Annotated in this window: 107 protein-coding genes, 7 tRNA genes and 1 riboswitch (1 of these 115 only partly in view); of the genes, 74 read left to right on the forward strand and 40 right to left on the reverse strand. The window is 68.2% G+C overall.

The genetic code is table 11. From position 1 onward, the window contains the following. The first annotated feature begins 124 nt into the window (after nucleotides 1-124). The 3 genes from AC5RVZ_RS21395 to AC5RVZ_RS21405 all read left to right on the forward strand — a co-directional run bounded on the left by AC5RVZ_RS21395 (nucleotide 125) and on the right by AC5RVZ_RS21405 (nucleotide 2284). Nucleotides 125-631 carry a GNAT family N-acetyltransferase gene (locus tag AC5RVZ_RS21395; RefSeq protein ID WP_494067687.1) on the forward strand — a complete coding sequence of 169 codons (507 nt, stop codon included), beginning with the start codon at nucleotides 125-127 and terminating at the stop codon, nucleotides 629-631. Between the two features lie 73 nt (nucleotides 632-704). After that, nucleotides 705-1109, forward strand: coding sequence for a VOC family protein (locus tag AC5RVZ_RS21400; protein WP_494067688.1), 405 nt, complete (start codon nucleotides 705-707; stop codon nucleotides 1107-1109). Nucleotides 1110-1840: 731 nt separating this feature from the next. Continuing rightward, nucleotides 1841-2284 carry a class I SAM-dependent methyltransferase gene (locus AC5RVZ_RS21405; protein ID WP_494067689.1) on the forward strand — a complete coding sequence of 148 codons (444 nt, stop codon included), beginning with the start codon at nucleotides 1841-1843 and terminating at the stop codon, nucleotides 2282-2284. A 173-nt stretch (nucleotides 2285-2457) separates the two neighbouring features. On the opposite strand, the gene AC5RVZ_RS21410 is transcribed toward AC5RVZ_RS21405, so the two are convergent. The 6 genes from AC5RVZ_RS21410 to AC5RVZ_RS21435 all read right to left on the reverse strand — a co-directional run bounded on the left by AC5RVZ_RS21410 (nucleotide 2458) and on the right by AC5RVZ_RS21435 (nucleotide 7635). Continuing rightward, nucleotides 2458-3048 carry a DUF3000 domain-containing protein gene (locus AC5RVZ_RS21410; protein WP_494067922.1) on the reverse strand — a complete coding sequence of 197 codons (591 nt, stop codon included), beginning with the start codon at nucleotides 3046-3048 and terminating at the stop codon, nucleotides 2458-2460. Nucleotides 3049-3162: 114 nt separating this feature from the next. Continuing rightward, nucleotides 3163-4230, reverse strand: coding sequence for a threonine aldolase family protein (locus AC5RVZ_RS21415; RefSeq protein WP_494067690.1), 1068 nt, complete (start codon nucleotides 4228-4230; stop codon nucleotides 3163-3165). Nucleotides 4231-4279: 49 nt separating this feature from the next. Next, on the reverse strand, nucleotides 4280-5083 hold the full coding sequence (locus AC5RVZ_RS21420) for an SDR family NAD(P)-dependent oxidoreductase (protein ID WP_494067691.1): 804 nt from the start codon (nucleotides 5081-5083) through the stop codon (nucleotides 4280-4282). 1 nt (nucleotide 5084) lies between these two features. Beyond that, complete coding sequence (locus AC5RVZ_RS21425; protein WP_494067692.1) at nucleotides 5085-6464, reverse strand: DUF6421 family protein; 1380 nt, start codon at nucleotides 6462-6464, stop codon at nucleotides 5085-5087. 230 nt (nucleotides 6465-6694) lie between these two features. Further along, nucleotides 6695-7117 carry a peptide-methionine (R)-S-oxide reductase MsrB gene (gene msrB / locus AC5RVZ_RS21430; RefSeq protein ID WP_494013865.1) on the reverse strand — a complete coding sequence of 141 codons (423 nt, stop codon included), beginning with the start codon at nucleotides 7115-7117 and terminating at the stop codon, nucleotides 6695-6697. Between the two features lie 14 nt (nucleotides 7118-7131). Further along, on the reverse strand, nucleotides 7132-7635 hold the full coding sequence (locus AC5RVZ_RS21435) for a hypothetical protein (protein ID WP_494067693.1): 504 nt from the start codon (nucleotides 7633-7635) through the stop codon (nucleotides 7132-7134). Nucleotides 7636-7735: 100 nt separating this feature from the next. Here AC5RVZ_RS21435 and AC5RVZ_RS21440 point away from each other — a divergent pair, with 100 nt between their 5' ends. Continuing rightward, nucleotides 7736-8974: an alpha/beta hydrolase family protein gene (locus AC5RVZ_RS21440; protein ID WP_494067694.1), complete on the forward strand. Its 1239-nt coding sequence runs from the start codon at nucleotides 7736-7738 to the stop codon at nucleotides 8972-8974. Nucleotides 8975-9031: 57 nt separating this feature from the next. Here AC5RVZ_RS21440 and ybaK read toward each other — a convergent pair whose 3' ends face one another. The 3 genes from ybaK to AC5RVZ_RS21455 form a co-directional block, all read right to left on the reverse strand. Further along, the gene (gene ybaK, locus AC5RVZ_RS21445) at nucleotides 9032-9523 is read right to left on the reverse strand and encodes a Cys-tRNA(Pro) deacylase (protein ID WP_494067695.1); all 492 of its coding nucleotides are present in this window, start codon (nucleotides 9521-9523) and stop codon (nucleotides 9032-9034) included. Nucleotides 9524-9525: 2 nt separating this feature from the next. After that, on the reverse strand, nucleotides 9526-9993 hold the full coding sequence (locus AC5RVZ_RS21450; protein WP_494067696.1) for a SufE family protein: 468 nt from the start codon (nucleotides 9991-9993) through the stop codon (nucleotides 9526-9528). Nucleotides 9994-10064: 71 nt separating this feature from the next. Further along, on the reverse strand, nucleotides 10065-10970 hold the full coding sequence (locus AC5RVZ_RS21455) for a sulfurtransferase (protein WP_494067697.1): 906 nt from the start codon (nucleotides 10968-10970) through the stop codon (nucleotides 10065-10067). A gap of 344 nt (nucleotides 10971-11314) precedes the next feature. Here AC5RVZ_RS21455 and zapE point away from each other — a divergent pair, with 344 nt between their 5' ends. After that, on the forward strand, nucleotides 11315-12352 hold the full coding sequence (zapE, locus tag AC5RVZ_RS21460) for a cell division protein ZapE (RefSeq protein WP_494067698.1): 1038 nt from the start codon (nucleotides 11315-11317) through the stop codon (nucleotides 12350-12352). A gap of 111 nt (nucleotides 12353-12463) precedes the next feature. Here zapE and AC5RVZ_RS21465 read toward each other — a convergent pair whose 3' ends face one another. The 6 genes from AC5RVZ_RS21465 to AC5RVZ_RS21490 all read right to left on the reverse strand — a co-directional run bounded on the left by AC5RVZ_RS21465 (nucleotide 12464) and on the right by AC5RVZ_RS21490 (nucleotide 13385). Further along, entirely contained in the window at nucleotides 12464-12712 is a 249-nt protein-coding gene (locus AC5RVZ_RS21465; protein ID WP_494067699.1) for an antitoxin, read from the reverse strand. A gap of 125 nt (nucleotides 12713-12837) precedes the next feature. Continuing rightward, nucleotides 12838-12912 (reverse strand) — tRNA-Val (locus tag AC5RVZ_RS21470). Nucleotides 12913-12956: 44 nt separating this feature from the next. Then, nucleotides 12957-13030, reverse strand: a tRNA-Gly gene (locus AC5RVZ_RS21475). 38 nt (nucleotides 13031-13068) lie between these two features. After that, nucleotides 13069-13140, reverse strand: a tRNA-Val gene (locus AC5RVZ_RS21480). Nucleotides 13141-13179: 39 nt separating this feature from the next. Beyond that, a tRNA-Cys gene (locus tag AC5RVZ_RS21485) sits at nucleotides 13180-13250 on the reverse strand. A 61-nt stretch (nucleotides 13251-13311) separates the two neighbouring features. Further along, a tRNA-Gly gene (locus tag AC5RVZ_RS21490) sits at nucleotides 13312-13385 on the reverse strand. 343 nt (nucleotides 13386-13728) lie between these two features. On the opposite strand from AC5RVZ_RS21490, the gene AC5RVZ_RS21495 reads away from it, so the two are divergent. The 15 genes from AC5RVZ_RS21495 to hisF all read left to right on the forward strand — a co-directional run bounded on the left by AC5RVZ_RS21495 (nucleotide 13729) and on the right by hisF (nucleotide 25378). Further along, nucleotides 13729-13803, forward strand: a tRNA-Val gene (locus AC5RVZ_RS21495). 134 nt (nucleotides 13804-13937) lie between these two features. Then, nucleotides 13938-14810 carry a cytochrome gene (locus tag AC5RVZ_RS21500; RefSeq protein WP_494067700.1) on the forward strand — a complete coding sequence of 291 codons (873 nt, stop codon included), beginning with the start codon at nucleotides 13938-13940 and terminating at the stop codon, nucleotides 14808-14810. Between the two features lie 58 nt (nucleotides 14811-14868). Beyond that, on the forward strand, nucleotides 14869-15465 hold the full coding sequence (def, locus tag AC5RVZ_RS21505) for a peptide deformylase (protein WP_494067701.1): 597 nt from the start codon (nucleotides 14869-14871) through the stop codon (nucleotides 15463-15465). A 17-nt stretch (nucleotides 15466-15482) separates the two neighbouring features. Then, a complete protein-coding gene (fmt, locus tag AC5RVZ_RS21510) occupies nucleotides 15483-16412 on the forward strand; it encodes a methionyl-tRNA formyltransferase (RefSeq protein WP_494067923.1) in 930 nt (309 codons plus the stop codon). Further along, the gene (locus AC5RVZ_RS21515; RefSeq protein WP_494067702.1) at nucleotides 16409-17959 is read left to right on the forward strand and encodes an RsmB/NOP family class I SAM-dependent RNA methyltransferase; all 1551 of its coding nucleotides are present in this window, start codon (nucleotides 16409-16411) and stop codon (nucleotides 17957-17959) included. The genes fmt and AC5RVZ_RS21515 overlap by 4 nt, the downstream gene beginning before the upstream one ends. A gap of 53 nt (nucleotides 17960-18012) precedes the next feature. Further along, nucleotides 18013-18681 (forward strand): ribulose-phosphate 3-epimerase, encoded by a 669-nt coding sequence (gene rpe, locus AC5RVZ_RS21520; RefSeq protein ID WP_494067703.1) that lies wholly within the window; start codon nucleotides 18013-18015, stop codon nucleotides 18679-18681. Between the two features lie 82 nt (nucleotides 18682-18763). Next, a riboswitch (FMN riboswitch) is annotated at nucleotides 18764-18910 on the forward strand. Between the two features lie 108 nt (nucleotides 18911-19018). Beyond that, complete coding sequence (gene pnuC, locus AC5RVZ_RS21525) at nucleotides 19019-19729, forward strand: nicotinamide riboside transporter PnuC (RefSeq protein WP_494067704.1); 711 nt, start codon at nucleotides 19019-19021, stop codon at nucleotides 19727-19729. After that, on the forward strand, nucleotides 19726-20817 hold the full coding sequence (ribD, locus tag AC5RVZ_RS21530) for a bifunctional diaminohydroxyphosphoribosylaminopyrimidine deaminase/5-amino-6-(5-phosphoribosylamino)uracil reductase RibD (protein ID WP_494067705.1): 1092 nt from the start codon (nucleotides 19726-19728) through the stop codon (nucleotides 20815-20817). Before pnuC ends, ribD begins: the two co-directional genes overlap by 4 nt. Next, nucleotides 20818-21444, forward strand: coding sequence for a riboflavin synthase (locus AC5RVZ_RS21535; protein WP_494067706.1), 627 nt, complete (start codon nucleotides 20818-20820; stop codon nucleotides 21442-21444). After that, nucleotides 21441-22115, forward strand: coding sequence for a 3,4-dihydroxy-2-butanone-4-phosphate synthase (ribB, locus tag AC5RVZ_RS21540; RefSeq protein WP_494067707.1), 675 nt, complete (start codon nucleotides 21441-21443; stop codon nucleotides 22113-22115). The genes AC5RVZ_RS21535 and ribB overlap by 4 nt, the downstream gene beginning before the upstream one ends. Beyond that, complete coding sequence (gene ribA, locus AC5RVZ_RS21545) at nucleotides 22105-22755, forward strand: GTP cyclohydrolase II (RefSeq protein WP_494067708.1); 651 nt, start codon at nucleotides 22105-22107, stop codon at nucleotides 22753-22755. Before ribB ends, ribA begins: the two co-directional genes overlap by 11 nt. 66 nt (nucleotides 22756-22821) lie before the next feature. Beyond that, nucleotides 22822-23307, forward strand: a complete 486-nt coding sequence (gene ribH, locus AC5RVZ_RS21550) for a 6,7-dimethyl-8-ribityllumazine synthase (RefSeq protein WP_493999585.1) — start codon at nucleotides 22822-22824, stop codon at nucleotides 23305-23307. A 78-nt stretch (nucleotides 23308-23385) separates the two neighbouring features. Then, the gene (locus tag AC5RVZ_RS21555) at nucleotides 23386-23649 is read left to right on the forward strand and encodes a phosphoribosyl-ATP diphosphatase (protein WP_493977843.1); all 264 of its coding nucleotides are present in this window, start codon (nucleotides 23386-23388) and stop codon (nucleotides 23647-23649) included. 96 nt (nucleotides 23650-23745) lie between these two features. After that, nucleotides 23746-24591 (forward strand): ATP phosphoribosyltransferase, encoded by an 846-nt coding sequence (gene hisG, locus AC5RVZ_RS21560; protein WP_494067709.1) that lies wholly within the window; start codon nucleotides 23746-23748, stop codon nucleotides 24589-24591. Between the two features lie 16 nt (nucleotides 24592-24607). Further along, the gene (hisF, locus tag AC5RVZ_RS21565; RefSeq protein ID WP_494067710.1) at nucleotides 24608-25378 is read left to right on the forward strand and encodes an imidazole glycerol phosphate synthase subunit HisF; all 771 of its coding nucleotides are present in this window, start codon (nucleotides 24608-24610) and stop codon (nucleotides 25376-25378) included. Nucleotides 25379-25404: 26 nt separating this feature from the next. On the opposite strand, the gene AC5RVZ_RS21570 is transcribed toward hisF, so the two are convergent. Continuing rightward, nucleotides 25405-26049 (reverse strand): TIGR03085 family metal-binding protein, encoded by a 645-nt coding sequence (locus tag AC5RVZ_RS21570; protein ID WP_494067711.1) that lies wholly within the window; start codon nucleotides 26047-26049, stop codon nucleotides 25405-25407. 107 nt (nucleotides 26050-26156) lie between these two features. On the opposite strand from AC5RVZ_RS21570, the gene hisI reads away from it, so the two are divergent. From hisI to pyk, 11 genes are all read left to right on the forward strand, one after another. Beyond that, complete coding sequence (gene hisI, locus AC5RVZ_RS21575) at nucleotides 26157-26597, forward strand: phosphoribosyl-AMP cyclohydrolase (RefSeq protein ID WP_494067712.1); 441 nt, start codon at nucleotides 26157-26159, stop codon at nucleotides 26595-26597. Nucleotides 26598-26651: 54 nt separating this feature from the next. Continuing rightward, on the forward strand, nucleotides 26652-28223 hold the full coding sequence (locus AC5RVZ_RS21580; protein ID WP_494067713.1) for an anthranilate synthase component I: 1572 nt from the start codon (nucleotides 26652-26654) through the stop codon (nucleotides 28221-28223). Beyond that, nucleotides 28220-28864 (forward strand): Trp biosynthesis-associated membrane protein, encoded by a 645-nt coding sequence (locus AC5RVZ_RS21585; protein ID WP_494067714.1) that lies wholly within the window; start codon nucleotides 28220-28222, stop codon nucleotides 28862-28864. Before AC5RVZ_RS21580 ends, AC5RVZ_RS21585 begins: the two co-directional genes overlap by 4 nt. A gap of 116 nt (nucleotides 28865-28980) precedes the next feature. Then, nucleotides 28981-29262: an HGxxPAAW family protein gene (locus AC5RVZ_RS21590; RefSeq protein ID WP_494067715.1), complete on the forward strand. Its 282-nt coding sequence runs from the start codon at nucleotides 28981-28983 to the stop codon at nucleotides 29260-29262. A gap of 2 nt (nucleotides 29263-29264) precedes the next feature. Then, entirely contained in the window at nucleotides 29265-30083 is an 819-nt protein-coding gene (trpC, locus tag AC5RVZ_RS21595; RefSeq protein ID WP_494067716.1) for an indole-3-glycerol phosphate synthase TrpC, read from the forward strand. Nucleotides 30084-30173: 90 nt separating this feature from the next. Continuing rightward, nucleotides 30174-31502: a tryptophan synthase subunit beta gene (gene trpB / locus AC5RVZ_RS21600; RefSeq protein ID WP_494067717.1), complete on the forward strand. Its 1329-nt coding sequence runs from the start codon at nucleotides 30174-30176 to the stop codon at nucleotides 31500-31502. Then, the gene (gene trpA / locus AC5RVZ_RS21605; RefSeq protein ID WP_494067718.1) at nucleotides 31499-32302 is read left to right on the forward strand and encodes a tryptophan synthase subunit alpha; all 804 of its coding nucleotides are present in this window, start codon (nucleotides 31499-31501) and stop codon (nucleotides 32300-32302) included. Before trpB ends, trpA begins: the two co-directional genes overlap by 4 nt. A gap of 73 nt (nucleotides 32303-32375) precedes the next feature. Continuing rightward, nucleotides 32376-33662 (forward strand): prolipoprotein diacylglyceryl transferase, encoded by a 1287-nt coding sequence (gene lgt / locus AC5RVZ_RS21610; protein WP_494067719.1) that lies wholly within the window; start codon nucleotides 32376-32378, stop codon nucleotides 33660-33662. A 493-nt stretch (nucleotides 33663-34155) separates the two neighbouring features. Next, nucleotides 34156-38787: a glutamate synthase large subunit gene (gltB, locus tag AC5RVZ_RS21615; protein WP_494067720.1), complete on the forward strand. Its 4632-nt coding sequence runs from the start codon at nucleotides 34156-34158 to the stop codon at nucleotides 38785-38787. Then, nucleotides 38780-40240: a glutamate synthase subunit beta gene (locus AC5RVZ_RS21620; protein WP_494067721.1), complete on the forward strand. Its 1461-nt coding sequence runs from the start codon at nucleotides 38780-38782 to the stop codon at nucleotides 40238-40240. The genes gltB and AC5RVZ_RS21620 overlap by 8 nt, the downstream gene beginning before the upstream one ends. A gap of 46 nt (nucleotides 40241-40286) precedes the next feature. After that, a complete protein-coding gene (pyk, locus tag AC5RVZ_RS21625) occupies nucleotides 40287-41771 on the forward strand; it encodes a pyruvate kinase (RefSeq protein WP_494067722.1) in 1485 nt (494 codons plus the stop codon). Between the two features lie 113 nt (nucleotides 41772-41884). Here the strand turns inward: pyk and AC5RVZ_RS21630 are convergent, their stop codons facing one another. Then, nucleotides 41885-42478, reverse strand: coding sequence for an ANTAR domain-containing response regulator (locus AC5RVZ_RS21630; protein ID WP_493977830.1), 594 nt, complete (start codon nucleotides 42476-42478; stop codon nucleotides 41885-41887). Nucleotides 42479-42615: 137 nt separating this feature from the next. Between AC5RVZ_RS21630 and AC5RVZ_RS21635 the strand changes: the two genes are divergently transcribed. Both AC5RVZ_RS21635 and AC5RVZ_RS21640 read left to right on the forward strand, forming a co-directional pair. Beyond that, nucleotides 42616-42696, forward strand: a tRNA-Leu gene (locus tag AC5RVZ_RS21635). 136 nt (nucleotides 42697-42832) lie between these two features. Then, entirely contained in the window at nucleotides 42833-45010 is a 2178-nt protein-coding gene (locus AC5RVZ_RS21640) for an elongation factor G-like protein EF-G2 (RefSeq protein WP_494067723.1), read from the forward strand. 24 nt (nucleotides 45011-45034) lie between these two features. Here the strand turns inward: AC5RVZ_RS21640 and AC5RVZ_RS21645 are convergent, their stop codons facing one another. Beyond that, on the reverse strand, nucleotides 45035-45487 hold the full coding sequence (locus AC5RVZ_RS21645) for an SRPBCC family protein (protein WP_494067724.1): 453 nt from the start codon (nucleotides 45485-45487) through the stop codon (nucleotides 45035-45037). Nucleotides 45488-45693: 206 nt separating this feature from the next. Between AC5RVZ_RS21645 and AC5RVZ_RS21650 the strand changes: the two genes are divergently transcribed. Beyond that, nucleotides 45694-46125 carry a YybH family protein gene (locus AC5RVZ_RS21650; RefSeq protein WP_494067725.1) on the forward strand — a complete coding sequence of 144 codons (432 nt, stop codon included), beginning with the start codon at nucleotides 45694-45696 and terminating at the stop codon, nucleotides 46123-46125. Nucleotides 46126-46201: 76 nt separating this feature from the next. On the opposite strand, the gene AC5RVZ_RS21655 is transcribed toward AC5RVZ_RS21650, so the two are convergent. Then, nucleotides 46202-46876 (reverse strand): alpha/beta hydrolase family protein, encoded by a 675-nt coding sequence (locus AC5RVZ_RS21655; RefSeq protein ID WP_494067726.1) that lies wholly within the window; start codon nucleotides 46874-46876, stop codon nucleotides 46202-46204. Between the two features lie 51 nt (nucleotides 46877-46927). Between AC5RVZ_RS21655 and ligD the strand changes: the two genes are divergently transcribed. Next, nucleotides 46928-47950 (forward strand): non-homologous end-joining DNA ligase, encoded by a 1023-nt coding sequence (ligD, locus tag AC5RVZ_RS21660; protein WP_494067727.1) that lies wholly within the window; start codon nucleotides 46928-46930, stop codon nucleotides 47948-47950. A 72-nt stretch (nucleotides 47951-48022) separates the two neighbouring features. Here the strand turns inward: ligD and AC5RVZ_RS21665 are convergent, their stop codons facing one another. Both AC5RVZ_RS21665 and AC5RVZ_RS21670 read right to left on the reverse strand, forming a co-directional pair. Next, nucleotides 48023-48643 carry an L-threonylcarbamoyladenylate synthase gene (locus AC5RVZ_RS21665; protein WP_494067728.1) on the reverse strand — a complete coding sequence of 207 codons (621 nt, stop codon included), beginning with the start codon at nucleotides 48641-48643 and terminating at the stop codon, nucleotides 48023-48025. Nucleotides 48644-48708: 65 nt separating this feature from the next. Next, complete coding sequence (locus AC5RVZ_RS21670; protein ID WP_494067729.1) at nucleotides 48709-49068, reverse strand: nuclear transport factor 2 family protein; 360 nt, start codon at nucleotides 49066-49068, stop codon at nucleotides 48709-48711. Between the two features lie 139 nt (nucleotides 49069-49207). Between AC5RVZ_RS21670 and AC5RVZ_RS21675 the strand changes: the two genes are divergently transcribed. Together AC5RVZ_RS21675 and AC5RVZ_RS21680 are read left to right on the forward strand one after the other, a co-directional pair. Then, nucleotides 49208-49756, forward strand: coding sequence for a dihydrofolate reductase family protein (locus AC5RVZ_RS21675; protein ID WP_494067730.1), 549 nt, complete (start codon nucleotides 49208-49210; stop codon nucleotides 49754-49756). Between the two features lie 512 nt (nucleotides 49757-50268). Continuing rightward, nucleotides 50269-52020: an HNH endonuclease gene (locus tag AC5RVZ_RS21680; RefSeq protein ID WP_494067731.1), complete on the forward strand. Its 1752-nt coding sequence runs from the start codon at nucleotides 50269-50271 to the stop codon at nucleotides 52018-52020. Nucleotides 52021-52137: 117 nt separating this feature from the next. Here AC5RVZ_RS21680 and AC5RVZ_RS21685 read toward each other — a convergent pair whose 3' ends face one another. After that, nucleotides 52138-52647, reverse strand: a complete 510-nt coding sequence (locus AC5RVZ_RS21685; RefSeq protein WP_494067732.1) for a hotdog fold thioesterase — start codon at nucleotides 52645-52647, stop codon at nucleotides 52138-52140. Between AC5RVZ_RS21685 and polA the strand changes: the two genes are divergently transcribed. From polA to AC5RVZ_RS21705, 4 genes are all read left to right on the forward strand, one after another. After that, entirely contained in the window at nucleotides 52646-55420 is a 2775-nt protein-coding gene (gene polA, locus AC5RVZ_RS21690) for a DNA polymerase I (RefSeq protein WP_494067733.1), read from the forward strand. The two genes, AC5RVZ_RS21685 and polA, sit on opposite strands and share 2 nt — an antisense overlap. A gap of 107 nt (nucleotides 55421-55527) precedes the next feature. After that, a complete protein-coding gene (locus AC5RVZ_RS21695) occupies nucleotides 55528-56838 on the forward strand; it encodes a GNAT family N-acetyltransferase (RefSeq protein WP_494067734.1) in 1311 nt (436 codons plus the stop codon). Nucleotides 56839-57125: 287 nt separating this feature from the next. Further along, nucleotides 57126-58598 carry a 30S ribosomal protein S1 gene (rpsA, locus tag AC5RVZ_RS21700; protein WP_493980210.1) on the forward strand — a complete coding sequence of 491 codons (1473 nt, stop codon included), beginning with the start codon at nucleotides 57126-57128 and terminating at the stop codon, nucleotides 58596-58598. A 232-nt stretch (nucleotides 58599-58830) separates the two neighbouring features. Then, the gene (locus tag AC5RVZ_RS21705) at nucleotides 58831-59139 is read left to right on the forward strand and encodes a PRC-barrel domain-containing protein (RefSeq protein WP_494067735.1); all 309 of its coding nucleotides are present in this window, start codon (nucleotides 58831-58833) and stop codon (nucleotides 59137-59139) included. Nucleotides 59140-59148: 9 nt separating this feature from the next. On the opposite strand, the gene AC5RVZ_RS21710 is transcribed toward AC5RVZ_RS21705, so the two are convergent. After that, nucleotides 59149-60282 (reverse strand): class I SAM-dependent methyltransferase, encoded by a 1134-nt coding sequence (locus AC5RVZ_RS21710; protein WP_494067736.1) that lies wholly within the window; start codon nucleotides 60280-60282, stop codon nucleotides 59149-59151. Continuing rightward, nucleotides 60275-60949: an IMPACT family protein gene (locus AC5RVZ_RS21715; protein WP_494067737.1), complete on the reverse strand. Its 675-nt coding sequence runs from the start codon at nucleotides 60947-60949 to the stop codon at nucleotides 60275-60277. Before AC5RVZ_RS21715 ends, AC5RVZ_RS21710 begins: the two co-directional genes overlap by 8 nt. Before the next feature lie 119 nt (nucleotides 60950-61068). Here AC5RVZ_RS21715 and AC5RVZ_RS21720 point away from each other — a divergent pair, with 119 nt between their 5' ends. Continuing rightward, on the forward strand, nucleotides 61069-61302 hold the full coding sequence (locus tag AC5RVZ_RS21720; protein ID WP_494067738.1) for a DUF6480 family protein: 234 nt from the start codon (nucleotides 61069-61071) through the stop codon (nucleotides 61300-61302). Nucleotides 61303-61382: 80 nt separating this feature from the next. Continuing rightward, nucleotides 61383-62594, forward strand: coding sequence for a dephospho-CoA kinase (gene coaE / locus AC5RVZ_RS21725; RefSeq protein ID WP_494067739.1), 1212 nt, complete (start codon nucleotides 61383-61385; stop codon nucleotides 62592-62594). An 11-nt stretch (nucleotides 62595-62605) separates the two neighbouring features. Here coaE and AC5RVZ_RS21730 read toward each other — a convergent pair whose 3' ends face one another. Continuing rightward, a complete protein-coding gene (locus AC5RVZ_RS21730) occupies nucleotides 62606-63439 on the reverse strand; it encodes a VOC family protein (RefSeq protein WP_494067740.1) in 834 nt (277 codons plus the stop codon). Between the two features lie 218 nt (nucleotides 63440-63657). On the opposite strand from AC5RVZ_RS21730, the gene uvrB reads away from it, so the two are divergent. The 4 genes from uvrB to AC5RVZ_RS21750 all read left to right on the forward strand — a co-directional run bounded on the left by uvrB (nucleotide 63658) and on the right by AC5RVZ_RS21750 (nucleotide 68940). After that, the gene (gene uvrB / locus AC5RVZ_RS21735; protein WP_494023150.1) at nucleotides 63658-65754 is read left to right on the forward strand and encodes an excinuclease ABC subunit UvrB; all 2097 of its coding nucleotides are present in this window, start codon (nucleotides 63658-63660) and stop codon (nucleotides 65752-65754) included. A gap of 259 nt (nucleotides 65755-66013) precedes the next feature. After that, nucleotides 66014-67132 (forward strand): TerC family protein, encoded by a 1119-nt coding sequence (locus tag AC5RVZ_RS21740; RefSeq protein ID WP_494067741.1) that lies wholly within the window; start codon nucleotides 66014-66016, stop codon nucleotides 67130-67132. Nucleotides 67133-67171: 39 nt separating this feature from the next. Beyond that, on the forward strand, nucleotides 67172-68500 hold the full coding sequence (locus AC5RVZ_RS21745) for an MFS transporter (RefSeq protein ID WP_494067742.1): 1329 nt from the start codon (nucleotides 67172-67174) through the stop codon (nucleotides 68498-68500). Further along, a complete protein-coding gene (locus tag AC5RVZ_RS21750) occupies nucleotides 68497-68940 on the forward strand; it encodes a hypothetical protein (RefSeq protein ID WP_494067743.1) in 444 nt (147 codons plus the stop codon). The genes AC5RVZ_RS21745 and AC5RVZ_RS21750 overlap by 4 nt, the downstream gene beginning before the upstream one ends. 38 nt (nucleotides 68941-68978) lie before the next feature. On the opposite strand, the gene AC5RVZ_RS21755 is transcribed toward AC5RVZ_RS21750, so the two are convergent. The 4 genes from AC5RVZ_RS21755 to AC5RVZ_RS21770 all read right to left on the reverse strand — a co-directional run bounded on the left by AC5RVZ_RS21755 (nucleotide 68979) and on the right by AC5RVZ_RS21770 (nucleotide 74639). Continuing rightward, entirely contained in the window at nucleotides 68979-70235 is a 1257-nt protein-coding gene (locus AC5RVZ_RS21755) for an alpha/beta fold hydrolase (protein ID WP_494067924.1), read from the reverse strand. 38 nt (nucleotides 70236-70273) lie between these two features. Continuing rightward, complete coding sequence (locus AC5RVZ_RS21760) at nucleotides 70274-70768, reverse strand: GNAT family N-acetyltransferase (RefSeq protein ID WP_494067744.1); 495 nt, start codon at nucleotides 70766-70768, stop codon at nucleotides 70274-70276. A 29-nt stretch (nucleotides 70769-70797) separates the two neighbouring features. Next, nucleotides 70798-71976 carry a zinc-dependent alcohol dehydrogenase gene (locus tag AC5RVZ_RS21765; RefSeq protein WP_494067745.1) on the reverse strand — a complete coding sequence of 393 codons (1179 nt, stop codon included), beginning with the start codon at nucleotides 71974-71976 and terminating at the stop codon, nucleotides 70798-70800. Nucleotides 71977-72089: 113 nt separating this feature from the next. After that, nucleotides 72090-74639: a DEAD/DEAH box helicase gene (locus AC5RVZ_RS21770; protein ID WP_494067746.1), complete on the reverse strand. Its 2550-nt coding sequence runs from the start codon at nucleotides 74637-74639 to the stop codon at nucleotides 72090-72092. Between the two features lie 119 nt (nucleotides 74640-74758). On the opposite strand from AC5RVZ_RS21770, the gene AC5RVZ_RS21775 reads away from it, so the two are divergent. Beyond that, a complete protein-coding gene (locus AC5RVZ_RS21775; protein ID WP_494067747.1) occupies nucleotides 74759-75535 on the forward strand; it encodes a trans-aconitate 2-methyltransferase in 777 nt (258 codons plus the stop codon). 36 nt (nucleotides 75536-75571) lie between these two features. Here AC5RVZ_RS21775 and AC5RVZ_RS21780 read toward each other — a convergent pair whose 3' ends face one another. Beyond that, entirely contained in the window at nucleotides 75572-76465 is an 894-nt protein-coding gene (locus AC5RVZ_RS21780; protein WP_494067748.1) for a glucose 1-dehydrogenase, read from the reverse strand. Nucleotides 76466-76765: 300 nt separating this feature from the next. On the opposite strand from AC5RVZ_RS21780, the gene AC5RVZ_RS21785 reads away from it, so the two are divergent. The 6 genes from AC5RVZ_RS21785 (at nucleotide 76766) to AC5RVZ_RS21810 (ending at nucleotide 79988) form a co-directional block, all read left to right on the forward strand. Then, a complete protein-coding gene (locus tag AC5RVZ_RS21785; RefSeq protein WP_494067749.1) occupies nucleotides 76766-76984 on the forward strand; it encodes a CsbD family protein in 219 nt (72 codons plus the stop codon). Between the two features lie 250 nt (nucleotides 76985-77234). Continuing rightward, nucleotides 77235-77648, forward strand: a complete 414-nt coding sequence (locus tag AC5RVZ_RS21790; RefSeq protein ID WP_494067750.1) for a CBS domain-containing protein — start codon at nucleotides 77235-77237, stop codon at nucleotides 77646-77648. 14 nt (nucleotides 77649-77662) lie between these two features. Then, nucleotides 77663-77869: a hypothetical protein gene (locus AC5RVZ_RS21795; protein ID WP_494067751.1), complete on the forward strand. Its 207-nt coding sequence runs from the start codon at nucleotides 77663-77665 to the stop codon at nucleotides 77867-77869. A 289-nt stretch (nucleotides 77870-78158) separates the two neighbouring features. Beyond that, nucleotides 78159-78410: a hypothetical protein gene (locus tag AC5RVZ_RS21800; protein ID WP_493999630.1), complete on the forward strand. Its 252-nt coding sequence runs from the start codon at nucleotides 78159-78161 to the stop codon at nucleotides 78408-78410. Between the two features lie 175 nt (nucleotides 78411-78585). Beyond that, entirely contained in the window at nucleotides 78586-79029 is a 444-nt protein-coding gene (locus tag AC5RVZ_RS21805) for a hypothetical protein (protein ID WP_494067752.1), read from the forward strand. 32 nt (nucleotides 79030-79061) lie between these two features. Then, nucleotides 79062-79988 carry a DNA topoisomerase IB gene (locus AC5RVZ_RS21810; RefSeq protein ID WP_494067925.1) on the forward strand — a complete coding sequence of 309 codons (927 nt, stop codon included), beginning with the start codon at nucleotides 79062-79064 and terminating at the stop codon, nucleotides 79986-79988. A gap of 123 nt (nucleotides 79989-80111) precedes the next feature. Here the strand turns inward: AC5RVZ_RS21810 and AC5RVZ_RS21815 are convergent, their stop codons facing one another. Continuing rightward, on the reverse strand, nucleotides 80112-80756 hold the full coding sequence (locus tag AC5RVZ_RS21815) for an MBL fold metallo-hydrolase (protein ID WP_494067753.1): 645 nt from the start codon (nucleotides 80754-80756) through the stop codon (nucleotides 80112-80114). A gap of 109 nt (nucleotides 80757-80865) precedes the next feature. Between AC5RVZ_RS21815 and AC5RVZ_RS21820 the strand changes: the two genes are divergently transcribed. The 14 genes from AC5RVZ_RS21820 to AC5RVZ_RS21885 all read left to right on the forward strand — a co-directional run bounded on the left by AC5RVZ_RS21820 (nucleotide 80866) and on the right by AC5RVZ_RS21885 (nucleotide 95233). Beyond that, nucleotides 80866-81249, forward strand: coding sequence for a GntR family transcriptional regulator (locus tag AC5RVZ_RS21820; RefSeq protein ID WP_493978542.1), 384 nt, complete (start codon nucleotides 80866-80868; stop codon nucleotides 81247-81249). 213 nt (nucleotides 81250-81462) lie between these two features. Beyond that, nucleotides 81463-84309, forward strand: a complete 2847-nt coding sequence (uvrA, locus tag AC5RVZ_RS21825; RefSeq protein WP_494067926.1) for an excinuclease ABC subunit UvrA — start codon at nucleotides 81463-81465, stop codon at nucleotides 84307-84309. Nucleotides 84310-84386: 77 nt separating this feature from the next. Further along, complete coding sequence (locus AC5RVZ_RS21830) at nucleotides 84387-85103, forward strand: HAD hydrolase-like protein (protein WP_494067754.1); 717 nt, start codon at nucleotides 84387-84389, stop codon at nucleotides 85101-85103. After that, entirely contained in the window at nucleotides 85100-85765 is a 666-nt protein-coding gene (locus AC5RVZ_RS21835) for a lysophospholipid acyltransferase family protein (RefSeq protein ID WP_494067755.1), read from the forward strand. Before AC5RVZ_RS21830 ends, AC5RVZ_RS21835 begins: the two co-directional genes overlap by 4 nt. A gap of 48 nt (nucleotides 85766-85813) precedes the next feature. After that, nucleotides 85814-87823, forward strand: a complete 2010-nt coding sequence (gene uvrC / locus AC5RVZ_RS21840; protein WP_494067756.1) for an excinuclease ABC subunit UvrC — start codon at nucleotides 85814-85816, stop codon at nucleotides 87821-87823. Nucleotides 87824-87859: 36 nt separating this feature from the next. After that, complete coding sequence (rapZ, locus tag AC5RVZ_RS21845; RefSeq protein WP_493978538.1) at nucleotides 87860-88774, forward strand: RNase adapter RapZ; 915 nt, start codon at nucleotides 87860-87862, stop codon at nucleotides 88772-88774. Next, the gene (locus AC5RVZ_RS21850; RefSeq protein ID WP_494067757.1) at nucleotides 88774-89814 is read left to right on the forward strand and encodes a gluconeogenesis factor YvcK family protein; all 1041 of its coding nucleotides are present in this window, start codon (nucleotides 88774-88776) and stop codon (nucleotides 89812-89814) included. Before rapZ ends, AC5RVZ_RS21850 begins: the two co-directional genes overlap by 1 nt. A gap of 15 nt (nucleotides 89815-89829) precedes the next feature. Continuing rightward, nucleotides 89830-90810, forward strand: coding sequence for a DNA-binding protein WhiA (gene whiA / locus AC5RVZ_RS21855; protein ID WP_493978536.1), 981 nt, complete (start codon nucleotides 89830-89832; stop codon nucleotides 90808-90810). A gap of 50 nt (nucleotides 90811-90860) precedes the next feature. Then, nucleotides 90861-91055, forward strand: a complete 195-nt coding sequence (locus AC5RVZ_RS21860) for a hypothetical protein (RefSeq protein ID WP_494067758.1) — start codon at nucleotides 90861-90863, stop codon at nucleotides 91053-91055. Nucleotides 91056-91137: 82 nt separating this feature from the next. After that, nucleotides 91138-92148 carry a type I glyceraldehyde-3-phosphate dehydrogenase gene (gene gap / locus AC5RVZ_RS21865; protein ID WP_494067759.1) on the forward strand — a complete coding sequence of 337 codons (1011 nt, stop codon included), beginning with the start codon at nucleotides 91138-91140 and terminating at the stop codon, nucleotides 92146-92148. A 35-nt stretch (nucleotides 92149-92183) separates the two neighbouring features. Continuing rightward, nucleotides 92184-93422, forward strand: a complete 1239-nt coding sequence (locus AC5RVZ_RS21870) for a phosphoglycerate kinase (RefSeq protein WP_494067760.1) — start codon at nucleotides 92184-92186, stop codon at nucleotides 93420-93422. 158 nt (nucleotides 93423-93580) lie between these two features. Beyond that, nucleotides 93581-94396 (forward strand): triose-phosphate isomerase, encoded by an 816-nt coding sequence (tpiA, locus tag AC5RVZ_RS21875; RefSeq protein ID WP_494067761.1) that lies wholly within the window; start codon nucleotides 93581-93583, stop codon nucleotides 94394-94396. A 46-nt stretch (nucleotides 94397-94442) separates the two neighbouring features. Continuing rightward, a complete protein-coding gene (gene secG / locus AC5RVZ_RS21880) occupies nucleotides 94443-94694 on the forward strand; it encodes a preprotein translocase subunit SecG (protein ID WP_493938941.1) in 252 nt (83 codons plus the stop codon). 152 nt (nucleotides 94695-94846) lie between these two features. Continuing rightward, a complete protein-coding gene (locus AC5RVZ_RS21885) occupies nucleotides 94847-95233 on the forward strand; it encodes an RNA polymerase-binding protein RbpA (RefSeq protein WP_494067762.1) in 387 nt (128 codons plus the stop codon). A 40-nt stretch (nucleotides 95234-95273) separates the two neighbouring features. On the opposite strand, the gene pgl is transcribed toward AC5RVZ_RS21885, so the two are convergent. From pgl to tkt, 6 genes are read right to left on the reverse strand one after another with little or no spacing between them, the layout of a single operon-like run. Then, nucleotides 95274-96065 carry a 6-phosphogluconolactonase gene (pgl, locus tag AC5RVZ_RS21890; RefSeq protein WP_494067763.1) on the reverse strand — a complete coding sequence of 264 codons (792 nt, stop codon included), beginning with the start codon at nucleotides 96063-96065 and terminating at the stop codon, nucleotides 95274-95276. Further along, nucleotides 96055-96939 (reverse strand): glucose-6-phosphate dehydrogenase assembly protein OpcA, encoded by an 885-nt coding sequence (locus AC5RVZ_RS21895; RefSeq protein WP_494014129.1) that lies wholly within the window; start codon nucleotides 96937-96939, stop codon nucleotides 96055-96057. Before AC5RVZ_RS21895 ends, pgl begins: the two co-directional genes overlap by 11 nt. A 53-nt stretch (nucleotides 96940-96992) precedes the next feature. Next, a complete protein-coding gene (gene zwf / locus AC5RVZ_RS21900; protein ID WP_494067764.1) occupies nucleotides 96993-98552 on the reverse strand; it encodes a glucose-6-phosphate dehydrogenase in 1560 nt (519 codons plus the stop codon). Further along, nucleotides 98552-100165 carry a phosphoglucose isomerase-related protein gene (locus tag AC5RVZ_RS21905; RefSeq protein ID WP_494067765.1) on the reverse strand — a complete coding sequence of 538 codons (1614 nt, stop codon included), beginning with the start codon at nucleotides 100163-100165 and terminating at the stop codon, nucleotides 98552-98554. The genes zwf and AC5RVZ_RS21905 overlap by 1 nt, the downstream gene beginning before the upstream one ends. Then, the gene (gene tal, locus AC5RVZ_RS21910; RefSeq protein WP_494067766.1) at nucleotides 100162-101286 is read right to left on the reverse strand and encodes a transaldolase; all 1125 of its coding nucleotides are present in this window, start codon (nucleotides 101284-101286) and stop codon (nucleotides 100162-100164) included. The genes AC5RVZ_RS21905 and tal overlap by 4 nt, the downstream gene beginning before the upstream one ends. Before the next feature lie 10 nt (nucleotides 101287-101296). Then, the gene (gene tkt, locus AC5RVZ_RS21915; RefSeq protein WP_494067927.1) at nucleotides 101297-103402 is read right to left on the reverse strand and encodes a transketolase; all 2106 of its coding nucleotides are present in this window, start codon (nucleotides 103400-103402) and stop codon (nucleotides 101297-101299) included. Nucleotides 103403-103810: 408 nt separating this feature from the next. Here tkt and AC5RVZ_RS21920 point away from each other — a divergent pair, with 408 nt between their 5' ends. Both AC5RVZ_RS21920 and AC5RVZ_RS21925 read left to right on the forward strand, forming a co-directional pair. Then, nucleotides 103811-104770 (forward strand): heme o synthase, encoded by a 960-nt coding sequence (locus AC5RVZ_RS21920; protein ID WP_493978526.1) that lies wholly within the window; start codon nucleotides 103811-103813, stop codon nucleotides 104768-104770. Nucleotides 104771-104887: 117 nt separating this feature from the next. Then, complete coding sequence (locus AC5RVZ_RS21925) at nucleotides 104888-105826, forward strand: dihydrodipicolinate synthase family protein (RefSeq protein ID WP_494067767.1); 939 nt, start codon at nucleotides 104888-104890, stop codon at nucleotides 105824-105826. A gap of 91 nt (nucleotides 105827-105917) precedes the next feature. Here AC5RVZ_RS21925 and AC5RVZ_RS21930 read toward each other — a convergent pair whose 3' ends face one another. From AC5RVZ_RS21930 to AC5RVZ_RS21940, 3 genes are read right to left on the reverse strand one after another with little or no spacing between them, the layout of a single operon-like run. Beyond that, complete coding sequence (locus AC5RVZ_RS21930) at nucleotides 105918-106853, reverse strand: COX15/CtaA family protein (protein ID WP_494067768.1); 936 nt, start codon at nucleotides 106851-106853, stop codon at nucleotides 105918-105920. A 4-nt stretch (nucleotides 106854-106857) separates the two neighbouring features. Continuing rightward, a complete protein-coding gene (locus AC5RVZ_RS21935) occupies nucleotides 106858-107604 on the reverse strand; it encodes an ABC transporter permease (RefSeq protein ID WP_494067769.1) in 747 nt (248 codons plus the stop codon). Beyond that, nucleotides 107601-108473 (reverse strand): ABC transporter ATP-binding protein, encoded by an 873-nt coding sequence (locus tag AC5RVZ_RS21940; RefSeq protein WP_494067928.1) that lies wholly within the window; start codon nucleotides 108471-108473, stop codon nucleotides 107601-107603. The genes AC5RVZ_RS21935 and AC5RVZ_RS21940 overlap by 4 nt, the downstream gene beginning before the upstream one ends. 185 nt (nucleotides 108474-108658) lie before the next feature. Between AC5RVZ_RS21940 and AC5RVZ_RS21945 the strand changes: the two genes are divergently transcribed. The 4 genes in view from AC5RVZ_RS21945 to AC5RVZ_RS21960 are tightly spaced (each overlapping or abutting the next) and all read left to right on the forward strand, a layout consistent with a single transcriptional unit that may run on beyond the window. Beyond that, complete coding sequence (locus tag AC5RVZ_RS21945; protein WP_493999652.1) at nucleotides 108659-109429, forward strand: helix-turn-helix transcriptional regulator; 771 nt, start codon at nucleotides 108659-108661, stop codon at nucleotides 109427-109429. Beyond that, complete coding sequence (sufB, locus tag AC5RVZ_RS21950) at nucleotides 109429-110913, forward strand: Fe-S cluster assembly protein SufB (protein ID WP_493987285.1); 1485 nt, start codon at nucleotides 109429-109431, stop codon at nucleotides 110911-110913. The genes AC5RVZ_RS21945 and sufB overlap by 1 nt, the downstream gene beginning before the upstream one ends. Further along, the gene (sufD, locus tag AC5RVZ_RS21955) at nucleotides 110913-112196 is read left to right on the forward strand and encodes a Fe-S cluster assembly protein SufD (protein ID WP_494067770.1); all 1284 of its coding nucleotides are present in this window, start codon (nucleotides 110913-110915) and stop codon (nucleotides 112194-112196) included. The genes sufB and sufD overlap by 1 nt, the downstream gene beginning before the upstream one ends. Then, nucleotides 112196-112366: the 5' end (the start) of a non-heme iron oxygenase ferredoxin subunit gene (locus AC5RVZ_RS21960; protein ID WP_494067771.1), read on the forward strand. The gene runs 189 nt beyond the window's last position; the window shows 171 of its 360 coding nt (coding positions 1-171); it begins with the start codon at nucleotides 112196-112198; its stop codon lies beyond the right edge, outside the window. The genes sufD and AC5RVZ_RS21960 overlap by 1 nt, the downstream gene beginning before the upstream one ends.

Genomic DNA, 112366 nt, shown 5'->3' on the forward strand with positions numbered 1-112366 from the left:
GTAATGAGCTGTGATGGAACATGAATTGCATCTCTCACTGTCTATTCACCTACTTGCATAAGCTCTCGCTCATCTTTGTCGCGGTGGGGGACCGGCTTACGGGCAGTCACCATATGATCAATTGGTGACCGCTCGAATCCGCTTCGCGACACCGGCTGACTACGCTGCAGTCGAGACGATCGAGAATGCTGCCGATCGGCTCCTCATTGATTGGCTGCTTCCTGATCAGTGGCCGCCGGCCCCATCTGGCGCTTCGAGAGCGTCAGAGCCCGGATACGTCCTGGTCGCTGAAGCGACCGACACAGGCGCTGTCGTGGGTTTCGTGCACGTCATTGAGTCAGACAAGATTTCCCACCTAGAGCAACTTTCGGTCTTACCCGAATATAGTCGTCGCGGATATGGGCGCATGCTGATCGATGCCGCGAAGGAAGAAGCCCGAGGACGGGGGCATAACCGGTTGACCCTGCGTACGTATGCCGATATCCCTTGGAACGCGCCTTTTTACTCGCGAGCCGGTTTTGTCGAGGAGGACCCTTCGACTGACTTCCACCGCAAACTGGTCCATGTTGAAGACAGCCTCGAGCTTGCTAGGTACGGGCGTCGCGTCCAGATGGTCGCAGTGTTGAAGTAGTTGCTTTCCATCTGTATAGCCCGGTGAGTGACGGTCTGCGGCCAGCTGTGATCGACCATGAAAGAATCCCAATGTGAACACCCCTCCCACGGGATCCCTGCACCATATCGAGGTATGGGTCCCTGACATTAACCGCGCCAAGCAGGAGTGGGGTTGGATTCTGCCGCGACTGGGATACACCACTTACCAAAGCTGGGACGCAGGAATCAGCTGGCGACTTGAGCAGACCTACATAGTGGCTGAACAGTCACCAGCCTTGACCGGTCGGAAACACGAGCGCACTGCACCAGGCCTCAACCACCTCGCGTTTCACGCCGGAAGCCAAAGAGACGTGGATGCGCTTGTCGTGGAACGCGCTCATCACGGATGGATGCAGCTGTTCCAAGACAAGTATCCGTACGCTGGCGGACCTGCGCACTATGCCGCTTACCTCTTCAACTCAGACGGCTTCGAGATCGAGCTCGTAGCTGCCAGGTAAGAAGAATATTGAGAGTGTCCGGTGAAGGATCCCCTTAGGAATGTTGGAGCCCCCGTTCGGCCACCGGCTTACGGCCATGGATCGGATCAGTGCTGACGCGGACAGATATGCTGCACGCATGAGTGAAGTCATCCGAGTGCGACGACACGTCGACCTCACTGCAACTTAACTTGATGCGCTCCAGAGCCTTTTCGACAATGCTAAACGATTTTGGCCCGTGGAACCCCGATGCGCCCTACGGGTATTCGCCGGCAGGCACTCACGTCCTGGCGTTCCGCGGACAAGCTTTGGCTGCTCATGTGGGCTTTCAACGTCGCCGGATCGTAGTGGGCGCCGATGAAGTCACGGTCTCTGGCACGGGAGGTGTTTTACCGATGAACGCTCACGCGGTACGGGTCTTGGCAGTCGAGTAATGCGACATGCTCAAAAGGTGATGCGTGATGAGACCGGGGTCGACTTTGGCTTTCTCGGATGCTGCAGGGAAGTCGTGCCGTTTTATGAGTCAGCGGGGTGGATTCAGGTCTATGCCACGGAACGGTGCTTGTCTCGTTTAGACCAGAAATCCGTCGTCGTGTCTCAGGGTGGTCCAAACCTCATCTGCTCCGCCAAACGCGATGCCAGCGAGTGGCCGGAAGGGGACATAGATCTTCGGGGCACACCTTGGTGACGGATCTGTCCCAGTGGAGGATCGTCTACCGGACGCTTACCTTCGCATGCCTAGACTCGAACACATGGTCAACGTTGTTCGCGATGCGTATTCACGCAGGGCGGCGGAATACGTGGAACGCTTTGCTTCAATGGGTGCCGCGCACCCTGCAGACCGTCAACTGGTGGCGACTTGGGCGGACGGTATCGAGGGTGCGGTACTAGACGCTGGCTGCGGTCCGGGCCATTGGACGAACTTCCTCAGTGAAGCTGGCATTCGTCCACCCGGAGTGGACCTGGTTCCCGAGTTCATCGAGCATGCACGCGTTGCCAATCCCGGCATTCCGTTCCGGTCAGGCAGCCTGGACGCTCTTGATGTCAATAGCGGGACAATTGGTGGAGTGCTCGCTTGGTACTCACTGATCCACTATGAGCCAGACACGATACGCGCTCCTCTCTTGGAGTTCAGTCGAGTCCTCAGCCCTGGCGGCGCCCTGCTACCAAAAGCAACGGGGGAGAAGGGAAGCTGACCGGTCACCTAGGCCGCCCCAACCGCCCCGGCTTCTCGGACAAGAAGGACGACACCATGACTGAAAAACTCAATATCGCCGGCTCCGCTGACCTGTTGCCTCATGTTCGGCAAGTTAACCGGCCGCCCCGACTGGAGCCTGCACGGGGAGCCCTGCAGGCAGGCGGCGGTTGGTCAGTTGCGGCGGCGGTTTGGCAGGGCGGCAACGCCTTCCGGCAGCGGCGGCAGCCCGGCGTAGGTGCACACCATGTCGCTCCACGCCTCCAGGTGGGAGCGGATGTCGGCTGAAGCAGGCGTCCAGGAGGCGCGAAGCTCGATGTCGATCGAGTCCTGCCGCCCGTTCAGCGTGCCGTAGCTTTCGGACAGGATGCGGGTAGCGGTGCCCCCGGCGTTGCGGTATGGGGCGCCGTGGTTCTCCAGCGCCTCCACCAGCCAGTCCCAGGCGACGGAGCCGAGCATGGTGTCGTTGCCCATGTCGGCGTCGAGCTGGGCGCGGATGTAGGTAACGATCCGGAAGGTACCGTCCCAGACCGCCGAACCTTCGGGATCATGCAGCAGGATGAAGCGGCCGGTGGCCAGTTCCGGGCCGTCGGCGGTCTGCAGGGCCGTGACCACCGGGCCGTGGAGCGGCCGCGGGCCCGGTTCGGCGATGACTTCGGCGCCGAGGGCCACCGCGAAGGGTGCCAGCCGGGAGGGCGCGGGAATTTCCTCCAGCCGCAGTTCATTCCGGCACTGCGCCTGGCGCAAGGCCGACAGCGCGCGCATGAACTCAGGCGGCACTGCTGAGAGATCAATCGCACTCACACAGCCAGATTATGCCCTGGTGCTATAAGACGTCAGGCAGGCGCGCCGTGAAGCCGTGGGCATCCCGGCGCGCAACTAGGAGAGTTCGCTGCGGATGGCCGCCGCAAAGGCGTCGATGTCGTCTTCGGTGGTGTCGAAGGAGCACATCCAGCGGACCTCCCCGCGCGACGAATCCCAGTCGTAGAAGCGGAATTTTTGCCGCAGCCGGTCCGCCACCCCGGGCGGCAGCGCGGCGAACACGGCGTTGGACTCGGTCGGCTGGGTCAGGGACAGCCCCTCGACGCCCTCGACGGCGGCACGCAGCCGGGCGGCCATCGCATTGGCGTGCGAAGCGGAGCGCAGCCACAGGTCGCCGTCGTACAGGGCGATTAGCTGGGCGGAGATGAACCGCATCTTCGAGGCCAGCTGCATGTTCATCTTGCGCAGGTACTGCAGCCCGTGGGCCGCATCCGGGTTCAGCACCACCACGCATTCGCCGTAGAGCAGGCCGTTCTTGGTGCCGCCGAGCGAGAGAATGTCCACCCCGGCGTCGGTGGTAAAGCTGCGCAGGTCGGTGCCCAGCGAGGCGGCCGCGTTGGACAACCGGGCCCCGTCCATGTGCAGCTTCATGCCGCGTTCGTGCACGTGGTCGGCGATGGCGCGGATTTCCTCAATGCTGTACAGCGTGCCCAGCTCGGTGCTTTGCGTGATGGACACGGCCAGCGGCTGCGCGCGGTGTTCGTCGCCCCAGCCCCACGCCTCGCGGTCGATCAGCTCCGGGGTGAGCTTGCCGTCGTCGGCCGGCACAGCCAGGAGTTTGATCCCGCCCACGCGTTCGGGCGCACCGTTTTCGTCCACGTTGATGTGCGCGGTGGAGGTGCAGATGACGGCGCCCCACCGCGGCAACACCGACTGCAGCGACAGCACGTTGGCGCCGGTCCCGTTGAACACAGGGAAAGCCTGGGCGGCGTCGCCGAAGTGTCCGGCGATCACCTGCTGCAGCCGCGCCGTGTAGGCATCCTCGCCGTAGGCGACCTGGTGCCCAGTGTTGGCGTGGGCCAGCGCGGTCAGGACCTCCGGATGGACGCCGGAGTAATTGTCCGAAGCGAAGCCGCGCAGGTCGGTGTCGTGCAGGGAGCCGGAAAGCAGGGGGGAGTCAGTCACGTGTTTCAGTATTCCTTAATCAGTGGGTGCCGTCACAGCCGGGCCCGGGTCAGGCCAGCCGGATGCGTTCCCCGTTGAGGCGGGCGGCGTCCAGCGTAAACAGGGAGGCGGCGGCGCGGCCCAGGTCTGCCACGTCGGTAAAACCGGCGAATGCCTTTTCCGGATCTGCCCGGCGCATGGCGTCGTCCAGGAGGGCCTTGACGGCCAGGACGACGGCGGCGGAGCGCTGGGGGGCGGGATCCTCCTTGCGTAAGGACTGGGCCCGGCGGAAGGCGTCGGCCACCGAGAACATCCAGCTCTCCGCGGCGGCTTTGGCGGCGGCGTAGTTGGCGCCGGACGCGGTGGGGGAATCCGTTGCCGTGCTCGAGACGATCGCCGCCCGGCCGGACGGGGAGGCCTCCAGCTGTGAATAGAACGCGCGGGTGGTGTTCCGGAGCGTGCTGATCAGCTGCCGGTGCAGGAAGTCCCAGTCCTCGTCCGACTGCCCGGCCAGGCCCTGGCCGCCGCGCCAGCCGCCCACCAGGTGGATCAGGCCGTCGGCCCCGCCGTGCCCGGCGGCGACGGCGCCGGCCAGCTCTTCCACGGCCCGGCGGTCGGCGAGGTCGCACTGGAAGCAGGCCACGGCGTCGTTCTCCGCGTAGGCGGCGTCGAGCCGGACCTTGCTGCTGCCGACCGCCAGCACGGTGGCGCCCGCGGCGGTCAGGGCCGCGGTGACGGCCTGGCCGGAGGCGCCGGATGCGCCGGCGACGACCACCGTGAGGCCGGCCAGCCGGCCGGGGCCGGGCGCGGCGGCCAGCAGCCGTGCGGCGTCGGGTGGCCCGTCGCCGGTGCCCTGGTGTTCGGCGGCGGCCATGTCAGGCCGACTCTCCGGTGATCCCCGAGGTGGATTCGATCACCGGCTTCATCTTCCGCGAGAGGGCCTCGTAGAACATCGACAGCGGGAACTCGTCGTCCATGACCTGGTCGGTGACCTCGCGCGGCAGCCCGGTCAGCGGCAGGGCCTCGGGGCCCTTGGCCCAGACCGAGGCCGGGTGCGGGGTCAGCGTCTTGGTCAGCATCTCGTAGGCGGCCAGCCAGTGGGCCACCTTGGGCCGGTCGATGGAGCGCCAGTACAGCTCCTCGATCTCCCCGCCCAGGGCGACGACGGCGTCCGCGACGTTGTCCCAGTCGATGGAGAGCTTGCCGTCCGTCCAGTGCAGCACCCGGTGCTGGTGCAGCCAGGCGAACAGCAACTGGCTGCCCAGGCCGTCGTAGTTGCGCACCCGATTGCCGGTGATGGCGAAGCGGAAGATCCGGTCGAAGATCACCGCGTACTGCACCAGCCGGGCGTGCTTGCGGACCTCGTCGGACGCGGTGGCGTCCTGGACCAGGCGCACCGACTCGCGGAAGGCGGTCAGGTCACAGCGCAGTTCCTCCAACGAGTACAGGAAGTAAGGCATCCGCTGCTTGATCATGAACGGATCGAAGGGCAGGTCGCCGCGCATGTGCGTGCGGTCGTGGATCAGGTCCCACATGACAAAGGTTTCCTGCGTCAACTGCTGGTCATCGAGCAGGGCCGCAGCTTCTTCCGGCAGGTCCAGCGAGGTGATGTCGGCCGCGGCGCGGACCACTTTGCGGAATCGGGCAGCCTCGCGGTCGGCGAAGATGGCGCCCCAGGTGAAGGCCGGGGTTTCCCGCACGGCCACGGTCTCCGGGAAGAGCACGGCCGAGTTGGTGTCGTAGCCGGCCGTGAAGTCCAGGAAGCGGATGGGCACGAACAGTTTGTTGGAGTAGGAGCCCGATTCCAGTTCGCCGATGAAGTCCGGCCAAATGACTTCGATCAGCACGGCTTCGACCAGCCGGTCGCTGCTGCCGTTCTGCGTGTACATCGGGAAGACCACCAGGTGCCGCAGGCCGTTGATCCGGTGCTGCTGAGGCTGGAACGCCAGCAGCGAGTCCAGGAAGTCCGGGACGCCGAAGCCGCCGTCGCGCCAGCGGCGGAAATCCACAACCAGTTTCTCCAGGTAGTCGGCGTCGTGTTCGAACAGCGGGGCGAGCTGGCCGATGGCGTCGATGATCACGTCGGTGTGTCCGGCGGCAGCGGGTTTGTTGCCGTCGTCCGGTACCGAGCCGTCGTGGACCTGGAGTCCGCGCAGCGCGGCGGCCGCCTCCTTCAGGCGCAGCCAGGCCGGGTGCTGCGCCGGATTGCCGTGCACGGCGGCACTGTGGTTGCTGCGGGTGGGGGTGATGGTCATCGTCGCCTCGCCTTTCCATCGGGCCGGCTCTCCCGGCGCCTGACGTTGGAATATGTAGTGAGCGTAGCAACGCAACAGCCCTACTTATGTCAAAAGCGACCTCACGTAAGGAACTGTAATGCTCGGTGCCGCGGCGGGCGGGAATGATTAAGCCCGGCTCGTGCTGGCCGGGCTCAATCAGATGAAACTTATAAGCGCCGCAGGCGCGGGGGGAGGCGCGGTACGAAAAGCTACTGCGTGTCCTTCAGCGTCAGGGACACCGAGTTGATGCAGTAGCGCTGGTCCGTGGGAGTCCCGTAGCCCTCGCCCTCGAACACGTGCCCGAGGTGCGAGTCGCAGCTGGCGCAGCGGACTTCAATCCGCTCCATCCCCATAGTCGAATCCCGCAGGTAGCGCACGGTGCCCTCGGCCAGCGGCGCCCAGAAGGACGGCCAGCCGCAGTGGGAGTCGAACTTCTCCTTGCTGGTGAACAATTCGGCTCCGCAGGCGCGGCAGCTGTAGACCCCCTCGGTATGGGTGTCCCAGTATTCGCCGGTGTAGGGGCGCTCCGTGCCGGCCTCGCGGAGCACGTGGTATTCCTCCGGGCTCAGCTCCTGCCGCCATTCATCGTCGGTCTTGGTCACCGGGAACTGTCCGGCCTCTGTGTTGCTCATAGTCTCTCCAACGTTCACGAGTCGCCAATGTATCCCGAGCCCGAGTACAGGTGCAGGACCGGAATGCCCAGCTTGTCCTGCGCCCGGTTGGCCCAGTCGGTATGGAAGGTATCGGAAATGGAATGCGGCCGGGTGATGACAACTGCCCGGTCTGCCGGATGTTCCGCGACGTACTTGACCAGGGCGGACACGCCGTCGTCCTCCACGATGTCCACCGTGGCGTTGAAGCCCGCTTCCGACAGCAGCCTGGCGGAGATGCGCCGGGCTTCGTCGGCCTCGTGCCGGGCCTCCTCCGGAGTCGGCTGGCCGTGCGCCAGCTCGCGGAACGCGGTGCCGACCTCCAGCATGCTCAGCCGCTCGACGAAATCGAGCAGCAGGTTCCGCTTGGTGTCCTCGGGAATCAGCACCCGGAAGGTGGTCTGCCCGGCGGCGGTCTGCTCGCCGGCCAGCCAGCCGAAATTCTGCAGGTCGGCGTCATTGAGCGGTTCCTCGGTCAGCACGACGATGGTTTCGGTCATGCGCCCAGCCTAATCAGCAGCACAAGCGGGGGACAACAACGCGGCGCGCCGACGGCCGCGCCGGTTAGCGGTCGGCACCGGCACCGGCAAGAATGGACCCATGGCTGTGTTCGAACGCTCAGACCGGTCCGGCCGGAACACCTCAGCCGGCGACGGCCAGCTGCCCCGCGGCCGCTGGCTGCTGCTCGGTGCCTTGGCGGGAGCGGGCGCTGGATCGGTTCTGGCGGGAGCGACCTCGGGGCTGGCCTCCTATTTCGCCCGCCAGGTGCTCACGCCGGTCCGCGAGCACGTCCAGGACCTCGAAATCCTGGCCGTCGTCGGAACCGGCCCGGAGCAGGAAATCATCCTGCCGGCCACCCTGGACACCACGGCGCCAGGCGTCTACAGCGTCTATTTCGACGGCGGACGCTCGGTCGCGCGGGTGGGTGAGGTGACGTCCTACTCGCCGCGGGAAGGCACGGTCCAGCGCAGGGTCGAGCAGGTGTATGCCGGCGACCTCGCCGCCGCCACCCGCGGCTGGTGGGGCGGTGCGGCCTACCCGGACCCGGCCGCCGTCGGGCTGGCGAATGAGGAAGTGCAGATCGCGGTGGAAGGCGGCATTGCGCCGGCCTGGCTGGTCCGCGCCGAGGCGGAGGCGAAAACCTGGGCCATCATGGTGCACGGCCGCGGGGCCTCCCGGGCTGAGGGGATCCGCGCCGTCCGGTCGGTCCGTGGGCTGGGCATGGCGTCGCTGCTGATCTCCTACCGGAACGACGGCGAAGCCCCCTCCGCCCCGGACCACCGCTACGGGCTGGGGATGACCGAATGGCGCGACGTCGAGGCGGCGATCGGGTACGCCCTGGCGAACGGGGCGGAGGATGTGGTGCTGTTCGGCTGGTCGATGGGCGGGGCGATCAGCCTGCAGGCCGCGGACCAGTCCCGCTACCGGAGCAGGATCCGGGCGTTGGTGCTGGACGCCCCGGTGATCGACTGGACCGACGTGCTGGCGCACCAAGCGAAGCTGAACCGGATTCCGGATGCCGTGGGGCAGTTCTCGCAGTGGCTGATCTCGAACAAGGCCGGCCGGCTGCTGACCGGCCTCGCCGCCCCGCTGGATTTGAAAATGATGAACTGGGTGGCCCGGGCCGACGAGCTGCATGTGCCGACGCTGATCGTGCACAGCGAGGACGACGACTTCGTGCCGCACGGCCCGTCGGCTGCGCTAGCCGAGAAGAACCCGCTGGTCACGTTCGAGCCCTTCAGCGGGGCCGGCCACACCCGCGAATGGAACGTGGACCCGGAACGCTGGGAGCGCGTCGTCACGTCCTGGTTGAGCCGGGTGCTCCGTCCGGTCGGCTAAAGCCTCAAAGGGTTTTTTGCGGGGCGAAGGACGCGCCCCGTCCGGTCGGCTAGAGCCCTAACCGGCCTTCAGCGGGGCGAAGGACGCGCCCGTCAGCGCGGCCAGGTCCGCCGGGGCGATCTCGATATCCAGCCCGCGGCGGCCGCCCGAGACCAAAATGGCGCCGAAGTCCCGGGCGGTGGAATCCAGCACCGTGGGACTGGCGTGTTTCTGCCCCAGCGGCGATATCCCGCCCAGCACATACCCGGTGCGCCGCTGGGCCACCTGCGGGTCTGCCATGGCCGCGCGCTTTCCGCCCAACGACGCGGCGAGTCTTTTCAGATCCAGGCTGGAACTGACGGGCACGACGGCGACCGCCAGCGATTCGTCCACGACGGCCATCAGGGTCTTGAACACGCGGGCGGGATCCATCCCCAGCGCCTCCGCGGCCTCGAGACCGAAGCTGGGCGCCGCGGGGTCGTGGGCATAGGTGTGCAGCACGTGCGGAACCCCCGCCCGCTGCAGCAGCGTGGTGGCGGGGGTCCCGGCGGATGGCTTGTTCCTGGCCACGGTCAGGCCGAGGCGGCGCGCAGTTGCCGTGCCTCGGTGATCAGGCGCTTGATGCGGTACAGCATGGAGGACATGCCCCGGATCCGCAGCGGGGTGATGGCGCGGGTCAGGCCCAGGTGCTCGGCGATATCGTCGGGAACGGCCAGGATCTGCTGCGCCGGCAGCCCGTTGAGCCCCTCGTGCAGCACGGACGCGAAGCCGCGCGTGGTGGGGGCTTCCGGCGGAGCCGAAAAGTAGATCTGCACGTCCTGGTCCGGGTCATCGCCCAGCTCCAGCGTCAGGAAGAGCGGCGACTGGCATTCGACCACCTGCTCCAGCAGTTCCGGGTGCCCGGCGAAGCGTTCGGGCAGCTCGGGCAGCTCCCGGGAGAACTCCAGCAGCAGCTGCAGCCGCTCGGCCTCGGTGACCGCCTGGAAGTCGTCGATAATTTCTGCCAGCGGTTCGGGAATCGTCTGCTCAGTCGCCGTCATCAGGGTACTTGCGCTCTCTCTTGCGGTTTCGTGCTCGGCATCGTTAACGTCGTGTGCCGGCCGGCTATTCCTCAGCGGGCCGAGGCGGGGACCTGGCCGGGCTCGGCGCCCCTGACGATCGGCACGCGCACGGCATTGCCCCATTCGGTCCACGAGCCGTCGTAGTTGCGGACCGTGTCGAAACCCAGCAGGTACTTGAGCACGAACCACGTGTGGCTGGACCGTTCGCCGATGCGGCAGTACGCCACCACATCGTCGCCCGGCTTCAGCCCGGCCTCGTCCAGGTAGATGGCCTCGAGCTCTTCGCGCGACCGGAACGTCCCGTCGTCGGCCGCCGCCCGCGCCCACGGCACGGACGCCGCCGTCGGAATGTGGCCCCCGCGCAGGGCGCCTTCCTCGGGGTAGGCGGGCATGGTGGTGCGCACGCCGGTGTATTCCTCCGGAGAGCGGACGTCCACCAGCGGCTTGCCGAAGTGGTCCAGCACGTCGGTGAGGAACGCCCGGATGGGTGCGTCGTCGCGCTCGACGACGGGGTAGTCAACCGCCTGGGGCCGCGGCACCTCGGTGGTCAGTTCCCTGCCCTCCGCGATCCACTTGTCACGGCCGCCGTCCAACAACCGCACGTCTTCATGGCCAAACAGGGTGAAGACCCAGAGCGCGTAGGCCGCCCACCAGTTGCTCTTGTCCCCGTAGAGCACCACGGTTGTGTCGCGGCTGATGCCCTTGGCACCGAGCAGCGCGGCGAAGCCCTCGCCGTCCACGTAGTCGCGGGTGTCCGGATCATTGAGGTCGGTGTGCCAGTCGATCTTCACGGCACCCGGAATGTGGCCGGTCTCGTACAGCAGGATGTCTTCGTCGGACTCCACGACCACCAGCCCGTCCGCGCCCAGGTTCTCAGCCAGCCACTGTGTGGAGACCAGGCGGTCGGGGTTGGCGTAGGCGGCAAACTTCTCGTTGTGCTCGGTGGCAATGGGCATGGCAAACCTTTCCTTGACGTGCAGCTTGTCAGAGCGTGCAGACAGCCGTGCAAAACGGCCGGGGGACTTCTGTTTAGCCTAACCACCGGAGCAGGCAAAAGCTTCCGGGTCCTCACCCCGCGTCACATCGGGGCCGGGGGAGTGCCGGGCCCCTGGCGGAGCGCAGGGGCGGCCAGCCGGAGCGCAGCGGCCCCCTGGCGGAGCACCGGCGGCCGGCCGGCCCGGCTGTGGCCTGGCTTACACCGGCTGCCGCCGGCGGGCGGGGTAGCGTATCGTTTTGCTGGCGGCATTCCGGCCGCTGTGCATTCTCCGAGCCCATGTCAGGAAGGCAGCGGTTAGCCTACGTGCCCCAGATTGAACAGCTTTCACGCCGGACGCCGAAGGTGTCCGTGGACGAACTGCTGGCGGGCCTGCACCCGTCGCCGCGCTTCGGCGAAGTGTCCTTCGCCAGCTACCGCCCGGACCCGGCCCAGCCCTCCCAGAGCGAGGCCGTGAGGGCGCTGCAGCGTTTTGCCGCCGTGGTCGACCGGCCCAAGCCCAAGGGCTTCAGGAAGCTGTTCGGCGGCGGAAAGCCGGAGGGCCATTCCGGCATCTACCTGGACGGCGGATTCGGCGTCGGCAAGACCCACCTGCTCGCTTCGTTGTGGCACGCCGTTGACGGCCCGAAGGCCTTCGGCACCTTTGTGGAGTACACCAACCTGGTCGGCGCGTTGTCGTTCCGCAAAACCGTGGAAGCGCTCAGCAGCTACCGCCTGGTGTGCATCGACGAGTTTGAACTGGATGATCCCGGCGACACCGTGCTGATGTCGCGGCTGATGCGCGAGCTGGCCGACGCCGGGGTCAAGCTTGCGGCGACCTCCAACACACTGCCCGGTTCGCTGGGAGAGGGACGCTTTGCCGCCGTCGATTTCCAACGCGAGATCCAGGTGCTGTCCGACCAGTTCGAGGTCATCCGGGTGAACGGCGAGGACTACCGGCACCGGGGGCTGCCGGCAGCTCCCCAGCCGCTCAGCGACCACGAACTCAAGCGGCGGCTGCATGATTTCGATGGCAAGGTGGTGGCGGCCGACGAATTCTCCGATCTCGTCAACCACCTGGCCGGGGTGCACCCCAGCCGGTACAAGCAGTTTCTCGACGGCGTGGACGCGGTGGCCTGGCATAACGTGCACACGATCACCGAGCAGGCCGTGGCCCTGCGGTTCGTGGTGCTGGCCGACCGGCTCTATGACAAGGACGTGCCGATCATCGCCAGCGGCGTGCCGTTCGATGAGCTCTTCACCCCGGAAATGATGTCCGGCGGCTACATGAAGAAGTACTTCCGGGCGGTCTCCCGCCTGACCGCGCTGGCCCGGGAGGGCCAGGCCGGCGAACCCGCGGTCTAGCTGTCGCCGCGCGCGGCGCGCAGGAGCGGCCTCGCGACATGACCCGGCCTCACGACAAAGGGTGCCGGCTCGCCTCCCGGCGGTCCGGCACCCTCCTTGGCGTGCCCGGGACTAGGCGGACGGAGTGTTCCCGTCGGACGGTGCCTGGCCATCCCTGTCGCCAAACGTGTCGACGAAACCGGATGCCTTGGCCTGCAGGCCGCCTACCTGGCTGGAATACTTACCGCCGGTCTTGGCGTCGATGTAGTCACCGGCGCTGCCGACGGCACCCTTGATCTTGCCAGAGTGTTCTCCCACGAGACCGGCTGCCTTGTCCTTGAGTCCTCCGGCCCTGCCCTTGAGCTCGTCAAATACAGACACGGCCACCTCCTTTCCGACGGGGGGCCTTTCGCCCCTGCACATCCATCGTAGGGACCGCGCCGCGGGCGCTCAACGGCTAAACAGGGGCTTAAACAAGGAAGGCTCCCGTCGGGGGAGCCGTGGAATGGTGGGCGATACTGGGATCGAACCAGTGACCTCTTCCGTGTCAGGGAAGCGCGCTACCGCTGCGCCAATCGCCCCGGTGTGCCCGAGGCGGGCCGCTGGAGAAAACGATGAAAAAGAGAGCGGACGACGGGATTCGAACCCGCGACATCCACCTTGGCAAGGTGGTGCTCTAGCCAGCTGAGCTACGTCCGCGCGAAACGGTTTCCGGATCACTCCGGACTGCGTTCCAGTGGGCGATACTGGGATCGAACCAGTGACCTCTTCCGTGTCAGGGAAGCGCGCTACCGCTGCGCCAATCGCCCGTGATCTCTCACGAGATGTTTGCTGTGTCGCCGCAAACGAGGTGGGGACGGGATTCGAACCCGCGTATACGGCTTTGCAGGCCGCTGCCTCGCCTCTCGGCCACCCCACCGTGCCTATTCGCAGTTGCGCTAGGACCGGCCAGCGACGCTGGCACGTTACAGTGACTTGCGAGCGGACGACGGGATTCGAACCCGCGACATCCACCTTGGCAAGGTGGTGCTCTAGCCAGCTGAGCTACGTCCGCAAAAGTTTTCCATCACTTTTTCCGCGATCCTTCATCGAACGGCTCGCGGCGTCGCTGTGATTTCCAACGAGTAAAAACTCTATAGGACGATTCCCGCTTCGTCCAATCGACGCTGTGGCGGGTGAAACGACGAGGGCCGGCCGGGCCCGGGGGGCGATGGGCTCGGCGGCGGACCGGCCGAACCGTTCCGCGGCCCACCCGCAGCCCAGTTCCTCGCGAGCCCCAAAAACCACAGCTGTAACAACTGCCCAGGCGTCGTGGCCGGGTGATTTTTGTTTCAGCGCCTCCGTGGGCTAGCATTTCTAGACGTTGCAGGACGCGCCGGCGCATCCTCAGCAAACCCGGGCGATTGGCGCAGTGGTAGCGCGCTTCGTTCACACCGAAGAGGTCACTGGTTCGAACCCAGTATCGCCCACCACGGAATACATCCCCGGCCAGGCAGCATCGCCTGGCCGGGGATGCATTCGTTAACGGGCGCGGGGCCGGCCGCCGTCGCGCCGTCGCTGTGCATTGCGGACCAGAACGGTCAGTGGAACCTGAGAAGATTTCCTTATGACTGCACCACTTCTTGCGCATGCCACCGCCAACGGCCGCATGTACGCGCGCTCCACGTCGGAGCCGCCGTCGGTTCCCTCCATCACCACCGTGATCGCGCAGGAGCCGACCACGCTGGACGGTTGGTTCGCCCACATGGCGGCCACCTCCCTGGCCTCCGATGCCAGGCTGGCCGAAGCCGCCGGAGACCCGGGACGGCTGCGTTCGTTGGCGAAGGAAGCGACCCTGGCCGCCGACCGCTACCGGGATGCCGCCGCGCTGCGCGGGGACCGCGTCCACGGGTACTGCGAACAGGTGGCACTCAGGGCGCTGGACAGGGAGCACGACGTTGCGGGTGCCCGGGAGGCGCTCAAGGCCAACGGCGAAGAGGCATTCGCCGCCAGGTTCGACGAATGGTGGCAGCTCTACGGGGTGGAGCCCATCGCCCCGGAGATCACCGTCTGGAACCAGGAAGTCGGATACGCCGGCACGCTGGATCTCGTGGCCCGTATCGCGGGGCGCACCTGCCTGATTGACTTCAAGACCAAGGGCACGGACCGCAACGGCCAGGTCAAGGCGCTCAATGACAAGGTGGTCATGCAGTTGGTGGCCGGCATGAAGGCGCAGGAGTCGCTGGTCGACGCCGCGACGGGGAGCTGGGAGCCGTGGGCGCACGGTGACGATCCGCTGCTGCTGGGCGTGGCGATCGGTGAGACGGAAGTCCGGCCGATGCGCGCCAACCCCGAGGTGCTTCGATGGCACTGGTACCGCTTCTGCTCGCTGCGCCGGGCGTGGGAGACGCATCTGCAGGTAGCCGAGGCGGGCCGGGCGCTGTTGCCGATCGCGCCGCCCCCTGCGGCCGCCCTGCAGGCGGTCCAGCAGGCCCACTAAACTGGACCGGAACCCATCGGCAGCGTACTGAAGCGGCAACAGTGAGGACAAGAACTACATGGCGATCCTGAGTATCCGGATTATCGGCGACCCCGTGCTGCGGACCAAGGCGGAAGCGGTTACCGTATTCGGGCCGGAGCTGGCCAAGCTGGTGGCGGACATGGACGAAACCATGGAGGACGTCGACGGCGCCGGGCTGGCCGCCCCGCAGGTTGGCGTGAGCCTGCGCGTCTTCACCTTCCGCGTGGACGGCCGGCGCGGCCACGTGGTCAACCCGGTGCTCGAGCTCAGCGACGACTTCCAGGACGACGTCGCCGAAGGATGCCTGTCGATCCCCGCGCTCGGCTACCCGGTGCGCCGGCGCCGCTGGACGCGGGTGACCGGCCAGGACATGCACGGAAACCCGGTGGAGTACGAGGGCGAAGGGATGCTGGCCCGCTGTTTCCAGCATGAGGCCGACCACCTGGACGGAATCCTCTACATCGACCATCTCACCGGGGAGAACCGGAAGAACGCGCTGCGCTCCATCCGCAACGCCGGATACAACGGTGTGGCAGGCGAGACCCAGGCCCAGCGCGCGGCGCACGTCGGCTCCGGCTTCAGCCGCGGGCCGGCCGCGGCGGGCACCGGTTCCTTCGGGCAGCCGCTGGCATGACGGACGGCGGCAGGCGCTTGCGGGTCCTCTTCGCCGGCACTCCCGGCGTGGCCGTGCCCTCCCTCGACCGGCTCGTCGAGGATGGTTTCGAAATTGTGGCCGTGCTCACCCGGGAGGACGCGCCGGTAGGGCGTAAACGGGTCCTGACTGCCTCGCCGGTGGCGGCCCGCGCCGCGGAACTCGGCGTGCCTGTGATCCGGGCCAACCGGATCGACGAGGCCGCGGCCGATGCCATCCGGGCCGCCGCCCCGGATGTGGCGGCCATCGTGGCCTACGGCGGCCTCGTCCCGGAAGCCGCGCTCGGCATCCCCGAACACGGCTGGATCAACCTGCACTTCTCACTCCTGCCCGCGTGGCGCGGCGCCGCGCCGGTGCAGCACGCCATCATCAACGGCGACGACGTCGTCGGCGCCTCCACCTTCCAATTGGAGAAGGGGCTGGACACGGGCCCGGTGTACGGCACCCTGACCGAGGCGTTGCGCCCTGCGGACACCAGCGGCGAGGTGCTGGAGCGGCTCTCCCACAGCGGCGCCGTGCTGCTGTCGCAAACCCTGGCGGCCGTTGGTGCGGGCACAGCGGTGGCGGTGGCGCAGTCCGGCGATGTCAGCCTCGCGCCCAAGCTGTCCCTGGCGGACGGTCACATTGATTGGCGGCAGCCGGCGCTGGCCATCCGCCGCCGCATCAACGGCGTTACTCCCGAGCCCGGTGCCTGGACCATGCTCGACGGCCAGCGCTTCAAGCTGGGCCCGGTACGCCTGCGGCCCGAGCACCGCGGGCTGCCGCCCGGGGCCGTGAGGCTGTCCGGCGGCTCGTCGGCCTCGGCTTTTGTGGGCACGGGCTCCCATGCGGTGGAGCTGGACAGGGTCCAGCCGGCGGGCAAGAAAATGATGGATGCAGCAGATTGGGCCCGCGGGCTCGGACAGCGTGAGGACGTGCACTTCGAATGAGCGGCCGGAATGAAGGCAGCCGGAACAGCGGACGCCAAGGCGGCGGCGGCCAGGGGGCCGGCCGCCGTGATGCTGCCGGGCGGGAGCGCAACCGCGGCGGCACCAGGCAGTACTCCCGATCTGCTCCGTCGCAGCGGACGCGGGCGGCCGACCCGGCCCGGCTGGCGGCCTTCGAGGTGCTCCGCGCGGTGGAACGGGACGATGCGTATGCGAACCTGGTGCTGCCGGCGAGCATCCGCAAACACCGGCTGGACAAGCGCGACGCCGGCTTCGCCACGGAGCTGGCCTACGGCGCCCTCCGCGGTTTGGGCACCTACGATGCCATCCTGGCCCGCTGCGTGGACCGGCCGCTGGACCAACTGGATCCCGCGATCCTCGATGCGCTGCGTCTCGGCGCCCACCAGCTGCTGGCCATGCGGGTGCCGGCCCACGCCGCCCTGGACCAGACCGTCGGCCTGGCCCGCGCCGTGATCGGCGCGGGCCCCGGCTCGCTGATCAACGCCGTGCTGCGCAAGGTCACCGCCCGGGACCTGCGCGGCTGGACCGCCGAGCTGACCGCCGGTGAGACCGACCCGGTCAAGGCGGCGGCTTTGGAACACAGCCATCCCGAGTGGGTTGTGCGGGCCCTGCGGCAGTCGCTGGCGGGGCACGGACGCCGCGTGGACGAACTGGAAGACCTGCTGGCGGCCGACAACGCCGCGCCGGTCGTGAACCTGGTGGCCCTGCCGGGGTTGGGTTCGCTGGACGAGGCGATCGACGCCGGCGCGGAGCCCGGGGAACTGGTCGCGGGCTCCGCCCTGTATGCCGGCGGCGACCTCGGCCGGCTGGCCAGCGTGCGGGCCGGAACCACCCGCGTCCAGGACGCCGGCTCCCAACTCGTGGCGCTGGCCCTGGCCGCGGCCGCGCCGGTGACGCCGGGCGAGCGCTGGCTGGACCTCTGCGCCGGCCCCGGCGGCAAGGCCGCCCTGCTGGGCGCGCTGGCCGCCGAACGGGGCGCCACGCTGCTGGCCAATGAGGTGGCCGAACACCGTGCCGAGCTGGTCCGAAAGGCCCTGGCGCCGGTACCGGCCGGGGTGTGGGAGATCCGCACCGGCGACGGCCGCGACGTGGGCGACCTCTATGCCGGACAGTTCGATCGGATCATGGTGGACGCGCCCTGCACCGGGTTGGGGGCCCTGCGCCGCCGCCCGGAGTCGCGGTGGCGCCGGAAGCCCTCCGACGTGGCACAGTTGGGGCCGCTGCAGCGCGAACTGCTCGGCGCGGCCGTCGCCGCCGCAAAGCCGGGCGGCCTGATCGCCTATGTGACGTGCTCCCCGCACCCGGCGGAGACGACGGCGGTGGTCGCCGACCTGCTGCGCCGGAACCCCGGGCTGGAACTGCTGGACACCTCCTCCGTCCTCGACGGCGTCAGCCTCCCCGGGTACTTGGAAGCAGGACAACCCGGCGGCGACGCCGTGGGCCGGGCCGGCGGAACGACGGCGCAGCTGTGGCCGCACCGGCACGGCACCGATGCCATGTTCATGGCGCTGCTCCGCCGCACCAACTAGGCCAACACCGGTTCCGACATCCCACGACACACAGACAGGCAGGCAAGCATCCGATGGCACAGTGCTGCATCAATCCCAGCATCCTCTCGGCCGATTTCGTCAACCTCGAAGCCGAACTGCGGCGCATCAGTACCGCCGATGCCGTGCACGTGGACGTGATGGACAATCATTTCGTGCCGAACCTGACCATCGGGCTGCCGGTGGTGCAGCGGATCCGGGAAGTCAGCAGCCTGCCCCTGGACGCGCACCTGATGATCGCCGATCCGGACCGCTGGGCGCCGGCGTATGCCGAGGCGGGGATCGAATCTGTGACCTTCCATGTGGAGGCGGCGTCGGCCCCGGTCCGGCTGGCCAGGGAGCTGAGGTCCCGCGGGGCCAAGGCGGGCATGGCGCTGAAGCCGGCCACCGCCGTCGAGCCCTATCTGGATTTGCTCCCGGAGATGGACCTCCTGCTGATCATGACGGTCGAGCCGGGCTTCGGCGGGCAGTCGTTCCTGGACGTGACCCTGCCCAAGATCCGCAAGGCCGCCCGCGCCGTGGCGGGTTCGGGGCTCCCAGTGGCGATCCAGGTGGACGGGGGCGTCACCGAAGAGACCATCGTGCGGGCCGCCGAGGCCGGCGCCACCGTCTTCGTCGCCGGGTCCGCCGTGTACGGCAAGGCCGATCCGGAGCAGGCCATCGCCTCGTTGCGGGCCGCGGCCGGCCGGCAACCCCATTTCTGAGGCTCCTGTGACTGGTGTTACACGTTGTGACGGGAATGGAACGTGCCACGAGGCAGTTGTGAGAGCATAGTTACGCAAACACAAACGTGCTCCGGGGTCGGTGTAAGTCCGAACCGGCGGTTATAGTCCGCGACCCGCTGCCGAGAGTTCCGCCCGGAACTTCAAGCAGCGGTTGAACCGGTGAAATTCCGGTACCGACAGTTAAAGTCTGGATGGGAGAAGCACGTACAGGTGGCAGCCATAGGGCCACCGGGTACGGTCGATGACCGCGGCCCGGAGACCCCCCAAGCTTCCGCTCTGTCGTTCCCCGGAGTCGCCGCGGCTCGAAAGGAACGGCATGGATTTTCTGCGGTGGCTCTTTGAAGCCCAGATTCCCGTAGCCGGCAGCGCTCTGCTGCTGCGCGAAGTTCTGGGCAACGTCTTCGGCCTGCTCAGCGCGCTCGGCGGGATGCGCCGGAAGGTGTGGGCCTGGCCCATCGGCATCATCGGCAACGTGTTGCTGCTGACCGTCTTCCTCGGCTCGCTCTTCGGCTCCGCCAATACCGCCAACCTCCTGGGCCAGGCGGGCCGCCAGGTCATGTTCATCGCCGTGGCCGTCTACGGCTGGAGGCGTTGGCGCTCCGCACGCAGCGGCGAGGGCCACGCCATCACCCCGCAGTGGGCCAGCGGCAAGGCGCGCCTGGGCCTGGTCGCCGCACTGCTCCTGGGCACCGTCGCCCTGACCCCGATCTTCGCGGCCCTAGGCTCCTACGAACCGGTCTGGGCGGATGCCTGGACCTTCGTCGGTTCATTGCTGGCCACCTACGGCATGGCACGCGGATGGGTCGAGTTCTGGCTGATCTGGGTGGCGGTCGACATTGTGGGCGTGCCGCTGCTGTTCAGCGCCGGCTACTACGCCAGCGCCTTCATGTACCTCTTCTACGGCGGCTTCACGCTGGTTGGATTCTTCGTCTGGTGGCGGGCCAACGCGCTGGCCAAGCCCGGAGTCGAAACCCTGCATCCCGATCCGCGCATCGGGCGGCCGGCCGACGAGCAGGTGCAGGCGTGACGGATCAGGCGGCAGTCGGCACGGCCGGGGATTTCGCGCCTGCCGAGCAGCACGGCATGGAGCTTGCGCTGGACGCCGCCCGGCAGGGCGTCCGCGGAGCAAATCCACTCGTCGGCGCCGCCATCATCGACCCGCGGGGCGAGGTGCTCGGCGTCGGGTACCACCGGGGCGCGGGCACTCCCCACGCCGAAGTCGATGCGCTGGCCAACGTGCCCCGGGAACGCGCCGCAAACCTGGCGGACTGCACCATGCTGGTCACCCTGGAGCCGTGCAACCACCGCGGCCGCACCGCCCCCTGCTCCGGCGCCATCCTGGACGCGGGCGTTGGCTCGCTGGTCTACGCCACGGCCGACCCCACCGAGGCGGCCGCCGGCGGGGCGCGGCGGCTGGCCGAGGCCGGAGTCGCCGTGCGCACCGGGCTGCTGTCGGAGCAGGCGCTGGACCTGAACCATCGCTGGTTCGCCGCCCGGCGGGAAGCCCGGCCGTTCACCACGCTGCACGTCGCGCAGACGGTGGACGGGCTGATTGCCGCGGCAGACGGCACGAGCCAATGGATCACGGGGGAAGAGGCGCGGGCGGACAGCCACGGCATCCGCTCCCGCGCGGACGCCATCATCGCCGGCACCGGAACCATCGCGGCCGACAACCCGCGGCTCACCGCCCGCGACCGGGCCGGACGCGATACTCCCGGCCAGCCGCTGCGCGTGGTGATGGGGCGCCGGAAGGTCCCGGCCGACGCCGCCGTCCGCGGCACCGATGGCCGCTTCCTGCAACTGGCCACCCACGACCCGGCCGACGTCCTGGCCGAACTGGCACGGCGCGGCATCGGCCACGCCATGATCGAGGGCGGAGCGACCGTCGCCTCGGCTTTCCTGCGCGCCGACCTGGTGGACGAACTCGTGCTCTATCTGGCACCCCTGATGCTCGGCGCCGGCACCCGTGCGGTGGCCGACCTCGGCATCGGGACGCTGTCCGAGGCTGGACGCTGGCGTTGGGACACGGCCGGCGGCAGCACCCGAAACTTGGGCGCGGACCTGCGCCTGCACCTGGAACCCCTGCCGTCCCACGGCACTCAGAAAGGCAAATGAATGTTTACCGGAATCATCGCGGAACAAGGGCGCGTTGAATCGCTGGACCTGAGTCCGGCCACCGACAGCGCAGTGCTGACCTTCACCGCACCCGAAACGGCTGCCGGGCTCGGGCTCGGTGGGTCGATCGCCGTCAACGGCGTGTGCCTGACCGCAGTCGCGCTGGACGGCAGCCGGGTCAGCGTGGACGTGATGGGGGAGACCCTCACACGCACCACCACCGGATCGCTCCGGCCGGGTCAGCCGGTCAACCTGGAACGCTGCGTCCCGGCCGGCGGGCGGCTGGACGGACATGTGGTCCAGGGGCACGTGGACGGTGTTGGCACGCTGGCCGAACGCGAGGACCTGGGCGACTGGGAGCGGCTGCGCTTCACCGTTCCCGTGGAGCTGGCCCGCTACATCGCGGAGAAGGGCTCCATCGCCGTCGACGGCGTCTCGCTGACGGTCACGAACGTCAGCGATGCCGGTGCCGCGACGCAGTTCTTCGAAGTCGGCCTGATTCCCACCACGCTGGCCGACACCGGCCTGGGCGCGAAGCAGCCCGGCGACAGGGTCAACCTGGAGGTGGACGTGCTCGCCAAGTACGCCGAGCGGCTCCTGGCCTTCACCACCGGAGCCAGGGCATGAGCGCCGCGGTGGAGCCGCGGATCGCGCTCGACACCATCGAAGCCGCGGTGGCGGCCATCGCCGCCGGCCGCCCCGTCGTCGTCGTTGATGACGAAGACCGGGAAAACGAAGGCGACATCATCTTCGCCGCCGACGCCGCCACCCCCGAACTCATGGGCTGGACCATCCGCTATACTTCGGGCGTCATCTGCGTGCCGCTGCCGGCGGCACGGGCCGACGAACTGGGGCTGCCGCCCATGGTCGAAGTCAACCAGGATGCCAAGGGCACGGCCTACACGGTTTCCTGCGACGCGGCCGACGGCGTGACCACCGGCATCAGTTCCGCCGACCGTGCGCGCACCGCCGCGGTGCTCGCGGCGGCGGACAGCACTGCCGCCGACCTGACCCGGCCCGGGCACGTCTTCCCGCTGCGGGCGGTCGACGGCGGGGTGCTCGCACGGCGCGGACACACCGAAGCCGCCGTGGACCTGTGCCGGTTGGGCGGGCGTGCGCCGGTGGGCGTCATCGCGGAACTGGTGCACGATGAAGGGGACATGATGCGCCTGCCGGCGCTGCGGGCCTTTGCCGACGAGCACGGGTGCCCGCTGGTTTCGATCGAGGACCTCGCCAACCACCTGGCCGGAAACCCGGACACCGCCGGCCTGCCGAAGGCGGCGAACCATGGACGGTAAGGACATCCGCGAAAAGACTCCGGCCGCCACGGTCGAGGGCGGGCCCGCGGTCCAGTTGCCCACGGCCTTCGGCAGCTTCACCGCCCAGGCGTGGACCGATGCCGCCACCGGCGTGGAGCACCTGAGCATCACCTCGCAGGTCAGTCCGGCGGCCGAACCGCTGGTCCGGCTGCACTCCGAATGCCTGACCGGCGACGTGTTCGCCTCCTACCGCTGCGACTGCGGCGAGCAACTGGAGCAGGCGCTGGCCATGATCGGAGAGCACGGCGGTACGGTCCTGTACCTGCGCGGGCAGGAGGGGCGCGGCATCGGGCTGGCCAACAAGATGCGGGCCTATGCCCTGCAGGAAGCCGGCGCCGATACGGTGGAGGCCAACGAGCAGCTGGGCCTGCCCGTGGACGCGCGCGACTACTCCGCCGCCGCCGCCATCCTGCGGGCGATGGGCATCGGCGCCATCCGGCTGCTGAGCAACAACCCGGCCAAGAGCAGCATGCTGGCGGCGCTGGGCATCGAGGTGGTCGAAATGGTGGCCGCGGAAGTTCCCTTCCGGGAGCAGAACCGCCGCTACCTGGAGACCAAGCGGGACCGGATGGACCACCGGTTGGCCGTCCTGCAGACCACACCGGTGCAGCAGAGCTGACGCCGGCACCCGGCACGGCAAGGCAAACACGATCAACCACCGACGAGAGTTTCACGAAGGAAGAACATGAGCGGTCACGGAGCACCCACCATCGACATCACCGGCCTGCAGGCGGAGACCGGCGCGCTAAAGCTCGCCATCGTCGCCGCCAGTTGGCACACCGAGATCATGGACGGGCTGGTCGACGGCGCGCTGCGGGCGGCAACCGAGGCGGGGATCGGGGAGCCGGCCCTGGTCCGGGTGCCCGGGGCTTTCGAGCTGCCCGTCGCCGCCGCCCGGCTGGCACCCCACTATGATGCCGTGGTGGCGCTCGGCGTCGTAATCCGCGGCGGGACGCCGCACTTCGAGTACGTCTGCCAGGCCGCCACCGAGGGCCTGACCAGTGTCAGCGTGCAGACCGGCACGCCCGTGGGATTCGGGGTGCTGACCTGCGACACGGAGCAGCAAGGCCTGGATCGCGCCGGCCTGGCGGGCTCCAGCGAGGACAAGGGCCACGAAGCGGTGACCGCCGCCCTGGCGACCGCGGCCACGCTCCGAGGCCTCGGCGTCTAAAGCGCGGCGCGGAGGCATTCGTCACAATGGGAACGGCGGTTTGCCGCCCTCACGCGCTCCTGACGTAGTCTAAAGGGCGTGAAATCCTTCGAATCCCTGTTTGCGGAACTGAGCGAAAAGGCGCAGCAGCGTCCGGAGGGCTCCCGTACGGTAGCCGAGCTGGATTCCGGCATCCACGGAATCGGGAAGAAGGTCGTCGAAGAGGCCGCCGAAGTCTGGATGGCAGCCGAACACGAATCCGACGAAGCCGCCGCCGAGGAAATCTCCCAGCTCCTCTACCACCTGCAGGTCCTGATGATCGCCAAGGGCCTGCGGCTGGAAGACGTCTACAAGCATCTGTAGCGGGACGCCGCCAGTGCGCGGCGCCCCGCCCAGACCCAGGCCGATTCCACACTTGCGAGGCCCTGCTGCGGCCGAGACGATCCCAGAAAGACCCCCATGCTGCGTGTAGCTGTTCCCAACAAAGGTTCCCTGTCCGAAGCCGCCTCCGCCATGCTGGGCGAGGCCGGCTACCTCCAGCGCCGCGACAGCCGCGAACTGGTCATGACCGATGCCGACAACGACATTGAGTTCTTCTTCCTCCGCCCCCGCGACATCGCCGTCTACGTAGGCTCCGGCACCCTGGACGTCGGCATCACGGGCCGTGACCTGTTCCTGGACGCACAGGTCGAAGCCGTCGAGCTGATGAACCTCGGCTTCGCGGCGTCCACGTTCCGGTTCGCCGGCCCGCTCGGCGAGTTCACCAGCGCCGCGCAACTGAACGGCAAGCGCCTGGCCACCAGCTATGACGGGCTGCTGCGCAGCTACCTGGCCGAGCACGGGATCGACGCCTCCGTCGTCCGGCTGGACGGCGCGGTGGAGTCCTCCGTGCGCCTCGGCGTTGCCGACGCGATTGCCGACGTCGTGGAGACCGGCAACACGCTCCGGGCCGCCGGGATGGAAATCTTCGGGGACCCCATCCTGAAGTCCGAGGCCGTGCTGATCGGCCGCGCCGGGGAGACCCCGCCCAACGGACTGGACGTGCTGATGCGCCGGCTGCGCGGCGTGATTGTTGCCCGCGAGTACGTCATGATGGACTACGACATCCGCAAGGACCTCGTGGACGCCGCCGCGGCGCTGACCCCGGGGCTGGAGTCACCGACCATCTCGCCGCTGCGCGATACCGGCTGGGTGGCCGTGCGCTCGATGGTCCGCCGCACGCAGACCAACCGCATCATGGACGAGCTTTACGATCTCGGCGCCCGGGCCATCCTGGTCAGCACCATCCACGCCTGCCGTATCTGACTGCCCGGAGTAAGCCATGACTGTAGCCATCCGTGTGATCCCCTGCCTGGACGTCGACGCCGGACGCGTGGTCAAGGGCATTAATTTCGAAGGCCTGCGCGACGCCGGCGACCCGGTGGAACTGGCGCACCGGTACGACCGTGCCGGAGCCGACGAGCTGACCTTCCTGGACGTCACCGCCTCCTCCGGTAACCGCGAAACGACCTTCGACGTCGTGGCCCGCACCGCCGAGGAAGTCTTCATCCCGCTGACCGTGGGCGGCGGCGTGCGCGAGGTCGCCGACGTCGACAAACTGCTGCGCTTCGGGGCGGACAAGGCCGCCATCAACACCGCCGCGGTCGCGCGCCCCGACGTGATCGACGAGATCACCCGCCATTTCGGTTCCCAGGTGCTGGTGCTCTCGCTGGATGCCCGCCGGACCGACGATCCGGCGGTGGCTTCCGGATTCGAAGTCACCACGCACGGCGGGCGCAAGGGCACGGGGATCGACGCGGTGCAGTGGGCCCGCGAGGCGGCCGACCGGGGTGTGGGGGAGTTGCTGCTCAACTCCATCGACGCCGACGGGACCAAGGACGGTTTCGATCTGGAAATGATCCGGGCGGTACGGGCCGCGGTGAAGGTCCCGCTGATTGCTTCCGGCGGCGCCGGCAAGCCCGCGCATTTTCCGCCGGCCGTCGCCGCGGGGGCGGACGCGGTGCTGGCCGCCTCGGTCTTCCACTTCGGGCCCGACGACGCCATCGCGCAGGTCAAACAGGCGATCCGGGACGCTGGCTACCCGGTCCGCTGAGTCCGGGAGCCGGGGAAGCAGAAGTGTCAGAGGCCGATTTCGGCGCTGTCCAGCAGGGCCACGGCGTCGGCCTGGCCCTCGAAGGTGACCAGGGCATGCCTGGCCCGGCCGGAGGCATGCATCAGCAGTTCGCCCGGTTCTCCGACGATGGCCACCGAGACGGGTGCGCGCTTGGCCACGTGCCGCGGGCCGTCCGGACGCACCAGCACGATGCCCAGGTCCACTCCCCGGTAGAGCAAGGCCGCCCGCTTAATCAGGTCGCCCCACAGCGCCGCCGAATAATCCTCGTCCAGTGCCCGCGGCGCCCAGCGGTCGGTTGCCCGGCGGATGTCTTCGGTGTGGACGAAGAACTCCACCAGGTTGGCCACCGTGTCCACCGCCGGCACCCTGAACGGGGACCAGGCCGGCGGGCCGGCGCGGAAGGCCTCCACCAACTTGGCGTAGCCGGCCGGTTCCCGGGCTGTGTCCGCCACCTTGCGGGTGGCCTCGTCCGAAACCCTCGCCAGCGGCTTAAAGGCCAGGCCGAGGGCGGCACCCACACGGTGTTCACGAATGTACAGATGGGCGGCCAGTTCTGCGGTCGTCCACCCCTCACACAGGGTGGGTGAATCCGGCCCGGCAGCCAGCAAGGTCTCGGCCAGGACTTCACGGGACGGATTTACGTAATGCATCACCTTGAACCTAGCACGAAGAAGGCGCCTGCGGGCCGAGAAATGTGTACGTGCGCCCGTGCCGGCGCGGGCGGGAGCCTCCGGGACTTGGCACTAGACTTGTAGGGATGCCTTCCGAGTCTGATTCCCCCGCAACAGTGCCGTCCGCCGCCGGCGCAACGGCCCTCGACCCAGCCGTCGCCGACCGGCTCAAGCGCGACTCCGCCGGCCTGGTCGCCGCGATCGTCCAGCAGTTCGATTCCGGTGAGGTGCTGATGCTGGGTTGGATGGACGACGAGGCGCTGCACCGCACCTTGACCAGCGGCCGCGTGACCTTCTACTCGCGCTCGCGCCGGGAGTACTGGCGCAAGGGCGACACCTCCGGCCACGTGCAGTTCGTCAAGTCGGTGGCCCTGGACTGCGACGGCGACGCCCTGCTGGTCCGGGTGGACCAGGTCGGTGCCGCCTGCCACACCGGCACCCGCACCTGCTTTGACGGCCGGGGCCTCGACGCCGTCGCCGGCCACGGCGGCGAACCGGACGGCAGCCCGGGAGCGTCCGGCACCTGAACGGGCCCCATGACCACCGCAGTATCAGCCACTGAAGCGAAAGACAGATAACGCATGCAGGACCTTGGCGTCATCAGCCCCAGCCTGGAGGAATTCCGCGCGCTTGCCCGCGACCGCAGGGTCATCCCGGTCTCCATCAAGGTGCTCGCCGATGACCAGACTCCCATTTCCATCTACCGCAGGCTGGCCGATTCCCGGCCGGGAACCTTCCTGTTGGAGTCGGCCGCCGTCGGCGGAGTCTGGTCCCGCTATTCCTTCATCGGTGCCAACTCGCGGGCCACGCTCACGACCAGGGACGGGCAGGCGCACTGGCTGGGGGAGCCGCCGGTGGGCGTGCCGCGCACCGGGAACCCGGTGGAGGCGCTGCGCGCCACCGTGGAGGCGCTGCGGACCGAACGGTTCGACTCGCTCCCGCCGCTGACGTCCGGGCTGGTGGGATTCGTCGGCTGGGAGGCCGTGCGGCACTGGGAGAAGCTGACGTCCCCGCCCGAAGACGACCTGAACCTGCCCGAACTGGCCATGAACCTGGTCACCGACCTGGCCGTGCACGACAACGCCGAAGGCACGGTCACGCTGATCGCCAACGCCATCAACTTCGACAACCGCGACGAGCGCGTGGACGAGGCATGGCTGGACGCCGTCAAACGCGCCAAGCACCTGCTGGCGCAGCTCGCTGAACCGCTCGCCCAGCAGGTATCGGTGCTGGAAGACGCCGCCCTGGAAACCGCTGACCTGATGAACAGCGTGACGCACCGCTGGGCCCGGGAGAAGTATCTGGCGGCCGTCGACCGCGGCAAGGAAGCCATCGTCGACGGCGAAGTGTTCCAGGTGGTGATCTCCCGCCGGTTCGAGGCCGAATGTTCGGCCGAAGCCCTCGACGTCTACCGCGTGCTGCGGAACCTGAACCCCAGCCCCTACATGTACCTGTTCAGCCTCGAAGACGCCGACGGCGTGGGCTACTCGATCGTGGGATCCTCCCCGGAGGCGCTGGTCACCCTGACCGGCGACGAGGTCATTACCCACCCGATCGCCGGATCCAGGCCCCGCGGGCACAGCGTCGAGCATGACAAGGAACTGGCCGAGGAGCTGCTGGCCGACCAAAAGGAACGCGCGGAGCACCTGATGCTCGTGGACCTGGCCCGCAACGACATCTCCAAGGTCTGCACGCCCGGCAGCGTCGACGTCACGCAGTTCATGGAAGTGGAGAAATTCAGCCACATCATGCATCTGGTCTCCACCGTGGTCGGCCGGCTGTCGCCGGACAAGACCGCCTACGACGTGCTGGCCGCGACGTTCCCGGCGGGCACGCTCTCCGGCGCGCCCAAACCCCGCGCCCTGAGGCTGTTGGACGAACTGGAACCGCACCGCCGCGGCATCTACGGCGGCGTCGTCGGCTACCTGGACTTTGCCGGGGACATGGATATGGCCATCGCCATCCGCTCGGCGCTGCTGCGCGGCGGCGTCGCCTACGTCCAGTCCGGCGGCGGGATCGTGGCCGACTCCCAGCCGGAGGCCGAGGCGCTGGAGACGGTAAACAAGGCGGCGGCGCCGCTGCGGGCAGTGACCCTGGCGGCGCGGCTCCACCCGGCCAATCCGGCACACGTACCGGTCAGGGGGCAGCAATGAGCGAAGAGAACACCTCCCCGGCCCCGGACGCGGCACCGGCGCCACGGCCAGCCGCCGCGCGTTGGCGGCGCAAGGGCACCGTGGTGCTCGCCGCCGTCGTGATATCGCTGGCCGCCTTTGGCACCACGACGCAAACCTGGCTCACGGCCCGGTTCCCGGGGACCCGGGTACAGACCCCCGACGTGAGCGTGCCCGGCAGCGACGCCGCTACCGCGGTGACGGCCCTGGCGCTGGTGGCACTGGCCGCCGCCTTGGCCGCTTCCATCGCCGGCCGCATCGCCCGCATCGTGATCGCCGTGCTGCTGGCGGCGGCCGGCATCGGCATCTGTGCCGCCAGCATCACGGTGATCGCCAATCCGGCCGGGGCCGCTTCGGCGGCCATCGGGGAAGCGACCGGGCAGATCGGGGGAGAGGCCGCCGTCGGCATCACGGTCTTCCCTTACCTGGGCGCCGCCGCCGGTGTCCTGCTGTTGCTGACGGCCGTCTGGCTGCTGGCGGCCGGGCGTTCCTGGGCCGCGTCTAAGAAGTACGTGCCGGCAACCGAGCGGCAGGCCGACGGTATGCCGTCCGACCGGGCCGGCAGCGTGGATGAAATCGACAGCTGGGACCAGCTCAGCCGGGGCAACGACCCGACCGACTGAACCGCGACCGCGCGGCACCGGGCAGCGGGGCCGCCGGCGGCCGTGTCACACTGGCCTGCCGGGCCCGCAAACAATGGCAGAATGAAGTAGCAGAACCGTTTAGAGGGAGATACACCATGGGCAACCAGGCCACCGCCACCGAAACCGCGATGAAGACGGATCCGGCAGGCAGCATCCACGACGAGGTCATCGGCCACGGCAACAGCCCCGCCGCCTGGACCTGCGTGCTCATCATGATCTTGGGCTCCATCGTGGGAGGCATCGGCTTCGCCATGGCCTCGTCCCCGGTCTTCTGGGCCGGCATGGCAATCATGCTGATCGGCCTGATCGTCGGCTGGATCATGAAGAAGGTCGGCTACGGCGTGGACGGCAGCAAGATCCAGGGCAGCGGACACTGAACGTGACCGTTCTCGACGACATCATCGTTGGAGTCCGCGAAGATCTCGAGTCCCGGCGCGCCCAGGTTCCGTTGGCGCAGATCCAGCGGCTGGCCGCGGCCGCGCCGGCTCCGCGTGATGCTTACGCGGCCCTGGGCGGCAACGATTCGCCGCGAACCGCGCTCAAGGTGATCGCCGAGGTCAAGCGCAAGAGCCCCTCCAAGGGCGACCTGGCGTCCATCGCCGATCCGGCCCAACTGGCCGCCGGTTACGAACGCGGCGGTGCCGCCGTGATCAGCGTGTTGACGGAGCAGCGCCGGTTTAACGGCTCGCTCGCCGACTTCGACGCGGTGCGCGCCGCCGTGGACGTCCCGCTGCTGCGCAAGGACTTCAACGTCGACGAATACCAGATCTTCGAGGCACGCGCCCACGGCGCCGACCTGGTGCTGCTGATCGTCGCCGCACTGGACGACGAGCGGCTGAAGGCCCTGCTGGCGCTGACCCACGAACTGGGCATGGAGGCCTTGGTCGAGACGCATACCGCCGACGAAATCGACCGCGCCGTCGCCGTGGACGCACGCATCATCGGCGTGAACGTCCGCAACCTGAAGACCTTGGACGTAGACCGCTCAGTGTTCGCCGGATTGGCGGGCCGCATCCCCTCCGGCGCCGTGGTGGTGGCCGAATCCGGAGTCCGCGGAGTGGACGACGTGCGCGACTACGCCACGCAGGGCGCCGACGCCGTCCTCGTGGGCGAGGCGCTGGTCATCACGGGCGACCCGGAAGCCGCCGTAGCCGAATTCGGCGCGGCGGGCGCCGAGGCCATTGCCGCGCGCGGCTGAACCCGCGCGCCACACAACTTAAGAATCCCCAGGGGCAGGCAGGGCCGGTTGCGGCTGGCCGTCCTGCCTCCAGTAACAGACAGGACGGCCATGACGCAGAGCCCCGACACCCCGGTGGAGCCCGGAAACACCCAGGAACCGGCCGATGCCTTCCTGGCCGGCGGCAGCCTCCGCCATGCCCCCGGCCCCTATTTCGGTGCCTTCGGCGGGCGCTGGATGCCGGAATCCCTGATTGCTGCGCTGGACGAGCTGGAAGACACCTTCGAAAAGGCCAAGGCTGATCCGGAGTTCATTGCCCAGGTCACCGAGCTGAACAAGAACTATTCCGGCCGGCCGTCGCTGCTGACCGAAGCCAAGCGCTTCTCCCAACATGCCGGCGGCGCCCGGATCTTCCTCAAGCGCGAGGACCTGAACCATACCGGCTCCCACAAGATCAACAACGTGCTGGGCCAGGCCCTGCTGGCCCAGCGGATGGGCAAGACGCGCATCATTGCGGAGACCGGTGCCGGCCAGCACGGCGTGGCCAGTGCCACCGCCGCCGCGCTGCTCGGCATGGAGTGCGTGGTCTACATGGGTGCCGAGGACACGCGCCGGCAGGCCCTGAACGTGGCCCGGATGGAGCTGCTCGGAGCCACCGTCGTGCCCGTCACCGCCGGGTCCCAGACGCTCAAGGACGCCATCAACGAGGCCCTGCGCGACTGGGTGACCAATGTGCACAACACCCACTACCTGCTGGGCACCGCCGCCGGCGCCCACCCCTTCCCGGCGCTCGTCCGCTATTTCCACGAAGTCATCGGCGAGGAAGCCCGCGCGCAGATCCTGGACCAGACCGGCCGGCTGCCGGACGCCGTCTGCGCCTGCATCGGGGGCGGTTCCAACGCCATCGGCATCTTCCACGGCTTCCTCGACGACCGGAACGTCGCGCTGTACGGCTTTGAAGCCGGCGGCGACGGCGTCGACACCGGCCGCCACGCCGCAACCATCACGCTGGGCCGGCCCGGCGTGCTGCACGGCGCGCGCTCCTACCTCATGCAGGACGAGGACGGCCAGACCATCGAGTCGCATTCGATCTCGGCCGGACTGGACTATCCCGGCGTCGGCCCGGAGCATTCCTACCTGTCGGACATCGGCCGGGCCACTTACGAGCCCGTCACCGACAGCGAGGCGATGGACGCTTTCCGGCTGCTGTGCCGCACCGAGGGCATCATCCCGGCGATCGAGTCGTCGCACGCCCTGGCCGGGGCGCTGCGGGTGGGCAAGCGCCTGACCGAGGGCAAGGATCATCCGCAGGACGTCGTCATCGTCGTGAATCTTTCCGGCCGGGGCGACAAGGACGTCGCCACCGCGGCGGAGTGGTTCGGCCTGCTGCCGGACGAATCGCCCGAGGCCGAAATCGGCTCCGAAGGAGAGCAGCTGTGAACAATACCGCCATCGCCAGCAAATCGGCTGCGGCCATCGACCGGGCCCTGGCCGACGGCCGGACCGCCCTGATCGGCTATCTGCCCGCCGGCTACCCGGATGTCCAGACCACCATCGACGCCGCCGTCGCGCTGGCGGAGAACGGCGTCGACGTCATTGAGATCGGCATTCCGTACTCCGACCCGGTGATGGACGGCGCCGTCATCCAGGCCGCCACCGTGCAGGCGCTGAAGGACGGCTTCCGAGTCAGCCAGGTGTTCGACATCGTCGCCGGCATCACCGCCCGCTGCGACGCCGCCGTGCTGGTGATGACGTACTGGAATCCGGTCCTGCGGATGGGCGTCGACGAGTTCTCCCGGCGGCTGGCCGAGGCCGGCGGCGCCGGGCTGATCACCCCGGACCTGATCCCGGACGAGGCGGCCGAATGGTTCGAGGCTTCGGACAAGTACGGGCTGGACCGCGTGTTCCTGGTCGCCCCGTCCTCCTCCCCGGAGCGGATGGCGATGACGGTCAGGGCCAGCCGCGGTTTTGTCTACGCGGTGTCGATCATGGGCGTCACCGGTGCCCGCGAGAGCGTTTCCGGCGCCGCCGAGCGCGTGGTCCGGTCGGCGCACGAGGCCGGAGCCGAACGGGTCTGCGTCGGCCTGGGCGTCTCCAGTCCCGAGCACGTGCGCGAAATCGGCGCGTATGCCGAGGGCGCCATCGTGGGCACCGCGCTGGTGGCCGAACTCGGCAACGCCGGTGTGCCTGCACTGGGCAAGCTCGCGGCGCGGCTGAGCGAAGGCACAGCCCGGGCCTGACAGAATAACCGGTGGCCGGCGGTTTGCCGCGGGCCGCGCCCGACCCGCAACTCCGGCCAAGAGGACTCAACTGGTGTACAGCACGACTATTGCAACGGCCGTACCGGCCTCCATCCCCAGCCCCGGCTGGTCCGGATTCAGCATCGGCCCGCTCACCATCCATGCCTATGCCCTGTGCATCCTGCTGGGCATCGTTGCGGCCATCTGGCTCACCCACCGCCGTTGGAAGGCCCGCGGCGGGCCGGAGGAGTTCATCTGGGACGTGGCCATCTGGGCCATCCCGTTCGGCATCGTCGGCGGCCGGCTCTACCACGTGTTCTCCTCGCCCGACGCGTACTTCGGGCCGAACGGCGACCTGGGCCTGATCCCGCAGATCTGGCGCGGCGGGCTGGGGATCTGGGGCGCCGTGGCACTGGGCCTGGTCGGTGCCTGGATCGGCTGCCGCCGGGCCGGCTTCAAGCTGCCGGCCTTCATGGACGCCGCCGCACCCGGCGTGCTGCTGGCACAGGCGATCGGCCGCTGGGGCAACTGGTTTAACCAGGAACTCTTCGGCGCTCCCACCACGCTGCCCTGGGGTCTGGAGATCGACGCCGACAACCCCAACTTCCCGGCCGACGCGGAACCGGGCACGCTGTTCCACCCCACCTTCCTCTACGAGTCGCTGTGGAACCTGGCGGGCGTGGCCCTGCTGCTGCTCCTGGACCGGCGCTTCAAGTTCCGCCGCGGCATGCTGTTCTGGCTGTACGTCGCGTTCTACACCCTCGGCCGGGTCTGGATCGAAATGCTGCGCATCGACGACGCCGAAATGATCACGATCTTCGGCATCACCCAGCGGCTGAACGTCTGGACGTCGCTGCTGCTGCTGGTCGCCGCCGTCGTGATCTTCATCGTGCTGGCGCGCCGTCCGCGGACCGCGGAGACCGACTCCCTGTACCTGCCGGGCCGCGAGCCCTCGGCAGTCGCGGCGGGGGTCGAATCCGGGCATGCCGCGGCCCGGCAGGAAAACGCCTCCAAGCACGACGGCGGACCCCGCGCCGGCGGGGCCGGATCCTCCGTGATCGCGGGGGGTAAGGCCAAAACCGCTGCCGGGACGCCCGACGCGAAGGACGGAGATCCTGCCGCAGACGAGGCTCCCGCGGCCGAGGACGGCGGGCAGCCCGCCGATGCGGCCAAGCCCGCAGCCAGCCCCGCGGATGCCGCCAAGCCCGCCGCCGCCGAGCCCGCGGATGCTGCTGCAAAGCCCGTGGATGCGGCCAAGCCCGCCGATGCTGCTGCCAAGCCCGCGGATGCCGCCAACCCCGCGGATGCCGCGGCCGGGAACGACCCGCTCGGGGCGGACAACAACCGCAGCCAGCACTAGTTTTCCCCGCGCAGCCGCCGGAACGCAGCCTCCTGACGTTCCGGCGGCCTCGTGCGCTCCGGGCTGCCGTCAACAATCCGAAAAGCGGTCGGTAAAAAACCCGAAAAGCCTGTGTTGCGGGGTCCCCGCCGTGCTATCGTCGCTCTACCGCAGAACACACTCGTTCCGTGGCCGGTCCGCCCTCACCGGCGACCCGAACACATCAGTACGCACCTCCCGGACCACCGACCGGGCGCAGGCATGCGGCGTACCGACCACACTGACGTGGATTCTCCGCCGGACAAGGCGCACCACCCAGTGCGGTCCCGGCGGCCGTGGCCGATCAACCGCACAGTTCATCCTGGCGGCCCCATCCGACCCCTGGACACCGAATGCGCTGTGCGGGGTGAGCTGGCCACAGAATCCATGGCATCACGGGCCTGCTTGCTCGAGCGGGCCCGGGCGGGGCCAGCGCCGTCCCCTTCTCACCTACATCCAGGAGAAGGAAGTTCAGATGACTCCTCCGTTCAAGGGGTCGAGTACCCCGCGCAGCCTCGGCGGCGGACACGAACGCCGGCACACCACGGTGCCCTCGCCGTTCAGTCGTTTCGCCGCCTACCCGGAGAAAACCGGACTCTACGACCCCGCCCACGAAAAGGACGCCTGCGGCCTGGCGGTGATTGCCACCCTGCGGGGCGGGCCGGGCCACCACATCGTCGACGCGGCGCTGACGGCGCTGCGCAATTTGGAACACCGCGGCGCGGTCGGCGCCGACGAAGGAACCGGCGACGGCGCCGGGTTGCTCACCCAGATCCCCGATGAATTCTTCCGCGCGGTGGTGGGCTTTGAACTGCCGGCACCCGGCCTGTATGCCGCCGGAACCGCGTTCCTGCCCAGCGACGAGTCTGAGGCGGCGGTAGCGCGGGACGGCGTGGAGGCCATCGCCGCCTCCGAGGGCCTCACAGTCCTCGGCTGGCGCGACGTCCCGGTGGTGGCCGAACTGGTCGGCGCCATGGCGCGGTCCTGCATGCCCCACTTTGCCCAGGTGTTCCTGGGCCTCGACCCGGCGGCAGCCGGCAGCAGCGATGTGGATGCCCGCGTTTTCCGCGTCCGCAAGCGCGCTCAAAACAAGTTCGGCGTGTATTTCCCGTCGCTGTCGTCCAAGACCATCGTCTACAAGGGAATGCTGACCACCGCGCAGCTGGAACCCTTCTACCCGGACCTCTCCGACCCCCGCTTCAAGACGAAACTGGGCATCGTCCACTCCCGCTTCTCCACCAACACGTTCCCCTCGTGGCCGCTGGCCCAGCCGTTCCGCACCATCGCGCACAACGGCGAGATCAATACGGTTAAGGGCAACCGCAACTGGATGCGGGCCCGCCAGTCGCAGCTGAAGGGCCCCCTGCTGGGCGACACGCCGGAAGAGCTTTTCCCGATTTGCACGCCCGGCGCCTCCGACTCCGCCTCCTTTGACGAAGTCGCCGAATTGCTGATGCTCGCGGGGCGCCCGATTACGCAAGCGATCATGATGATGATTCCCGAGGCGTGGGAGAACCACGCCACGATGGACCCCGAGCGCCGCGCCTTCTACCAGTACCACTCGATGCTGATGGAGCCGTGGGACGGACCCGCCGCCGTTTCCTTCACCGACGGCCGGCTCGTCGGCGCCGTGCTCGACCGCAACGGCCTGCGCCCGGCCCGCTACTGGGTCACTGAGGACGGGTTGGTCGTGCTGGCCTCGGAGGTCGGGGTCGTCAACATCGATCCCGCCACGGTGGTCAGGAAGGGCCGGGTCTCGCCGGGGAAGATGTTCCTGGTGGATACCGAGGCCGGCCGGCTGGTCGAGGACGAGGAGATCAAGGCCGACGTCGCGGCCGCCAACCCGTGGGGCGAATGGCTCAAGGACAACATGATCCGGCTGGAGGACCTGCCGGAACGCGAGCACGTGGTGCACACCGCCGCGTCGGTCAACCTCCGCCAGCGGACCTTCGGCTACACGCAGGAAGAGCTGCGGATCCTGCTGGGCCCGATGGCCCGCACCGGCGCCGAACCGCTGGGGGCCATGGGCACCGACACCCCGATCGCGGTGTTGTCCAAGCGCCCTCGGCTGCTGTTCGACTACTTCGTGCAGTCCTTCGCCCAGGTGACCAACCCTCCGCTGGACGCCATCCGCGAAGAACTCGTGACCTCGCTGCGTTCGTCGATCGGCCCCGACGGCAACCTGCTGGCGACCGGCCAGGTGCGCACCACCCAGGTGGCGCTGAACTTCCCCGTGATCAACAACGACGAACTGGCCAAGATCGCCGCGATGGAAGACGAGGAGGGCAGCCGCCTCGCGCTGAAGGTGAGCGGCCTCTACCGGCCCGACGGCGGCGCCGCCGAGTTGTCCGCCCGGCTGCAGGAAATCTGCGAAAAGGTCTCCGGCGCCGTCAACCGCGGCGTGAAGTTCATCGTGCTCTCGGACCGGGACTCGAACGCCCGATGGGCTCCCATCCCGTCGCTGCTGCTGACGAGCGCCGTGCACCACCACCTGCTCAAGAGCGCCAACCGGACCAAGATCTCGCTGCTGGTGGAAGCCGGCGACGTGCGCGAGGTCCACCACGTCGCCGCCCTGATCGGGTACGGCGCCTCCGCCGTCAATCCGTACCTGGCGATGGAAAGCTGCGAGGAACTGGTGCGCAACGGCGACCTCCAGGGCGTCACCGCGGCCCAGGCCGTGCAAAACCTGATCAAGGGCCTGGGCAAGGGCGTGCTGAAGATCATGTCCAAGATGGGCATATCCACCGTCCCCTCCTACTGCGGTGCCCAGACGTTCGAAGCGATCGGACTCGCCCAATCCTTGGTCGACCAGTACTTTGCCGGCACCCAGTCGCAGCTCGGCGGCGTGGGCCTGGACGTCATCGCCGCCGAGGCCGCGGCACGGCACGCCCAGGCTTACCCCGCCGACGGGATCGAAGACCCCCACCGGTCGCTCGAGAACGGCGGCGAGTATCAGTGGCGCCGCGAAGGACCGCCGCACCTGTTCAACCCGGAGACGGTGTTCCGGCTGCAGCATGCCACCCGCGAACGGCGCTACGACGTGTTCAAGGCCTACACCCGCGGCGTGGACGACCAGGCGAAGGACCTGATGACGCTCCGCGGCCTGTTGAAGTTCAAGGCCGGCGCCCGCCCGCCCGTGCCGCTGGAGGAGGTCGAACCCGTCTCGAGCATCGTCAAGCGGTTCTCCACGGGGGCCATGAGCTACGGCTCCATCTCCCAGGAGGCGCACGAGACGCTGGCCATCGCCATGAACCGGCTGGGCGGGAAATCGAACACCGGCGAGGGCGGCGAGGACGTGGACCGGCTGCTGGACCCGGAGCGCCGTTCGGCGATCAAGCAGGTGGCCTCCGGCCGGTTCGGCGTCACCAGCCTGTACCTGACCAACGCCGAGGACCTCCAGATCAAGATGGCCCAGGGAGCCAAGCCCGGCGAGGGCGGCCAGCTGATGAGCCAGAAGGTCTACCCGTGGGTGGCCCGGACCCGGCATTCGACACCGGGCGTGGGCCTGATCTCGCCCCCGCCGCACCACGACATCTACTCGATCGAGGACCTGGCGCAGCTGATCTACGACCTCAAGCGCTCCAACCCCTCGGCACGCGTGCATGTGAAGCTGGTGTCCGAAGTCGGGATCGGCACCGTGGCGGCCGGCGTGACCAAGGCGAAGGCCGACGTAGTCCTCGTCTCGGGGCACGACGGCGGCACCGGGGCGAGCCCGCTGAACTCGCTCAAACATGCCGGAGCGCCCTGGGAACTGGGGCTGGCCGAGACGCAGCAGACGCTGATGCTCAACGGCCTGCGGGACCGGGTGGTCGTGCAGGTGGACGGGCAACTGAAGAGCGGCCGCGACGTGGTGATCGCGGCGCTGCTGGGCGGCGAGGAGTTCGGCTTTGCGACGGCGCCGCTGGTGGTCTCCGGCTGCATCATGATGCGCGTCTGCCACCTGGACACCTGCCCCGTGGGGGTTGCCACGCAGAACCCGGAACTCCGCCGCCGGTTCACCGGCAAGCCCGAGTTCGTGGTGAACTTCTTCGAGTTCATTGCGGAGGAAGTGCGCGAACTGCTGGCCGGGCTGGGCTTCCGCAGCCTGGCCGAGGCCATCGGACACGCGGAGCTGCTGGACACGCGCGAAGCGGTCGACCACTGGAAGGCCGACGGCCTGGACCTGTCACCGATCCTGCGCGGCTACGGCACCGACTCCGACATTCCGCTGCGCAACATGACCACGCAGAACCACGAACTGGACAAGCACTTCGACAACCAGTTGATCGCCATGAGCTCCGACGCGCTGACCAACCGCGAACCGGTGCGGATCAGCCTGGACGTGATCAACACCGACCGGGCCGTGGGCACGATGCTCGGCCACGAAGTGACCAGGCGATTCGGCATCCAGACCCTGGCGGACGACACCATCGACGTGACGCTGACCGGCCAGGCCGGGCAGTCGCTGGGCGCCTTCCTGCCCGCCGGCATCACCCTGCGGCTGCTCGGCGACTCGAACGACTACGTCGGCAAGGGGCTCTCCGGCGGACGGATTATCGTCCGGCCGGACCGGGCCAACACGTTCGCGTCCGAACGCAACGTGATTGCGGGCAACGTCATCGGTTACGGCGCCACCAGCGGCGAGATGTTCCTGCGCGGCCAGGTGGGCGAGCGGTTCCTGGTCCGGAACTCGGGTGCCACCGCCGTCGTCGAAGGAATCGGCGACCACGGCTGCGAGTACATGACCGGGGGACTGGCCCTGGTCCTGGGCCGGACCGGCCGCAACTTCGGCGCCGGCATGTCCGGCGGCGTGGCCTACGTGCTGGACCTGGACCCGGGCATGCTGAACACGCAGAGCACCGGCAACGGCGAATTGCAGCTGCTGCGGCCGGACCCGGCGGACGAAGGGACCATCGCTTCCCTGCTGAAGAAACATGCGGAGGAGACCGGTTCCCGGCTGGCCGCGCGCCTGCTGGAGGACCTCGAAGGCACCCTGGCCCGCATCACCAAGGTGCTGCCGCGCGACTACGCGGCGGTGCTGCAAGCCCGGGCGAACGCCGAAGCCGAAGGGTTGGACCCCGACGGCGACGTTGTCTGGACCCGAATCCTGGAGGTAACCGGTGGCTGATCCACGCGGATTTATGAAAGTTCGAGAACGCCAGACCCAGCCCCGCCGCCCTGTTCCCGTGCGGATCATGGACTGGAAGGAAGTCTACGAGGCGCAGGAAAAGGGCGTGCTCCGCAGCCAGGCAGGCCGCTGCATGGACTGCGGCATCCCGTTCTGCCACCAGGGCTGTCCGCTGGCCAACCTGATCCCGGAGTGGAACGACCTGACCTGGCGCGGCAAGGACCAGGAGGCGATTGAGCGGCTGCACGCCACCAACAACTTCCCCGAATTCACCGGCCGGCTGTGCCCGGCGCCGTGTGAGGCGGCCTGCGTGCTGGGCATCAACCAGCCGGCGGTGACCATCAAGCAGGTGGAAGTGTCCGTCATCGAGGAAGCCTTCGACCAGGGCTGGGTGACTCCGCACGCGCCGGAGCGGCTGACCGGTCACACGATCGCGATCGTCGGATCCGGCCCCGCGGGGCTGGCCACGGCGCAGCAGCTGACGCGAGCGGGCCACACCGTGGCGGTGTACGAGCGCGACGACAAGGTGGGCGGTTTGCTGCGGTACGGCATTCCCGACTTCAAGATGGAGAAGCACTACTTGGACCGCCGGCTGGAGCAGATGCGGGCCGAGGGCACGCGCTTCCGCACCGGCATCGAGGCGGGCAAGGACATCAGCTGGGATCAGCTGCGCCGCCGCTACGACGCCGTGGTGATCGCGACCGGTGCCACCGTGCCGCGGGACCTGCCGATCCCCGGGCGCGGGCTGTCCGGCGTGCACTTCGCCATGGACTACCTGGTGCAGGCCAACCGGGTGGTGGCCGGCGAGGCGGTCCCGGACCAGATCGACGCCCGGGGCAAGCACGTGGTGATCCTGGGCGGCGGCGACACCGGCGCGGACTGCCTCGGCACCGCGCACCGGCAGCAGGCGGCCTCGGTGACCACCCTGGCCATCGGCAAGCAGCCGCCGGCCCAGCGTGCGTCGCACCAGCCGTGGCCGACGTTCCCCGCGCTGTTCGAAGTGGCCAGCGCCCACGAGGAAGGCGGCGAGCGGACCTACCTCGCCTCCACCGTGGAGTTCGTGGGCGAGAACGGCGTGCTCACGGCGCTGAAGGTCGCCGAGACCGAGTTCGTGGACGGCAGGCGGGTGCCCAAGCCCGGCACGGAGCGGGAAATCCCGGCGGACCTGGTGTTCCTGTCCCTGGGCTTCACCGGTCCGGAGCACGCCGGGATCGACGCGCAGGTCAACGCTACCTTCGACGAGCGCGGGAACGTCGCCCGCGACGGCGGCTACATGACCGGCGCCGAGGGCATCTTCGTCGCCGGCGACGCCGGGCGCGGACAGTCCTTGATCGTGTGGGCGATCGCCGAGGGGCGCGCCTGCGCGGCCGCCGTCGACCGGTGGTTGACCGGTACCACGCGGCTGCCGGCGCCGGTGGCCCCGGAAGACCGTGCGATCGCGGTGCTGCCCTAGCGGCGGCAGGCCTGCGCGATGGCCGCATTCTGATTAGGGTAGGGATATGAGACGCGCAAAAATCGTTGCAACCTTCGGCCCTGCCATCGCCAGTTACGAGAGCACCTTGGCCGTCCTCCAGGCGGGCGTGGACGTGGCCCGGATGAACATGAGCCACGGCGACTACCGCGTGCATCAGCAGACCTACGACAACGTCCGCAAGGCGTCGGCCGAACTGTCCAAGCCGGTGGGCATCTTCGCCGACCTGCAGGGCCCCAAGATCCGCCTGGGGCGCTTCGTGAACGGCCCCCACCACCTGGCGGTGGGGGACCGCTTCACGATCACCACCGAGGACGTGGAGGGAACCGCCGAGCAGTGCTCGACCACGCACAAGGGCTTGCCGGGCGACGTCAAGGTGGGCGACTCCCTGCTCATCGACGACGGCAAGGTGGCGCTGAAGGCCATCGAGGTCGACGACGTCAAGGTGGTCACGGAAGTCACCGTGGCGGGTGCGGTGTCCAATAACAAGGGCATCAACCTGCCCGGCGTCGCGGTCAACGTCCCGGCCCTGAGCGAGAAGGACGAGGAAGACCTGCGTTGGGCGCTCAAGACCGGCGTCGACATGGTGGCCCTGTCCTTCGTGCGCAACGCCGGCGACGTCCGGCGGGTCCACGAGATCATGGACGAGGAGGGACGCCGCGCCCCGGTGATCGCCAAGATCGAGAAGCCGCAGGCCGTGGACGCCATCGAAGAGATCATCGACGCGTTCGACGCCATCATGATCGCCCGCGGCGACCTGGGGGTGGAGTTGCCGCTGGAGGACGTTCCGCTGGTGCAGAAGCGCGCCGTCGAACTCGCCCGCCGCTGGGCGAAACCGGTGATCGTGGCCACCCAGGTGCTCGAGTCGATGATCGACAACCCGCGGCCCACCCGGGCCGAGGCATCGGACTGCGCCAACGCCGTGCTCGACGGTGCGGACGCGGTCATGCTCTCGGGCGAAACCAGTGTGGGCAAGTACCCGCTGGAGACGGTCCGGACCATGGCCCGGATCATCGAGTCCACCGAGCAGCACGGGCTGGACCGCATTCAGCCGCTGGGCAGCCAGCCGAAGACCCGCGGCGGCGCCATCACCCGGGCGGCCGTGCAGATCGCCGACCAGCTCGACGCCAAGTACATCTGCGCGTTCACCCAGTCCGGCGACTCGGCCCGCCGGCTCAGCCGGCTGCGCCCCGGACGGCCGGTCTTCGCGTTCACCCCGCTCCAGTCCACCCTGAACGTGCTGTCGCTGACCTGGGGCATCCAGCCGCTGGTCGTGGAGTTCGTCGAGCACACGGACCAGATGACCGCCCAGGTGGACCGGATCCTCTACGAGCGCGGGCTGGTCGAGATCGACGACCTGGTCGTCATCGCCGCCGGTTCGCCCCCGGGCAAGGCCGGTTCCACCAACTCCCTGAAGGTGCACCGGGTGGGCGACCTAGCGGACGCCGGCGAACTGCTGGACGGCCAGCCGCACCCCCGGCCCGAGCGGGTCGGCCCCTGGCCGTCGTCGTAGGCGAAGGGCCGCTGCAGGCCAAGGACAGCAAAACGGCCTCCGGATCATTCCGGAGGCCGTTCGCGTTGCCTTGGTTCGACGTTCCCGCTGCCTAGTTCGCCGTTCCCGTTGCCTTAGTTCACCTGGTTGATGATCGTCTCGGCGACCTCGCGCATGCTCAGCCGGCGGTCCATCGACGTCTTTTGGATCCAGCGGAACGCTTCGGGCTCGGTCAGGCCCATCTTGGTGATGAGCAGGCTCTTGGCCCGCTCCACGAGCTTCCGGGTCTCGAACTGCTCCTGCAGGTCGGATACCTCGGATTCCAGGGCGGCGATCTCTTCGTGTCGGGAGAGCGCGATCTCGATGGCCGGAATCAGGTCCGCGGGCGTGAAGGGCTTCACCACGTACGCCATCGCACCGGCGTCGCGGGCGCGCTCCACCAGCTCCTTCTGACTGAACGCCGTCAGCAGGACCACGGGGGCAATGCGTGCCTTGACGATCTGTTCCGCGGCCGAGATGCCGTCCATCACGGGCATCTTCACATCCATGAGGACCAGGTCCGGCTTCAGTTCCTGGGCGAGTTCCACGGCCTTTTCGCCGTTGTCGGCTTCGCCAACGACGTCGTAGCCCTCGCCCCTCAAAATTTCGACGATATCCAGGCGGATCAGTGTCTCGTCCTCCGCGACGACGACGCGGCGAGCGGGGACAGACTCGGTTTGTTCAGACACTGGCGCTCCTAGAGTGTTGCGTTGCCATTGGCATGGCGTCGGTTCCGTGAAATAGCCTATCGGCATGTAGAGTAGATTCGCGCACCGGGCAGCATGACGGTTTTCACAGTTGGAGACCGGCTCCGCGACCGGCGCAGGCCCGAGTGGCGGAATGGCAGACGCACCGCACTCAAAATGCGGCGGGTAAAACCGTGTGGGTTCGAATCCCACCTCGGGCACAAAAGGCTCCCTTCGGGGGGCCTTCGTGTTTAACCCGCGGCCACGCCCTTGCCGCTGCGCCCCTTCCGGGTGTCGAATCTGTTAAGAGCAGGTGAGTGCGCAGGACGACGATGCCTACGACGCCAGGAGGCGCTCATGTCGGGGAAATCGGCCAACGGGTTGGCGAAGGGTTCTGGACGCAGCGCCGATCTGCGCCGGGCGGAGGTCTCCGCCGCGGCAACGGTGTCCCGGCCGGAGCAGATCCGCAACGTGGTGCTGGTGGGCCACTCGGGTGCCGGGAAGACCATGCTCGCGGAGGCCCTGTTGCTGGCGGCGGGGGCCACGAACCGGATGGGTTCGATCGTCGACGGCACCACCGTCAGCGACTCGGATCCCTCCGAGATCCATCAGCAGCGTTCCGTCGTGCTCTCCGTCCTCCCCTTGATGTACGACGACGTCAAAATCAACCTCCTGGACACGCCGGGCTACTCGGACTTCACCGGCGAGCTGCGGGCCGGTCTTCGCGCCGCCGACGCTGCCCTGTTCGTCGTGTCCGCCGTGGACGGGATCGATGCCGCGACCACCGCGCTGTGGACCGAATGCGAGAGCGTCGGGATGCCGAGGGCGGTGGCCATCAGCCGGCTGGACCACCCGCGGGCCGACTTCGAAGCGGCGCTGGCCGGCTGCCGCGGCGCCTTCGGCGAGTCCGTGCAGCCGCTGTACCTGCCGGTGCGGAGCGGGGCGGACCTGACGGGGCTGCACGCACTGCTGTCCGGCACCGTGTCGGATTACAGTGCCGGGGAACGAAAGCCCGCCGTCCGCCCCGCGGAAGCCGGGGAGCTCGCGGGGGCCGAGGAGGCCCGCAGCGCCCTGATCGAAGGCATCATTGCCGAGAGCGAGGACGAGTCCCTGATGGACCGCTACCTCGGCGGCGAGGAGATCGGCCTCGATGTGCTGTTCTCCGACCTGGAAACCGCCGTCGCGCGCGGATCCTTCTACCCGGTGCTGGCCACCTCCTCGGAAACCGGGCTGGGCATCGCGGAGCTGCTGGACATGCTCAAGCGGGCGTTCCCGTCCCCGCTCGAGCGCCCGCTGCCGGCGGCGACGGGACTCTACGGATCGCGCAGCACCCCGCTGCGCTGCGATCCCGACGGACCGCTCGCCGGCGAAGTGATCCGCACGACCACCGACCCGTTCCTGGGCCGGGTCTCCCTGGTCCGGATTTTTTCGGGCACCCTGCGGGACGACTCCGCCATCCACGTGTCCGGACACGGGCTCGCCGACCGGGGCCACGCCGACCACGACAGCGACGAACGGGTCACGCATCTGCACGCCCCGCTCGCTTCGACCCTGCGGTCGGTGTCCTTGTGCATCGCCGGCGACATCTGCGCGTTGACGAAGATCGGCACCGCCGAGACCGGCGACACGGTGTCGTCCCGGGAGCAGCCGATGCTCATCCAACCCTGGGAGATGCCGGAACCGCTGTTGCCCGTCGCGGTGGAGGCGGCCACCCGCAACGACGAGGCCGCCCTGGCGAAGAGCCTTGCCAAGGTGGCCGCGGGCGACCCGACCCTGCGGGTGGAGCGGCATGAGGAGACACACCAACTGATCCTGTGGTGCATGGGCGAATCGCACGCCGAGGTGGTGCTCGACCGGCTGCGCGGGCAGGGCGTGAATGTTCAAACGGTCGACGTCGTCACGCCCCTGCGGGAGACGTTCGCGGCCGGGGCCGCCGGACGCGGACGCTACGTCAAGCAATCCGGCGGGCACGGCCAATTCGCCATTTGCGATATCGAGGTGGAACCGCTTCCGCGGGGCGCCGGATTTGCATTCGTGGACAAGATCGTCGGCGGCATCATCCCGGGGCCCTACATCGCGTCCGTCGAGAAGGGTGTCCGGGCGCAGATGGAAAAAGGCGTCTCCGCCGGATTCCCCGTCGTCGACATCCGCGTGACACTGGTCGGCGGCAAGACCCACAGCGTCGATTCCTCCGACGCGGCCTTCCAATCCGCGGGTGCCCTGGCCTTGCGGGAAGCCGCTGCGGCGGCGCGCATCCAGTTGCTCGAGCCGGTCTCCGCCGTGACGATCACGGTGCCCGACGACTACGTGGGAACGGTGATGAGCGACCTGTCCGCCCGGCGGGGACGGTTGACCGGATCGGATTCGGCCGGCGGGGACCTCACCGAAATCAGCGCCGAAGTCCCGGACCACGAATTGCTGCGCTACGCCATCGACCTTCGTGCCCTGACCGGCGGCACCGGGCGTTTCCGGCGCGCCTACCTGCGGCACGACCCGGTGCCTTCGACAGCGGCGAGCGGGGTGGGGCAGCGGTAAGGTCTTCGGTCGGAACGGGCCCGGTCACCCGCTAGAGCGGAGGACGCGGGCGAGTTTCCCCAAGGCATCCGCCCAGCCGGCCCGGTGCAGGCCGAGACGTTCCTCGGTGGCGAACCCGCCCTGCCGGAGGGCGAGGCGGGTGCCGCCCTCCGAGGGTTCGAGCGAGAGCGTGACCACGGTTTCGCGGTCATCGGGCGCAGGCTCCTCCCACCGGAAGGTGTAGGCGAGGCGGCGCGGAGGGACGATTTCGAGAAACTCACCGGCGAGGTGGAAGGGCGGGCCGTCGGGTGGTTTCATGGTCAGCCGGTAGGTGCCGCCCGGCCTGGCGTCGAGCACGGCCTCGGGTGTTGTGAAACCTTCGGGACCCCACCATATGGCCAGCTCGCGCGCGTCCGTCAGCATGCGGAAAACCATGTCGCACGGCGCGGCCAGGACCGCCTCCAGTTCCAGCACGAAGCCGCCGGGTTGCTCGTTCATCGGACGCGGCCCCTTTCGGCACGGACCCGCAGCAGGAGGCGTACGGCCGCCGGCCCGACCATCGTAGTCCAGCGGTCCGGCCCCCGGGTAGGAGCCCTGCACGGGGGTCGACACCGGTCATGGACATCCCCTGATGCCGGTGGGAGCATGGCTGTATTCGCGCCCCGGCCGCACGGCCCCGGCGGGAGGCAGCGGCTGGAGGAATCATGCCAGGGCCCGATCTCGAACGTGTTGCCGAGCGTTACCACAGCGCGCTGGACGCGTTCGTCCAAGGAAACCCCGATTTGGCGAAGGACCTGTTTTCGCGGCAGGAGGAGGTCACACTTGCCAATCCGCTGGGTCCGCCTGCCCGTGGCTGGGCGGAGGTCGAGGCGGCCATGGACCGGGCGGTATCGCATTTCAGGGAGGGCGAGCCGATCCGGTTTGAGCGGATTTCCACCTATGTCGCGACCGATCTGGCCTACATCGTCGAAATAGAGCGGACCAGGGTGAAGGTCAGCGTGTCCGACGCGGCGTCCCCGATCTCGTTGCGGGTCACGACGATTTTCCGGATGGAGGACGGCACCTGGAAGATTATCCACCGTCACGCCGATCCCATCACCTCCCCGCGGACCATCGACTCGATCGTCGAGCAGTAGCCGGCAGCCAGCCGGGGGTCCAGCACCGCGGGCCATCGACTCCATCGCGGGGCACTGGCCGGCAGCCGGCCGGCGGTCAGGCGCCGCCGACCCTCGAGCGGAGGAATCCGGCAGCGGGGCCGGCGAGCGATGCCCCAATTTCCGCCGCCCCTCGTTTCCTGCCCTTGACGTCGAAGGAATGGTCGCCGCCTTCCTGCCAGGCGAGCACGGCGTTCGGGCCGATGCGTCCGACGACGGACTCGAGCAGTTCCGGGGTTGCGAAGGTATCGCGGGTGCCCTGCAGGAACAGCATGGGCAGGGTGAGCCCATACAGGTGCTCGTCGCGCAGCTTGTCCGGTTTCCCCGGCGGGTGCAGCGGATAGCCCAGGTACACGAGGCCGGCGGCCGGCATGCCCTCCGCCACGGCCATCGACGCCATGCGGCCGCCGAAGGATTTGCCGGCCGCCCACAGCGGTTCACCTTCGGACCGCGCTGCCGCTTCCCGCATGGCCGAACGCCACGCCACGATGGCAGCCGGCGGGCGGTCCGGAAACTTCCTGCCGGCTTCCCGGTAGGGGAAGTTGAAACGCAAGGTGGCTACGCCGTCGTCGTTCAAGGCGCGGGTGAAACCGGACAGGAACGGGTGGTCCATGCCCGCGCCGGCCCCGTGGGCCACCACCAGCGTGGCGAACGCGGACTCGGGGCGGGCGTAGACACCGGAGACGGTGGTGTCGCCGACCTCGATGGTCATGGGGGACTCGGTGATAGGCATGCTCCCATCATGCCCTCGCCAGAAGCGACGTGCGTGTGTTTAGGTGTTCCCATGGCCAGCGAACAGACAACGCTGACGGTCGACGGACCGCATGGCGAGCGCGAGGTGCGCATTTCCAGCCCGAGCCGGGTGATGTGGCCCGACCTGGGGATCACCAAACTGGATCTGGCGCGCTACATCGCGGAGGTTGGCGAGGCCTTCGTCCGCGCCAACGGCGACCGGCCGGTGTCGTTGCAACGGTTTTCGAACGGGATCGACGGCGAGCAGTTCTTCTCCAAGAATCCGCCCAAGGGTGCGCCCGACTTCGTGCGGTCGGTGATGGTGGTGTATCCGAGCGCCCGGTCGCACCCGCAACTGGTCCTCGACGAGCCCGCCGCCGCGGTGTGGGCGGTGCAGATGAACACCGTGGTATTCCACCCGTGGCCGTCGCGCGCGGGGAACTCCGACAACCCGGACCAGCTGCGCATCGACCTGGATCCGCAGCCGGGGACCTCGTTCGACGACGCCATCCCGGTGGCGATCGAACTGAGGTCGGTGCTGGCGGAGGCCGGACTTAACGCGTTCATCAAAACCTCCGGAAACCGGGGGCTGCACATGTTCGCGCCGATCGAGCCGACGCACGAATTCCTGGACGTACGCCACGCCGTCATCGCGGCGGCGCGGGAGATCGAGCGGCGGATGCCGAAACAGGTGACGACGTCGTGGTGGAAGGAGGAGCGCGGGGAGCGGATCTTCGTGGACTTCAACCAGGCCAACCGCGACCGGACCATGGCGGGTGCCTACAGCCCGCGGGCCCTGCCGAACGCGGCGGTGTCCTGCCCCATCGAATGGGACGAACTCGAAACGGCCGACCCGAAGAAGTTCACGATCGCCACGGTTCCGGACAGGCTGAAGACAACCGGCGACCCGTGGGCCCGCATGCATGATGAGCCGGGCAAGATCGACGTTCTGCTCCAGTGGTGGGAACGCGACCTCGCCGCGGGTCTGGGGGAGATGCCCTTCCCGCCCGACTACCCGAAGATGCCGGGCGAGCCGCCGCGGGTGCAGCCCAGCCGGGCGCGCAAGAAGGATTAGCGGGGCGGAACCGGGCGGCGGCGGGCCGTGCAGCCGGGGGCGGCCAGTACCGCCCTCACCGCAACCCCAGGCCTATTCGAACCGGGACGGGTCGCCGGCTCCGTGACGAACCACCTCGGCGGTGCCGCCGGAAAAGTCGACGACGGTGGACGGCTCGGACCCGCAGTCGCCGCCATCCACCACGGCGTCCACTACATGGTCGAGCCGGTCCTTGATCTCCCAGCCCTGGGTCAGCGGTTCCTCCTCGTCGGGCAACAGCAGGGTGCTGGAGAGCAGCGGCTCGCCCAGCTCCGCCAGGATTGCCTGCGCGACGTTGTTTGCCGGAATGCGGACGCCCACGGTCTTCTTCTTCGGATGCATTAGCCGGCGGGGAACCTCTGCGGTGGCCGGCAGAATGAAGGTGTAGCTTCCCGGGGTCACGGCCTTGATGCTGCGGAAAACGTTGTTGTCGACGTGCACGAACTGGCCCAGCTGGGCGAAGTCCTTGCAGACCAGGGTGAAGTGGTGCTTGTTGTCGAGCCGGCGGATCGTCCGGATCCGTTCCAGGGCGTCCTTGTTGCCCAGTTGCGCGCCGAAGGCATAACAAGAGTCGGTCGGGTACACGATCAGCGCGTTCGACCGGACAAGGTCAACAATCTGGCCGATCGAGCGCTGCTGGGGATCCTGGGGGTGTACGTCGAAGTATCTCGCCATTCCCCGAGCTTACGGCCACGGGCGCGGTTGATGCATGAGCGTCGCCTCCTGTGCGGGCGTCGGCCTCAGGAAGGGACCGACTGGTCCATCCACCACTCGGTGAAGTGGGTTGCCCGGCCCTCGCCATTCAAACGGATCACCCACAAATTGCTGTAGGTGCGTCCGTCCCGGTAGGCAGTCGTTCCCTCGACCACGGAGACGTCGTCGGTCACGGCGACTTCGTGCCACTCGAAGGTCGCAGCTCCTGGCTCGTCCTTGCGGGCCAGCCACTGCTGGACAATGCTGTCCCGGCCACGCCACGGGTCCGTCCACGGCTCCGGCCGGTACTCGGCGTCGTCGGTAAACAAGGCTCCGATCTGATCCGGGTCATTGGTCTCCCAGGCCTGCCGGTAGGCCCCGATCCACGCCGCCGTCTTCGCATCCATCCCACCGTTGTACTGCGGCGGCCGCGGGTCGACAACCCCCGCGTCTCCCGCGGGGCGCATGCGGTCCGACTACGCCGCATCTCCCGCGGAGCGCATGCCACGCTTCCGCTGGTTCGACCCGCTGGCTAGCATGGGGCCCATGGCCCGGACTATCTACTACGTCGGCAGCTCGGTGGATGGGTATATCGCCGACCGCAGCAACAAGCTCGACTGGCTCACGCAGTTCAACGACGCCGCCGGCGTCCAGGACAGCTTCGAAACCTTCATGCAGCGCATTGGGTCCATCGTCATGGGCTCTGAGACGTACAAGTTCGTGCTGGAAGAGGCACCGGAGGAATGGCCCTACGGCTCAACACCCACGTGGGTCTTCACGCATCACGAACTGCCAGGCATCCCCGGAGCAGACATCACGTTTGTGCGAGGCGAGGTGGGTATCTTCCACCATGACATCTGCGCCGACGCCGGCGAGAAAGACGTGTGGTTGGTCGGCGGCGGGCAACTTGCGGCACAGTACGCGTCGGCCGGCCTGCTGGACGAACTCATCCTGACCTTGGTGCCGGTAATGCTGGGCGGCGGACAACCGCTGCTACCGGTCCCCAGCACGACGGCGCCGGCCCGGCTTCGCGGCAGCCGCATCTTGGGCGACTTGGTAGAGATGCACTACGACCTCAATCCGGTGGCGGTCTAGCCACACCGGAAAGGCCCCTTGCGCGTCCTCCTTGCGTGGGGCCGTCTCTGCCTTCGGACCACGTGGCCCAAGCCGTAACGTCCGCCGTGGCCGCGCGGACCGGCCCCGCGTTCTCCCCCTGCGTTCCTCCACCCCGCGGTGCGCCTGCACCGTTCTCCTTGCATGGCCACACCGTGCTGTCAGGCCCCGCGATGCGCCGCTGCGGTCCTCCAGCCTCGCAGTCCGACTGAACCTGCGTCCTCCGAAACTGTCAGTGGCGGCGGATAGTCTGTTTTCAGTAGCAGTTCAGCACCATCGTTGGCCGCCGGGCAGTGGGTTTGCCGGTGGCGTCTGCGGATCCGTCCAGGGTTCGTGACCGCTCGTAGTCGAGGCCATGCAGTACGCATGCTGAAGATTGAGACGCTCAGATGTTTGACCCGGCCATACCCGAACCTCCCGCCGCAGCAGGGCTTGCTCCAAGATCGTCTGCCGGCAGCGGTTCGAGGCGGGACCCCGGACCGGACTCCGCACCGGTGGATTCAGCCGCCGTTCGCGCTGCGGCTGCCGCCCTCGAGGGCATCGACGTGGGTGCGCCGGAGCGGGAACTGGTGGAGGAGCTTACGGCGTTGGAGGGTTTGAAGGCTGCCGCCGCTGCCGCGCAGGCCAAGGTGCAGGTCGCTTTGGAGGAATCGGTGCGTGCCCGCCGTGCCGCCGCCGGGATCCCGAAAGACCGGCAGGGCGCCGGGGTGGCCGCCCAGATCGGGTTGGCCAGGCGCGAGTCCCCGCACCGTGCCGCGGTCCTGCTGAACCTGTCCCGGACCCTGGTCGCACAGATGCCGCACACCCTGGCCGCCCTCGCCGCGGGGAGCCTGAACGAATACCGGGCCGAGATCCTGGCCCAGGAAACCGGCTGCCTGTCCCCGGAGCACCGCGCCCGCGTGGACCGGGAGCTGGCCGGCAACCGGGACCGGCTGCAAGGGCTCGGGAACCGGGCGCTGCGGGCCGAAGCCAAACGCATCGCCTACCGGCTCGATCCCCGCTCCGTGGTGGACCGGGCCGCAAAGGCCGAAGCGGACCGGCATGTGTCCTCCCGGCCCGAGCCCGACACCATGGTCTCGGTCCGGACCCTGCTGCCGGTCGTCCAGGGGGTGGCGGTGATGGCCGCCCTGCACCGGGAAGCGGACCGGCTGCGCAGCATGGGCGACCCCCGGTCGCGGGGCCAGCTGATGGCCGACACCGTGTTCGAACGCGTCACCGGGCGCAGCACCGCCGACCCGGCCCGGCTGGAAATCCAGCTGGTGATGACCGACCGCACCCTGCTCCACGGCCAGAACGAACCGGCCTGGCTGACCGGGCACGGCATCGTCCCGGCCCGCTACGCCCGCAACCTCACCCGCCCGCCACAAGAACCGCCGGCACCGGCACAACCACCGACAAAACCACCGGCAACTACCACTGGGGGCAGCCCGCCCGGCCGGAACGCTGCCGGCCCAGGCCCCCAGGACAGCGGGTCACCGGCAGCAGGACGAATCGACGGCAGCCCGCCGGGCGGGACCGGGCAGAAGGCGCCGCCGGGTGGGGCTGGGCAGAAGGCGCCGCCGGCCGGGACCGAACCGGGGTGGAAGACCGCCCGCGAGCAGGCCCAACGCAACAAGGTGTTGCAACAGGCCACCGTGGAAGACATCTGGGTCCGCCGCCTCTACACCAGCCCGGGGACCGGGCAGCTGTTGGGGATGGACTCGGCCGCACGGAAGTTCCCCGACGGGATGCGCCGGATGATCCACGCCCGCGACGCGGTCTGCGCCAGGCCCTGGTGCGACGCCCCGATCCGGCACATCGACCACATCCTGCCCTGGTCACAAGGCGGCAAAACCACCATGGCCAACGGCCAGGGACTGTGCGAACAATGCAACCAGTCAAAGGAAGCCGAAGGCTGGTCCAGCCGCCCTATTGAGGGACCACACCACAGGGTCGAAACCACCACGCCCACCGGACACACCTACACCTCCACCCCGCCACCACTACCAGGCACGCCGCCAACCGGGGCGTCAGGGTACGGTCTGGCCAGAACCGGGGGGCGGCCGGCAAGCGCACCGACGTCGGCACAAGGGACGGCTCACCCATCCTTGGCGGCGAGCGCCGAAATCATCCACCGCGCTTTGGCCGCTGCCGCGACTAACAGCGGGGACGACGCCGACGACGGCGCCCGGCTGGGCGCGTGCGCTGCCGGCGGTTGGGCAGTAGTGAAAATCCCGAGGGACAAGCTCGCCCCGTCGGCCGCCTAAACAATCAGCGCAAAGGGGAGTGGCACTAACCAGCGCAAAGGGGAGTGGCACCTGGCCGATCCCAGCCGTGCGCCCGATCCGGCCTTCAGACTCGCGGGGCCAAGCCTCAAAGGGTGCCTACGCGTTGTCGCGGATCAAATTGGTGATCCGCGCCGTGGAGAGGCGCCGCCCGGCGTCATCGGTCATCACGACTTCGTGCACGGTCAGCGAACGCCCCAGTTGGATCGCCGTCGCAGTGCCGGTGACCAGTCCCGAGGAGACGGAGCGGTGATGACTGGCGCCGACTTCGATGCCGACGGCGTGGCGGCCGGCGCCCGCGTGCAGAGTCGCCGCGAAGGACCCCAGCGTTTCAGCCAGCACCACGTGCGCGCCGCCATGCAGGATGCCCGCCACTTGGGTATTCCCTTCCACCGGCATGGTTGCCACCATGCGCTGCGGCGTCATCTCGCTGAAAACGATGCCCATCTTCACCACGAGCGATCCCACCCCGGTGTGTATCAGCAACCGGTGCAAGTGTTCCGGGACACCGGCGTCGACCAGTTCGGCGATCGTGGCCGCGGCCGAGGCCGGAAGCGCGCCCTGCGAGTGTCCCGCAGCACTGTCGCCGGGTGTGAATTTGTCGCTCATGGGAACTAGGCTGGCAGGTGTGAGTGAAACTAACAAACCGGAAGCAGCCACCGCGACAGTAGAGACGGAGGGAGCCCCCGTTTCCGGCCCGGAGAGCGAAGCATCGGGGCCAAAGCGCCTGCTGCTGATCGATGGCCATTCGATGGCGTTCCGCGCGTTCTATGCCCTGCCGGTGGAAAACTTTTCCACGGATACCGGCCAGCACACGAATGCCGTCTACGGTTTCACCTCCATGCTGATCAAGATGATCGAGCAGCGCGAACCGACCCACATCGCCGTGGCGTTCGACCTGGACACTCCCACCTTCCGCACCGAGGAGTATTCCGAGTACAAGGGCGGCCGCAACAAAACCCCCGAGGAATTCCACGGCCAGGTGGACCTGATCGTCAAGGTGATGGAGGCGATGCAGATCCCCACCGTCACCCTGGACGGATACGAGGCCGACGACGTCATCGCCACCCTGAGTGAGCGGGCGGAGAAGTCCGGCTGGGAGGTTCTGGTGGTGTCGGGGGACCGTGACGCGTTCCAGCTCATCACGGACAAAGTCACCGTGCTGTACCCGAAGAAGGGCATCAGCGACATCCCGCCGATGGACGCCGACGCGGTGGAAGCCAAGTACTTCGTCCGGCCCGAGCGGTACGCCGATCTCGCGGCCCTCGTCGGTGAGACCGCCGACAACCTTCCCGGCGTTCCCGGCGTGGGCCCGAAGACCGCTGCCAAGTGGATCAATTTCTACGGCGGCGTGGAGGGCATCCTGGAGAACCTGGATTCGATTGGCGGCAAGGTAGGCGAGGCGCTCCGGGCCAATGTTGATTCCGTCAAGCGCAACCGCCGGCTGAACCACCTGCTCCGGGACCTGGACCTGCCCGTGAAACTGGAGCACATGGTGCTGCAGCACCCCGACCGGGCCGCCATCGAGGAACTCTTCGATGCACTCCAGTTCAACACCCTGCGCAAGCGTCTCTTCGACCTTTTCGGCGAGGAGGACGCCGTCCGCGAGACGGAGGTCAATGCCCCCGCCCACACGGTGGTCACCGATGCGGCCGCCCTGAAGGAATGGCTGGAGGAGACCAACCAGCACAACGTTGCCTTGCAGTTGGTGGCCGAAACCGCGGAAGGCGGGGACGACGCCGTCGGGCTGGCCCTGGTGGCCCACGCCCAGGCGGCCTACGTGCCGCTGACTTCGCTGGACGCCGACGCCGAGCAGCTGCTGGCACACTGGCTGTCCGACCTTGACGCACCGAAGGTCGTCCACGACTTCAAGTACGCCTACAAGGTTCTCTCGCGGCGCGGGTTCGAGCTGCTGGGCGTCGTTGACGACACCGCGATTTCGGCCTATCTCATCCAGCCGGACCGGCGCAGCTACGAACTGGCCGACCTGGCCCAGTACCACCTGAAGATGTCCGTGGCGGCCCCCGAAACCGCAGCCAACGGGCAGTTGGAGCTCGGCCTGTCCGAGGATGACAAGGCCGGACCGGCCGTCGTGCAGGCCTTCGCCGCGCTGCAGCTGAGCGAACACTTCGCCGGTCAACTGGTGGATCGCGGCGCCAACCAACTGCTGGGCGGGCTTGACCTGCCCCTGTCGCTGGTACTGGCGCGGATGGAACTGGACGGCATCGCCGTGGACGCCGGCGCGCTGGACCGGCTGGTGGACGACTTCACCGTGACCATCGACGCTGCCAGCTCGGCGGCCTTCGGCATCATCGGCAAGGAAATCAACCTGGGCTCGCCCAAGCAGCTGCAGACGGTGCTGTTCGAGGAGCTGGGGCTGCCGAAGACCAAGAAGATCAAGACCGGCTATTCGACCGACGCCGATGCGCTCAACGACCTGTTCGCCAAGACGGGCAACGAATTCCTGGTCCAGCTGCTGGCCTATCGTGACGCCTCGAAGCTGCGGCAAACGGTGGAAGGCCTCCGCAAGACCGTGGCGGATGATGGGCGGATCCACACCACCTACGCGCAGACTGTGGCCGCCACCGGCAGGCTGTCCTCCCTCAACCCGAACCTGCAGAACATCCCGGTCCGGTCGGAGGCGGGCCGGCGCATCCGCGAGGCGTTCGTCGTCGGCGAGGGTTACGAGCTGCTGTTGACCGCCGACTACTCGCAGATCGAAATGCGCATCATGGCCCACCTGTCCGGAGACGAGGGCCTCATCCAGGCTTTCCGCTCGGGCGAGGACCTGCACCGGTTTGTCGGTGCGCACATCTTCGGGGTCGCCCCGGAGGACGTCACCAGCGAGATGCGCGCCAAGGTCAAGGCCATGTCCTACGGTCTGGTGTACGGGCTGAGTTCCTTCGGGCTGTCCAAGCAGCTGAACATCTCCGTGGACGAGGCGCGGACCCTGATGAAGGAATACTTCTCCCGGTTCGGCGCTGTCCGCGACTACCTGCGTGGAGTGGTGGACAAGGCCAGGGTGGACGGATTTACCTCGACCATCGAAGGCCGCCGCCGCTACCTGCCGGACCTGGCCAGCGACAACCGCCAGCTGCGCGAGATGTCGGAGCGGGCCGCCCTGAACGCGCCCATCCAGGGATCGGCGGCGGACATCATCAAGAAGGCCATGCTCGGCGTTTCCGAGGAGCTGCGCCACCAGGGGCTGAAGTCCCGGATGCTGCTGCAGGTCCACGACGAACTCGTGCTTGAAGTAGCGGCGGGGGAGCGGGAACAGGTGGAGAAGTTGGTGCGTGCCCAGATGGGCGGCGCCGCGGAACTGACGGTGCCGTTGGACGTGTCCGTGGGTGTCGGCGCCAACTGGCAGGAAGCCGGACACTAGGCACGTCCCGCCTCCGGCGTCCCCGGCACGCCGAGGCGGCGACGCTTTTGTGCGATGGCGGCGGCTCCCCTGGCGGACCGGGGGAGGTGCCGCTAGGCTCGAAGATCGTGACCACGCACACCCAGGAAACCCGCCAGGACATCCGCATTGACCGGTTTGCCGCCGGGCTCGACGGCGACCGGCCGGACGCCAGGACCCTCGGCTGGTTCGAAGCGGTCAGGTTCGGGTTCCACGACGGCAAGCCCGATGCCTCCGACATCGCCGCCTACGCCCGGGTCTACGGCACGGACCAGCGGATCCTTTGGGGCGCCTACGACGACACGCAGCGGCCGGGCGTGTGGGACCCCGAAGTGCCTGTCGCTACCTACGCCACCATGGTCAACACCCTCAACGTGGGCGGCGGGCGGCTGCTGGACACCCACCTGATCACCGCGGTGACGGTCCGGGCGACGCATCGGCGCCGCGGCCTGCTGCGGCGGATGATCACCGACGACCTGAAGCAGGCGGCCGGCCGGGGACTCGCGATGGCGGCGCTCACCGCTTCCGAGGCCACCATCTACGGACGCTTCGGGTTTGGCGCGGCGACGTTCATCCGCGAAGTGGAAATCGATGCCCGCGAACGGTTCGGGCTGCGCGCCGCCGCGACGGGGACGATGGAGTTGGCCGACCCGGCTTCGCTCCAGGACCTGGCGCCGGAAATATTCAGCGGGTTCCACACCCGGACCCTTGGCTCCGTCGGGCGCCAGGCCAGTTACGCCTTCCGGGTCTCGGGCCGCTGGAGCGAGGACAAGGCGTCGGAAGACAAGTCGCTGCGGGCGGCCGTCCATTACGACGGCGACGGCCGGCCGGACGGCTATGTCAGCTACCGCTTTGCCGGCTGGGACAGCAAGCCCTACACCGTGAAGGTGGCTGACCTGGTTGCCGCCGGGCAGGACGCATACCTGGAATTGTGGCGTTACCTCGGGTCGCTGGACCTATTGGAACGGATCAAGTTCCCGCTCGGGCCGGTGGAGGATCCGCTGGCGTGGGGCCTGGCCGACAGCCGCGGCTACGAGGTGGCGGCGGTCGAAGATGTGTTGTGGCTGCGCGTGCTGGACCCGGTAGCGGCCCTCCAAGCCAGGCCGTACCTGCACGACGGCTCGTGCTCCCTGCGGATCACCGATCCACTGGACATCTGCGGCGGCGCTTACCGGCTGACCGTCAAGGACGGCCGGGGAGTGGTAGACGTGCTGCCGGAGGACGCGGACGTCGACGCCACAGTGCCCGTGGATTCCCTCGGTTCGCTCTATCTGGGCGGAGTCCAGGCGCGGACCTTGGCGGCGGGCGGCCACTTCTCCGGTACGTCAGCGGAGGCGGTGTACAGAATGGACCGACTGTTCGCAACGGACACCCCTCCGTATTGCATCACGCATTTTTGACCCTCCAGGGAAGGGGGGCCGGGGGTACTGTTTCGGCGTGCACCTGCGCCTTGACAGGGCGCGTCGCTTTGCCGGGATTGGCGCGACCAGTTAGACTTATTGGGCGCGTAATGCGTATGGAGAGCCCTTCGCCGAAGGCAGGCTCCATGAGCTTCACCAAAACACATCAGTCCGTTTCCGTAAACGGCATTGCATCCCGTGTGCTGCAGCTGGCCAATGCTGCTGCGCGCCGGGACGCAGGGCAGCAGCGGAACTCAGAAAACTATCCACATCGGAGCCCCTACTACATGACCATCACCTCCACCGAGAAGCCCGGTACCCCGCAGGTCGCCATCAACGACATCGGTACCGCTGAAGACTTCCTCGCAGCCGTCGACGCGACCATCAAGTACTTTAATGATGGCGATCTGGTCGAAGGCACTGTCGTCAAGGTTGACCGCGACGAAGTCCTGCTCGACATCGGTTACAAGACCGAAGGTGTCATCCCCTCCCGCGAGCTTTCCATCAAGCACGACGTCGACCCGGGCGAAGTTGTCTCCGTCGGTGACGAGGTCGAAGCCCTGGTGCTGACCAAGGAAGACAAGGAAGGCCGCCTGATCCTGTCCAAGAAGCGTGCTCAGTACGAGCGCGCCTGGGGCGACATCGAGAAGGTCAAGGAAGAGGACGGCGTTGTTACCGGCACCGTCATCGAGGTTGTTAAGGGTGGCCTGATCCTCGACATCGGTCTGCGCGGCTTCCTGCCCGCGTCCCTCGTCGAGATGCGCCGCGTGCGCGACCTGGCTCCGTACATCGGCCAGCAGATCGAAGCGAAGATCATCGAGCTGGACAAGAACCGCAACAACGTTGTGCTGTCCCGCCGTGCATGGCTCGAGCAGACCCAGTCCGAGGTCCGCTCCACCTTCCTCAACAAGCTGGAGAAGGGCCAGGTCCGTCCGGGCGTCGTCTCCTCCATCGTCAACTTCGGTGCCTTCGTGGACCTGGGCGGCGTCGACGGCCTGGTGCACGTCTCCGAGCTGTCTTGGAAGCACATCGACCACCCGTCCGAGGTCGTCGAGGTTGGCCAGGAAGTCACCGTCGAGGTGCTCGAGGTGGACCTGGACCGCGAGCGCGTGTCCCTGTCCCTGAAGGCCACCCAGGAAGACCCGTGGCAGACCTTCGCCCGCACCCATGCCCTGGGCCAGATCGTCCCGGGCAAGGTCACCAAGCTGGTTCCGTTCGGTGCGTTCGTCCGCGTCGAAGACGGCATCGAGGGCCTGGTCCACATCTCCGAGCTGGCCGTGCGCCACGTGGAGCTGGCCGAGCAGGTTGTCTCCGTCAACGACGAGGTCTTCGTCAAGGTCATCGACATCGACCTGGAACGCCGCCGCATCTCGCTGTCCCTGAAGCAGGCCAACGAGGGCGTCGACCCGGAGGGCTCCGAGTTCGACCCGGCCCTCTACGGCATGGCTGCCGAGTACGACGAGCAGGGCAACTACAAGTACCCGGAGGGCTTCGACCCGGAGACCAACGAGTGGCTCGAAGGTTACGAGGCGCAGCGCGCCGCGTGGGAGCAGCAGTACGCCGACGCCCAGGCGCGCTGGGAAGCCCACAAGAAGCAGGTTGCTGCCTCCATGGCAGAGGAAGCCGAGGCTCCGAGCGAGTCCGAGGCCGCTCCGACCAGCTACTCCTCCGACGCCCCGGCGGCTCCGGCCTCCAGCGGCGGCACCCTGGCTTCCGACGAAGCCCTGGCTGCACTGCGTGAGAAGCTGACCGGCCAGTAACAACGGCCCTCGGCGCCGGGGCAACCCGGCACCGCTGACTGAGGAACCCCCGCACCCCAGGGTGCGGGGGTTCCTGCTGTCTCCGGCGCCTTTCCCGGAGCGCCGGCAAGCCGTCGCTGCGCGGCCGGTGTCCGTTCGGGGGCCGCTCCGGTCCTTGCCCGGTGCAGGCGTGGGATTTAGGGTGAGGAACGTACGGACACCCACGCAGGCCGTTGGCCGGAATGGAGAGAACATGGCAGAAAAAGTCGACATTCACGCCTTGCAGCAATCCACAGTGTGGGACAGCGAGCAGCAGAAACTGGGCGTGGTGGGGCAGGTCCACCAGGATCCGGTGACCGGAACCATCACCTGGCTCACCGTTGGCCTGGGCCTGGCCGACAGCCGCGAGAAGTTCGTCCCGGTCGCCGGAGCCCGCATTGAATCACGCGACGTGTACGTCGCCTACAGCCATGACACCATCAAGGACTCGCCCTCGCCGGACGCATCCGACAGCCTCAGCCCGGCGGAAGAGGCCGACTTGCGCAGGTACTACGGCGTCTAGAGCCGCTTCTCAGCGCCGGGTGCTGACGGTGACCGTGAACTTGGAGTTCCTCGCCACCTGCCGGGTTGGCCCCACCAGCCGGTTCAGCGCCGGTTTGTAGGCCAGGTGGCTGTTCCAGACAGTCCACAATTCCCCGGCCGGCCCCAGCACCCGCCCGGCGTCGGCGAAGAGTTTCAGCGCGATGCCCGCGTGCACGGCATTGCCGATATGGAACGGCGGGTTGAGCACCACCAGCTGCTCGGAGGCCGGCGGCAGGGAGGACAGCGCATCGTCTCTAAGGACCTGCACGCGGTCCGCCACGGCGTTGGCTTCCGCCGTGGCGCGTGCCGACGCGACGGCGGAGGCCGACTGGTCGCTTGCCAGGACCCGCATTCCCGGGCGTGACAGGGCCAGATAGGCGGCGATGGATCCGTTGCCGCACCCGAGGTCGACGGCGCGGTCCGCTTGCCGGGCGCCCGCCAAGAAGGGCAGCAGGAACCGGGTGCCGGGATCCAGCTTGGGCCCGCCGAACGTGCCGCCGAAGGCAAGCAGCCGCAGCGGAACCGGCAGCCCGACGTCGTGCTCTTCGGCCAGGGGAAAGCGCCCGCCCGTCGCCGGCAGCGGTCCCGTGGCCGTGAGCACGCGTGCCTTCTGCCGCGCCAGCCCTGCAGAAACCGAGGAGAAGGAGGCGCCGAGCACGGAGTTCATCGCCGTAGTCATGTGCTTGACGCGCCCGCCGGCCAGGACGGTGACGCCGGGCGAGGCGGCCGCCGCGATGCAGCCGGCGATCTCCTCCAGCGCATCGAGCGCGCGGGGCAGCTGCAGCAGCACGAGCCCTGCGCCGTCGAACGCCGCCGGTTCCAGCAGGCAATTCCGGTAGCCCGCCAGTCCCATCCGCGCGGCGTTGTTGGCCAGGGCCCGCTCGGAACTGAGCGGGTCCTGGACCACGCGCATGCCGTGCTTGCCGGCTGCCGCGAGGGCCAGCGTGAGCGCCCCGTAGTGGTCGTTGACGACCGTGATCCGGCTGCCGTCCACGCCGTCCAACAGGGGCGCGGCGGTGTCCAGCAGCAACCTGTCGGCCGCGTCGTAGGCGAAGAGGTTGTCCGCCTCCACATCCGGCCAGCGCCGGAGCTCGGAAAAATCGAACGCGGGCCGCTCAGTCAAGGTCCACCCATTCCGTGCCCAGCGGTTCCGCGGCCGGACCACCCGAGGTCAGCGCGGCAAGCTGCTCCTCGACCCGGGAAATGACCGCCGGCTCGTCGTCGATCGCCAGGCTGATCCGGACCCCGTCGGCTCCGTACTCGCTGCCAAGCACCACGGTGCCGGCCGCGCGCAGGTCATTTTCCAAACGCCCGGCGTGGGCGTGGGCCGCCGGCACCGCGAACAGGCGCATCCGGCGCCGCCGGACCAGCGGCGCTGCCGCCACGGCCTGCGACACCGACTCCGAATAGGCCCGCACCAGTCCTCCGGCTCCCAGCAGGATGCCCCCGAAATAGCGGACGACGACGGCCGCGACGTCGCTGAGGTCCGTCAGCCCGGGCGCCGTCTCGCGTTTGAGCAGGGCCTCCAGCATGGGCGCCCCGGCCGTACCGGCGGGCTCGCCGTCGTCGTTGGAGCGCTGGACGCCCCGGTCCGGGCCCAGCAGGAAGGCGCTGCAGTGGTGCCGGGCGTCGTGGAATTCGCGGCGCAGCTCCGCGACCAGGCCGCGGGCCTCTTGTTCCGTTTCCACCCGGCGCAGCACCGTGATGAACCTCGAGCGTTTGATTTCGATCTCATGCCGCTGCTCGCCGGCTACGGTGGTGTAGCTGCTGCCGGGGGACGGGGGAACCATAGGATCCAGCCTAGTGCGCCCGCCCGGGGCCCTTGTCCGGCGGTCCCGCGCGTGCCTAGTCTGGGTGGCACAGGGCCGCGCCCGCGGGGCGGCCGGAAAACGCAACGAACGGCGGAACCATGGCGAAAAACCAACCGGAATTCGACCCGCGTGTTTCAGGCGGCAAGGGCCACGGCCCGGCCGCGCCCGACGGCGTCAACGAAGGCCGGGCATCGGCCGACCAAGGCGACTCGGCCAACCCTGATCCCGAGAGCCAGAACATCACCGGGCTGGAACCAGGCGGTGGCGTTCCGCCCGGAGAAACTCCGCCCGCCGAAGACCAGATGAGCGCCGACCAAGGGCACGAGGAGTAGCGGGCCCGGGCACTAAAGCCCGGGGGAGGCTGGACACGCGGTGGCGCGGCGCCTGTCCGCGTGCTGGCTAGACTAAGGCCGTGCTCAGAATCGGACTCACCGGCGGCATCGCCGCCGGAAAATCGCTGGCTGCCCGGCGGCTAACCGAGCTCGGCGCCACCCTCATCGACGCCGACGCCATCGCCCGGGAAGTGGTAGAGCCCGGCACCGACGGCCTGCGCGCCGTCGTCGATGCGTTCGGCCCCGGGATCCTCACAGCCGACGGCCGGCTTGACCGGCCGGCGCTCGGCGCCCTGGTCTTCAACGATCCCGCGCACCGCGAGCGCCTGAATGGGATCGTGCACCCACTGGTGCGCGCCACGGCGGCCGCGCGGGCGGCGGCGGCGGGCGAGAGCGCCATCCTGGTCCAAGACATCCCGCTGCTGGTGGAAACCGGGCAGAGCCCCTCCTTCCATCTTGTCCTGGTGATCGATGCGCCCGAAGACGAGCGGCTGCGGCGCATGGTCGAGGACCGCGGCATGAGCGAAACCGACGCCCGCTCCCGTATCGCCGCCCAGGCCTCCCCGGCGGAACGTCGGGCCGCCGCCGACGTCGTGCTGGAAAACAACGGCACCCGGGAGGAATTGTTAGCGGCGCTGGACGCGCTCTGGGCGGAACGCCTGGTGCCCTTCAACCGGAACCTCTTGGCCGGACGGCTGGCTCCGCGCACCGGCCCGCCGGTCCTGCTCGACCCGCAGCCGGAGTGGCCGGCGCAGGCAGCCCTGCTCGCGGCGCGGCTCAGCCGCGCCGACCCGCGCATTCTTGCCGTCGACCACGTGGGTTCGACCGCCGTTCCGGGGCTGCCGGCCAAGGACGTGCTGGACCTGCAGGTGACCGTGGGGAGCCTGGACGACGCCGACTCCGCCGCGGACGCCCTGGCGGACGCCGGCTTCCCGCGCTGGCCGGGTACCTGGCGGGACACCCCGAGGCCACAGCATCCGGAGCCGGGGGACTGGCAGAAAAGACTGCACGGCAACGCCGACCCGGGCCGTGCCGTCAACGTCCACATCCGGGAAGCCGGTTCCCCGGGGTGGCGCTACGCCCTGCTGTTCCGGGACTGGCTGCGGGCCAACCCCGGTGCGGCCGCGGCGTATCTGGCCGAGAAACGTCGGCTCGCCGGCCTGCATGCGTCCGACCCCTCGACCGGCGGCTACGCCCGTGCGAAGGAAGACTGGTTCAGCCGGACGGCCGATCCGCAGATGAACGAGTGGGCCCGGGACACCGGGTGGAAACCGCCCGCCGTCGGCAGCTAGCGCCGGCGGCCTCACCCCGCGGACGGGGCGAACTGGCTCGCGGTGAACACGGCGCCCTGCGGGTCCCGGATCAGGGCATCCCGGGTCCAATCGGACGTGGTTTGGCCGAGCACCGTCCCGCCCCGGCGTTCGACGTCGGCGGCGGTCTCGTCGCGGTCGGCGACCGTGAACGCCACGTGCCAGTGTGCCGTCTCGCCGGGCTGCAGGCCCGTGAGCCACCCGATGGCATCGGCGAATCCCGGCGGGACGTTGATGCCCGACTGGCGCTCGTGGATGCCGGGATCACTGGTCGCCTGCAGGTGGTCGCCGTAGCCGGGGACGCGAATCATGCTGCCGAAACCGACGTCGTCGAAGCGCCAGCCGAAGACCTCTCCGTAGAAGGCCGACGCTGCGGCGGGATCGGCGGCGTGCAGGTCGCTGAAGTTCCACGCGCCCGGCATATTGACCGCCTGGGCGCCCGGCCGGTTCCGCGCCTGCCAGAGCCGGAACGGGACGCCGGCCGGATCCGCACACAGCGTCGCCCGGCCGCCGTCACCGGCATCGGCCGGGCCGGAGAGCACCTGACCGCCCGCGGAGCGGATCCTCTCCGCCGCCGCCTCCGAGTCCAGGACGGCGACGTACGTGTTCCACGCGGGGGTGGCGCCCGCAGTGCCCTCGCCAAGGCCGGCAACGTCCCGGCCGTCGAGCCTGGCGATCACATAGCGCGGAGATACCCCCGGCGGAGTGGCCTCGGCGAAGGTCCAGCCAAAGATCCCGCCATAGAATTTTTTGGCCGCCTCAAGGTCACGGTGTTCGACGTCGATCCACGACGTCACACCCTCGGGATAGGTCCGGACCAGGTCCATGGCGTGCCTTCCGTTCGTCGTCGGCTGCACCCACACATTTACCGCACGCGGCGGGTACCGGGCAACGGTCAGCGGGCAAGGCGCGGGCCGATCCGCTGCCGGGTGAGGCCCGGAGCGATCCCGGACCCACGCTGAAGGCACGGGCCAATACGCTGCCGGGTTAGGCCCAGAGCGATTCCGGACCCACGCTGACCGCAATCGGGTCTACCGTTAACGGCATGAGTCTTGCGCAGGACATCAAACGCGTTGTGGCGCCCTTCGAAGTCGTCAGCGAATTCCAGCCGGCCGGCGACCAGCCGGCCGCCATCGCGGAACTGACCGAACGGATCCAGGCGGGCGAGAAGGACGTCGTGCTGCTCGGTGCCACCGGCACCGGCAAGTCCGCGACCACCGCCTGGCTGGTGGAAAAGGTGCAGCGGCCCACCCTGGTGCTGGTGCAAAACAAGACCCTGGCCGCGCAGCTGGCCAACGAGTTTCGTGAGCTGCTGCCCAACAACGCCGTGGAGTACTTCGTCTCCTATTACGACTACTACCAGCCGGAAGCCTACGTGGCACAGACGGATACCTTCATCGAGAAGGACTCCTCCATCAACGAGGAAGTCGAACGTTTGCGCCACTCTGCCACCAACGCGCTGCTGACCCGGCGCGACGTCATCGTGGTGGCCACCGTGTCCTGCATCTACGGTCTGGGCACGCCGGAAGAATACATCGCGGGCATGGTCACGCTCCGTAAGGGCGCGGAAATGAACCGGGATGACATGCTGCGCCGGTTCGTCGCCATGCAATATGCCCGCAACGACATCGACTTCCACCGGGGCACGTTCCGGGTCCGGGGCGATACCGTGGAGATCATTCCGATGTACGAGGAACTGGCCGTGCGGATCGAGTTCTTCGGGGACGAAATCGAGAACATCCAGACGCTGCATCCCGTTACCGGGGAGATCATCCGGGAAGAGACTGAAATGTACGTCTTCCCGGCGTCGCACTATGTGGCCGGTGAGGACCGGATGAGCCGGGCGATCAGGGACATCGAGGACGAACTGCGCGACCGGCTGCAGGTCCTTGAGTCGCAGAACAAGCTGGTGGAGGCGCAGCGGCTGCGGATGCGTACCACCTATGACCTCGAAATGATGCAGCAGATGGGGTTCTGCAACGGCATCGAGAACTATTCGCGGCATATCGACGGCCGCGGTCCGGGCACCGCGCCGCACTGCCTGCTGGATTACTTCCCGGACGATTTCCTGCTGGTGATCGACGAATCGCACGTTACTGTGCCGCAGATCGGCGCGATGTACGAGGGCGACATGTCCCGCAAGCGCAATCTGGTGGACTACGGTTTCCGCCTGCCGTCCGCGATGGACAACCGGCCGCTGAAGTGGGACGAGTTCCTGGAACGGATCGGCCAGACCGTCTACCTCTCCGCCACGCCGGGCAAGTACGAGCTGTCCAAGTCCGACGGTTATGTCCAGCAGATCATCCGGCCCACGGGCCTGGTGGACCCCGAGGTCATCGTCAAGCCGACCAAGGGCCAGATCGACGACCTGCTGGGCGAGATCAATGCGCGCGTGGAACGCAACGAACGCGTCCTGGTCACCACCTTGACCAAGCGGATGGCCGAGGACCTCACCGACTACCTGAACGAGCACGGCGTGAAGGTCCAGTACCTGCACTCCGACGTGGACACCCTTCGCCGGGTGGAACTGCTCCGCGAGCTGCGGATGGGCACGTTCGACGTGCTGGTGGGCATCAACCTGCTGCGCGAGGGCCTGGACCTGCCGGAGGTCTCGCTGGTCGCCATCCTGGACGCGGACAAGGAAGGCTTCCTGCGCAGCAGCACCTCGCTGATCCAGACCATCGGCCGTGCCGCCCGCAACGTGTCGGGGCAGGTGCACATGTACGCGGACAAGATCACCGACTCCATGGCCAAGGCGATCGAGGAAACGAACCGCCGCCGAGAGATCCAGGTCGCGCACAACAAGAAACACGGGGTGGACCCGCAGCCCCTGCGGAAGCGGATCGCCGACATCACCGACCAACTGGCCCGCGAGGACGCCGACACCCAGCAACTGCTCAAGGAGTTCGACTACGGCAAGGGCAAGCGGGGGTTGTCCGCCGCCGTGCCCAAGGACAAGATCCGCCGCGACGGACTGGCTGCGGCACCGGCCGAGGATTTGGGCGAGCTGATCGCCCAGATGACGGAGCAGATGCACGCCGCCGCGGCGGAACTCCAGTTTGAGCTGGCTGCCCGGCTGCGCGACGAGGTCTCGGACCTGAAGAAGGACCTGCGGCAGATGCGCGCCGCCGGCCACGCCTAAGCCCTCCGCAGCTGCCGCACGGACTTCCGGCGGTGAAACGACGAAGGCGGTGCGCGCCCGCCGTCGTCGGGCGCACCTACGCTACACTTGACCGAGCGTAGGGGAGTATCCCGAACACTGTGGACGTCAACACGCGGGGCATCGACGCCCCGCCGGGCACAGTGGCCTGGCCGCAGAGCGGAAGGCGGAGAGACTTGCGGCGAACACTCGCACCCGCGCACCGCACCCGCGCGGCATCTTCTGTGAAAGGCAAGGTTCCGTGTCGGACCAATTATCGCTGCCCTTTGAGATCACGTCCTTCGTGGTTCTGGGCGTCATCCTGCTGTTTGACCTGCTGTACGTGGTTAAGCGGCCGCACGAGCCGTCGATGAAGGAGGCCGGCCTCTGGGTCGGTTTCTACGTCACACTGGCGCTGATCTTCGCAGGCATGCTGTTCTGGCAGGCCGGCCCCGACTACGGCCAGGAATTCGTGGCCGGCTGGATCACCGAGTACAGCCTCAGCGTGGACAACCTGTTCGTCTTCATCATCATCATGGCCAGGTTCTCCGTGCCGAGGAAGTACCAGCAGGAAGTGCTGATGTTCGGCATCATCATCGCGCTGATCCTACGGGGCATCTTCATCCTGCTGGGCGCGACGCTGATCGCGCAGTTCAGCTGGGTGTTCTACATCTTCGGGGCGTTCCTGCTCTGGACCGCCTGGAAGCAGGCAACAGACTCGGGCGAGGACGAGGAAGAGGGCTCCGAGTCCGGGCTGATTTCCCGGCTGACCAAGAAGCTGCCGGTCAGCGAGCACTACGACGGCAACAAGCTGCGCACCACGGTGGACGGCAAGCGCCTGTTTACCCCCATGGTCATGGTTTTCATCACCATCGGCATGACCGACCTGTTGTTCGCGGTTGACTCCATCCCGGCGATCTTCGGCCTCACCCAGAGCGCGTTCATCGTCTTCACGGCGAACATCTTCGCGCTGATGGGCCTGCGCCAGCTGTACTTCCTGCTGGGCGGCCTGATGGACCGCCTGGTCTACCTCAAGCACGGGCTGTCGGTCATCCTGGCCTTCATCGGCGTGAAGCTGATCTTCCACGCGCTGCACGAGAACGAGTTGCCGTTCATCAACGGCGGCCAGCATGTTGAGTGGGTCCCGGAGATCAGCACCCAGCTGTCGCTCGGCGTGATCATCGGCACCCTGGTGGTCGCCACGGTGGCCAGCCTGCTCAGCCCGGCGGGCCGCCAGGCAGCCATCGATGCGCGGCTGGCAAAGGACGCCGAGCGCGCCAGGGCCGACGGCGAGGCCGCCGAGTCGGACGCCGAGCCGGCCCAGTCGGACGCCGGGCGCGTCCAGTCGGAGGCCGAGCGCGCCAAGTCCGACACCGAGTAACGGCGGTTTAACCGGTTGCAGGTCGACTAGGATCGGCGTGTGACCCAGCAACCAGACGCGGCGCTGAACGCAGACCCTCGCACGAGGGACGTTCAGCGCCGCGTCGTTGTTTCCCTGTCATTGGCCCAGCTGTTCAGCGGCTTGGGCCACGGCGCCGGGCTGGCCATCGGCTCGCTGCTGGCCGTGGAACTCACCGGCAGCGAGGCCCTGGCGGGAACGTCCACGATGGCGATAGCCCTGGCGGGCGCGCTGGCGGCACTGCCGTTGGCCGGTGTCGCCGCCCGTTCCGGACGCCGGCGGGCGCTGGTCACCGGTCTGCTGCTGGCCCTGCTGGGTTCGGCGTTGATGGCGCTGGCACCGGTCACCGGATCCTTTGCGGTGCTGCTGGCTGGCTCCGCCCTCTTGGGGGTCGGCAACGCAGCCAACCTGCAGGCCCGTTTCGCGGCGGTGGACCTGGCCGTGCCACAGCATCGCGGCCGGGACCTGGCCTTCGTGGTCTGGTCCATTACGGTCGGTGCCGTGACCGGCCCCAACCTGATCCGCCCGGGCGCGGAATTGGGCGCTGCGCTCGGGTTGCCCGAATCGTCCGGACCCTTCCTGTTCTCGATGGCGGGCATGGCCATCGGCGCCGCGCTGCTGCTGGTGGGCCTGCGGCCGGACCCGTTGGGCTATGCGCGTGCACGCGGCGGCGGGGACGCCCGGCCGGTCGACCGCCGCGGAACCCTGCGGACGGGCGTGGCTGCGATCCGGCACCATCCCATGGCCGCGCTCGGATTGGCGGCTGTGGTGGGCGCCCAGCTGGTGATGGTAGCGGTGATGTCCATGACGCCGGTGCACCTACAGGCGCTGGACCATGCGGGCGGGCACCAGCACAGCCAGACAGACACGTTCGCCATCATCGGCTTCACCATCTCGCTGCATCTGGCCGGCATGTACGCGCTCTCGCCGCTGATGGGCTGGCTGACCGATCGGCTGGGACGCACCCGAACCATCGTGGCCGGTCAGCTGGTCCTCCTGGCCGCGACGGCGCTGGCCGGGCTGGGACAGCAGGACACGTGGCTGGTGGGTGCCGGTCTGGTGTTGCTGGGCCTGGGGTGGTCGGCCTCGGTGATTGCCGGCTCCACGCTGTTGGCCGAGTCGGTGCCGGAATCCGGCCGCGTGCCGGCGCAGGGCCTGTCCGACACACTCATGGGCGCCGCGGGGGCCCTGGGGGCAGCCCTGTCGGGTCCGCTGCTGGCCGCCCTGGGGTTCGCCGGCCTGAACGCGGCGGCCGCCGTGGCTGCGGGCATCTTGCTGGCGATGGCTTTCGCCGCCCGCGGCGGGGGCGTCCCGGCAGGCGTGGGGGCCGGCGACAGGAGCCCATCGTGAGCCGCCGGCAGGTCTTGGCCGCAGGAGCCGTGGTGTCGACCCTCCTGTCGGGCTGCGGTGACGAGGGCGTCCCTGCATCCTTCGGTGCCGTCCACTCGGGTCCGGGGGACGAGGTCCTGCTGGTGAACCCCGCCAGCGGCCGGGAGAACTTCGAGATGGAGGCCGGCTTCGAGGGAACCCTCGAGCTGTCTGCGGAGGATTGCGTCATCGGTAAGGACACGTCGGGTCGTGAGGTCATGCTGGTGTTTCCGGCCGACGCCGAATTCGGCCACGGGCGGGAACTGCTGACCGTGGAAGTCGAAGGCCGGTCTTTGGCGATCGGCGGACCGGTATTCTTCGGCGGGGGAACCCTCCGGCAGGACCAACTCGACCGTCTCTCCGAGAGCGCGCCGGAGGACTGCCTGCGGAGCGAAAACTTCTACGTGCAGACCATCGGGTAAAGCTTCCCGGCGCGTTGCCCGGTCTTGAGGGACGGCGGTTAGCCCCGGACCATGCCGAGCAGGCGCCGGAAGACGGCCTCGCCGTCGTCGGCAATGCCGTCATGATGGAACTCACCGGTTTCCCAGACCTGCAGCCCCTTCACCTGCGCGGCCGTTTCCAGCGACAGGCCGCGCTCCACGTAGATATCGTCGCGGTAGACGGCCGCCGCGGCGGGGACGCTGTTCCCGGCCAGCCGGTCGGGGTCGTAGAGGGCCGGCCAATCCGACTTCGCCGCCAGCAGCTCGGCCACCTCCCGCAGCGGAACCAGGGCCGGGTCCTGCTCGAAGTACCAGGGATAGACCATTTCGCCGGTGAGCAGCGGCTCGTCCGCCTCCGGGGCGAACTGCGGGAAGTCCCGGAGCACGCGCCACGCGGCCCAGCCGGTCGCTTCGCCCTGGGCATAGATGGATTCGTGCATCAGGGCATAGAGGGGGTTGGACGCACGGCTCGCCAGCGCGGAGACCTGCTCCAGGAAGGTATCCGAGAGCCGCTGGCCGGACGGTGTCGGGACGAAGGCGTCCTCCAGCAGGTAGTGCAGGGCGTCGATCCGGGTGTTGCCACCCAAGAACGACCCGGCCATCTGGAACCGGCCGGTGGTGAGGCGCTCGCCGGACGGCAGGTATTCGGGCACCGCTTCCAGGTGTCGTGCGACGGCGGTGACCCGGGCCCGGTCTTCCGGGTAGCGGGCGAAGTATTCGCGGTTGCGTGCTTCCACCCGGGGAAACGTGGCCCGGTAGACCTGCTCGGCTCCTCCCGCCAGCGGGGCCAGGCCGCCGGTGATCAGCACTTCCCGCAGCCCCTCGGGCGCGAGGGAGAGGTAGGTCAGCGCACAGAAGCCGCCGTAGCTCTGCCCGAAAATGCTCCACGGTCCGCTGCCGAGTTCCTGCCGGATCAGCTCGGCGTCGCGCACGATCGAGTCCGCACGGAAATGGGCCAGGAAGGCCGCCTGCGCCGCCGCGTCGCCGCGCATCGGCAGCGTCTGCCGGTTCACGGGGGAGGAGAGGCCGGTGCCGCGCTGGTCCAGCATGAGGATGCGGAAGGTCTTGGCCGCCTCCTTCATCCAGCCGGACAAGGACGTCACCCGGTTGCCGCGGCCGCCTGGCCCGCCCTGCAGGAACAGCAGCCACGGCAGCCGTGCCGCGGCGCCGTCGTCGTGTTCCAGCGAGGAATACTCGCGGGCGAAAATTTCGAGGGTTTCGCCGTCCGGATCCGCATGGTCGAGCGGCACGTCGAAGAAATACCCGGCCGTCCTCATGCCGCGGATGCGGTGCGTTCCGGTCACCCGGTGTCCGGTCACTGGTGCACCCGGCCGGCACCCGAGCCGAACGAGGCGAGGGCGTCGCCGGCCAGCCGGAACGTCGACCATTCCTCCTGGGGGCGGGCGCCGAGGCTGCGGTAGAAGTCGATGGACGGGCGGTTCCAGTTCAGTACCGCCCACTCCACCCGGGCGTACCCGGACGCCACCGCGTGGCTGGCCAGCGTCTGCAGCAGGGCCTTGCCGTATCCCCGTCCGCGGGCCTCGGGCCGGACATACAGGTCCTCCAAATAGATGCCGTGCACACCCTCCCACGTGGAAAAGTTCCGGAACCAGAGGGCGAAACCCTGCACACCGCCGTCGTCTTCCGCGACGTGCGCGAAGACCGACGGCCGGGCGGAAAACAGGGCGTCCTGCAGCTGTTCCGGCGTGGTTTTGACGGCGTCCGGTTCCTTCTCGTACACGGCCAGGTCGCGGATCAGGTCGAGGATGACGGGGACATCGGCTTCGTCGGCCGGACGGATCACAGACATGACAAAAGCCTAGCGTCCCGGAGCGGGCGCTACGGTTTGAGCACCACCTTGATGCAGCCGTCGTCCTTCTTCTGGAATTTCTCGTACATCTCCGGGGCCTGGTCCAGCGGGGCCGTGTGCGTGACCAGGTCGCCGACGCCGAGCGGATCTGCCGGATCGCCCGCCAGCGGCAGCACGTCGTCGATCCAGCGCCGGACGTTGCACTGGCCCATCCTCAGCGTGACCTGCTTGTCGAAGAGCGTGAGCATCGGCATGGGGTCGGCCTGGCCGGCGTAGACGCCGGACAGCGAGATGGTGCCGCCGCGGGCTACGGCGTCGATCGCGGCGTGCAGGACGGAGAGGCGGTCCAGGCCTGCCGTCGACATCAGCTTCCTGGCCACGGGGTCGGGGAGGAGTCCGACGGCGAATTGCGCGGTGGCCGCCGCGGTCGCGCCGTGCGCCTCCATGCCGACCGCGTCGACCACCGACTCCGGACCGCGGCCTTGGGTCGCGTCGCGCAGCTCGTCGGCGATCTTTGGTCCCCACGTCAGGGTCTCGATGCCGTGCCTGCGGGCCATGTCCAGCCGCTCCGGGACGAGGTCGACCCCGATCACGCGGTGGCCCAGGTGGCGGCCGATGCGGGCCGCGAACTGGCCGACCGGCCCGAGCCCGAAAACTGCCAGCGTGCCGCCGTCGGGAACCTGCGCGTAGGCCACTGCCTGCCACGCGGTCGGGAGGATGTCGGAGAGGAACAGGTATTGCTCGTCCGGCGCCTGGCTGTCCTCGATCTTGATGGGGCCGTAGTCCGCGTGCGGGACGCGCAGGAACTCGGCCTGCCCGCCCGGAACCGATCCGTAGAGCTCGGTGTAGCCGAACAGTGCGGCGCCTGAACCCTTGTCCTTGACCTGCGTGGTTTCGCACTGCGACTGCAACCCCCGGCTGCACATATGGCAGCGCCCGCACGCGATGTTGAAGGGGACCACCACCCGGTCGCCGGGCTTGAGCCCCGGCACGGCGCTGCCGGTCTCCTCGACGATCCCCATGGGTTCATGGCCCAGGACGTCGCCGGGCGACAGGAACGGGCCAAACAGCTCGTAGAGGTGCAGGTCGGACCCGCAGATGGCGGTGGAGGTGACCCTGATGATGGCGTCGGTGGGCTCCCGCAGCACCGGGTCGGGAACCTGCTCGACGCTCAGCTTCCGTTTGCCTTGCCAGGTCAGTGCTTTCACGATTGTCCCCCTGTCGCGCCGCCCGGGGGAGCGCAGGCCGCGCCCCGCGGAAGGTAAGTGTGCTTACCACCCTAGGGTTGCTGCCAACCGCCTGCAAGCGGACGCCGCCGGCCTCAGCCGCCGGCCGGTCCGACGTCGAGAATCCGGACCGCGGCCGCTCCCGTCTCGTTGCTGGCGGCAAGGTCCACTTCGGCGCTGATGCCCCAGTCCCGGTTGCCGGCCGGATCATCGAAGATCTGCCGCACCTTCCAGACGGCCGGCTGCTCCTCGATGATCAGCAGCGCCGGTCCGCGCGCATCGGGCCCGATGCCGAGGTCGTCGTACTCCTCGTAGTAGGCATCCATCGCGTCCGCCCAGCGGTCGGCGTCCCAGCCCGCATCCGCATCCAGTGCGCCGAGTTCCTCTTCCTGCTCCTCCGCGAACAGTTCCACCCGGCGGAACAACTCGTTGCGCACCATGACGCGGAAGGCCCGGATGTTGTCGGTCAGCTTCGGCGGCTCCTGCGTGAACACCGACTCGGCGGCGTGCTCGGCCGCCAGATCAGCGGCGCCCTTGCCCGCGGCGAGTTCTTCCCACTCGTCCAGCAGGCTGGAGTCGACCTGCCGCACCAGCTCGCCCAGCCAGGCGATGATGTCGGCCAGATCCTCGCGCAGCGCCTCGGCCGGCACGGTCTGCCGCAGCGCCTTGTAGCCGTCGGTGAGATAGCGGAGCACTATGCCCTCGCTGCGGGCCAGCCCGTAGAACTGCACGAACTCGCCGAAATTCATCGCCCGCTCGTACATGTCACGGATCACCGACTTCGGCGCGAGTTCAAAATCGCCCAGCCAGGGCGCACCGTGCCGGTAGGTCTCGAAGGCGGCCTCGAGCAGCTCGGCCAGCGGCTGCGGGTAGGTGACCTCGTCCAGCAGGGCCATCCGCTGGTCGTATTCGATGCCGTCGGCCTTCATCGCAGCGACGGCTTCGCCGCGTGCCTTCTTCTCCTGCGCGGACAGGATCTGGCGGGGCTTCTCGAGCGTGGCCTCGATGATGGAGACCACGTCCAGTGCGTAGCCGCCGTCCTCGGGGTCCAGCAGGTCCAGGCTGGCCACCGCGAACGGGGAAAGCGGCTGGTTCAGCGCGAAATTCGGCTGCAGCTCCACCTTCAGCCGGACGAGGTGCCCGTTCTCGTCCGGCGCGTCCAGTCGTTCCACCAGGCCGGAAACCACCAGCTCTCGGTAAATGCCCAGGGCCTTCTTGATCAGCTTCAGCTGGGACGCGCGTGTTTCGTGGTTGCGCGTCAGCAGCCGTTTGGCGGCGGCGAACGGGTCCCCGGGGCGCTCGAGAATGTTCAGCAGCATCGCGTGGCTGATGGTGAAGCTGGACGTCAACGGTTCGGGTTCGCTCTCCACCAGCTTGTGGAAGGTCGGTTCGCCCCAGCTCACGAAGCCGGTCGGCGGCTTCTTCTTCACCACCTGGCGAAGCTTTTTCTGGTCGTCGCCGAACTTGGCCACCGCCTTGGCCATGGCCTTGGTGTTCTCCACCACGTGTTCCGGGGCCTGCACGACGACGGTGCCCGCCGTGTCATAGCCCGCCCGGCCCGCGCGCCCGGCGATCTGATGGAATTCGCGTGCATTGAGCAGGCGGGTGCGCACGCCGTCGTACTTGCTCAGGGCGGTCAGCAGCACGGTGCGGATGGGCACGTTGATGCCCACCCCCAGGGTGTCGGTGCCGCAGATGACCTTCAGCAGCCCGGCCTGCGCCAACTGCTCCACGAGCCGTCGGTACTTGGGCAGCATGCCCGCGTGGTGGACACCAATGCCGTGCCGGACCAGGCGGTTGAGGGTCTTGCCGAAGCCGGCCGCGAACCGGAAACCCGAGATCAGTTCCGCGATGCGGTCCTTCTCCTCGCGGGTGCAGACGTTGATGCTCATGAGGTTCTGTGCACGCTCTATGGCTTCCAGCTGGCTGAAGTGCACCACGTAGACGGGAACCTGCCTGGTGGTGAGCAGTTCCTCCAGCGACTCCTGCACGCTGGTCTGCACATAGTAGTAATGCAGCGGAATGGGGCGTTCGGCCGAACTGACGGTGACCGTCGTCCTGTCGGTGAGGTCGGTGAGTTCCTTCTCGAACCGGGTCACGTCGCCCAGCGTCGCGGACATCAGCAGGAACTGCGCCTGCGGCAGTTCCAGCAGCGGCACCTGCCAGGCCCAGCCGCGCTGCGGGTCGGAGTAGTAGTGGAACTCGTCCATGACCACCGTGCCAAGGTCCGCGGCGGAGCCCTCGCGCAACGCGATGTTGGCCAGGATCTCGGCGGTGCAGCAGATGATCGGGGCGTCCTGGTTGACCGCCGAGTCGCCGGTGACCATGCCGACGTTCTCCGGTCCGAAGATGTCGCACAGGGCGAAGAACTTCTCCGACACGAGCGCCTTGATGGGTGCCGTGTAATAGCTGACGGTCCCGGTGGACATGGCGTGGAAGTGGGCCGCGATCGCCACCAACGACTTCCCGGACCCGGTGGGGGTTGCCAGGATGACGTTGTTGCCGGTAACCAGCTCCATGACGGCTTCGTCCTGGGCAGGGTAGAGCGACATTCCACGGGATTCGACCCACTCGGTGAACCAGGTGTAGACGTCGTCGGGATCTGAGGCAGTGCCGGTGCCCGGCAGGAGCTGGAGAAGATTCATGTTGTTTCCAGCTTATGCGGTGGTCGCGCCGCGCCGTGCGGGCACCCAGCGGTGCGCCGCGCCGTGCGGGCACCCAGCGGTGCGCCGCCCCGGCGGGCGCGTGGCGTAACGTACTGCCCATGCACTGGGACCCGCAGAAGTATGTGGAATTCGCCGGCTACCGCGACCGGCCGTTCTTTGACCTGACCGGAAGGATCGCCGCCGACGACCCCGCAGTGGTGGTGGATCTGGGCTGCGGCCCGGGCGGCCTGACGGCGGCGCTCACCGACCGCTGGCCCGCCGCCAGCGTCACCGGGGTGGATTCCTCGCCCGAGATGATCCGGCAGGCGCAGCAGCGGCACACCTCAGCCAGGTTAACCTTCGTGGCCGGGGATATCCGGACCTGGACCCCTCCGGCGGAGCTGGATGTGCTGGTGTCCAACGCCGCGCTGCAGTGGGTGCCCGGGCACCAGGACCTCATGCGTTCCTGGCTGCGCGCCATGAAGCCCGGCAGTTGGCTCGCCGTGCAGGTACCCGGCAACTTTGCCGCGCCGTCGCACGCGCTCATGCGTGCGCTCGCCGGCTCGCCGCGCTGGCATCGCCGGCTGGACGGGGTCCTTCGCCACGAGGACGCGGTCTCCGAACCCGAGGACTACCTCAAGCTGTTATCGGACGAAGGCTGTGACGCCGACGTCTGGGAAACGACCTACCAGCAGTTGCTCCACGGGCCGGATCCGGTGCTGGAGTGGGTCAGGGGGACCGGCTTGCGCCCCGTCCTGGCCGCCCTGCCGGCGGCAGAGGCGGCCAAGTTCGAAGCCGAGTACGCCACGCTGCTGCGCGACGCCTACCCGGAGTCCGAATACGGAACCGTGTTCGGATTCCGCCGGATCTTCGCGGTGGGGCGCAAGCTCGGCTGAACCTAGCCGCCGGTTGCGCGGCGGACGTACCCTGCCTCAGGGCGTGGGCGTTCCGCCGTTGACGTTCAGGGTCTCGCCGGAAACGTAGCTCGACTCCGGCGAGGCCAGGTAGACGTAAGCGGGCGCCAGTTCGGTGGGCTGCCCCGCGCGGCCGAGCGGCACGTTCTTGCCGAACTCCGGCAGCTTTTCCTTCGGCTGTCCCGCGCTGACCTGCAGCGGGGTCCAGAAGGGGCCGGGGGCTACGGCGTTGACCCGGATGCCGCGGCTTGCCAGCTGCTGCGCCAGACCCTTGGTGAAGTTGTTGATGGCCGCCTTGGTGGAGGCGTAGTCCAGCAGGACCGGCGAGGGGTTGTAGGCCTGGACCGACGTCGTGTTGATGATCGTCGAGCCCGGCGGCATGTGCGTCACGGCGGCCTTGGTGATCCAAAACATGGCGAAAACATTCGTGCGGAACGTGTCCTCGAACTGTTCGTCGCTGATGTCTTCGATCTTCTCGACGGCGATCTGGCGCCCCGCGTTGTTAACCAGGATGTCCAGCCCGCCCAACTGTTCCACCGCCTTGGCGACCAGCTCGCGGGACGCCTCGGCATCGGAAATATCGCCCGGAAGAAGCACCGCCTTCCGGCCATCCTGCTCGATGACCGAGGCGACGTGCCGGGCATCGGATTCCTCGGCCGGGAGGTAGGAGAGGGCGACGTCGGCTCCCTCGCGGGCGAACCCGATGGCGACGGCGGCGCCGATGCCGGAGTCCGCCCCCGTGATCAGGGCCTTGCGGCCGGTCAGCCTGCCGGTGCCGCGGTACGACTCTTCGCCGCGGTCGGTCTCGGGCTCCAGCTCTTGGTCCAGCCCGGGCTCCGGCTGGCTCTGTTTGGGCGGCGAGATGCTGGGAAAACGGTCTACCGGATTCTGGAAGGTGTACTGATCCGTCATGTCTGGCTCCCTTCTAACGGCCGCTGCGAAGGCTCCGCCGGCACCCTTGGTGCTCCACTCGATGGAAGGCGTGGCCGGGGAGCGGCCGGTATGGTCAGTATGCTGATCGTGATGCCACCCTACGCTGTCGCGCATCGGGTCGTACAGCCGGACAGTGGCCGGCCATCCCCTGAGGATCCGGAAGCACGAAGTGTCAGCTCCGGGCGAACCGGCCCGAAAGTCAGCAAGCTTTCTACTTGGCCCGCGGCGCGGTAGTCTGGCGGAACCTGTAGGAAAACCTGAACCGAAAGAGGTGCTGATATGGGTATGGGCGACAAGTTCGATGCTGCGAAGGACAAGGTGACCGGCAAGGTCAACGAAGCCGTCGGCGAGGCGAGGGATGACAAGTCCCAGCAGTTGAAGGGCAAGGGCCAGCAGGTCGAGGGCGAGGCCAAGGACAAGGTCGCCGACGCCAAGGCCCACCTGAACGAGGACGCCGACCGTGTTGCCGACGACACCGAAGGCGGCGCCAGGCGCTGATCCGGTTGCTTTGTCACAGAGCCCCCGTGAGCCGCTGGTTCACGGGGGCTCCGTGGCTTAAGGCGGTGCCCGGCGGCCAAGGGGATAGGCCCAAACCCGACGCCCGCGGCGGGGGAGGCGCCGGCCGCCCTTCAATTCCCCCGCCCCCTGTGGTAATTGTAAGTAACCTTATAAATCAGCTTGGCGTGCTCATCCCTGCTGGCTGGACGGTGCGCGAAGCGGCTCGAACTACCTGAAGGGACTGATATCCGTGACAACCGCAAGGGAAATCATGACCGGTGGTGTTGAATGCATCGGAGAGAACGAGACGCTGGAGCTGGCGGCGCAAAAAATGCGCGACCTCGACGTGGGGTCGTTGCCCATTTGCGGTGAGGACAACAGGCTCAAGGGAATGGTTACCGACCGCGACATTGTGGTCAAGTGCCTGGCCGACGGGCGGGATCCGCGCGAGGTGAAAGCGGGCGAACTGGGCCAAGGCAAGCCGGTGACGATCGGCGCGGATGACAGCATCGAAGAGGCCATCAAAACCATGCAGGACCATCAGGTGCGCCGGCTGCCGGTGATCGATGGACACGATCTGGTGGGAATACTCAGCCAAGCCGATGTCGCCCGCAACTATCCGGAAGACCGGGTGGGTGAACTGGTCGAGTTCATCTCCTACTGATCCCGGCGGCCAAGATGTCGGAGCAGTTGCCGGAGGCGTACGCCAGGTACCTGGCCGGATGTGAGCCCACCCAGGCCGACGCGATCCTGCCGGTGCTGAAGCAATCGGCTGCCGAGGGCGATCGCGGCGTGCTGGTGCGCTTCCTCCCCAACGAAGTGCAAGCCATGGCGACCGAGGAGGTCCCGTTCGGAACCATCCGGGAAGAACGCTACGACGAATAATCATCCTGCCGCGCCGGCGGACGGGTGCCCGGGATGCCTACGCCATTCCGGGCTGCCGCCTGTCAAGACCCAGGCGTAAAATTAATCGTGCCGGCGCGATAATAAAGTCATTCGTTGCCGGAGGGGGGAAGCGCTTGTAAGCTCGCAGCAGTTGGGGCCGAATCGGCTCCCGGGCTATCTGGAGGCTGCGCATGGACAGGTCCGATGCCGGTCGGTATGCAGGGGGTTCCATCGGGTTGGGGCGGAACTGATGCGGCACCGCCATCTGTCACCCGCCGACGAATTTCCCATGGATCTGGCTCCCCTCGGCGACCCCGAACTGCTGGCGCTGTACGGGAGGGCCATGCGCCAGCTCGAGCGGGAAAGCATCCAGTTCGGCGCGGCCGATCCCGAGACCGAATTCCGCCTGGAGGAGCTGCGCGTCGAACTCGACCGGCGCGACAGCAGGGACGCGCTGCAGGCCAGCAAGCGGCGGGTCCGCGGCCTGTACGGCAAACCAGGGGGCGAACCGCCGGACTCGCTGTACGACGGCACCAGCTAGGTCTGCCCGGGGCGACTCCCTTGCCGGCTGATTTAAGCGGCCCATGCCGCGGGCGGCCGTACACCCTTCCGGGGACGCCGCCGCGGCGCTTATGCTGCTCTTCCAACCCCAGTATGATGGGTTACAAACAGTATGCTTATCAATAGTGGGATGCAGATTGGAAGGGCAGACGATCATGATTGCCAATGACAGTTCAAGTGCCCATGCCGGCCAGGACAAGGACCGGGAACCGGGAAGCGCGTTGCCCGACCCCTCGTGCACCGCCTGCAGCACCGACGAGTACCTGGTCTTCGACGCCGTAACGCTGCTGCCGCCGCAGGCCGGGGCCCCCGCACTGCCGCGATGGGACGTCAGCTACTGGTGCAGCCGCTGCGACGGCTATTACGGGCACGAAACCTTCAAGGTACCGGCCACGGAAGCCGAGAGCGTGGGAATCGATTTCGGCGCCGAGGGCTACATGCACTGCGGGGAGCCGATGCAGCCGGTGGAACGCATCGACCACTCAATCGTTGATCCCGTGGATGCCGGCTCCCCGGAAACCGGGCCGCTCCCGACCGTGCGGGTCAACGTTGAAATTCTTCGCTGCAGCTGCGGATTCAAGATGGAGGTGCCCATCTGAGGCTAAGGCGCAGCAACGTCCGTGCACCCGGCATCACCCGTCGGCGCCACGGGGCAGGGTTCTCCTACCGCAACCCGGACGGTTCGAGGCCTGCCGGGGACGAGCTCCGAAGGATCAAGGCGTTGGCGGTCCCGCCCGCGTGGTCGGATGTGTGGATTTGCCCGGCGCCCAATGGGCATATCCAGGCCGCGGGAACCGACGACGCCGGGCGGCGGCAATACATCTACCATGCCCGTTGGCGGGAACTGAGGGATCGGGAAAAGTTTGACCGCGCCCTGGCGTTCGGAGCCACCCTGACCACCGCCCGCCGCAAGGTGACAAGGCTGCTGAGGTCCGGCGAACGTACCCGCCAGGTGGCCTGTGCCGTTGCCTTCCGCCTGCTGGACAGCGCGTCGTTGCGGATCGGCTCGGAAGTCTACGCCGAAGACAACGGTTCCTACGGGGTGACGACGTTGTTGGTCCGCCACGTGCACGTGCGGGAAGAGACCGTCCGGCTGCATTTTCCCGGAAAGAGCGGGCTGCAGTGGGACGTGGAACTGAAGGATCCGGACATTGCCGTCCAGCTGGCGGCGGTGCGGACCCTGAAGGCCGACGATCCGGCCATCGGTTACCGCAACGGCACCGGAGACTGGTCGGGGCTCTCCGCGTCGGAGTTGAACGAGTTTATCCACGAACTCTGCGGGCCCGAGTTCAGTGCCAAGGATTTCCGGACGTGGCAGGGAACGGTAACGGCCGCCGTGACCCTTGCCGGCTACAACGGCAAGCCGAATCTCACCGGCCGGCGCAAAGCCGTGGTCGCAGCCATGCACGCCGTCTCGGAGCGGCTGGGCAATACGCCCGCCGTCGCCCGCAAGTCGTACGTGGATCCGCGGCTCGTGGACCGCTTCATGGCGGGACAGATCCCGGACGCCGCAACATATTCCGCGGCGGAACGCAGCCTGCCGTCCTTCCTGGCCTGACAGGGGCAGCCGGCCATCCTTCCTCGGGTGACAAGGGAGCTAAAGCAGCCCGCGGCGCTAGAATTAGAGAGCCCCGGCAGGCGGGATTCCCCCCAACGTCCACGTCTGTCGGGGTTGATACGCCTACCAGCCGCGCGATTTCCACTCGTCCAGATGGGGCCGCTCTGCCCCGAGGGTGGTCCCGGCGCCATGGCCCGGATGGACCACCGTGTCGTCGGGCAGGTAGTTGAACACCCGTTCGGCCACATCGTTGAAGAGGGTGCCAAACCGCTCCGGGTCCTGCTGCGTGTTGCCCAGCCCGCCCGGAAACAAGGAATCTCCGGTGAACAGGTGCGGGGGACCCTCCGGTGCGCGGTAGAGCAGCGCCACGGAACCCGGCGTGTGCCCGCGCAGCTTGATGGCTTCCAACGAGAATCCGTCGAACCGGCCGACGTCCTGATGCTCGAGGGCAACATCGGTCCGCACCTCGATCTGCGGAATGTCCTCCACGCCGGCCGCCGTTTTGGCGCCGGTAGCGGCCACCGCCTCCGGCAGGGCCCGGACATGGTCCCAGTGGCTGTGCGTGGTCACGATCAGGGCAACCTCGGCCGGCCGCCCGGCATCCGCGGCGCCCTCGCGCAGCAGTTGCCGGATGGCCGGAAAGTCGTCGGCGGCGTCAATCAACACCTGGGTGCCGGAAGCCTTGGCCGTCAGCAGATAGACGTTGTTGTCCATCTCGGAAACGGAAACGCTGCGGATTGTGACTGCAGGATCTTCGTGAAGCAACATGCTTCCCAGCCTACCGACAGTCGACCCGGACGGCTCAGGATGTCATTCTGGTTGTAGCAGCGGACAGGCAGCGCGGTGCTGCGGACACGACGAGGAGCGGGCGCAGGCGATGGAAGCGAGTGAGTTTGACTGGCGGATGAACCGCGACAGCGCCGTGCCGCTCTTCGAGCAGCTGAGGCTGCGGATCATTGAAGCGGCCGACGCCGGCGAACTCCCGGTAGGCACGAAGCTCCCGCCCGTCAGGCGGTTGGCCGATCATCTGGGTGTGGTCCCGAACACCGTGGCACGCGCCTACCGGGAGCTTGAAACTGCCGGGCGGGTGGAAACCCACGGCCGGGCAGGTACCGTGGTCAGCGCCGGAGCCGGCAAGGCCCGCCAACAACTGGGCGATGCCGCCGAAGCGTTCGCCCGTGCGGTTCACGGTCAAGGGATCGGCGGCAAGGAAGCACTCGCCGCCGCCAAGGCCGCGTTGGAGCGCCACGGCATCAAGTAGGCGGCATCCAGTAGGCGAAGCGGCGGGCTGGCGGCGGCCAGCGGAGGCCGCAATTGCGGACGTCTACTGTCCGCAGGGGCTGTCCGCCGTGACCGATGTAATACAAGTTCGAACGAATTTTCGATTAGAGTAGATACCGTGCTAAAAGCAAGCGAAACGTCCGTCTCGGCGACCGATTCCGAGTCTGCCACCCCCGTTTCCCGCTCCGCGGACATGTCCCGACTGGTCGTCAAGGGCGCCCGCGAGCATAATCTGCAGAACGTCAGCGTGGACCTGCCCCGCGACGCCATGATCGTCTTCACGGGACTGTCCGGCTCGGGCAAGTCGTCGTTGGCCTTCGATACGATCTTCGCCGAGGGCCAGCGCCGGTACGTGGAATCGCTCTCTTCCTATGCGCGGATGTTCCTGGGACAGGTGGACAAGCCTGATGTGGACTTCATCGAGGGCCTGTCGCCGGCGGTGTCGATCGACCAGAAGTCGACCAGCCGCAACCCGCGCTCCACCGTGGGAACAATCACCGAGATCTACGATTACCTGCGCCTGCTGTGGGCCCGCGTCGGGCGCCCCTTTTGCCCGCAGTGCGGTGAACCGGTGGAGAAGCAGACCCCGCAGCAGATCGTGGACCAGTTGCAAGAGCTTCCCGAAGGGACCCGGTTCCAGATCCTGGCCCCGGTAGTGCGTGGGCGCAAGGGCGAGTTCGTCGACCTGTTCAAGGAACTGAGCACCAAGGGCTTTTCCCGCGCCAAGGTGGACGGCAAGCTGGTGCAGCTAAGCGAACCGCCGAAGCTGGGGAAGCAGTACAAGCACACCATTGAGGTAGTGGTGGACCGGCTGGTGGCCAAAGAAGGCATCCACCAGCGCCTGACCGACTCGGTGGAAACCGCCCTGGCCCTCGCGGAGGGCCGGGTGCTGGCCGATTTCGTCGACCTTGCCGAGGACGAGCCTGGCCGCACGCGTGCCTTCTCCGAGCACCTGGCCTGCCCGAACGAACACCCTCTCGCCATCGACGAGATCGAGCCGCGCTCGTTCTCGTTCAACAATCCGTTCGGCGCCTGTCCGGCCTGTACCGGTATCGGCAGCAAGCTTGAAGTCGACGTGGACCTGGTGGTCCCGGATCCCGACCGGAGCCTGTCCGAGGGCGCCATTGCTCCGTGGTCCTTGGGCAAAGCCACCCAGGAGTACTGGACGCGGTTGCTCGAAGGGCTCTCGCACGAGCTGGGGTTCTCCATGGACGAGCCGTGGAAGAACCTGCCGAAGAAGGTCCGGGAGGCCGTGCTGCACGGCAAGGACTTCAAGGTCGTGGTGCAGTACCGCAACCGCTTCGGCCGGGAACGGAAATACAGCACCGGGTTCGAAGGCGCGTTCCAGTACATCCACCGAAAGCATGAGGAAACTGAGTCCGAGTGGGCGAGGGACCGTTACAAGGAGTACATGCGCGAGGTCCCGTGCCCGGAGTGCAACGGCGCGCGGCTGAATCCCGCGTCCCTGTCCGTGCTGATCAACGGCAAGTCCATCGCGGATGTGTCTGCCCTGCCGCTGCGCGAGGCGAGTTCGTTCCTCGCCGGCCTGGAGCTCTCGGCCCGCGAAACCCAAATCGCCCACCAGGTACTCATCGAGATCCAGGCGCGGCTGCGGTTCCTCTTGGACGTGGGCCTGGAATACCTGAACCTGGAGCGCGCCGCCGGCACGTTGTCCGGCGGGGAGGCCCAGCGCATCCGGCTGGCAACGCAGATCGGCTCCGGCCTGGTTGGCGTGCTCTACGTGCTGGACGAGCCCTCCATCGGCCTGCACCAGCGGGACAACCGCCGGTTGATCGAGACCCTCACACGGCTGCGCGACCTCGGCAACACCCTGATTGTGGTGGAACACGACGAGGACACCATCGCCGAGGCCGACTGGATAGTGGACATCGGACCGGGCGCCGGGGAGCACGGCGGCGAAGTGGTTCACTCCGGCTCGCTGCAGGAGTTGTTGGACAACACGCGTTCCATCACCGGTGATTACTTGTCCGGCCGGCGCCGGATCGAACTGCCGGCCAAGCGCCGGAAGATGGACAAGAAGCGCCAGATCAAGGTGGTGGGCGCCCGGGAAAACAATCTCCGCGGCATCGATGCCTCGTTCCCGCTGGGAATCTTCACCGCGGTCACCGGCGTCAGCGGCTCCGGGAAGTCGACCCTGGTCAACGACATCCTCTACAAGGTGCTGGCGAACAAGCTCAACGGAGCCAAGCATGTTGCCGGCCGGCACACCAGGGTGGAAGGCGTGGACCAGCTGGACAAGGTCATCCACGTGGACCAGAGCCCGATCGGCCGCACGCCCCGGTCCAACCCGGCCACCTACACCGGAGTCTTCGACAACATCCGCAAGCTGTTCGCCGAGACCAACGAGGCGAAGCTCCGGGGCTACCTGCCCGGACGGTTCTCGTTCAACGTCAAGGGCGGGCGCTGCGAGGCCTGCTCCGGCGACGGCACGCTGAAGATCGAGATGAACTTCCTGCCGGACGTCTACGTTCCGTGCGAGGTCTGCCACGGCGCACGGTACAACCGCGAGACGCTGGAAGTCCACTACAAGGGCAAGACGATTGCCGAAGTCCTGGACATGCCGATCGAGGAAGCAGCGGAATTCTTTGCCGCGTTCACTCCGATCGCGCGCCACTTGCGGACCCTGGTGGACGTCGGCCTGGGGTACGTCCGGCTCGGACAGCCCGCCACCACGCTGTCGGGCGGGGAAGCCCAGCGCGTCAAGCTCGCCAGCGAACTGCAGCGCCGCTCGAACGGGCGGAGCATCTACGTGCTGGACGAGCCGACCACCGGCCTGCACTTTGAGGACATCCGCAAGCTGCTGCAGGTGCTGCAGGGGCTGGTGGACAAGGGCAACACGGTGATCACCATCGAGCACAACCTCGACGTGATCAAGAACGCCGACTGGGTTGTGGACATGGGGCCCGAGGGCGGTTCCGGCGGCGGCCAGATCATCGCCAGCGGCACTCCCGAGCAGGTGGCGGCAGTCGAGGGAAGCCACACCGGCCGCTTCCTGGCGGAGGCGCTCGGCCACCAGTGAGCCTGCCGGACGGAATAAGGTATTCCCCAGCAGGAATGGATTCCGGCGGATCCGCGGATCTGTGGGAAAATGCCCGGGTGACTCAATTGCCTGCGCTGGTACTTTTCGACCTCGACGGAACCCTGGTTGACCCCGCAGGTGCCATCACCACCGGAATTGCCGGGGCCCTTGCGGCGGCCGGCCTGCCGGTCCCGCCGCAGGAAGAACTTGGATCCCTGGTCGGGCCGCCGCTGGGTGAGTCCCTGCGCGGGGCCGGAGTGCCGGAGCACCGGCTCGGCGAGGTGATCGCGTTGTACAGGGCGGGCTACCGCCGGTCCGGGATGGCGGCAAGCCGGGTGTACCCGGGCATCATCGGCCTGCTGGAGCGGCTCCTCTCCACCGGCGCGGTCCTCGCCGTCGCCACGCAGAAGCCGACCGCGCTGGCGCGGGAGCTGCTGCGGCTGCAGGGCCTGGAGCAGTACTTCGCGGGGATTTACGGAGCCGAGGGCGACGATCCCGCCCCGGCGGCGGAACCCGGGCTGGGCAAGGTCCCGATTCTGCAGGCCGCGCTGGATGCTTTCAGCGACTCGTGCGGCCCGGTGGTCATGGTGGGCGACCGGCTCTATGACGCCGCCGCAGCTCTCCGGCTCGGCATCCCCGCCGTCGGGGTCGGCTGGGGCTTCGCCGCCCCCGGGGAACTGGAAGCCGCCGGCGCGGCCGTCGTCGTGGATACCGCCGAAGAACTTGAGGCCGCTATTGGGCGGCTGACCGCCGCCGAGGGCGCCCTGGCCGGCCGCCGGGGACCGGCCGCATGAGGACGTTCGAAGCCACGCGCGCCTCGTTCCGGGCCGGGCTGCGGCTCAGCTGCCGGCCGACGATTGAAGGCATCGCGAACTTTCCCGCGGCCGGCCCGGTGATTGTGGCACCGAATCACCTGTCCTTCCTCGACAGCGTCATCATCCAGGCGATGATGCCGCGCAAGGTGGCCTTCTTCGCTAAAGCCGAATACTTCACCACCCGCGGCCCCAAGGGCGCTGCGATGCGGTGGTTTTTCCACAGCGTCGGCTCGATACCGGTGGAGCGGGGCGAACAGGCCGCCAGCGTGGCCGCGCTGCAGAGCGCCCTGGACGTACTGGAACGCAACGAGGCTTTCGGGATCTATCCTGAAGGAACACGGTCCCGTGACGGCAAGCTCTACCGGGGCCGCACCGGCGTGGGGTGGCTGGCCCTCACGACCGGGGCGCCGGTGCTGCCGGTAGGGCTGATCGGCACCGAACAGCTGCAGCCCGCCGGGAGGATGATGATCCGGCCGAGCCACTTCACGGTCCGGATCGGCAAGCCGCTGTACTTCAAGCGGACCGGGCCGGAGCACTCGCTGCCGGCGCGCCGGTCGGCCACCGACCAGATCATGGACGCGATCGCCGACCTGACCGGCCAGGAACGCTCGAACAGCTACAACAAGACGCCGTCGGCTTGACCGGCCGGACGGCACCCAGAACCCAGGCGAGGAAGGGAGTGACCGGCCATGGCTAATCCTGCTTCCTACCGTCCGCGGACGGGGGAGATCCCGACCAATCCCGGCGTCTACCGTTTCCGGGACGAGCACCGGCGCGTGATCTACGTCGGCAAGGCGAAGAACCTGCGGTCCCGGCTCAACAGCTACTTCGCCAGCCCCAAGAACCTGCCGCCCAAGACCCATGCGATGGTGCACACGGCGGCTTCGGTGGAGTGGACCATCGTGGGCAGCGAACTGGAGGCCATCCAGCTCGAGTACACGTGGATCAAAGAGTTCACACCGCGCTTCAACATCATGTTCCGGGACGACAAGTCCTATCCCTACCTGGCCGTGACCATGGCGGAGAAGTTCCCGCGCGTGCAGGTGATGCGCGGCGAGCGGCGCAAGGGCGTCAAGTACTTCGGTCCGTACTACCCGGCCAAAGCGATCCGCGAGACCGTGGACACCCTGCTGCGGGTTTTCCCGGTCCGCACCTGCAGCACCGGCGTCTTCAACCGCGCCCAGCGCACCGGCCGGCCGTGCCTGCTGGGCTACATCGACAAGTGCTCGGCGCCCTGCGTGGGGCGGATCTCGCCCGAGGACCACAAGGCCCTGGCCGCCGAGTTTTGCGCGTTCATGGGCGGGGAAGCCGACCGGTTTATCCGCGCCCTCGAAAAGAAGATGGCCGCGGCGGTGGCCGAACTCGACTACGAGACGGCGGCGCGTCACCGGGACGACATCGCCGCGCTGCGCCGCGTCTTCGAACGCAACGCCGTGGTGCTCAGTGAAGACACCGACGCCGACGTGTTCGCCCTGGCCCAGGACGAACTGGAGGCGGCCGTCCAGGTGTTCCACGTCCGCGGCGGCAGGATCCGCGGCCAGCGCGGCTGGGTGGTGGAAAAGGTCGAGGACCAGAGCGACGCCGACCTGGCCGAACACCTGTTGCAGCAGGTGTACGGGGACGCCGACGGACCGGACCGGATCCCGCGCCAGGTCATGCTGCCGCAGGAACCGGAGAATGCCGCCGAACTGCAGGCCTGGCTCAGCGGACTCCGCGGCAGCAGGGTGCAGATCCACGTGCCCAAACGCGGTGACAAGGCCGCCCTGCTGGCCACCGTGAGGGAGAACGCCGAGCAGGCCCTGGCCCTGCACAAGAGCCGGCGCGCCGGCGACATCACCACGCGCTCGGCCGGCCTCCAGCAGCTGCAGGAGGCCCTGGAGCTGCCCGTGGCGCTGCTGCGGATCGAGTGCTACGACATCTCCCACGTGCAGGGCACCAACGTGGTGGCCTCCATGGTGGTGGTGGAAGACGGGCTGCCCAAGAAGTCCGACTACCGCCGCTTCGCGATCACCGGCGAGGCCGCAAGGGACGATACCTCGGCGATGTATGACGTGATCAGCCGGCGCTTCCGGAACTACCTCGCGGAACAGGGTCACCAGGGCGTCTCGGCGGCAGCCGATGCAGGCGAAGCGCCTGCCGGGGACGGCGCGGACACCGCCGTCGTGCTTGAAGAGACCCTGACGCCGGCGCCCAAGACCAAGTTCGCCTACCCGCCCAACCTGGTGGTGGTGGACGGCGGGCCGCCCCAGGTGGCCGCCGCTTCCCGCGCGCTGTCGGACCTGGGCATTACCGACGTGTTCGTGGTCGGCCTGGCCAAGCGGCTGGAGGAAGTATGGCTGCCCGACGACGATTTCCCCGTGATCCTGCCGCGCTCGTCCGAGGGCCTGTTCCTGCTGCAGCGGATCCGCGACGAGGCCCACCGCTTCGCGATTGCCTACCACCGGCAGAAGCGCGGCAAGGCGATGACTGTCTCGGTGCTGGACGGCATCCAGGGTCTCGGGCCGGCGAAACGCAAGGCACTGCTGAAACATTTCGGCTCGGCGAAGAAACTCAAGGCGGCCAGCGCCGAAGAGCTGCAGCAGGTGCCGGGCATCGGCCCGGCGCTGGCGGCTTCCTTGAAGCGCCAGCTGGCGGCCGGTGCCCCGGAGGAGCCCGCGCCGGCGGTGAATATGGCGACCGGCGAAATCATCGAATCTTAGTTAGGCTAGAGCTGGAATCGAGGAGTGGGGGTCGGGATGGATGGAATGACGATGACGGTGGACGAGGACTTGACGCCGGAAAAGCCGGTGGAATCCGAGCTCCTGGTGGTCACCGGCATGTCCGGGGCCGGCCGGACCACGGCGGCGCATGCCCTCGAAGACCACGGCTGGTACGTGGTGGACAACCTGCCGCCGCAGATGCTGGGCACGCTGGCCGAACTGGTTTCACGGATGCCGCAGTCGCTGCCCAAGCTTGCCGTGGTCGTGGACGTGCGCAGCCAGAGCCTTTTCCGCGACATCCGTGAGGCGCTGCATGCCCTGGCGGCCAGCGGTATCCACTACCGGGTGCTGTTCCTGGACGCCTCCGGCGACGTCCTGGTCCGCCGCTTCGAACAGGGCCGCCGGCCGCACCCGCTGCAGGGTGACGGCCGCATATCCGACGGCATCACCGCCGAACGGGAACTGTTGAGCAGCCTCAAGGACTCGGCCGATCTGGTGGTGGATACCACCGAGATGAACGTCCACGCCCTGGCCACCGCCATCACGGAACTCTTCACCGAATCCGGTCCGATCGTGCTGCGCATCAACGTGGTCAGCTTCGGTTTCAAGTACGGGCTGCCGGTGGACGCCAACTTCGTCGCCGACGCCCGCTTCATTCCCAACCCGCACTGGGTCCCCGCGCTGCGCCCGCACACCGGGCTGGACGAGAAGGTCCGCGACTACGTGCTGGTGGACTCCGGTGCCGATGAGTTCGTCAACCGTTATGTGGACGCGCTGGAGCCGGTGCTGGAGGGCTACCGCCGCGAGAACAAGCACTACGGCACCATCGCCATCGGGTGTACCGGCGGCAAGCACCGCTCCGTGGCGGTCGCCGAGGAAATCGGGAAGCGGCTGGCCCAGTTGCCGAGCGTCAAAGTCACCGTCCAGCACCGGGACTTGGGGCGCGAATAGTGGCGATCCTGACCGGACCGATGCCGCTGGTACCCGCCCCGGGCACCTCCCGCAGCCGGACCGGGAAGAGCGGCGCGCCTCCCTCCGTGGTGGCTTTGGGCGGCGGGCACGGGCTCTCTGCCTCGCTGGGCGCGCTGCGGCTGCTCACCACGGAACTCACCGCCATCGTCACGGTGGCCGACGACGGCGGATCCTCCGGCCGCCTGCGCAAGGAGTTCGGCGTGCTCCCGCCCGGGGATCTGCGGATGGCCCTCGCAGCGCTGTGCGATGACACCGACTGGGGGCGGACCTGGCGCGACGTGATGCAGCATCGCTTCAAGTCGTCCCCGGGCGCCGAGCCGTCGCTGGACAACCACGCCCTCGGAAACCTGCTGATTGTGACCCTGTGGGAGCTGCTCGGTGACCCCGTTGCCGGGCTGAAGTGGGCCGGCGCCCTGCTGGGGGCCCGCGGTGAGGTGCTGCCGATGGCCACCGTGCCGTTGACCATCGAGGGCGACGTCTTGGTGGAGGGCGAGGACGGGCGGTTGCGCACCGCGCTGATCTCCGGCCAGTCCCGGCTGGCGGCGGCCGGGCGCAACAGCCACGTCCACGACGTGCGCCTGCTGCCCGACGACGCCCCGGCCTGCGTCGAGGCGCTGAACGCCGTCGAATATGCCGACTGGGTGATCCTTGGGCCCGGCTCCTGGTACACCTCAGTGTTGCCGCACCTGATGCTGAGGGAGATGCGCGAGGCGCTCTGCGACACCCCGGCGCGCCGCTGCCTGACCATGAACCTGTCCGTGGACACCAAGGAAACGTCCGGGATGACGGCCTCGGACCACCTTGCCGCGGTGAGGCGCTGCGCCCCCGGGATGCGTTTCGACGTGGTCTTGGCCGATCCGGCCGTGATTGACGACAAGGGGCGTTTCGAGGATGCCGCGGCCGCGCTGGGTGCACGCGTGGTCTTCGGTAGAGTAGGAAGTTCAGGCGGACGCCCCGTACACGATCCGTTGAGACTGGCGAGTGCCTACCACGACATTTTCGAAGGCCACAAGGATTAAGTAAGGACAAGGTGCATGGCGCTGACCGCAGCAGTCAAGGATGAGCTCGCTCGCCTTGACATCAAGAAGTCCCAGGTCCGGAAGGCTGAGGTCTCGTCGACGCTCCGTTTCGCCGGCGGACTCCATATCATTTCCGGCCGCATCGTCATCGAGGCCGAAGTTGATCTGGCTGCGACCGCCCGGCGGCTGCGCACCGCCATCTCGGAAGTGTACGGCCATAGCGGCGACATCATCGTGGTCTCCGGCGGTGCGCTGCGCCGCGGGAACCGCTACGTCGTGCGCGTGGTCAGGGACGGGGAGTCCCTCGCCCGGCAGACCGGCCTGCTGGACGGCCGCGGCCGGCCGGTCCGCGGCCTGCCGTCCGTGGTCGTCAACGGTTCGGCCGCCGATGCCGAGGCGGTCTGGCGCGGCGCCTTCCTGGCGCACGGTTCGCTAACCGAACCCGGCCGCTCGTCCGCCCTGGAGGTCACCTGCCCCGGCCCGGAAGCCGCGCTGGCGCTGGTGGGCGCGGCCCGCCGGCTCGGGATCGCGGCCAAGGCCCGGGAGGTCCGCGGCGTGGACCGGGTTGTCATCCGCGACGGCGACAGCATCGCCGCGCTCTTGACCCGGATGGGTGCCCATGATGCGCTGATGGTGTGGGAAGAACGCCGGATGCGCAAGGAAGTGCGGGCCACCGCAAACCGTCTGGCCAATTTCGACGACGCCAACCTGCGGCGCTCGGCCCAGGCCGCCGTCGCGGCGGGCGCCCGCGTGGAGCGTGCCCTCGAGATCCTCGACGACGAGGTGCCGGAGCACCTGCGGTACGCCGGTGAGCTCCGGGTGGCGCACAAGCAGGCCTCCCTGGACGAACTGGGTCGCTTGGCGGACCCGCCGATGACCAAGGACGCCATCGCCGGCCGGATCCGCCGCCTGCTGGCCATGGCGGACAAGCGGGCGCTGGAGCTGCGCATCCCGGGGACCGAAGCCAACGTGACGCCGGAGATGCTGGACGACTAGGCAGGGCCCGGCAGTCTGCTGGGCCCTGCCCGGGGAAGACGGAGGGAACCATGGGCACGCACGAACTGCACCCCGGCCACGGTTGCGCGGCCTTGGAACCGCGCGTCCCGACGAGGATCATGGAACTGAACGACTCCATGCACCATGCCACCTGCGGGGCCGGCGCGGACACCGCGCCGGTACCGTCCACCGGGCTGACGTCGCCGCTCGCTTCGTCGCCGCCCGCACCGGCGCTTCCGCGCTGACCACCCCGGCCAGCTGGCCAACAACATGGCACGGACCGGGGGAGCCCCTCCGGTCACGGCCCCATCCACGAGGTAGAGGCTCATGACTACTCGAGTTGGAATCAACGGATTCGGCCGGATCGGCCGCAGCTACTTCCGCGCTGTTCTGGCGAAAGATACGGATCTGGAAGTCGTGGCGGTCAACGACCTGACCGATGCGCATACCCTGGCCCACCTGCTCAAATACGACAGCGTGATGGGGGTGCTGGCGGAAACGGTCGAGGTGGACGCCGGCAACCTGATCGTCGGCGGCCGGAAGGTCAGCGTGCTGTCCGAGAAGGAACCGGCCGCGCTGCCGTGGAGCGACCTCGGCGTCGACATCGTGATCGAATCCACCGGCAGGTTCAACAAGGGCGGCGGCGCCCGGAAGCACCTCGACGCCGGGGCGAAGAAAGTCCTGATCTCGGCCCCGGCGAAGGACGAGGACATCACCATCGTGATGGGCGTCAATGACAGCGAGTACGACGCCGGTTCCCACCACCTGGTTTCGAACGCCTCCTGCACCACGAACTGCCTCGCGCCCATGGCGAAGGTGCTGCACGAGAAGTTCGGCATCGAGCACGGACTCATGACCACCATCCACGCCTACACCGCCGACCAGAACCTGCAGGACGGGCCGCACCGGGACTTGCGGCGCGCCCGGGCGGCGGCCATCAACCTGGTTCCGACATCGACCGGCGCGGCGAAGGCCATCGGGCAGGTCCTGCCGGAACTGCAGGGCAAGTTGGACGGTTTCGCGGTCCGTGTGCCGGTGCCGACCGGCTCGATGACCGACCTGACCGTCACCGTGTCCCGCGAAACCGATGTGGAAGAGGTCAACGCGGCGTTCAAGGAGGCCGCCGGCGACCCGCACTGGGCCGGGATCATCACGTACACGGAGGACCCCATCGTGTCCTCCGACATCGTCACAGACCCGGCGTCTTCGATCTTCGACTCGGGACTGACTAAGGTAATGGGTAATCAGGTGAAAGTTGTCGGCTGGTACGACAACGAGTGGGGCTACTCCAACCGCCTGGTGGACCTGACCGCCCTGATCGCCTCGAAGCTGTCCTAGGTCCCGCCCGTCCCGTCCTCCGCACGAAGGAAGAAATGACTGCACATTCTCTTGATGCCCTGCTTGCCGCCGGGGTCCGCGGACGCCACGTGTTGGTCCGCTCGGACCTGAATGTCCCGTTGGAGGGCGAACTCCCGGACCTGGCGGTCTCCGACGACGGGCGGATCCGGGCGTCCCTGCCGGTCATCGTCAAGCTCGCGCAGGCCGGGGCGCGGGTGGTCGTGACCGCCCATCTCGGCCGCCCCAAGGGCGCCCCCGAGGAGAAGTTCTCGCTGCGCCCCGCCGTCGCCCGGCTGAAGGAACTGGCACCGGTCACGGTCAAGTTCGCCGGAGACACGGTGGGCCCGGCCGCCCGGGAGGCGGCCGGCGGCCTGCAGGACGGGGAAGTGCTGGTGGTGGAGAACGTGCGGTTCGATCCCCGGGAAACCAGCAAGGACGACGCCGAACGGGAGGCCTTTGCCGCCGAACTCGCCGCCCTGACCGGCGACGACGGGGCCTACGTGGACGACGCCTTTGGTGCCGTCCACCGCAAGCATGCTTCGGTCTTCGACATCGCCCGCCGGCTTCCGGCCTACCAGGGAGACCTCGTGCGGACGGAGCTCCAGGTCCTGAACAAGCTCACCGAGGCGCCGCAGCGGCCGTATGTGGTGGTCCTGGGCGGTTCCAAGGTCTCGGACAAGCTGGCCGTGATCGAGAACCTGCTGGGCAAGGCCGACTACCTGCTGGTCGGCGGCGGCATGGTCTTCACCTTCCTGGCGGCCCAAGGCTACAAGGTCGGCTCCAGCCTGCTGGAGCAGGACCAGCTGGACACCGTGCGCGGCTATCTGGCACGCGCCAAGGAACTGGGTTGCACGTTCATCCTGCCGACCGACATCGTGGTCGCCGAGAAGTTCGCCGCCGATGCGGCCTGGGAAGTGGTTCGGGCGGACAGCATCGAGTCGGCATCGTTCGGCTCCGCCGGCATCGGCCTGGACATCGGCCCGGAGTCGGCCGAGGCCTTCGCCCACCAGATCCACTCGGCGAACACCGTCTTCTGGAACGGGCCGATGGGCGTGTTCGAGTTCGCCGCGTTCGCCAACGGCACCCGCACGGTGGCCAAGGCCCTCACCGGGAGTGACGGCTTCACCGTCGTCGGCGGAGGCGATTCCGCCGCCGCCGTCCGGGCCCTCGGCTTTGACGACGGCGCCTTCGGACACATTTCCACCGGCGGCGGCGCCAGCCTCGAATATCTCGAGGGCAAGACCCTGCCCGGCCTGGCGGCACTGGAGAACTGATCGAGCGGCAGCTCCCGCCGCCCCCCGGGCGGCAGGAGCTGCCGGCATCGCCCAGGCCCACGGCGCCGCCCGATGGCGCCGCCCGGCGCCTCCGCACGGCCCCGCCCCACCGCTCAGCACGGCGTCCACCGCGGCGCCCCCGACAGATGGAGACCTCAGTGACCAGCTCGACCAACGGAAAGTTCGACCGCACCCCGCTGATCGCCGGCAACTGGAAGATGAACATGGACCATGTCCAGGGCATCACCCTCTTGCAGAAACTGGCGTGGACGCTCAGCGATGCCCGGCACGACTATGCCCGGGTCGAGGTCGCCGTGTTCCCGCCGTTCACCGATCTGCGCGGCGTGCAGACGCTGGTCAATGGCGACGACCTGAAGCTTGTCTACGGCGCCCAGGACCTCTCGCCGCACGATGCCGGCGCCTACACCGGTGACATCTCCGGACAGTTCCTGGCCAAGCTGGGCTGCCGGTACGTGCTGGTCGGGCATTCCGAGCGGCGCGAGATCCACGGCGAGGACGACACGTTGCTGAACGGGAAGCTGAAGGCGGCCTACCGGCACAAGCTGACCCCGGTGCTGTGCGTCGGCGAAGGCCTCGCGGTGCGCCAGGCCGGGAACCACGTGGAGCACACGCTCAATCAGTTGCGGGCCGATGTGGCAGGCCTGGACGCCGGTCAGGCCGCCCGGCTGGTCATCGCCTACGAGCCGGTGTGGGCGATCGGCACCGGGGAAGTGGCCGGCCCCGAGGACGCCCAGGAGATGTGCGCCGCCATCCGTGCGGAGATGGCCGTCCTCTTCGACGACAGCGTGGCGGCCGGGGTGCGGTTGCTCTACGGCGGCTCCGTGAAGGCGGCGAACGCGGCCGCGATCCTGAACGAGCGCGACGTGGACGGCGTGTTGGTCGGCGGCGCCAGCCTGGACGCAGGCGAATTTGCTAATATTGTCAGGTTCGAACAACACCTGCTGACAAAGTGATGTCTGCCCGCCACTGGGATATCCCGACAGCTGACGAAAGGCCACTGTGGAAGCTCTGAAGATCACGCTGCAAATCCTGCTCGGCATCACGAGCCTGCTGCTGACCCTGCTCATCCTGCTCCACAAGGGGCGCGGCGGCGGCATGTCCGACATGTTCGGCGGCGGCATGACCACCAGCCTGGGATCGTCCGGCGTGGCGGAGCGCAACCTCAACCGGTTCACGGTCGTCCTGGGGCTCGTCTGGGGCGCGGTCATCGTAGCCCTGGGCCTCATGATGCGTTTCAGCGCGGAATCCTGACCGAGGCTTTCGGGGCCCGGCACCGCCGGGGGCTCCGCTCTCTGGGTTCGACGGGCCGACGACTTCGCCCGACCCCTTAACCCTTCGCTGTTCGACCCGTAGACTGGTGCCCGATGCAGGGGGCATCGATTCTTCTCAGCGGGGGAGCAAACATGGTTGATCCGTCGAATTCTTTCCGCGCGGTCCGGGTGGGTTCCGAGTCGGGTGCCGGGCTTGCAGGCTGGCAGGCCGTGACCGGGCGGACGGTAGTTCCGGTGACCAAGGTTCCCGTCACGTATTGGTGTCCGAGGGGACACGAGACCACGCCGGTGTTCGCCAATCTGAGCGAAGCCGACATTCCGCCGTCGTGGGACTGCCCGCACTGCGGCCAGACGGCGGCCAGGGAACCGGGCACGTACATCGCCGAGGCCCGCAGCAGCGACGAGCCCTACAAGAGCCACCTGGAGTACGCGAAGGAACGGCGCAGCCCGGACGAGGCGGAGGCCGTGGTGGAGCAGGCGCTTGAGAAGTTGCGGCGCCGACGTCGGGACGCGCGCTAGCGGTCGACCCCGCCGTGCCCCGGCCGGGCGCCGGCCGCTCTTAGCCGTCGCCTCTTTCGGCCGCGGACAGCAGCGCGTCGGGCAGCTTGGACGCGGCGTCCCGGTCCAGCAGCCACACGGTGCGCTTGCGCCCGCGGGCACCGGCGGCGGGAACCTGCACCGGGTTGGCGCCGGCCAAGGCGAGTCCCACGGCGCCGGCCTTGTCCTGGCCGCCTACCACCAGCCAGACCTCGTCCGCGGAGTTGATCGCCGGGAGGGTCAGGGACACGCGCTCCGGAGGTGGTTTCGGCGCATCCGTCTCGCCGATCACGGACCGCTCTTCCTCGCGGATGCCGCCCATCTCGGGGAACAGCGATGCGATGTGCGCATCCGGCCCCACGCCCAGCAACAGCACGTCGAATCTCGGCACCGGGCCGCTGGTGCCCTCGTCGGACGCGGCCTGCCGCAGCGCCGCGGAATAGGTTACGGCCGCCGCGTTCGGGTCGGCGTGTTCGCCGGCGGCACCGAAGGGGTGCACCCGGGCCGGGTCCAGCGGGAGCGCGTCCAGCAGCGCTTCGCGTGCCTGCCGTTCGTTGCGGTCCGGGCTGTCCTTGGGGACGAACCGCTCGTCGCCCCACCAGATGTTCACCTTGGACCAATCGAAGCCGGCGGGCGCGTCGACGGCGGCCACCGCCTTCAAGGTGTTGATGCCCAGGCTGCCGCCGGTGAGCACCACGGTGGCATCGCCGCGGCCGGCCTGGGCCGCCGCCAGGCGCTCCACCAGCCTCCGGGCCACCGAGCCGGCGACGGCGGCGGTGTCGGAGTGGACTATGACGTGTGGTTCAGCGGTCACTGCGGCGCACGCTCCTCAAATTGGTTCGGGGCAATCCGTGAATCAGCACCTCGCCGAACACTTCGTCCGGGTCCAGCCGGCGCAGTTCCTCGGCCAGGCATTCCTCCAGCGGGCGGCGCGGCAGCGTAATACGCTGCACCGGCAGGCCGGGCATGATCAGTTCGGCCACGGACGGGCCGGGACGCAGGATCTGGATGTCGCCGGTCGTCCGTGAAATGCGCACGCCCCTGATGCCGGTCCCCGCCGTGTCCTCCACGATGGTCACCGGCGCGTTCAGGGCCAGCGTCAGCCACGCCGCCAAGAGGACGGTGCTGGGGGAGTCCGAGGCGCCCTCCACGGCAACCGAGGTGACCGGGGCAGGTTCCAGCTGGTCAAAGACGGCGGCCAGCTGGACGCGCCAACTGGTCAGCCGCGTCCAGGCCAGGTCCGTGTCGCCGGCGGTATGGGTCTCGCGCAGGCTGAACAGCGCCTGCTGCGGGTCCGGCTCCTTGTCTGAATCCGTGATGCGGCGGTGCGCAATCCGGCCGATGGACGTGCGCGAAGCATCCTTCGGCATGCCGTGCGGCCACCAGGCCACGATCGGGGCGTCGGGCAGCAGCAGCGCGGCCACAAGGGACTCGCTCTCGGCTGCCAGCTGGCCGTAGCCGTACAGCACCACCACTTCGGCCGCTCCGGCATCGCCGCCGACCCGGATCTGGGCATCCAGCTTGGTCTCCGCCTCCGACCCGGCATCCACCAGGGCGATGATCCGGCAGGGATGTTCCCGGCTCGCGGCGTTGGCGGCGAAGATGGCCTCTTCTTCGTAACCGAGCGAGGTCACGACCACCAGGGTCAGCACCCGCCCCAGGGCCACAACGCCGCCTTGCTCCCGCATGGCCACGATTTCCTTCGAGACCTTCGACGTGGTGGTGTCCTTGAGCTCTTTAATCACGGCCTTCTCCAAGTGCGTCCGTCGCGGGCCAGCAGCTCATCGGCCGACGCCGGTCCCCAGCTGCCGGGGGAGTAGGGCTCCGGCCGGGTGCGGCTGTTGGCCCAGTACTCCTCGAACGGGTCCAGGATCTTCCAGGACAGCTCGACTTCCTGGTGGCGGGGGAACAGCGGCGGCTCGCCGAGCAGTACGTCCAGGATCAGCCGTTCGTAGGCCTCCGGACTGGACTCGGTGAACGCGTGCCCGTAGCCGAAGTCCATGGTGACGTCCCGGACCTCCATTTGCGTGCCGGGCACCTTGGACCCGAAGCGCATGGTGACTCCTTCGTCCGGCTGGACACGGATCACCACCGCGTTCTGGCCGAAGTCGTCCTCGTGGTGGTTGGGGAACAGCAGGTTCGGCGCGCGTTTGAACACCACCGCAATCTCCGTGACCCGGCGGCCCAGCCGCTTGCCGGCACGCAGGTAGAACGGCACGCCGGCCCAGCGCCGGGTGTGGATGTCCAGCCGCAGCGCCGCGTAGGTCTCGGTGACCGAGTCCGGGTTGAAGCCTTCTTCCTCCAGGTAGCCGGCCACTCTCTCACCGCCCTGCCACCCGCCGGTGTACTGGCCGCGGGCCGAATGGGCCGACAGGTCCTCGGGGAGCTTGACGGCGGCCAGCACCTTTTCCTTCTCCGTCCGCAGGTCCTCCGCGTTGAAGGAAATGGGCTCCTCCATGGCGGTCAGGGCGAGCAACTGGAGCAGGTGGTTCTGGATGACGTCGCGCGCCGCCCCGACGCCGTCGTAATAGCCTGCGCGGCCGCCGATCCCGATGTCTTCCGCCATGGTGATCTGCACGTGGTCCACGTAGTTCGCGTTCCAGAGCGGCTCAAACAGCTGGTTGGCGAAGCGCAGGGCCAGGATGTTCTGGACCGTCTCCTTGCCCAGATAGTGGTCGATCCTGAACACCGCGTCCGGCGGGAAGACCGATTCGACGATGTTGTTCAGTTCGCGTGCGGACTGAAGGTTATGCCCGAAGGGCTTCTCGATGACAACCCGCCGCCAGGGCGTGCCGTCAGCTTCCTCGGGTGCCTGGGCCAGGCCGTGCGAGGAGAGCATCTTGCACACCTGCTCGAAGGCCTTCGGCGGAATCGAGAGGTAGAACGCGTGGTTGCCCTGCGTCCCGCGCTGCTCGTCCAGCTCTTCCAGGGTGCCGCGGAGCTGCTCAAAGGCCTCCTCGTCGTCGAAGGCGCCCTGGACGAACCGGATGCCCGCCGCCAGGTGGGTCCAGATGTCCTCGCGGAACGGGGTGCGGGCATGCCGCTGCACGGATTCCTTCACCTGGGCCGCGAACTCGTCGTCGTCCCATGGCCTGCGGGCAAAACCGACCAGCGCGAAGCTCGGCGGCAGCAGCCCGCGATTGGCCAGATCGTAGACCGCCGGCATGAGCTTCTTGCGGGCAAGGTCTCCGGTGACCCCGAACAGCACCAGGGAACAGGGGCCGGCAATGCGGTCGAGCCGGCGGTCACGCGGATCCCGGAGCGGGTTGGCCCGACGCCGCCGTCGTTCGGAAGGGGCCATTACTGCTTTCCAGCCAGTCGGGACACCGCGTCCATCACCTGGCGCACGCCGGCGGCCCGGTCGGCCAGATGCAGGCGCAGGACGGGGCGGCCGCCCTCCCGCAGCACGTTGGCATCGCCGGCGGCCTGGGCATCGATCAGTTCGCCGAAGCTGAACTCGCGTCCCGGGATGGGGATGTCCGTCGCGGCCTCGCCGGTCAGCTGCAGGTAGACGCCAATGCCCGGCCCGCCCTTGTGGAACTGCCCGGTGGAGTGCAGGAACCGCGGGCCCCAGCCGAACGTTACGGGCCGTCCGGTCGCCTCGGCCAGCAGGGGCCGGACGCGTTCCAACTCGGCCTGGCCGAAGCGGTCAAGGTAGGCCTGCACGCTCACGTAGCCGTCCGGCCCCAGTTGGCCCAGCAGGCCGCGCAGCGCGTCGTCCAGCGACGCACCCATGGCCAGGCCGCTGCCGCGCACCTGGACGGCTCCGTCGGTGAAGTCGGGCAGCGCCGCGGCCGGGCGTTCGTCCAGCAGCCCGCGTGCTGCAACCTTCGCCGCCTCGACGTCCGGCTGGTCGAAGGGGTTGATGCCCAGCAGGCGGCCGGCTACGGCCGTGGCGTATTCCCACAGCAGCAGTTGGCTGCCCAGGCTCCCGCCCACGGCAACCTCGTCGGCTCCGACCGTCACCTCGTGATCGGGGGAGACCAGCCGGACCACGAGCACATCCTTGGCTCCGGAGACGGTCTCCGGATCGCCGGCGTTGACCACCACCGGCAGCAGTCCGGTTCCCAGCTTGCCGGTGGACTCGGCCACCAACTGCTCGGCCCAGTCGGCGAAGCCGACGATCCCGGAACCGTCGTCGGCGATGGCTATCTTGTTGCGCAGCGGCTCGGTGCCGGCCAGCGCCGCGCCCAGGGCCAGGGCCATGTTGTCGGCGGAATCCTCGGAGAGCACCTCGGCGGCCTCTTCGGCGTCGTCGAGCAGCCTCTCGATGTCCACGCCGGCCAGTCCGGCAGGGACCAGCCCGAACGCGGTCAGCGCGGAGTACCGTCCGCCGACGTTGGGGTCGGCGTTGAACACCGCACGGTACCCGGCTTCCCGCGCCGCCTCATCCAGCGGGGAGCCGGGATCGGTGACCACGATGATGCGCGAGGCGGCGTCCAACCCGGCGTCGGCGAACGCCTGCTCGAAGACGCGGCGCTGGGAATCGGTTTCCAGCGTGGAACCGGACTTGGAGGACACGATGATGGCGGTGTCGGCCAGCCGTTCGGCCAGCGCGGCACCCACCTGCTGGGGATCCGTGCTGTCGAGCACGGTGAGCTCCACGCCGGCGGTATTGGCGATCACTTCCGGTGCCAGCGAGGAGCCGCCCATCCCGGCCAGCACAAAGCGCGTCACGCCCTCGGCCGCAAGCTCCCTGCGCAGCTCCAGGATTTCCGGAACCAGCGGCCGGGACAGCGCCGCCGCATCGACCCAGCCGAGGCGGACGGCCGCCTCGGCTTCCGCCTCCGGGCCCCACAGGGTGTTGTCCTGGGTCGCGATGCGGGACGCGACGCGGTCCTCCACCAGCGTGTCGACATGGCGGCTGACGGCGGCCAGTGCGGCTCCCGACGCCTCGAAAGCCAGCGAACTCATGACTGCCCGGCTCCGTGCACCGAGTCAAGGGCGTTCTGGACGGTCTCCCGCAACTGCTGCCAGCTGGCCACGAACTTCTCCAGGCCCTCCTCCTCGAGCAGTTCCACCACCTCGTTGTAGGAGATGCCGGCCTGCGCGATGTCGTCGAGCACCTTGTTCGCTTCCGCGTAGGTGCCGGTGACCCGGTCTCTCTCGACCTTCCCGTGGTCGGCGACGGCTTCCAGCGTCGGCTCCGGCATGGTGTTGACCACGTTCGGGGCCACCAGTTCGGTGACGTAGAGGGTGTCCGGGTAGTCCGGGTTCTTCACGCCGGTGGAGGCCCACAGCGGCCGCTGAGGCCGGCCGCCGGCAGCGGCCAGCACCTGCCAGCGTTCGGTCGCGAACTGCTCCTCGTAGATCTGGTACGCCAGGCGGGCGTTGGCGACGCCGGCCTTGCCCTTCAACGCGGCGGCCTCCGCGGACCCGGCGGCGTCCAGGCGCTTGTCGATCTCGGTATCGACGCGGGAGACGAAGAACGAAGCCACCGAGTGGATGGTCGACAGGTCCTTGCCGTTTTCCTTGGCCTGCTCCAGGCCCAGCATGAAGGCGTTGATCACTTCGCGGTAGCGCTGCAGCGAGAAGATCAGCGTCACGTTGACGCTGATGCCGAGCGCGAGGGTCTCGGTGATGGCCTCCAGGCCTTCGCTGGTGGCTGGGATCTTGATGAAGGCATTGGTGCGGCCCACGGCCTTGTGCAGATGCTGCGCCTCGGCGGCCGTGCCGTGCGCGTCACGGGCCAGCCGCGGATCCACCTCGATCGACACGCGGCCGTCCACGCCCTCCGTATCGGCGGCGAGCGGGGAGAACAGGTCGCAGGCCTCGGCCACGTCGGACGTGGTGATGGCGAAGACAGCCGTATCCACGTCCGCGCCGTCGGCGGCCAGTTGCTGGACCTGCGCTTCGTAGCTGCGGCCGTCCTGCAGGGCGGCGGCGAAGATGGAGGGGTTGGTGGTGACGCCCACCACGTTCCGTTCGTCGATCAGGGCCTTCAGGGTCCCGGAGTTGATCCGCTCCCGCGAAAGGTCGTCGAGCCAGATGGAAACGCCCGCATCGGAGAGTGCCTGGGTATTCGGGTTGGACATTGCGTCCTCCTTAGGAATCGGTGGTCTGGGAGAGCGAGTCGCGGGCGGCCTCGACAACAGCCTCGGCCGTGAGTCCGAATTCGCGGAACAGGGTCTTGTAGTCGGCAGAGGCGCCGTAGTGCTCCAGGGACACGCTGCGGCCGGCGTCGCCGACCAGGCCGTCCCAGCACTGCGCGATGCCGGCTTCCACCGACACGCGGGCCTTGATGCCGGCCGGGAGCACGGACTCGCGGTAGGCGGGGTCCTGCCGGTTGAACCACTCGAGGCAGGGGACGGAGACCACGCGGGTGGCGATGCCGTCGGCCTGCAGCGTCTCGCGGGCCTGGACGGCCAGCTGCACCTCGGAACCGGTGGCGAGCAGGATCACCTGCGGCGTCGTGTCCGCGCCGTCGGACTGCGCCTCGGCCAGCACGTAGGCGCCCTTCGCCACGTTCTCGGCGGAGGCGAAACCGTTCTCGCCGCGCTCGTAGACGGGCAGGTTCTGCCGGGTGAGGACAATGCCGGCCGGGTTGCTGTGGTTCTCCAGCACCGCCTTCCAGGCTTGAGCCACCTCGTTGGCATCGGCCGGGCGGACGACGTCGAGGCCCGGAATGGCACGCAGGCTCGCCAGCTGCTCCACCGGCTGGTGGGTCGGTCCGTCTTCGCCCAGCCCGATGGAATCGTGCGTCCACACGTAGATGGAGGGAACGCCCATCAGGGCGCCCAGCCGGATGGCCGGCCGCTGGTAGTCGCTGAAGATCAGGAACGTGCCCGAGAAGGCGCGGGTGTTGGAGCTGAGCACAATGCCGTTCACGATGGAGGCGGCCGCATGCTCGCGGATGCCGAAGTGCAGCACCCTGCCGTACGGCCCGCCGGACCACATGTCGGTCTGCCGCGACTCGGGAACGAACGACGGGGAGCCTTCGATCGTGGTGTTGTTGGACTCGGCCAGGTCCGCCGAACCGCCCCACAGCTCCGGCAGCACCGGGCCGATGGCGTTGAGCACCTTGCCGGAGGCGGCCCGGGTGGAGACGTCCTTGCCGGCCGGGAACTCGGGCAGCGCCGCCTCCCAGCCTTCCGGCAACTCGGAGGCCTGCACACGGTCCAGCAGCGCGGCGTTCTCCGGGTTGGCCTCGCGCCAGGCCTGGTAGCCGGTCTCCCAGTCCGCGCGGGCCTGCTTACCGCGCACGGCTACCTGCCGGGCGTGATCCAGGACCTCCGGCTCGACCGCGAAATGCTGCTCCGGATCGAAGCCGAGCACCTCCTTGACGGCGGCGACCTCCTCGGCGCCCAGGGCGGAGCCGTGGATCTTGCCCGTGTTCTGCTTCTTGGGGGCGGGCCAGCCGATGACGGTGCGCAGCGCGATGATTGAGGGCCGCGAGGTCTCGGTCTTCGCGGCTTTCAACGCCTCGAACAGGGCCGGGACATCTTCGACGTACTCGCCGGTCTCGGTCCAGTCGACCCGCTGGGTATGCCAGCCGTACGCCTCGTACCGCTTGAGGACGTCTTCGCTGAAGGCGATGTCGGTGTCGTCCTCGATGGAGATCTTGTTGTCGTCGTAGAGCACCACTAGGTTGCCCAGCTCCTGGTGGCCGGCCAGGGAGGAGGCCTCCGAGGTGACGCCCTCCTGCAGGTCGCCGTCGGACGCGATCACCCAGACGGTGTGGTCGAACGGGCTCTCGCCGGCGGCAGCATCGGCGTCGTACAAGCCGCGGGTGCGGCGCTGCGCGTAGGCGAAGCCGACGGCGGAGGCGAGCCCCTGGCCCAGCGGGCCGGTCGTGATTTCGACACCCGGGGTGTGCTTGTACTCGGGGTGGCCCGGCGTGAGCGATCCCCAGGTCCGCAGCGCCTTCAGGTCCTCCAGTTCCAGGCCGTAGCCGGAGAGGAACAGCTGGATGTACAGCGTCAGCGAAGTGTGGCCGGGGGAGAGGACGAACCGGTCGCGGCCCACCCACTGCGGATCGGTGGGGTCGTGGCGCATGAACTTCTGGAAGATCAGGTACGCGGCCGGGGCCAGGCTCATGGCGGTGCCGGGGTGGCCGTTGCCGACCTTCTCCACTGCATCGGCCGCGAGGACACGCACCGTGTCCACCGCCCGCTGGTCCAGCGATGTCCAGGACAATTCCTGATCTTCCATGTGTGGCACCGGGTGGGCCCCTTTCTGATCTGCGTCTAGGCGGCAGCCGACGGTCCGGAAAGTAGCCGCAGCCGCGGACCGATTGGGCCATTCGCCGTTGTTACTGCCTCAAGCTTGTTGCGCCGATAACCGCGGATTGGCGCTCCTTCCCCACTCTATCCGTTGCGTCTGCAATGCGCAGGACGCTGTGCAGTGCCCGCAGTCACAGGCGGGCCCTGTTTGTCGCCGGCGGACGTCCCCGCGCCCGAGCGGGTTTCGGCGCGGGCGGGCGAAACCGGTTTCTCCGAGCAGGAAACCGGTTTCTACGAGACATAGAAGGAGTATGATGTAGGTGCACCTTGGCCCGTCCTTAACGGCTGGGCGCTTTCGTGTGTCAGACGAACTCCAGCAGAACTGAGTGGTTTTTCCTTGAATATCCAGACCGTTCCGGACCAGGCGTTGGCCGTTCCGGCCAAGCCCGGCTTCTCGCGCAAGGCCAAGGCCTACCTGTCGCTCACGAAGCCCCGCGTGATGGAACTTCTGCTGGTGACCACCCTGCCCACCATGATCTTCGCTCAGGGCGGTTTCCCCGACCTCTGGCTGATGGCTGCCACGATGGTCGGCGGTGCCCTCGCCGCCGGCGCGGCCGGCTCCTTCAACTGCTACATCGACCGGGACATGGACAAGCTCATGCACCGGACCGAGAACCGCCCGCTCGTGACCGGGGAACTGACTCCGCGCGAGGCGCTGGTGTTCTCCTGGGTGCTCGCCGTGGTGGCCGTGGCGCTCCTCTGGTTCGGGGCGAATCCGCTGGCCGGCATGCTGGGCGTCGGCGCGATTTTCTTCTACGTCGTGATCTACACGCTGATCCTGAAGCGCCGCACCTCACAGAACATCGTCTGGGGCGGCGCCGCCGGGTGCTTCCCCGTGCTCATCGCCTGGGCGGCGGTGACCAACACGGTGGCGTGGCCGGCGGTGATCCTGTTCATGGTCATCTTCCTGTGGACGCCCCCGCACTACTGGCCGCTGTCCATGAAATACAGCGACGACTACAACGCGGCCAACGTGCCGATGCTCGGCGCGATCGCCAGCGCACGGCAGGTCTCAGTGCAGGTTGTCCTCTATGCCTGGGCCACCCTGGTCTGCTCGCTGCTGCTGGCTCCGGTCGGCGGCGCCGGCTGGGTCTACACCATCGTGGCACTGCTCAGCGGTTCCTGGTTCGTCTACGAATCGCACCGGCTCTACGCGCTGACCAAGCGCGGAACCGAAAGCACAGCCGTCACGAACAAGAGCGCCATGCGCGTGTTCCATGGTTCCATCAGCTACCTCACGGTGCTGTTCCTGGCCCTGGCCCTGGATCCCTTTATCGGCGGTCCCGTCTTCGGCTAGGCGCACCCCGCCCGACGCCGGCCTGAAACCTCCCGGCGGTGCCGCCGGGGAAGCGTTCCCTGCTGCCCGGGCTGCCCTCAGCGGGCTCTGCTGCCCGCGCTGCCCTAAGATTGCGGCATGAATCCCTTCCGCGGCCTGATTGCCTATCCGGTGACCCCCTTCGATCACGACGGCGGCGTCAACCTTCCGGAGCTGATCCGCCATATCGCTGCCGTGAGCGAGGCGCCCGTCGACGCGATCACGGTGCTGGGCAGTTCGGGCAACTTCGCGTATCTGGACCGCGCGGAACGACGGGATGTCGTCACGGCGGCCGTGGAGGCGGTTAAGGCGGTCCGGCCCGGGCTGCCGGTGTGCGTCGGCGTGAGCGCGGTGGGCACCCGTGAACTCCTGCAGAACATCGACGACGCCGACGCGGCCGGTGCCGACGGCCTCCTGGTTTCCACGGTGTCCTACTACCCCCTGACGGACGAGGAAGTAGCGGCCCAGTGCGTTGCGGCCGCCCGCCGGTCCGGCCTCCCCGTCTGCCTGTACAGCAACCCCCGCACCACACGGTTCAGCTTCAGCCTGGAGCTCGTGGCCGAGCTGGCCGCGGAACCCAACATCGTGGCCGTGAAAGAATCGGCACCCTCCGCCGAAGTATTCCGCGGCCGATATGAAGAACTCCGGGGCCTGCTGCCGGTCGAGGCCGGCGACTTTAGCCACGGCATGAGCGGCGACGCGCTGATAGCCGACGCCGGCTTCGCGGCCGATGCCTGGCACGGCGGGCCGATTGCCGTGCTGCCGGCGCATTACCGGGTGTTGCGCGACGCCGTGCTGGCCGGCGATGAGGAAACCGCGGCCGCGGCACGGGCCGCGTTGGCTCCGCTGATGGCCTATTTTGGGTCGTTGCGACCGCTCAGCAATTTCTACTCATTGGCAAGGGCCGCCGGGATCGACGCGGGCGATCCGCGGCTGCCGCTGCACCCGTTGCCCGGGAGCAGCCGCCGCGAACTCGCGCGCCTCCTCGAGGAGATCGAGGCGTTCCGCCCGGCTCACCGGGCGCCGGCCGGACAGTAGCGCCTGCCCCGCCGCCTGGCCGGACTGGAGCGGGAACTTGCCCATCGGAACGGCCGGACTGGAGCGGGAACTTGCCCGCCGCACTGCCGGACTAGAGCGGGAACTTGCCCGTCGAACGGTCCCAGACGTTCGTGGCCGCGACGGTCAGCAGGGCGGAACCGAGCATGTGCAGCAGCACGAGGCCGACGGGCAGGCCGGTGAAGTGCTGAAGGTAACCGATGCCGCCTTGCAGCACGACCACGGCGGCCAGCCACCAAAGGGCGGTACGCAGTTGCGCGGAGGTGGCGCGGCGGTAGGCGAGCACCAGCGCCAGCACGATGGCCGCGACCAGCAGGTAGACCGGCACCACGTGGATCCGCGTGACCAGGTCCGCGCTGAAGTCGTGCCGCGGGGCACTGGCGTCGCCGGCATGCGGGCCGGTGCCGGTCACGATCGTGCCCAGCACGATGGAGGCAGCGGAGGTAGCGGCGATGGTCCAGCCCAGGGTTGCCTGGATGCGCGGGACGGGAGCGACGGCCACGGCGGAGCGGCCGCGCAGGTACATGCCCGTGCGGTTCACCAGCAGCGTGGCGACGGCCACCAGCGCCGCCGAGGCCAGGAAGTGCAGGCTCACCACCCACGGATTAAGGTCGGTCCACACGGTGATGCCGCCGATCAGGGCCTGCACCGGAATGACGCACAGCAGGGCCACCGCCAGGCCGAACAGGGTGCGGTGTGAACGGCGCATCCGCCACAGCGACACGAGCATGGCCACGGCGATGATGACCAGGATGAACGTCAGCGTGCGGTTGCCGAACTCGATCAGCCCGTGGATGCCCATCTCCGGCGTCGGCGTCATGGAACCGGGCACGCAGTTGGGCCATTCGGAGCAGCCCAGGCCGGACTTGGTCAGCCGCACGGCGCCGCCGGTGATGATGATGCCCATCTGCGATACCAGCGAGGCGATGGCCAGCCCGTGCACGGTTCGAGTGACCGAGACGGGCAGCAGATCCTTGAGGTCGCGGGACTTCGGGGTGGCGGTGGTCATTGACTTAGCTCCATTTGAACCAGCGGATGGCGGCGAGGCTGGCCACAACGGTCCAGGCCAGCAGCACGATTGAGGCGGTGAGATTGAACTGCGCGTCGATCAGGGCGCTGCGCAGGGCGTCGCCCAAGGCGGTCGAGGGCAGCACGTGGGCGGCCGGCTCGAAAACGTCGGGCCAACTGGCCACCGGAAAGAGGATACCGCCGGCCGCCGCCAACAGCACCCACAGCAGGTTGGTGATCGCCAGCGTGGCTTCCGGCCGGACGGTACCGGCGATCAGGAGGCCCAGCGAGGTGAAAGCCGCGGCACCGAGCACCAGCTGCGCGGCCGCCGGCAGGAGGCCGCCGAGCGCGGGCTGCCATCCGAGGAAGAGGAGGGCTGTCCCGCCCACCACCACCACTTGGATGACCATGATGGCCAGCACGGCGAGGATCTTTCCCAGGATCAGGCCGCTCTGTCCCAACGGGGTGGTGGACAGGAAGCGCAGGACGCCGTAGCGGCGGTCGAAGCCGGTGGCGATTCCCTGGCCGGTCAGGGCCGTGGATACCGTGCACAAGGCCAGGACGCCCGGGGCGGCCATGGCGATCCTGTTGTCCGTGAAGGTGTCCAGCAGCGGCGTGACGGTCAGGCCGACGAGCGCCAGGAGCGGCAGGATGATGGCGATCAGCAACTGCTCGCCGTTGCGCAGCATGCCCAACGTCTCGTAGCGGCCCTGCAGGGCGATCCGGCGGATCAAGGCGGCGGGCGCGCTCATCGCAGGTCCTTCCCGGAAATATCGAGGAAGACATCTTCCAGTGACCGCGGTGCCATGTGGATGGACGCCGGCATGACATTGTGGGCCGCCCACTCCGCCGCCAGGGCGGCCAGCACCGCGGGGGTTATGTGGCCGGCCACCATGTAGCGGCCGGGAACGTTCTCGACGGCGGAGAACGGCTCGGGCAGGGCGAAGGACAGGCCCGGAGCGGCATCGAAGGTCAGCAGGCGTTCGACGCCGGCGCTCTCATCCGTGGCCGCCGTGAGTTCGGCCACCGTGCCGTGCACCACGGTCCTGCCGGCATCGATGATGAAGACGTAGTCGGCCAGCCGCTGGGCGTCGTCCATGAGATGCGTGGTGAGGATGATGGCCAGGCCCTCGGCCCGGAGTTCCTGGATCAGCTCGAACACCACGGCCCGGGACTGCGGATCCAGGCCGGCGCTCGGTTCGTCCAAGAAGAGGACCTCCGGATCGCCGACCAGGGCGGCGGCCAGCGCGACCCGCTGTTTCTGCCCGCCGGAGAGCCTGCGGATGGGTGTGTTGGCGAAACCGTTGATGCCCAGCCGCTCCGCCAGCTCGTCCACGCTGCGGGGGTCCTGGTACATCCCGGCAACGTGCTGGAGCAGGGCCAGCGGCCGGATGGCCTGCGGCAGGCCGCCTTCCTGCAGCATGACGCCGACCCGGCTGCGCAGCTCGGCTCCCGCCTGGTAGGGGTCCTGGCCGAGCAGGCGGACCGTCCCGCCGTTGGGGCGCATCAGGCCCTGCGCGCACGCTAAGGTGGTGGTCTTGCCCGCACCGTTGGGCCCGAGCAGTGCCGTGACCTGCCCGGGATAGGCGCGCAGGTGGACCCCGTCGATCACGCGGATCATCTTGTTGTCCAGGGCCTCCACCGGTCCCAGATCTTTCACGAGTCCCTGGATATCCAGGCAGGGTTCGGAGGTAGGCACCCGAACATTCTACGGGACGTAGAGCGGTCGACGCAGAGCACGCTCCGCTAAGGCCTGCCTTACTGGTAGCGCGGAATAGAATACGTCATGATTGTGTTGTGTATTCCATGACCAGTAGTGCTTCTTTGCGTGCCCAGGCACCTGAGTCCGAGGAGCGGACCCGGGACCGGGTGTTGAATGCCGTTTTGGAACACGGACCCGTCAGTGCCGCCGGGCTCGGCGAGATACTGGGCTTCACTCCCGCCGCCGTGCGGCGCCATCTAGACGCCCTGTCCCGCAAGGGCCTGATCGAGGTCAAGCTCACCGCGAATTCCGCCACCGGTGCCGGCCGCCCGGCCCGCAAGTACGTGCTGAGCCGGCAGGGCCAGACCCGGCTCGGCAACGACTACCTGGATATTGCGCGTACCGCATTGGCTGCCCTGGGCGAGGCCGCCGGCCGCGAGGCGGTCGCCGAGTTCGCGCGGAACCGCTACCGGGACATGGAAGAACGCTACCGCCCGGTGGTAGAGGCCGCAGGGCCCGGAATCGAAGAGCGGGCCAAGGCGCTGGCGGAGGCGCTGAGCGCCGACGGCTTCGTCGGATCCACCAACGTGGTGGGAACCCAGGCGCCGCACAGCACCATGCTGGCCGTTCAGCTGTGCCAGGGGCACTGCCCGGTGCAGCAGCTGGCCGCAGACTTCCCTGACTTCTGCGACAGCGAAACCGAAGTTTTTTCCCGGCTGCTAGGGGTGGATGTCAGGCGACTGTCCACGCTGGCCAGCGGGGGACATGTGTGTACGACCCACATCCCGGTGGGTCGAACAAGGTCTGCGGTTCGACCCGTCGAACCGGCGACAGGCACGAGACGAGTATCCATCAATCTGCAAGAGAGGCCGTGATGACGGACCAAGTGGATCAGAGCATGAGGAACGCGGTCGGGACGACCGACGTAGCCGACACCACCATTTCCGAAATCCTGGAAAAGAACCCCGAGCTGCATGGCATCGGGACCTACGAATACGGCTGGTCCGACGCCGACACCGCCGGCGCCAACGCCCGCCGCGGCCTGAATGAAGAAGTGGTCCGCGACATCTCGGCCAAGAAGGGCGAGCCGCAGTGGATGCTGGACCTGCGTTTGAAGGGCTTGAAGTACTTCGACCGCAAGCCGATGCCCACTTGGGGCGCCGACCTGTCCGGCATCGACTTCGACAACATCAAGTACTTTGTCCGGTCCACGGAGAAGCAGGCCAAGACGTGGGAGGACCTGCCCGAGGACATCCGGGTCACCTACGAAAAGCTGGGCATCCCCGAGGCCGAGCGTGAGCGCCTGGTTTCCGGCGTCGCCGCCCAGTACGAGTCCGAGGTCGTCTACCACCAGCTGCGCGAAGACCTGGAAGCCCAGGGCGTGATCTTCCTGGACACCGACACCGGCCTGAAGGAACACCCGGAGATCTTCCAGGAGTACTTCGGCTCGGTCATCCCGGTGGGCGACAACAAGTTTGCCTCGCTGAACACCGCCGTCTGGTCCGGCGGCTCCTTCGTTTACGTCCCCAAGGGCGTCCACGTCGATATCCCGCTGCAGGCCTACTTCCGGATCAACACCGAGAACATGGGCCAGTTCGAGCGCACGCTGATCATCGCCGACGAAGACTCCTACGTGCATTACATCGAGGGCTGCACGGCGCCGATCTACAGCTCGGACTCGCTGCACTCCGCCGTCGTCGAAATCATCGTGAAGAAGGGCGCGCGCGTCCGGTACACGACGATTCAGAACTGGTCGAACAACGTGTACAACCTGGTGACCAAGCGGGCCATCGCCCACGAGGGCGCCACCATGGAGTGGGTCGACGGCAACATCGGCTCCAAGGTCACCATGAAGTACCCGGCGGTCTACCTCACCGGTGAGCACGCCAAGGGCGAAACGCTGTCCATCGCCTTCGCCGGCGCGGGCCAGCACCAGGACACCGGCTCGAAGATGGTCCACATCGCGCCGAACACGTCCAGCGCCATCGTGGCCAAGTCCGTGGCCCGCGGCGGGGGCCGCTCGGCCTACCGCGGGCTGGTCCAGGTGCGCGAGGGCGCGAAGAACACCAAGAACAGCGTGGTCTGCGACGCCCTGCTGGTGGACACCATCTCGCGCTCGGACACGTACCCGTACATCGACGTCCGCGAGGACGACGTCACCATGGGCCACGAGGCGACCGTGTCCCGGGTCAGCGAAGAGCAGCTGTTCTACCTGATGACGCGCGGCATGGCCGAAGACGAAGCCATGGCGATGATCGTGCGCGGCTTCATCGAACCGATCGCCCGCGAGCTGCCGATGGAATACGCCCTCGAGCTGAACCGCTTGATTGAACTGCAGATGGAAGGATCCGTAGGTTAATGACTGAGATCACTGAGAAGGCACGTATCGGTGCTCCGGCCATCGACGGATTCACGGAGGAAGGCGAAAATCTCTCCCCGGCCAACGTTGCCGCCGGCCCGCTGGCCGGCGACAGCGCCAAGAGCCACAGCCACGGAGGCGGCGTCGGTGTTCCGGACAGCTCCCGCGCCGGCCGCCTGACCTCGTACAAGGCCGAGGACTTCGGCACGCTGACGGGACGCGAGGAAGACTGGCGGTTCACCCCGCTCAAGCGCCTGCGCGGCCTGCAGAGCGACGCGCTGACCGGTACCGCCCCGGCGGTCACCGTCACCGGTCCCGAAGGCGCCGAGCTGCCGGCCGGCGTCCTGGTCGAGACCGTGGGCCGCGCCGATGCCCGCATCGGCGTCGCCGGCATCCCCGAGGACCGCGTCTCGGCCGCGGCCTGGGAGGCCTTCAGCGAAGCGACAGTGGTGACCATCCCGGCCGAGGTCCAGCTGGACTCCGGCGTCGCCGTGGTGGTGGAAGGCAACAGCACCGAGCTGTCCGCACAGCACCTGGTCATCGTGGCCGAAAAGTTCTCCAAGGCCGTCGTCGTGCTGGACCACAAGGGCAGCGCCACGGTCTCGCAGAACGTGGAGATCGACGTGCAGGACGGCGCCGACCTCACCGTGGTCTCGGTGCAGGAATGGGCCGACGACGCCGTTCACGCCTCCTCGCAGCAGGCCCGCGTGGGCCGCGACGCGAAGTTCAAGCACGTGACCGTCAGCCTCGGCGGCGACCTGGTCCGCGTCACCCCGTCCACCCGGTTCACCGCCACCGGCGGCGACGTGGAAATGTACGGCCTGTACTTCGCCGATGCCGGACAGCACCTTGAGCACCGCCTGTTCGTGGACCACGCGGTCCCGAACTGCAAGTCGCGGGTGCTGTACAAGGGCGCCCTGCAGGGCAAGAACGCGCACACCGTCTGGGTGGGCGACGTGCTGATCCGCAAGGAAGCCGAGGGCACCGACAGCTACGAGGCAAACCGGAACCTGGTGCTGACCGACGGCGCGCGCGCTGACTCGGTGCCGAACCTCGAAATCGAGACCGGCCTGATCGAAGGCGCCGGCCACGCCAGCACCACCGGCCGCTTCGACGACGAGCACCTGTTCTACCTGATGGCACGCGGCATCCCGCAGGACGTCGCCCGCCGCCTGGTGGTCCGCGGGTTCCTCAACGAGGTCATTCAGCAGATCCGGGTGCCCGCCCTTGAAGAGCGCCTCAACGCGGCGCTCGAGCGGGAACTCGAGGCGGGCAACCTCTGATGAGCGGGACTCCGCGCGGCGAACTGGTGTGCCAGGCCTCTGACATCCAGGTCAATCAGGCGGTGCGCATCCTGATCGATGACTACCCGGTAGCCATCGTCCGGGACTCCGAGGGCGAACTCCACGCCATCGGAGACACCTGTTCGCACGCGGACGTTTCCCTCTCCGAA

This window comes from Arthrobacter sp. Cza30 (assembly GCF_059090765.1).

Excerpts from the sequence above, each read along its gene's own strand:
- AC5RVZ_RS21405 (WP_494067689.1), top strand. The coding sequence starts at position 1,841 with ATGGTCAACGTTGTTCGCGATGCGTATTCACGCAGGGCGGCGGAATAC.
- AC5RVZ_RS21410 (WP_494067922.1), bottom strand. The coding sequence starts at position 3,048 with ATGCGCGCGCTGTCGGCCTTGCGCCAGGCGCAGTGCCGGAATGAACTG.
- AC5RVZ_RS21420 (WP_494067691.1), bottom strand. The coding sequence starts at position 5,083 with ATGGCCGCCGCCGAACACCAGGGCACCGGCGACGGGCCACCCGACGCC.
- AC5RVZ_RS21425 (WP_494067692.1), bottom strand. The coding sequence starts at position 6,464 with ATGACCATCACCCCCACCCGCAGCAACCACAGTGCCGCCGTGCACGGC.
- msrB (WP_494013865.1), bottom strand. The coding sequence starts at position 7,117 with ATGAGCAACACAGAGGCCGGACAGTTCCCGGTGACCAAGACCGACGAT.
- AC5RVZ_RS21435 (WP_494067693.1), bottom strand. The coding sequence starts at position 7,635 with ATGACCGAAACCATCGTCGTGCTGACCGAGGAACCGCTCAATGACGCC.
- AC5RVZ_RS21440 (WP_494067694.1), top strand. The coding sequence starts at position 7,736 with ATGGCTGTGTTCGAACGCTCAGACCGGTCCGGCCGGAACACCTCAGCC.
- AC5RVZ_RS21450 (WP_494067696.1), bottom strand. The coding sequence starts at position 9,993 with ATGACGGCGACTGAGCAGACGATTCCCGAACCGCTGGCAGAAATTATC.
- AC5RVZ_RS21455 (WP_494067697.1), bottom strand. The coding sequence starts at position 10,970 with ATGCCCATTGCCACCGAGCACAACGAGAAGTTTGCCGCCTACGCCAAC.
- AC5RVZ_RS21500 (WP_494067700.1), top strand. The coding sequence starts at position 13,938 with ATGACTGCACCACTTCTTGCGCATGCCACCGCCAACGGCCGCATGTAC.
- def (WP_494067701.1), top strand. The coding sequence starts at position 14,869 with ATGGCGATCCTGAGTATCCGGATTATCGGCGACCCCGTGCTGCGGACC.
- AC5RVZ_RS21515 (WP_494067702.1), top strand. The coding sequence starts at position 16,409 with ATGAGCGGCCGGAATGAAGGCAGCCGGAACAGCGGACGCCAAGGCGGC.
- rpe (WP_494067703.1), top strand. The coding sequence starts at position 18,013 with ATGGCACAGTGCTGCATCAATCCCAGCATCCTCTCGGCCGATTTCGTC.
- pnuC (WP_494067704.1), top strand. The coding sequence starts at position 19,019 with ATGGATTTTCTGCGGTGGCTCTTTGAAGCCCAGATTCCCGTAGCCGGC.
- AC5RVZ_RS21535 (WP_494067706.1), top strand. The coding sequence starts at position 20,818 with ATGTTTACCGGAATCATCGCGGAACAAGGGCGCGTTGAATCGCTGGAC.
- ribB (WP_494067707.1), top strand. The coding sequence starts at position 21,441 with ATGAGCGCCGCGGTGGAGCCGCGGATCGCGCTCGACACCATCGAAGCC.
- ribA (WP_494067708.1), top strand. The coding sequence starts at position 22,105 with ATGGACGGTAAGGACATCCGCGAAAAGACTCCGGCCGCCACGGTCGAG.
- ribH (WP_493999585.1), top strand. The coding sequence starts at position 22,822 with ATGAGCGGTCACGGAGCACCCACCATCGACATCACCGGCCTGCAGGCG.
- hisG (WP_494067709.1), top strand. The coding sequence starts at position 23,746 with ATGCTGCGTGTAGCTGTTCCCAACAAAGGTTCCCTGTCCGAAGCCGCC.
- hisF (WP_494067710.1), top strand. The coding sequence starts at position 24,608 with ATGACTGTAGCCATCCGTGTGATCCCCTGCCTGGACGTCGACGCCGGA.
- AC5RVZ_RS21570 (WP_494067711.1), bottom strand. The coding sequence starts at position 26,049 with ATGCATTACGTAAATCCGTCCCGTGAAGTCCTGGCCGAGACCTTGCTG.
- hisI (WP_494067712.1), top strand. The coding sequence starts at position 26,157 with ATGCCTTCCGAGTCTGATTCCCCCGCAACAGTGCCGTCCGCCGCCGGC.
- AC5RVZ_RS21580 (WP_494067713.1), top strand. The coding sequence starts at position 26,652 with ATGCAGGACCTTGGCGTCATCAGCCCCAGCCTGGAGGAATTCCGCGCG.
- AC5RVZ_RS21585 (WP_494067714.1), top strand. The coding sequence starts at position 28,220 with ATGAGCGAAGAGAACACCTCCCCGGCCCCGGACGCGGCACCGGCGCCA.
- AC5RVZ_RS21590 (WP_494067715.1), top strand. The coding sequence starts at position 28,981 with ATGGGCAACCAGGCCACCGCCACCGAAACCGCGATGAAGACGGATCCG.
- trpB (WP_494067717.1), top strand. The coding sequence starts at position 30,174 with ATGACGCAGAGCCCCGACACCCCGGTGGAGCCCGGAAACACCCAGGAA.
- gltB (WP_494067720.1), top strand. The coding sequence starts at position 34,156 with ATGACTCCTCCGTTCAAGGGGTCGAGTACCCCGCGCAGCCTCGGCGGC.
- pyk (WP_494067722.1), top strand. The coding sequence starts at position 40,287 with ATGAGACGCGCAAAAATCGTTGCAACCTTCGGCCCTGCCATCGCCAGT.
- AC5RVZ_RS21640 (WP_494067723.1), top strand. The coding sequence starts at position 42,833 with ATGTCGGGGAAATCGGCCAACGGGTTGGCGAAGGGTTCTGGACGCAGC.
- AC5RVZ_RS21645 (WP_494067724.1), bottom strand. The coding sequence starts at position 45,487 with ATGAACGAGCAACCCGGCGGCTTCGTGCTGGAACTGGAGGCGGTCCTG.
- AC5RVZ_RS21650 (WP_494067725.1), top strand. The coding sequence starts at position 45,694 with ATGCCAGGGCCCGATCTCGAACGTGTTGCCGAGCGTTACCACAGCGCG.
- AC5RVZ_RS21655 (WP_494067726.1), bottom strand. The coding sequence starts at position 46,876 with ATGCCTATCACCGAGTCCCCCATGACCATCGAGGTCGGCGACACCACC.
- ligD (WP_494067727.1), top strand. The coding sequence starts at position 46,928 with ATGGCCAGCGAACAGACAACGCTGACGGTCGACGGACCGCATGGCGAG.
- AC5RVZ_RS21665 (WP_494067728.1), bottom strand. The coding sequence starts at position 48,643 with ATGGCGAGATACTTCGACGTACACCCCCAGGATCCCCAGCAGCGCTCG.
- AC5RVZ_RS21670 (WP_494067729.1), bottom strand. The coding sequence starts at position 49,068 with ATGGATGCGAAGACGGCGGCGTGGATCGGGGCCTACCGGCAGGCCTGG.
- AC5RVZ_RS21675 (WP_494067730.1), top strand. The coding sequence starts at position 49,208 with ATGGCCCGGACTATCTACTACGTCGGCAGCTCGGTGGATGGGTATATC.
- polA (WP_494067733.1), top strand. The coding sequence starts at position 52,646 with ATGGGAACTAGGCTGGCAGGTGTGAGTGAAACTAACAAACCGGAAGCA.
- AC5RVZ_RS21685 (WP_494067732.1), bottom strand. The coding sequence starts at position 52,647 with ATGAGCGACAAATTCACACCCGGCGACAGTGCTGCGGGACACTCGCAG.
- rpsA (WP_493980210.1), top strand. The coding sequence starts at position 57,126 with ATGACCATCACCTCCACCGAGAAGCCCGGTACCCCGCAGGTCGCCATC.
- AC5RVZ_RS21705 (WP_494067735.1), top strand. The coding sequence starts at position 58,831 with ATGGCAGAAAAAGTCGACATTCACGCCTTGCAGCAATCCACAGTGTGG.
- AC5RVZ_RS21715 (WP_494067737.1), bottom strand. The coding sequence starts at position 60,949 with ATGGTTCCCCCGTCCCCCGGCAGCAGCTACACCACCGTAGCCGGCGAG.
- AC5RVZ_RS21720 (WP_494067738.1), top strand. The coding sequence starts at position 61,069 with ATGGCGAAAAACCAACCGGAATTCGACCCGCGTGTTTCAGGCGGCAAG.
- AC5RVZ_RS21730 (WP_494067740.1), bottom strand. The coding sequence starts at position 63,439 with ATGGACCTGGTCCGGACCTATCCCGAGGGTGTGACGTCGTGGATCGAC.
- uvrB (WP_494023150.1), top strand. The coding sequence starts at position 63,658 with ATGAGTCTTGCGCAGGACATCAAACGCGTTGTGGCGCCCTTCGAAGTC.
- AC5RVZ_RS21755 (WP_494067924.1), bottom strand. The coding sequence starts at position 70,235 with ATGAGGACGGCCGGGTATTTCTTCGACGTGCCGCTCGACCATGCGGAT.
- AC5RVZ_RS21760 (WP_494067744.1), bottom strand. The coding sequence starts at position 70,768 with ATGTCTGTGATCCGTCCGGCCGACGAAGCCGATGTCCCCGTCATCCTC.
- AC5RVZ_RS21770 (WP_494067746.1), bottom strand. The coding sequence starts at position 74,639 with ATGAATCTTCTCCAGCTCCTGCCGGGCACCGGCACTGCCTCAGATCCC.
- AC5RVZ_RS21775 (WP_494067747.1), top strand. The coding sequence starts at position 74,759 with ATGCACTGGGACCCGCAGAAGTATGTGGAATTCGCCGGCTACCGCGAC.
- AC5RVZ_RS21780 (WP_494067748.1), bottom strand. The coding sequence starts at position 76,465 with ATGACGGATCAGTACACCTTCCAGAATCCGGTAGACCGTTTTCCCAGC.
- AC5RVZ_RS21785 (WP_494067749.1), top strand. The coding sequence starts at position 76,766 with ATGGGTATGGGCGACAAGTTCGATGCTGCGAAGGACAAGGTGACCGGC.
- AC5RVZ_RS21795 (WP_494067751.1), top strand. The coding sequence starts at position 77,663 with ATGTCGGAGCAGTTGCCGGAGGCGTACGCCAGGTACCTGGCCGGATGT.
- AC5RVZ_RS21800 (WP_493999630.1), top strand. The coding sequence starts at position 78,159 with ATGGATCTGGCTCCCCTCGGCGACCCCGAACTGCTGGCGCTGTACGGG.
- AC5RVZ_RS21805 (WP_494067752.1), top strand. The coding sequence starts at position 78,586 with ATGATTGCCAATGACAGTTCAAGTGCCCATGCCGGCCAGGACAAGGAC.
- AC5RVZ_RS21815 (WP_494067753.1), bottom strand. The coding sequence starts at position 80,756 with ATGTTGCTTCACGAAGATCCTGCAGTCACAATCCGCAGCGTTTCCGTT.
- AC5RVZ_RS21820 (WP_493978542.1), top strand. The coding sequence starts at position 80,866 with ATGGAAGCGAGTGAGTTTGACTGGCGGATGAACCGCGACAGCGCCGTG.
- uvrA (WP_494067926.1), top strand. The coding sequence starts at position 81,463 with ATGTCCCGACTGGTCGTCAAGGGCGCCCGCGAGCATAATCTGCAGAAC.
- AC5RVZ_RS21835 (WP_494067755.1), top strand. The coding sequence starts at position 85,100 with ATGAGGACGTTCGAAGCCACGCGCGCCTCGTTCCGGGCCGGGCTGCGG.
- uvrC (WP_494067756.1), top strand. The coding sequence starts at position 85,814 with ATGGCTAATCCTGCTTCCTACCGTCCGCGGACGGGGGAGATCCCGACC.
- rapZ (WP_493978538.1), top strand. The coding sequence starts at position 87,860 with ATGGATGGAATGACGATGACGGTGGACGAGGACTTGACGCCGGAAAAG.
- whiA (WP_493978536.1), top strand. The coding sequence starts at position 89,830 with ATGGCGCTGACCGCAGCAGTCAAGGATGAGCTCGCTCGCCTTGACATC.
- AC5RVZ_RS21860 (WP_494067758.1), top strand. The coding sequence starts at position 90,861 with ATGGGCACGCACGAACTGCACCCCGGCCACGGTTGCGCGGCCTTGGAA.
- gap (WP_494067759.1), top strand. The coding sequence starts at position 91,138 with ATGACTACTCGAGTTGGAATCAACGGATTCGGCCGGATCGGCCGCAGC.
- AC5RVZ_RS21870 (WP_494067760.1), top strand. The coding sequence starts at position 92,184 with ATGACTGCACATTCTCTTGATGCCCTGCTTGCCGCCGGGGTCCGCGGA.
- AC5RVZ_RS21885 (WP_494067762.1), top strand. The coding sequence starts at position 94,847 with ATGGTTGATCCGTCGAATTCTTTCCGCGCGGTCCGGGTGGGTTCCGAG.
- AC5RVZ_RS21895 (WP_494014129.1), bottom strand. The coding sequence starts at position 96,939 with ATGCGGGAGCAAGGCGGCGTTGTGGCCCTGGGGCGGGTGCTGACCCTG.
- zwf (WP_494067764.1), bottom strand. The coding sequence starts at position 98,552 with ATGGCCCCTTCCGAACGACGGCGGCGTCGGGCCAACCCGCTCCGGGAT.
- AC5RVZ_RS21905 (WP_494067765.1), bottom strand. The coding sequence starts at position 100,165 with ATGAGTTCGCTGGCTTTCGAGGCGTCGGGAGCCGCACTGGCCGCCGTC.
- tal (WP_494067766.1), bottom strand. The coding sequence starts at position 101,286 with ATGTCCAACCCGAATACCCAGGCACTCTCCGATGCGGGCGTTTCCATC.
- tkt (WP_494067927.1), bottom strand. The coding sequence starts at position 103,402 with ATGGAAGATCAGGAATTGTCCTGGACATCGCTGGACCAGCGGGCGGTG.
- AC5RVZ_RS21925 (WP_494067767.1), top strand. The coding sequence starts at position 104,888 with ATGAATCCCTTCCGCGGCCTGATTGCCTATCCGGTGACCCCCTTCGAT.
- AC5RVZ_RS21930 (WP_494067768.1), bottom strand. The coding sequence starts at position 106,853 with ATGACCACCGCCACCCCGAAGTCCCGCGACCTCAAGGATCTGCTGCCC.
- AC5RVZ_RS21935 (WP_494067769.1), bottom strand. The coding sequence starts at position 107,604 with ATGAGCGCGCCCGCCGCCTTGATCCGCCGGATCGCCCTGCAGGGCCGC.
- AC5RVZ_RS21940 (WP_494067928.1), bottom strand. The coding sequence starts at position 108,473 with ATGATCCGCGTGATCGACGGGGTCCACCTGCGCGCCTATCCCGGGCAG.
- AC5RVZ_RS21945 (WP_493999652.1), top strand. The coding sequence starts at position 108,659 with ATGACCAGTAGTGCTTCTTTGCGTGCCCAGGCACCTGAGTCCGAGGAG.
- sufB (WP_493987285.1), top strand. The coding sequence starts at position 109,429 with ATGACGGACCAAGTGGATCAGAGCATGAGGAACGCGGTCGGGACGACC.
- sufD (WP_494067770.1), top strand. The coding sequence starts at position 110,913 with ATGACTGAGATCACTGAGAAGGCACGTATCGGTGCTCCGGCCATCGAC.